Below are 112,319 nucleotides of genomic sequence, written 5' to 3' on the forward strand. Positions count from 1 at the left end.
CGGCCAGGGCGTCGACTGGCCGGCCGAGCACCTCTCGCGACATCGCGCGGCGGTGGTCGAGTCCGTACGCCGCGCCACGGCCGCGCCCGAGGTCTGACGCCTGGGGTCTGGCACACGGGGTCTGAAACGCGGGGTCTGCCCCGGGGCTGCCGCCTGCCGTCCGAGGCCTGGGGCCGGGCGGCGCGACCGACGCCCGCGACCGCCTCCAGAAGGCGACCCCCGAAGACGACCCCCGAGCCGATCACATCGAGGGACGGAACGGATCCTTCCGGTCATGTCCACACCCCTACGGCATGCGTACGAGGCGATTTACGGCACCGGGATCCCAACCGGCGACGATCGCCTGTACGTTCCGCCTCACAGGTGGGAACAACCCCATGGGGAGGCCGATGTGAAATTCACGCGCATACGTACGAGACGAAGGACCGCGGTTGTGGTCGGCGGGGCCGTGGCGCTGGCAGCGCCGCTGGTGGTGGCCGGTGGCGGGGCGGCGCAAGCCGCCACCTGCAACGTGACCACCGGGCCGTACCAGCGGCAGGTCGAACAGTTCCTGGGGCGACCGGTCGACGGGGTCCAGTCGGCCGCCGACTGCACCGCCATCAGATCGTTCCAGGCGACCCACGGCATCACGCCGACCGTGGGCTACGCGGGAGCGCTCACCTGGCGCACGATGAGCACGATGTTGGACCAGCGGGCGGCGGGCACCACCCCCAACAAGGCGGGCAAGTGTCCGACCAATCTGGGGCGAATCGCCTGCGTTGACCTGACGCGACAGCTCAGTTGGGTCCAGGACGGCGCGAAGCTGGCCTACGGTCCGGTGCCGGTGCGCACCGGCAAGGACGGCACCGAGACCCGGACCGGCCTGAAGAAGATCTACTACCGCAACATCAACCACTGGTCGACGATCTACAACGTCGCCATGCCCTACTCCCAGTTCTTCGACGGCGGCATCGCCTTCCACTCCGTGGACAAGAGCATGTGGAACCCGCCCGGGTCCGGTGGGTGCGTCAACATGCGGATCGCGGACGCCAAGGCGTACTGGAACATGCTGAAGAACGGCGACGACGTCTACGTCTACGGGAACAAGCCCGGGACCTGACCACCACCGCGGCGCCCCCGGCGGGCGCTCAGCGCCAACGGGGGCCTCGCAACCACTTCACGGCCGACCGACCCGCCGACGCGGCACGGCTGATCAGGGAGGTGATCGGCGGGGCGGCTCAGAACCGGTGAGCCGCCCGCGCCCCGAACGCCAGGCCCACGGTCAGCAGGGCCAGTGCGCCGCAGAACGCCGGGGGCGACCACATCAACAGGGCCGGCCCGAACAGCGTGGTCGGGAAGGCCACGATGCACCAGGGAACGGCCAGGCCGTAGAGGTCCGACCGCCGACCGCTCACCAGTGCCCACGCGCCGGCCCCGAGACCGAGCCAGAGCAGCAACACCCGTGACCACAAGCCCGATTCCGACGCGGGCGGATAGGTCCGGACGAGTCCGCCGATCTCCAGCCGGACCACCTGCCCCTGCCAGGTCCGCAACCGTGCGCGATCGCCGGCCCGTACCTCCTCGTAGGTCTCCGCGGCGACCCCCAACCAGTCGGAGCCGCCGCTCCAGACCACCTTCACGTCGTGGTACCGGGTGCAACTGGTGCCGGCGTTGCCACCCCCGCCCCCGATCGTCACGGGTGCGCCGCCCACCCCGCCCGCGCCGGCGGCGGCGCCGCCGATGGTGACCGGCACCCCGCCCGCCGTCGTGCCGCCGCTGGTGCCGTTCGACGTACAGGTCTGCCCGGTCCTGCGGTCACGAACCTCACCCGTCTCCTCGTGGAGGCACTCCTCGCCGCCGCACACGGCCGCGCGGCCGTACGTGACGGTCGCGTCGTGGCCCCGGTCGAGGGCCCGCGCGCAGAAGAGGACGGCGAGAACCGCGCCGAAGGCGACCAGTGCCCGTAACCAGGGCCGGAGCGAGTCCCCGTACCGACCGCCCCTGTACTTCCCGGACTTCACCAGGACGTGATGCCCCTCGCGGGGTCCCGCCATGCCGAAGCGGAAAAGGTGATGCACCGTCCGACGCGCGTCCATAGACTCACCGGTGTGTGCCACGAAGAGCGCGGCGCGTGTTTCGTCGAACCAGTCCACGAGGGGAGCCCGGCCATGTGTCACCGCATCGCCGTCCACGCTCCCCGGTCCCGGTACGACGTGATCCTGGTGTCTCCGGTTTCCCGGTAACGGCTGCGCGGCCGTCACCGGATGTCCGAGACGAAGTGACGAAGAAGACCTGACTCCCCCGGCGAACGAGCCGGTCGCGCGGTGTGCGCGGCCCGCCTTCGCGGCGCCTCCACGTACCCGGAAACCGGCATGCCGCCGGTACGAGTACGCCGGTACGAGTACGCCGGCATGCCGGTACGCCGTACGCCGGTATGCCGGTATGCCGGTATGCCGGGCAAGCGGATTCGGTCCGCCTTCCGTCGCTTCCTCCACCCATCGCGCCGCCCTCATTCCCATGCCCTCGGAAAGGCCTCGGGCCATGCGCACCACACCTCTGACCACCGTCCGCAACCTCGGCATCCTCGCCCACGTCGACGCCGGCAAGACCACACTCACCGAACGGGTCCTGTACGCGACCGGAACCACCCACAAGCGCGGTGAGGTCCACGACGGGACGACCGTCACCGACTACGACCCCCAGGAACGCGACCGCGGCATCACCATCTTCGCGGCGGCGGTGAGTTGCACCTGGAACGAGCATCGGATCAACCTGATCGACACCCCGGGACACGTCGACTTCGCCGACGAGGTGGAACGGTCGCTGCGCGTCCTCGACGGCGCCGTGGCCGTCTTCGACGCCGTCGCGGGCGTCGAACCGCAGAGCGAGTCGGTGTGGCGCCAAGCCGACCGGCACGGGGTGCCCCGCATCGCGTTCGTCAACAAGATGGACCGGGTCGGGGCGGATCTCGACGCCGCCGTCGCCTCGCTGCGCGACCGGCTCCACGTCGTTCCCCTGGTGGTCCACCTGCCCATCGGGCGGGAGGACGGCTTCACCGGGGTCGTGGACCTCGTCCGCATGCGGGCACTGGTCTGGAGCGCGGCGGCCGGCGGATCCGGTTCCGGGTCAGGGACGTTCGAGGTGGGCGCGGTGCCGGACGCCCTGCGGGAGGAGGCGTCGCGGCGCCGCCGGCTGCTCGACGAGCGGGTGGCGGAGCTGCACCCCGCCGCCCTGGAGGAGTACTGCGCCACGTCGTCGCTCTCCACCTCCACGTTGATGGCCGCGCTGCGTGAACTGACGCGTGGGGGTGAGGGCGTGGTGGTGCTGTGCGGCTCCGCGTACCGCAACCGTGCGGTGGAACCGCTGCTCGACGCCGTCGTGGACTACCTCCCCTCCCCGGCGGACATGCCGCCGGTGCGCGGAACCGCGCTCCACGGGGCCCGCGCGGAAGGGGAGGAGGAGCGCGTCGCCGATCCGGCGGCCCCGTTCGCCGCGTTGGCCTTCAAGGTGAACGCGACGGCGACCGGGCGGCTGACGTGTCTGCGCGTCTACTCGGGAACGATGCGAAAGGGGGAGACCGTACTGGACGCGACGGCGGGCCGGACCGAACGGATCGGCCGCATCCTGCGCGTCCAGGCCGACCGCCACGCCGAGGTGGAGCAGGCGGTGGCCGGGGACATCGTCGCCGTGGTCGGACTCAAGTCCACCCGCGCCGGGACGACGCTGTGCGCTCCGGACGCGCCGCTGGTCCTCGAACCGCCCACGGTGGCCGTGCCGGTGGTGTCCGTGGCGGTCGAGGCGGGCGCCCGGGCCGACATCGGTCGCCTGTCGTCGGCGTTGGCCCGGTTGGTCGAGGAGGACCCCTCCCTGGCCGTGCGGACGGATCCCGAGACGGGGCAGACGGTGCTGTCGGGAATGGGCGAACTGCATCTGGAGGTAGCGGTGGAGAAGATCCGGCTCAGCCACGGGCTGCGCGTCGAGGTGGGTCGCCCCCGGGTGGCCTACCGGGAGACGGTGGCTCGCGGAGTGTCCGGTCTCGTCTACCGGCACGTGAAGCAGGACGGCGGCGCGGGCCAGTTCGCCCACGTGGTCATCGACGTCGCCCCCTTGGACGGCGACGACGGTGACGCCTGCGCCGCACGCGACGACTCCGGTACCGGTACCGGTGGTTCGGGCGGGACGGGCGGCTTCGTGTTCCGGTCCGTGGTCGTCGGTGGCCGGGTGCCGCAGGAGTTCGTCCGCGCGGTGGAGGCGGGTTGCCGGGACGCGCTCGCCGAGGGTCCCCTCGGCGGTCATCCGGTGACGGGGCTGCGGGTCACGCTGACCGATGGCGCCACCCACTCCAAGGACTCCTCGGAGATGGCGTTCCGGGCGGCGGGGCGGTTCGCGCTGCGCGAGGCGTTGCGCGCCGCGACCATGGAGCTGCTGGAGCCGGTGGTCGAGGTCGTGGTGACCGTCCCCGACGAGGCCGTCGGCGGTGTGCTCGGTGACCTCGCGGCGCGACGCGGACGGGTCGCGGGATCGACCACGCGGACCGGGAGCACCTCGATCACGGCGGCCGTTCCGTTGGCGGAACTCTTCGGTTACGCCTCCCGGTTGCGCAGCCGCAGCCAGGGCCGGGGCACGTTCACCTCCCGGCCCGTGGGGTACGCCCCCGTGCCCGCGACGGTGTACGCCCGGGGCGCGTCCGACTGACGCGTGGCCCCCGACCGCCCCGGCGGTCGGGGGCCTTCCCGCGTCGGGCCCTCCCGTCGAGCCTTCCCGCGTTCGGGTCTTCCCGCGTCGGGCCTCCCCCTCGGGTCGTCCGCGCGGGCGGTGTCCGCAGAGGGCGTGCCCGGGACGCCTTCGGGGCAGGCGTATAAGGTGTGCGGCCATGACCGGATCAGACTTCCTCGACACGGCCCGGGTGTTCTACGACACCGTGGCCCTCGACTACACCGAGCACTTCGGCGACTGGCTGGTCGACAGACCGCTCGACCGGGCGATGGTGGCCGGGTTCGCCGAACTCGTGAGCGCGGGCGCCGGCGGGCCGGTCGCCGACATCGGCTGTGGCCACGGACACCTGACGGCGTACCTGGACGGGCTGGGGCTGTCCGCGTTCGGGCTCGACCTGTCGCCGGCCATGGTCGCGTTGGCCCGGAGCACGTATCCGCACCTGCGGTTCGAGGAGGGTTCCATGACCGCCCTGGACCTGGCGGACGGTTCCCTCGGCGGCGTCCTCGCCTCGTACTCGATCATCCACGTCCCGCGGGAGCTGCTGCCCGGGGTGTTCGCCGAGTTCCATCGGGTGCTGGCCCCCGGCGGTCACCTGATGCTGTCCTTCCAGGTGGGCGACGCTCCCTTGCGCGTGGAACGGCCGTTCGGCCACGAGGTGGCGCTCGACTTCCGTCGGCAACGGCCGCGGTGGATCGCCGAGGCCCTCGACCGGGCCGGGTTCGCGGTCCGCGCGCGGCTGCTGCGGGAACCCGAGGAGGGCGTGGAGAAGGTGCCGCAGGCCTACGTCGTGGCCCGCAAGCCGGCGGCGGCCCCCGCCGTGTCGTGACGCGCGGTCCCGGCTCCCCCTCCCCCGCCGTGTCGTGACGCGCTGTCCGAGGGGGAGGCCGAGCCCGGCGGCGTCCTCGCCGACCCGGGTGAGCACGGAGACCGGGTCCTGGTCGTCGCAGTAGTTGTTGCCGGTGGAGTGGAGACGATGCCGATCGCCTTTCCGCCGGCGACCAGCGGCCCCCCTGAGTCGCCCCGGGCGATGCTGTCGTCGGTGCCGGGTGCGGAGGCTCCGCAGACCTTCAGCGAACCACGGCGCGGAGCCGCGCGCCCCGGTTCCCCGCGGGGCCGGCGGACCGGACCGCCGCGCGAATGTAGGCTCCTCATAAAGATGAACGACGGATGGTCGGCAATAGGGGTGGGGATGAAGGCAGGCAAGGCTGCCGCGGGTGTCACCGCGGCGCTGTTCGTGACGGTGGGTGCGGTGGGCTGTACGGCGAGCCCGGTCGCCAAGCAGGCCGCGGAGTCGGCGGAGGTCCTGGTCGCGGCGCTGTCGCAGGCTTCCGACGAGGCGTCGAAGGCCGGTTCGGCGAACATAGACATGACCGTGACGTCGCCGGACACGGGCGGGAGGCCGGTGTCCATGAAGGGTGTCTACTCCTGGGGCAACGGCCTCGCGTTGGAGACCGAGATGCCGGCCAAGGACCTCCAGATGGAGGAGCTGGTCGCGGACGACACCATCACGATGCGCCTCGTGGACGGGGCGTACTACTACGGGGTCGACCCGGCGGAGACGGGCCCGCTCAAGGGCAAGACCTGGTTGAAGCTCGAGGCGTCCGCCGTTCTGGGCGAGGCGGGCGCGGCCGGCATGAGTCGGGGGGAGGCCGACCCGACCGCCGGCCTGAAGTCGCTCAAGTTCGCCCGGGGCGTCACCAAGGTCGGAACGGAGAACGTCAACGGCAAGAAGGCGGTCCACTACCACGCCTCGGTTCCGGCGGACAAGCTCGGCGACGCGGCGGCCATGTACAACGCGCTGGGCACGGGCGATGAACTCGTGGCGGACGTCTGGGTCGACGACAAGGGCATGCCCGCCCGGATGAAGCAGACCTTCGGGACGACCACCGTCAACATGGACTTCCTGTCCTTCGGCGTCGCGCGGGCGATCACCGCCCCGCCGGCCGGCGACACGGCGGACGTGACCGAGATGGTCAAGAAGGGTGTGGGCGGCCCGGCCTGACACCCGAGGCCACTGACCCCCGTCGGGGGTCAGTGGCCTCGATCGCACCGGTCGCCCGGCCCGTGTCGCCGCCCCCGGACGAGCCCGGGGTGTCGCGCTCAGACCTTGCGCCACCGTGCCATGGCCCACGAGAACACACCGAACAGCACCAGCCCGATGGCCACGGCGATGAGCAGCCAGGGGCCGGCCGGGGTCTGGGTGAAGGTCTTCAGGGTGTCGTCCATGCCCTTGGCCTGGCTCGGGTCGTAGCGCCACGCGGCGTACAGGACGAAACCGCCGGCCGCCGTGAAGACCGCGCCGCGGGCCACGCCGCCGGTGACCCCGAGGAAGTCCACGGCCTTGCGCCAGTGGTCGGCGACTCCGGCCATGTCCAGGTGCTTGCGGAAGGTGCGGCGGGCCGCCCGTACCGCGATGACCACGCCCGCGACGGCGATCCCGAGCCCGACGGCGCCCACCAGCCACCGTCCGGCGGGGAGTTCCATCGCGGACGCCGTCAGGTCACGCGACTGTTCGTCGCCGCCGGAGCCGCCCCCTCCGGAGCCCGTCGCGAAGGACAGCACCGAGAAGGCGGCCGTGGCGTAGAAGACGGCGCGTCCCGCCGCCGTGAGACGCTTCGTGGCCTTGTCGCCCTTCGGGCCGGCCGCGCCGAAGGCCGCCTCGGACAGACGCCACAGCACCATCCCGATCAGGCCGATGCCGACGGCCCAGACGAGGACGCTCCCGAACGGCTTGCCCGCCAGTTCCTGGAGCGCTCCCTGCCGGTCCGCCTCCCCGCCGCCCTTGCCGAAGCCGACGCGGACGGCGATCAGTCCTATGAGGATGTACAGCGCGCCGCGCGCCGCCAACCCGCACCGGGCCGTGACGGACCGGGCCGTGCCGCCGCGCGAGGCGGAACGGACGCCCTCCCCCACCACGCCCGCTCTGGCGGTACTCACACCTCACCGCGCCAGGCGCCGGTCTCGGCACCGCGAGACTCGATGAACACCTTGAACCGCTTCAGGTCGCCGCTCACCCGGTGCTTGACGAGGCCGAGCTTGTCGGCGGCGTTCTCGGCGAGGCCCTCGGGAATCCAGTTCATGTGCAGGGACACCTGGGTGGTGGTCGCGTCGACCGCCTCGAAGGTGACCAGTCCGGCCTGGCGGGTGTCGCCGTCCACGGTCGTCCAGGCCACGCGGCGGTCCGGAACCTGCTCGGTGATGCGCGCGTCGAACTCGCGCTCCACGCCGTTGACCTTCGTGACCCAGTGGGTGAGGGTGTCGCCGCGCTGCTCCACCCGGTCGACGCCCTCCATGAAGGCGGGGAAGCTCTCGAACTGTGTCCACTGGTTGTAGGCCGTCCGAACAGGGACGTTGACCTCCACGTACTCCTCGACGTGCGCCATGAGTACCCCTTCCATACAGGTCGGTGCCGGAGCGCCCGATCATCCGGGCGTCGGTGCGCCGGGTCGGCCGCTCCGAACACGCGGATACCCGAACCCTCTTCCTCCATGCGGCCCCGCCCGGCCCGGCCCGCGCCCTCCCGTCATCCGGCCGTGGCGGCGCACCGCGGGGCCGTTGTTGGACACCCCGGCGCGTTCGCCGGGCCCCGATGTCGACGATGATCGATCGGCGAGGGCGAGGGCGGCGGTGCCGCGACAGCCGCCGCACCCCGGCGCAGTACCCGTTCGAGCAGAGGAGACACCCCATGGCAGCCGACGCGAACCGCGGTTCGAGCACCGTCCACGTCCGTGCCGCACGGCCGGCGGACTTCGCGCGGTGGCGTGTCCTCTACCGCGGCTACGCGGACTTCTACCGGGTGGAGCAGACCGAGGAGGCCGCCGCGCTGGTGTGGTCGTGGGTGCACGACCCCGCGCACGAGGTGGAGGCCCTGGTGGCCGAGGACGGCGAGGGCCGGCTCGTCGGCCTCGCGCACTACCGCCCGTACGCGCGTCCCCTCTCGGCGTCGGTCGGCTGCTTCCTCGACGACCTGTTCGTCGCCCCCGAACACCGCGGCGGCGGCGCCGCCGACCTGCTGCTGGCCCGACTGTCCGAGATCGCCGCGGAGCGCGGCTGGAGCGTGGTCCGCTGGATCACCGCCGACGACAACCACCGGGCGCGCTCCAAGTACGACCAGGTGGCGACCCGGACCATGTGGGTCACCTACGACATGCCGCCCGCACGCTGATCCCGGGTCCCGCGCGCCGGAGGCTCACGACGGGGTTGCCCCGCAGGGGACCGGGGAAGGCAGTGGGGGGCGAAACCCGGGAAGATCGCGCCGCGGGCCGGCGCGGGCACCGTACCCCTGGTGGCCGGCGGCTCGGCGGGCGCGACGGATTCGTCCCGATCGACGTCGATCCGACCGCCATCCCAGGGAGTCATGAGTGAACCGGCCCGCGCCCAGCCCCGTGCCTCAACCCGCACCTGGCCCCGTCCCCCACCCCGAAGCCCCGCTCGTCCTCGACCCCTCCGGATCGGACCGGCACGCCGAACACCGGCTGCTGCGCGCCCGGGGGGCGGCGGCCCGCGTCGACATCCTCGGCGTCACCGCGTGGGCCGTCTCCGAACCCGCCCTGCTCAAGCGGTTACTCACCGGCCCCGACGTGTCCAAGGACGCCCGGGCCCACTGGCCTGGTTTCGACCTGGCCGTGGAGACCTGGCCCCTCGCGCTCTGGGTGGCGGCGAGCAACATGTTCACCGCCTACGGAGCCGACCACCGGCGGCTTCGGCGGATGGTGGCCCCCGCGTTCAGTGCGCGCCGCGTGGCCGCGCTCCGGGAGACGGTCGAGGTCATCGTCGCCGGCCTCCTCGACCCGCTCGCGGCCGTCCCGCCCGGCGAGGTCACCGATCTGCGGGAACGGCTCGCGTACCCGCTGCCCATCGCGGTGATCGGCCACCTCATGGGGGTGCCCGTCGACCAACGCGAGGGGTTCCGTGCGGTCGTCGACGGTGTCTTCGACACCACGCTCACCCCGGAGGAGGCCTCGATCAACACGATGCGGGTCTACGAGGTCCTGGACCGGCTGATCGCCACCAGGCGGGCGGCGCCCGGAGACGACATGACCTCCCTGCTGATCTCTTCCCGCGACGAGGAGGGCGACGGGTCGGCGCTGTCCGACGTCGAACTGCGCGACACCCTTCTCCTGATGATCAGCGCCGGCTACGAGACGACGGTCAACGTCATCGACCAGGCCGTCACCGCCCTTCTGACGCGGCCCGACCAGTTGGAGCACCTGCGCGCCGGGCGCGCCGGTTGGGGCGACGTCGTCGAGGAGACCCTGCGTCACGAACCGGCCGTCAAGCACCTGCCGATGCGTTTCGCCGTCGTCGACATCCCGCTGCCCGACGGGCAGGTCATCGCCAAGGGCGAACCGATCCTCGCCTCGTACGCCGCCGCCAACCGCCACCCCGACTGGCACGGCACGGACGCCGACACCTTCGACGTCACCCGGCTCACCAAGGACCACCTGGCCTTCGGGCACGGCGTCCACTTCTGTCTGGGCGCGCCGCTGGCCCGGCTGGAGGTGGAGGTCGCCCTGCGGCAGCTCTTCGACCGTTTCCCCGCCATGGAACTCGCCGTCCCCGCGGCCGGGTTGCGGCCCGTCGCCTCCCTGATCAGCAACGGCCACCGGACCCTTCCCGTACGCCTGCGGAGGTGAGCGGGCCCCCGGGGCCGTGAAGGCTCCGGGGGCCCGCTCGGCGCGCTCACCCCAGGCGGTTCCAGAGGAAGGTGTGGGTGAGCGCCTCGTTCACGGCGGCCTGGGCGTTGTCGGTGGCGCCCGCGTGCCCGCCGCCGGCCGTCTCGTGGAAGTGGACGACATGGCCCAGCTCCCGCAGCCGGGCGGCCGCCTTGCGCGCGTGCCCGGGGTGGACCCGGTCGTCGCTGGTCGCGGTGAGGAGCAGGATCGGCGGGTAGGGCCGGTCCGACCGGAAGGCGTGGTACGGGGAGAGGGCCTCCAGGTGGGGGCGGTCCTCGGCCCGGTCGGGGTCCCCGTACTCGGCGGTCCAGGACGCGCCCGCGAGGAGCCGGTGGAAGCGCAGGAGGTCGAGGATCGGGAAGCCGATGACGACGGCGCCGAACAGCTCGGGGTAGCGGACCGTCATGGCGCCCATGAGCAGGCCGCCGTTGCTGCGCCCCTCGATGCCCAACCGGTCGGGGGTGGTGATCCCGCGGGCGACGAGGTCCCCGGCGACGGCGGCGAAGTCCTCGAACGCCCTCGGCCGCTCGGCCTTGAGCGCGGCCCGGTGCCACCGGGGCCCGTACTCGCCGCCGCCCCGGATGCCCGCGATGACGTGGGTACCGCCGCGGGCCAGCCAGGCGCGCCCGGTGACGGCGTCGTACCCCGGGGTCAGGGACACCTCGAATCCGCCGTAGCCGTAGAGCAGGGTGGGCCCGGGACCGGTATCGGGTCCGACGACGAAGTAGGGCACGCGGGTGCCGTCCTCGGACGTCGCGAAGTACTGCCGGACCGTCAGCCCGGTGGTGTCGAAGAGGGCGGGCGCCCGTTTGACGACCGTGCTGTCGCCACCGATCTCGCCCCGGTGGAGGGTGGCGGGTCGCAGGTGTCCCGCCACGTGGAGGAAGTACTCGTCGCTCTCGTGCGGGTCGGTTCCCGTGATCGAGGCCGCGGCGAGCGGCGGTACGTCCGCGAGCGGTTCCCGGAGCCAGCCCTCGGGCGTGGGCGTCAGGACCTCCATGCGGGTGGAGACGTCGCCGAGCGTCTGCAGGATCAGGTGGTTGCGGGTCCAGGAGTGGCCGGCGAGGGCGGTGCGCTCGTCCGGTTCGAACAGCACGGCCGCCTCGCGGTTCCCGGCGAGGAACGCGTCGAAGTCGAAGGCCAGCAGGGAGCCCGCCGGCCGGCCGAGCCAGGGGGACTTCGGGGCGACCACCAGCCAGGATCGGTGGGCGTACGCGGTGGCGTCGCCCGGTACGTCGATCTCGACCCGTAGACCGTTCTCGTCGAGAAGGAACAGGCTCTGGTTCCAGAAGTCCTTCTGCCGGGACAGGAAGTGGCGCTCGAAGCCCTCGGTCGGATCGAACCAGCCGGCCGCGGCCAGATCCTCGTTCGCCACCTCGAAGACGAGGGGGGCCTGTTCCAGGGGCGTGCCGCGGCGCCATCTGCGCACGGTGGCGGGATAGCCGGACGCGGTGAGCGAGCCCGGGCCGAGGTCGGCGCCTACGTAGACCTCGTCCACGGTGATCCAGTCGATCCTGGTCTTGCCCTCGGGCACCTCGAACCCGCCGGTGACGAACGCCAGGGTCTCCAGGTCGAACTCGCGCACCACCACGGCGTCGGTGCCCGCCCGGGAGAGGAGCACCAGCGCGTGCCGGTGGCCGGGGTACAGCACCTCGGCGCCCGACCACGTCCAGTCCTCGGCCTCCTCGGCGGCGAGGGCGTCGACGTCCAGCACCGTCTCTCAGTCCGGGAGGTCCTTGGCGTACTCCTCCGGCGTGGTGCGCCGCCAGACGCCCCGGACGTGTGCGGCGTCCTGCCAGAAGTTGTAGAGGTACCGGCCGCGGCGACGGACGTGGGGGATCCTCCGTTCGTCGTCCAGGACCTCGCGCAGTTCGGCCGCCAGGGCCTCGAACTCGGGGCCGCGGGCCAGCAGGTCCGCCGTCTCGGCGGTCCGCTCGGCCGCCCAGGCCAGGGCGCGGGGGCCGCTCACGTCTTCCAGCCACATGTACGGGTCTTCTTCGATCACCCCCCGATTGTGCAGACGTCCTGCGCCGCCTGTCCGCCGGTCGGCCGGCGCCGTCACCGCACCGGTGTCCGGCAGGCCGCCCCGCCGGACGGCGGCGGGCCTGTCGGGCCGGTGGTGCGGGCACGGCGAAGGGGGCCGCGCCCGCACCCGGGAACGCCGACCGGGGTCGGCGTCGGGGGTCAGCGTCCGGGGCAGGTCTTCCAGGCGAGGTGGTAGACGGTCTGGATGGCACCGTCGGTGGAGTCCATGGCGATGAAGCTGTTCGTGTTCCTCGGGTCGGAGGTGCCGGCGTTGACGCGCAGTTCGGTGTTGATGTTGAAGTTGCGCTGTGCGCCGCAGGGCGCCCAGACCAGCTGGGCCCAGTCGGTGGTGTCGGTGGCCTGCCAGTTGTTGTCGAGCGGGCCGTTGAAGCGGTGGGTCCCGGTGGCCGTCTCGGGCGAGCCCTGGAAGTAGTACGAGGCCTTCTGGGTCGCGTTGGCCCCTCTCTCCAGGTGGGCGTAACCGCGGTAGTCGGCGCTCGCGACGGCGTAGGTGAAGCCCTGCGGCACGTGCACGATCAGGTTGAGCTGGCAGTTCTTGCGGAAGTCCGTCGGCTGGGAGCCGAGGCCGACCTGCGCCAGGTACTGGCTGTAGGTGACGGTGAAGGCCGTGTTGTCCGCGGACACGGCGACGGCCGCCGTGCCCAGCGGACATCCGGACCCGTTGACGGTCGCGAGCTCGATGACGATCTTGTCGGGCGGCACGGTGATGCCGGCCGGGGCCTGCGGGGCGAGGAACGTGCCGGCGAGGAACACGGCGGTCGCGCCGCCGGCGAGTAAGACACCGGGCATGATGCTCCGATCGGTTGTCGGTGGCCTTGCCTGAGGTGGGGGGTCCGGTCGAGCGCGCGGCCCGGCTCCGGCGATCCGGACAGCGGGAATCGTCGGGTGGGGCCGCGGCGTGTGGAAACCTCGACCGTCCGGCCGCGTCGCGGAACGAGTACCGGAACGCTCTGGATGCTAGAGACCGCGCTCCCCGAGGAATAAGGCGGTAACCGGCCGAACACACGGCGTCGACATCGGCCTCCGGGGTACGCGCGACCCACGGCTCACCCGCGGCCGGTGTCGATCGCCGCCGCGAGGGCGGCGGCCCGTTCGGCGGCGCGCGGGCGCGGGTCCGCGGTACGCGTGGCCCAGGCGATGTGGCCGTCGGGCCGGACGAGGAGCTCGGTCACCCCGTCGAGGTCCTCGTGCGGGTCGTGCGCGGTGACGGTCGCGCGGGTGAGGCGGGGGTGCGCGGGCGCGTCGGGGCCGCCCCCTGACGGGCGGCCGGTGAGGTCGAGCAGGACGAAGTGGCCCTGGTGGAAGAGTTCGTGGGCCCGCCGCGCGGACGAGCCGGCGACGGTGAGGGCGATGTCGGGCAGGCGCCGCCCCGCGGGCGCGTCGCCGTCGAGGGGATAGCGGGTGGCGAGGGCCGATACCCGTCCGGCGAGCAGGCGGTTCACCTCCGGCAGGCCGAGGAGTTCGTCGAGGAGCGCGCGCAGGGCGACGGCCGGGGCGGCGTACGGCGGTACCAGGGTCAGTTCGGCCAGCAGGGTCTGTACGGCGGTGTTGTCGGTGACGGCGCGGCCGACGGGGCGGCGCTCGGCGTCGTAGCTGTCGAGGAGACCGGGCGGTGCCCAGCCCCCGAGGTCGGCGGCGAGTTTCCAGCCGAGGTTGAACGCGTCCTGGAGGCCGGTGTTGAGGCCTTGGCCACCGGCCGGGAAGTGGATGTGCGCGGCGTCGCCCGCGATCAGGACCCGGCCGGCGCGGTAACGCTCGGCGAGTCGGGTCGCGTTGCCGAAGCGGGACGACCAGAGCGGCTCGCCGATGCCGAGGTCGGATCCGCAGAGCCGGTTCAGGCAGGCGCGGAACTCGTCCGTCGTGACGGGCTCCGCGGAGGATGTGCGCATGCGTTCGGGGTCGATCAGGACGATGCGGGTGAGTCCGCCCTCCAGCGGTACGGCCAGGCCTCCGGCGGCGCGCAGCCGGCGCAGGGCGTCCGGGTCGGCTTCGAGGCCGGCGAAGTCGCCGAGCACGCCGGTCAGGGTCTCGTCGCTGCCGGGGAAGGCGATGCCGGCCGCCTCCCGGACGGGACTACGGCCACCGTCGCAGCCCACGAGGTACCGGGCCCGGAGGGCCGCCCGGTCCGCCTGACCGCCGCCGTCGTCGTCACCGCGAGCCTCTTCAACGCAACGCCCGTCGACGGTTCGGACGGTACAGGTGACACCGTCGGCGTCCTGGGTCAGCGCTGTGAGTCGCAGGCCGCGGCTGATCCGGACGCCGAGTTCCCGGGCGCGTTCCTCCAGGAGGGCTTCGGTGCGGGTCTGTGGGATGGCCAGGGTGTAGCCGTGGCGGGTGTCGAGGGCGGCGAAGTCGAGCGGGGTGGGCAGGGCCGCGTAGTGCCAGCCGGGGACGGGTCTGCCGTGGGCGAGGAAACGGGGGGCGAGGCCGCGCAGGTCGAGGATCTCCACGCTGCGCGGGTGAAGGGTCAGGGCGCGGGAGTGCGGGTGGGGGGCGGTGCGGCGCTCGATGATCCGGGTCCGCACGCCGGCCAGGGCGAGTTCGCAGGCCAGCATCAGTCCGGTGGGACCGGCGCCCACGATGATCACATCGGTGTCCATGAGGGGCACTCCTTAATAAGTGAACAGCGTTCACGTGAACGCTGTTCACTATAGTGAGGCGCATGAGCTCCCTGTCAACCTCCGCCCCCGGGCGAGGTCGCCCCGCCCGCCTCGACCGGACGCGCACCGTCGAGACGGCCTTGCACCTGCTGGACGAGCACGGCCTGGAGGCGCTGACCATGCGGCGCCTCGCCGACGCCGTCGGCGCCCAGGCCGGCGCGCTGTACCGGCACTTCGCCACGAAGGACGACCTGCTCACGGAGATGGCCGAGCGGATGATGGCCCCGGCGACGGCCGCCACCGCACCCGAGGACGACACATGGCAGACGGCGCTGGCCGGCCGCGCCCGCGCGCTGCGCGCGGCGCTGCTGGCACGGCGGGACGGGGCGCGGGTCCACGCCGGCACGCACCCGACCGGCCCGAACACGCTCGGGTTCGCGGAGTCGGTGGTCTCGGTGCTGATCGGGGCCGGTTTCGCCGAGGCGGACGCGGCGCGGGCCCTGTGGGCCATGACCGACTTCACCCTGGGCCACACGCTGGAGGAACAGGCCGCCCTCGACCCGGACGGTCCGGCCGATCCGGCGCGCCTGCGCGAGGCGGCGACGGCCGAGGCCTACCCGTACCTGGCGCGCGCGCTGCCGGTGGTCACCAGCACCGACTTCACCGCCCGCTTCGAGTTCGGCCTGGACCTGCTGATCACCGGCCTGTCGGCGCGGGGCCCGCGCCCGGAATGACCGCCCGCCCTTCCGGCGCGGGCCTGACCGGCCGGAAGGGCGGCGGCAAGCGGAACCGCAAGCGGAGGCCGCTCCGATCGACCGCGCACGGCGGGCCGGCCTCCCCCGCGCCCGACGGGGACGAGGAGGTCGTGCCCTTCGAGCGACACCTGGAGGTCGTACGGGTCCGCCCCGCGCGGCGCTGACGGGCGGCGGCGCCGGACCCGACACGGGAACAGGCACCGGGCACTGGCCGGGCGCGCCGCCCGGCACGTCACCGGGCGCGGCGTACCCGGGCCAGTACGAGGACCGTGTCGTCGGTCGCGGTGTCGGGCAGCAGGTTCGCCAGGATCCGGTCGGCGGCCTCCTCCAACGACCCCATGGGGCCGCGCAGTTCCTCGCGGAGCGCGTCGAGGCCCGTGTCGATGTCCCGGCCGCGGGCCTCGATCAGCCCGTCGGTGTAGAGGGCCACCGTGGCGCCCTCGGGGAGTTCGACCTCGATCGACTCGAACGGTACGCCGCCCACCCCGAGCGGCACCCCCAGGCCCTCCGCGAGGGTCTCGATCGACCCGTCGGGGTGGCGTACCAGGGGCGGCGGATGGCCCGCGTTGGCGATCACGGCGCGCCCCGTGCGGGCGTCGTACAGGAGGTACGCGCAGGTCGCCCATTCGATGCCGACGTCCTGGGCGCAGGCGTCGAGTTCCTCCAGCAACGCCCGGGGGTCGCGGGTGTGCCGGGAGAGTGCCTTCGCGGTGATCCGCAACCGACCCATGGCCGCCGCGGCGGGCACCCCGTGGCCCATCACGTCGCCGACGACGAGGGTCACCCGGTCGTCGGGCAGGGTTCCGGCGTCGTACCAGTCGCCGCCGACCTCGGTGCCCCGGCCGCCGGGCAGGTAGCGGTGGGCGATGTCGACGTGGGGGCCGGCAGCGGGGGCGGTGGGCAGCAGCGAGCGTTGGAGGGTGAGGGCGATGTCCTGGACCCGGCTGTACAGGCGGGCGTTGTCCAGGCAGAGGGCGGCGCGCGAGGCCAGTTCCCCCGCGAGCCCGAGATCCTGTTCGGCGAAGTCGGGGCGGGCCGCCGAGCGCCCGAACATGGCGAGGCCCTGCACCGTGCCGCGTGCGATGAGCGGGGCGATGAGGATGCGGACCAGGCCGCTTTCCATGAGCAGCCGGGCCCGCTGTCGGTGCACGACGGTCCGGGTGACGAAGTCCTCGTCCACCCGGACGCAGATCGGGCGGCCCGAGCTCAGCATCTGGTGGATGCCGGAGCCCGGCGGGTAGGTCACCTCGCGCAGGCCGCCCACCAGCTCGACGGCGGGCGCGTCCAGGATGGTGCCCGAGGCGATCCTGCGGGTGAACAGCGGCAGCTCCGGATCGAAATCCTCGTTCTCGTCCATCCACTCCACGAGCTCCACGACGGATCCGTCGCAGAAGTCCGGCACCACGACCTCGACCAGCTCCCGCGCGGTGACCTCCACGTCCAGGGTGGTGCCGATGTGTCCCGCCGCCCGGTCCAACAGCGCCAGCCGGCGGCGGGCCGACGTCGCCTCCAGGATGGCCCGCTCCCGGTCGGTGACGTCGATCAGCAGCCCTCCCACCCCGCGCCGGGTGTCCCCGGCGCCGCTCAGCGGGAAGAAGCTCACCGACCGCACCTGGTCGCGGTCGGGGTGTCCGCTGGTCCGCAGGCCCACCAGCGTGCCGACCACCGGGCGGCCGTCCCGGGCGACCCCGCCCAGCATCCGCCGGTACTCGCCGTCGTCCGACGTGATCATGACGTCGGCCATGTGCCGTCCGAGGTGCTCGCCGACGGGGATGCCGTCCATGTCGGCCAGCGCCTGGTTGAGGTGGACGTAGCGCAGCTCCTCGTCGAGCATGACCAGGCCGATCGGGCAGGTCTCGAAGAGCGCGTCGAGGAAGGACAGGTTGGTCTTCACCCGGTCGAGTTCGTCGCTCCCGCTCGCCAGACCCATGATCACGGAGTCGTCCTCGGCGCCGGTCACGGGGAAGACCCGGAAGCCACAGTCGAAGACGGTGCCGTCCCGGTGTCGGACGGGCAGCCGTACGCGCCAGTATCCGAGGGTCCGGGCCCGCTCGACGAGGCGCGCGGCCGCGCCCGGCTCCGAGGCCGGGAAGAGGACGGCCGCGGGCCCGGAGAGCACGTCCGCGGCCTCGTGGCCGAACAGTTTCCGGGCGCCGGGGCCCCAGTACCGGATCAGGCCCTCGTCGTCGATGCCGAAGACCGCGACCGACACGTGCTCCAGGAGCGATCCCGGCTCGGACCGGAGCTGCTCGGGATCATGCTCGCCCCCATCTCCCCCAGGCGGGTCCGTCGGCATCGGCAGATCCCCTCACGGGTGGCTGGCCGGCGCCCGCGAATCGATCACGGGCCGTTCCTCCAATTCTGCCCGCGATCGAAGAGGGGTACATTTCGTCCCATCGCGGAATCCGGACGGTGACGCCGGAATCCCACGGAACGCACTCGGGCGATCACGATGAGGAGTCGACCGGCAGGTTTCCCGGCGAGCGGGCACGGCACGGCCGGCCGCTCGGAGCGTCGCACGGGGCCTCCAGGCCCCGACACACCGGGTCCAGGTCACCGCACTCGCGGACAGGCGACGGTCCGTGACGCCGGCGCTTCCCAGAGGACCGATTCCAGCGGTCGAACAGGAGAAACCAGTGGCCACCGGAACCCACCCCGCCGCCCGCCCGCCGCGTGTCCCCCGGACCCGCCGGCCACCTCCCGAGCTGGACCCCGCCCATGTGGACCGGTGGCGCCGCGAGGGGGGCGAGCTGATCGAACTGTTGGCCGTGGCGCGCGAGCTGCTCGGCGGCGTGGTGGCCGTCCGTCTGGGGTCGAGGCCCACGATCCTGGTCTCGGAGGCGCGGGCGGTCCAGCACGTGCTCGCCCAGCACGCGGACCGGTACGTCAAGCGTTCGCACCGCGCCCGGCTGTTGATCGGCGACGGCGCGCTCTCGGCCACCGGTGAGGCGTGGAAGCGTCAACGGCGGCTGCTCCAGTCCCAGTTCACCGGCGCGGGGATGCGCCGCCACGAACAGCGGATCGTCGAGGCCGCCCGGACGGCCGCCCGGCGCTGGGCCGAGTACGGCCACAGCGGGCACACGCTCGACGTCGGCGAGGAGATGCGCCGGTTCGCGCTGGACACCATCTGGCGTTCCCTCACCGGCCACCCCCTCGACGAGGACACCGAGCGCGAACTGGCCCGCGTGGGATCGGTCGTGGCCGCCCTGCCTACCCTGCCCGCCGAGGCGCTCGACGCGCGGGCGGCGGTCGCGGCGGACCTCGCCAGGATCGACCTCGTCGTCCGGCACGCCGTCGAGGCGACCCGCGGACGAGTGGCCGGCCCGACCGGCCCGGGTCTGCTCCACGTCCTGCTCGACGCGTCCACGGCGTCGGCCGAACACCCGGGGCACACCGACCGGCTCGTCCACGACGAACTGGTGACGCTGCTGGTCGCCGGCCACGAGACCACCGCGACCACGCTGACCTGGCTCCACCTGCTCCTCGACCGCCACCCCGAGGCCCGCGAGCGGGTCCTGGCCTCGGGCGACGAAGGGTCGCCCGAGCGGCGCGAGGCCATCAGGGCGCTGGTCAGCGAGACCCTCCGGCTCTACCCGTCCGCCTGGATCCTGCCCCGCCGCAGCACGGCGCACGACACGCTGGCCGGGTACGCCATCGAAGCGGGGACCGACGTGCTGGTCTGCCCCTACCTCGCGCACCGCGACGCCGCCCTGTGGCCGGACCCCGAGCGTTTCGACCCGCGCCGGTTCACGGACCCGGGCGGGCGTCCCACCCATCCGGGCTCCTACCTGCCGTTCGGGCTCGGGCCGCGGGCCTGCCTGGGGCTGCAGTTCGCCCTCCTGGAGTCCACGGTCCTGCTCGAACACCTGCTGCCCGGCCACACCGTGACCTTCCGCTCCGCTCCGACGAAGGCCGCGTACAGCGTCACGGTGCGCCCGGACGGACCGACGCCGGCCGTGCTCACCGCCGCCGGAGCCGGACCCGGGTAGGCGGTCTCCCCCGACTCCGCGAGCGTCACCGGCCGGTGTGCGCGCACTCGCTGTCGTCCCCGCCGCTGCGGCAGCCGACCATTCCGGTGAACCCGGGCGCCGGGTGATCACGCTCGTCCTCGTGCCGCTGGGCCGCGCCTCCCGCGACGATCACGGCGAGCAGGAGGGCCATCATGACGAGTTGGCTCCACACCACCGCCCGCGCCCCGCGCCATCCCGCCACGAGCGCGACGACCAGGGCGACGAGGAGCACCACGGCGAGGGCGCCGAGGTATCCGTCGAGCCGTACGTCCGGCTCGTCCCGCGACGTGTCCAGCCGGAAGGACTCCCCGAGCCAGACGAGCGCCACCCCGCACATGGCCAGGAGTTCCAGGAGAACGAGGCCGAAGGCCGCGCACCCGGACCCCGGCCGCCCCACGTCCGTGCGGTCGGGGGCGGATTCCGTCGATGTCGTCATGCCCCCACTCTCGCCACGCGGGTCGGCGTGTGCATGAGTACGCGTACTCATGCACACGGCCGCGCGGTCACGAGGTGGCGGCGGGCTCCGGCACGGGGCTCGGGCAGTCCGGGTGCCCCCAGCGCGTCCCGAGCTTCGCGATCATCTCGCCGGCCGCGTACTGCTTGCCGCAGGGGCAGGTGCCCGGGAACTTGGCCTTGATGGACCGGCCACCGCGGGAGGGCGACGCCTTGCCGCCGGCCGCGCCCCGGGTGGCGGAGGCGCGGCTCGCGGAGCCGCGCGCGGCGGAGCTCCGGGCCGGCGCGCTGCGCACGGGCGCGGGAACCGGCATGGACACGTCGCCCAGGGCGGTGCCCGCGGCCTGCTGACTGACGGCCGCGTCACTGGCCGCCTGGTCGGCGATGGCGTTCAGGTGGTCGCCGTCCTCACGGTGGGCGGGCACGTAGCGGAACTCCACGTCCCGGTCCGCCAACAGCGCGTCGATGCTCTCGACGAGTTCCCTGTTGGCCACCGGCTTGCCCGCCGCGGTCTTCCAGCCGTTGCGCTTCCACGCGGGGAGCCATTGGGTCACGGCCTTCATCGCGTACTGCGAGTCCATCCGCACCTCGAGCACCACGCCGGGGGCGACGGCCTCCAACAGGCGCTGAAGGGCGGTGAGTTCGCCCACGTTGTTCGTGGCCCGTCCCAGTGGACCGGACTCCCAGCGCTCGGGGCGCCCCTCGGCGTCGGCGATGACCCAGGCCCATGCGGCGGGCCCGGGATTCCCCTTGGCCGCCCCGTCGCAGGCGGCAATGATGCGATCAGACATCCCCCGATCATGCCCCACCCGAAGACCCGTCCTCGACCGCGGGCAGGACGCCGGACGTCTGACGCCGGACGCCTGACGCCGCGCGTCACGTACGGAGGTAAGAGGCCCCGTTGACGTCCAGGATCGTGCCGGAGGACCAGGTCGCCTCGGGCGAGGCGAGGTAGAGGACGGCCGAGGCGATCTCGCCGGGTTCGGCGACGCGACCGAACGGGCTCTGCGCGGCGATCCGTTCGCCTTCCGGGGAGTTCAGCCGGTCGGCGACCCGTTCGGTGGCGACGAAGCCGGGCGCCACGGAGGCGACGGCGATGCCGTGGGGTGCGAGGGAGACGGCCAGGGACTGCCCGAGGGCGTGCAGGGCCGCTTTGGTCGCCGCGTAGGCGGGGTGCTCGGGTTCGCCCCGGAAGGCGCCGCGCGAGCCGACGTTCACGATGCGGCCCCCGCGCCCCTCGTCGATCATCCGGCGGGCGACGCAGTAGCTGATGTCGGCGGCGCCGAACAGGTTGACGGCGGCGGTCCGCCGCCAGGCGTCCTGCCACTGCGCGTACGGGGTGGTGGCCAGGGGGTGGGGGATCATCACGGCGGCGTTGTTCACCAGGACGTCCACCGCGCCGAGCGCTTCGACGGCCTCCGCGACGATTCCCTCGACACGTACGGGATCGGTGAGATCGCCGGACACCAGTACGTGGCCGTCTCCGGGCAGCGCCCCGAGGACCTCACGCGCCTCGGACTCCCTGGTCGAGCAGTGCACCGCGACGCGGTCCCCACGCTCGGCGAACGCCGTCGCGATCGCGCGGCCGATGCCCCGGGAGGCGCCGGTGACCAGTACGCCCCTACTCGCCGTGCCCATCGCGCGCTCCCTCCGAGCTGTTGTCGATCATGACTCTGAACGGGGACTCCCCCGATGTCAACCGGCGGTTTTCCCGCTCCGGCCCGGGGCACGAACCCCACGGCGTCCCGGGTCGACCGGGGACGCCCACACCACACGGATCCGGTCGACCCGGGAGTGAGGGGCTTCGATGAGTGAGCGCAAGACGGCGGCGGAGGTGTTCGACGAGGTGGGCGCGCGCTACGAGCAGGTGTTCGGGCGGGTGCCCGGCCAGCTCGCGGCGCTGGAGTGGCTCGCCGCCCGACTGGAGCCGGGCTCACGGGTGTTGGACGTGGGGAGCGGCACCGGTCGCCCGACCGCCGAGGCGCTGGCGCGGGCGGGCTGCGCGGTGACCGGCATCGACGTGTCGGCGGAAATGGTCGGGCTGGCGCGGGCCCGGGTGCCGTCGGCCCGGTTCGAGCAGGCCGACGTGCGGACGTACACGGCCCCCGAGGGGGGCTTCGACGCGGTGTGCGCCTTCTTCCCGCTGCTGGTGATGGAGCGGCGGGAGGTGGTGGCGTCGTTGGAGCGGATGCTGTCGTGGGTGGCGCCCGGCGGGTACTTCGTCATGGCGACCGTGCCGGGGGACATCCGTGATCTCGACATCGTCTGGATGGGGCACGAGGTCACGGTCAGCAGCCTGTCCGCGACCGAGTACCTGAGCCGGGTGGAGAGCGCCGGGTTGGAGGTGCTCGGCCACCACACGGCGGTGTTCACACCCGATGCCGGGTCCGGCGATCCCCGCGACGGCGCCGGAGCGCGTGTCGAGCCGGAGGAGCACTTCTTCTGCCGTGCCCGTCGCCCGGAATCGGCGCCCTCCCCGGCCTCCCCCACCGATTTCCCGGTATGACGATCGGTTGAACCGTTCTTGCGACCACGCGCTCCTCATCCGCCGCCGAACGGTGCCATCGTCCGAGGAGTCCCGTGTGTCGCCAATTGCCCGCATTCGTCTGCGTTTACGTTCTCACCTGACCCCAGTCCCCCTTGTGAAAGGCGATGTTGTGAAGCGAACGATGCGCAGCCGTGCCCTTGCCGCCCTGACCGTGCTGGCCGCCGCCGGCGCGCTGTCCGCCGTGGCCTCCCCGGCCCTGGCCGCGACCGGCGACGGCGACGTCCACAACGTCTACATCATCGGCAGCACCAACGTGCAGTACGCGCAGGACGACAACTTCAACGCGGGCCGCGACAACACCGTCGGCTCCAACGACGGCACCGCCCCGCCGGCCGCCGCCGGCGCCGCGTCCGCCATGTCGCTGCTGGACGCGTCGAACTGGGCCGACACCTTCTAGTGCGGTGACCGGAAAGGCTCACCGTGTCACGGCGCCCGGCACGGCGCCTCGCCGCGTTGTCGGACCGCCCGAGTACGTCCAGTACAAGCGGCAGTCCTCCGCCTTGCGATGCACCGCACCGGACACCGCGACCCGGCAAACCTTCCCGGCCACAGCACTAGTCGGACCGGACCTCGGTCGACCGTTCCGGCGTCGTGTCCGCCTCGCGGACGCGACGCCGGAACAGCGCGTGGAGCAGTACGGCGGTGAGGGTGCCCGCCACCACCGCACTGCCGAGGATCGTGCGGGCCCAGCCGGGGAATCCCTGGTAGACGTCGGGAGCGACGACCGGGAGCAGTCCGACGGTGAGGGCGAGCGCGATCACCGTGGAGTGGGTCTTCTCCCCCGGGTCGGCGCGCGTCAGCATGTCGACGCCCATCACGGCGATGATCCCGTAGATCACGAGCGCGGACCCTCCGACGACCGGGGCCGGTATGCCGGCCAGCAGTCGGGTGAGGGGCGCGAGCAGTCCCACGACCACGAGCAGCACACCGGCCCCGGCCGTGACGTAGCGGCTGCGCACCCCGGTGATCCGGCCGATCCCGATGTTCTCGGCGCTGGTCACCATGAGCGAGGTGCCGAAGAGCCCGCCGAGTACGGAGACCAGCGCGTCGGCCCTGGCCACGCGCGGGACGTCGCGTCCGGGGTCGGAGTCGTTGCCCACCGTCTCGCTGTTCAGGACGGTCTGTCCGGTGATCTCCGCCAGCGTGGTGAGGCTGAAGATCAGCAGTGGCAGCGCGGCGAGCACGTTGAACTGCGGCGCTCCGTACGGGAGGAGGTGCGGGAGCGCCAGTCCGCTGCCGGCGGCGGGCGCGAAGGCGCCCAACCCGGTCGTGACGGCGATCAGGGTGCCGGCGCCCATGCCGAGCAGGACCGCCGTCTGCCTCCAGACTCCGCGCAGCAGGAACAGCAGCAGCACCGTCACACCGATGGTGACGGCGGCCAGCAGGACCGCCGACGGCGCCGCGTACCCGGCGGCGGTGCGCGGCCCGGTGATCAGTTGGGCGGCGACCCGGATCATGGCGATGCCGATCAGCAACACGGCGGTACCCATGACCAGCGGCGGGAAGAAGCGCACGATCCTGGCGTAGAACGGCAGGACCGCGAACAGCAGCGCCGCCGCGAGGAGGACGGATCCGGTCGCCGTGGCGGGGCCGTGGTCCTTGGCGATCTGGATGAAGAGCGCGGTGGCCGCGCCGCCGGGCAGCATCACGAACGGCAGCCGGGCGCCGATGCCCCGGACACCGAGGGACTGGAGCAGCGCGCCGACGCCGCACAGCACGAGGGTGGCGCTGAGCAGGGACGCGGTGCTGCCGGCGTCGAGCCCGAGGGCCTGCCCGGTGAGGAACGTCGTGGACACGGGCGCTGCGACCATGGCCAGCACGTGCTGCGCGGAGAGCGGGGCGAGCCGGGCCAGGGGCAGCCGCTCGTCGACCGGCCGCACCGGGTCGGACGTGGTGTCGGCGGTGGTCACGAGCCGGCCTCTCTGATCAGCCAGGGCAGTTCCCGCGCGGTGTACCGGTACGCGCGGAAGACCGCGTTGTGTTCGGCCGGGAAGAGACCGCGCACCTCGGATTCCCGGTAGCCGCCGAAGTACGGGTTGACGTACTCCCAGCACAGGTAGCCCTCGGGGGTCACCTCGAAGAGCCGACCGGCGGGCGAGTCCGTCACGAGGGTGTTGCCGCCGGCGAGGCGCTGGGCGCTGCCCATGAACGGGGCGAAGAACGACTCGCGGGCGGGATCGTGGTACTCCCAGACGATCTTTCCGGAGGAGCGGTCGATCTCGATGACGCGGGAGTAGGGGACGTCCGATCCGGGCCGGAAGACGCCGTTGTCGAAGACGAGGATGTTGCCGTTGTCGAGTTCGGTGGGGGCGTGCTGCTGCGAGACCGTTCCCGGTTCGGTGCGCCAGAGGATCTCGCCGGTCTCCCGGCTGATGACGACGACCGCCGAGACGCTGCGCAGGCTCGCCAGGACGTTGCCGTCGGCGAGCGGGACCACGCTGTTGATCAGGGGCCAGTGTTCGCGCGAGTAGTCGGGGTGCAGCGCGTACTCCTCGCGGTCGAGGTGTTCGGCCGCGCGCCAGGACCAGCGGACGGAGCCGTCCGCGTCGACCTCCTTGATCGTGTCGGCCCAGACCGTGCCGTCCGGCTCGGAGCCCGGTACGCCGCCGCGCACGGCGGCTGCGTCGGTGCCGCGCAGGGGTTCGAGGGCCGTGTAGAGGACGCGGCCCTCGCCGAGGTGATGGGCGTCGTGGTGTTGGAGCGGGTCGCGGTGCTCGCGCAGGATCGCGCCGTCGGGGGCGGCTTCGAGCATGACGCCGCCCCGGTACTTGTGCCACATGGGGAAGAGGGCGCTCTGGTCGGGCAGTACGCCGCTGTAGGCCAGGTTCCCGTTCGCGAGGACGCGGGCGTGGCGACCGGGCCGGTAGGGGAGCTTCCACTCGTGGGCGACCTCGCCGTGCGGGTCGATCAGATACACCTCGCCCGTCCCGGTGAGCGGGGCGAAGAGCGTGTAGCCCCCTTCCGAGGCGGAAGGGTCGAGGGCGATCAGGCCGGTGCCGCGGCGGCGGCGCAGGTTCTGGTCGATCGGGGACATGCGGTCCTCCTGTGAAACTTTCTTTGATGAGGTCAATCGACTTAGAAACTAGCGGTGGAGTGTTGCGGCACTGTGAAGGCAGTGCGAAGCCCGCGACCGATTGCGAGAGGATGATCCACACAGCGGAGGAATCGAGGAGCCACGTGACGGACGAACCGCCCGCGCCCCTGATCGGGGCGGGCATCCGCAGACGACGCAGGGCGCTGGACCTCACCCTCGCCGAGGTGGCGCGCCGCAGCGGGCTGTCGTCACCGTTCCTCAGCCAGATCGAGAACGACCGGGCCCGTCCCAGCATGCGTTCGCTGCAACTCATCGCCGACGCGCTGGAGACCACGGCCGTACAACTGCTGACGGCGGCCGAGACCCCCCGGCGCGTGGACATCGTGCGCGCCGACGCCGACGCCGGGCTCGATCCGACGGCGCGGGTGCGTCCGCTCGTCCGCGGCCAACAGCAGATGCACGCGCTGGAGTTCACCGGGGACCACGACGCGGACCGCGCGTTCCGGCACCGCAACGACGAGTTGATGTACGTCGCCGACGGAACCGTCGAGGTCGAGGCCGAGGGCCGCACCCACCACCTGGGCAGGGGCGACACCCTCTACCTCACGGGCGGGGTGCGGCACCGCTGGCGGGCGCTGGAGGAGGGCACCCGCGTCCTGCTCGTCGCGGTGGCGGACCACATCGAGACCACCGTGGACCCGCGCGCCTGACCGGCCTCGGTGGACTTCGGTGCCGACGACCAGGGGTCGGGGGCCGGCCGTCAGCCTCGGCTCGTGATCAGGCGCGGGAAGACCGCCGCGGCGGTCAACGGGCAGGGTGGCCCTCGACGTCCCCGGGCCGGACGGGCGAGCCGGTCGGCTGACACGCGCCCCCGGTCGCCCCGCCGGGCGACCTGGGCCGTCTCTGTCGGATCTTGCCGGTCAAGCCCGCGTCGTCCGGTGCCGTGCATCGCAAGGCGGAGAGGCTCCCGCGTACTGGACGTCCTCGGGTGCCTCGACAACGCGGCGAGGTGCGGTGCCGGGCGGCGCGGGTCAGGCAAGATCCGAAAGAGACGGCCCAGGCCCGTACGGACGCGGGTCCCGAACCGGAGCGGAGCGTCCGGGTCGCGTAGTCTCGGTGAATGGCGAAGTACTTCGACGTGCACCCCGAAAATCCGCAGCAACGCTCCATCGGCAACATCGCCGACATGATCCGCTCCGGGTCGCTCATCGCGTATCCGACCGACTCCTGCTACGCGCTGGGATGTCAGCTCGGCAACCGCGACGGCCTCGACCGGATCCGGTCGATCCGCCGTCTGGACGACCGGCACCACTTCACCCTCGTCTGCCAGAACTTCGCGCAGTTGGGGCAGTTCGTCCACATCGACAACGACGTCTTCCGCGCGATCAAGGCCTCCACCCCCGGCAGCTACACCTTCATCCTGCCGGCGACGAAGGAGGTGCCGCGCCAACTGCTCCACCCCAAGAAGAAGACGGTCGGCGTCCGCATCCCCGACCACGCGGTCACCCAGGCGCTGCTCGCCGACCTCGGCGAGCCGCTGCTGTCCAGCACCCTGCTCCTGCCGGACGAGCCCGAGCCGATGACCCAGGGCTGGGAGATCAAGGAGCGCCTCGACCACGTGCTGGACATCGTGGTCGACTCCGGTGACTGCGGGACCAGGCCGACCACCGTCATCGACTTCTCGGGCGGCGAGGCCGAGATCGTGCGCCACGGGGCGGGCGACACGGCCCGCTTCGAGTAGCCCCGACGACGGCGCCCGGGGCACGACGGGGGGGGCGGGCGGGGCGGCGTCGGGCCCACGCCACGCCCCGCCCCGCCCGCTGCCGGTGACGCCCGGGCCCGGGCCGCCCGTACCGCCGACGCCTGCGGCCGGCGACGTCTCCCGGCCCCGACGTTCCCGGCCCCGACGTTCCCGACCTTCGACGCGCTCAGCCTTCGACGAGGCCGTCGGCGACGAGTCCCACCAGCACCGCCTCGCCCAACGCCTGCACCGCGGTCTGCGGGCGCACCATCACCGTGATCTCCCTGATCCGCTCCTCCCCGTCCAGGTGCAGCAGGTCCATGCCGTGGATCTGCCTCCCGTTGACGGTGGCCCGGAAGGGCAGCATCACCGCCGGGGCCGGCTCGCCGTCCACGCCGGTCTCCGCCGCGCCGTCGAGCCGCCCGATGTAGCGGATGTCCTCGAACGTGCGCAGCAGGACGCCGAAGAGGCCCATCACCATCGCCTTGCCCTCGAACGGGCCGAACTTCACCGGACTGTAGAGCCGGACGTCCTCGGTGAGCAGGTCGTCGATCGCGCCGAGGTCACGGTTGTCGACGGCGGCGCGGAATCGGTCCGCAGTGCTCATGTCTCCCCCTTGCTACTCATGAAAGCGATTAGTCATATTCTTGACTATCATGGATGTCTGGCCGCTGAACAGAGGTGGCCGGGCGAGGAGGGGGGATCGGGTGGCTCTGCGGCACGCCGTACTGGCGGCACTGCTCGACGAGGAGTTGAGCGGGTACCAACTGGCCAAGGCGTTCGACATGGGAGTGGCGAACTTCTGGCACGCGCTGCCCCAACAGCTCTACGCCGAGCTGACCAGGTTGGAGGAGGCGGGTCTGGTCGAGGGCCGGGAGGTGCTCCAGGACACCCGTCCGAACAAGCGGCTCTTCCGGGTCACCGACGCCGGCGCGGCCGAACTGGAGCGGTTCGCGCAGACCCCCGGCAAACCGTCCTTCATCCGGGACGACCTGCTCGTCAAGGTGCAGGCCGCCGATCACCTCGACGCCGAGGTGTTGATCGAGCGACTCTCCGAGCGTTCCACCTGGGCACGGACCAGGATCGAGCTGTTCGAGGCGCTGTTGGCCAAGATGCGGGGCGCCTCGGACGAGGAGGAGTTCCTCCGCAGCGGCGCGCGGATCGGCCCCTACCTGACCTGCCTGCGCGGCCTGGCCTTCGAACGGGCCAACCTCGACTGGTACCAGCGGACGATCACCATCGTGCGGGAGAGGCGGGCCGACCGTGCCGAACGATGAGTACCTGCGGTACGTGGCGCTGGGCGACAGCCAGACGGAGGGCGTGGGCGACGGCGACGACCTCACCGGACTGCGCGGGTGGGCCGACCGGCTCGCCGAGACCCTGGCCCCGCACCATCCGGGTCTGCTGTACGCCAACCTGGCCGTCCGGGGCCGCCTCGCCGGGCAGGTCCGCGACGAGCAACTGGCTCCCGCCCTCGCGCTGCGACCCGATCTGGCCACCGTCGTGGCCGGGGTCAACGACCTGCTGCGCCCCCGCTTCGACGCCGACGAGGTCGCCGGCCGCCTGGAGTCGATGTTCGCCGCGCTCACCGCGCAGGGGGCACGCGTCGCCACGGTCACCTTCCCGGACGTGGCCGCGCTGATCCCGATCGCCCGCCCCGTGGGCGCCCGTGTCACCGCCCTCAACGACCGGATCCGATCGGCGGCGCGACGGCACGGGGTGGTCGTCGCGGAGACCGCCTCGCACCCGGTGGTCGGCGACCCGCGGATGTGGAGCCCGGACCGGCTGCACGCGAGCCCGCTGGGTCACGCCCGGATCGCCGCGGCCGTCGCCCACGCGCTCGCCGTGCCGGGAGCGGACGACTCCTGGACGCACCCCCTGGCCGACCCCCGACCGGCCGGGCCGGTCGGATGGCGGCAGCCGACGGGGGAGCTGCGCTGGGCCGCGTCCTTCCTCGGGCCCTGGACGGCCCGCCGGCTGCGCGGCCGCTCGTCGGGCGACGGCCGCACCGCGAAACGCCCGGAGCTCACGCCCGTGTTCGCCGACCACGCGAACGACCACACGAACGACCTCGCGGACGGTCGGGCGGACGACCTCGCGGGCGGTCGGGCGCCGGAACGCCACTGACGCTCCCGCACGGGTGTCCCACGGCCCCACCCCGTCGACCGGACCGCTACGGCTGCGCGTCCGGCGGCGGGGCCAGCAGACGCACGGCCATCTCCCGCATCTCGACCTTCCGGATCTTCCCGGTGACGGTCATGGGGAACTCCTCCACCACGTGGACGTAGCGCGGGACCTTGAACCGGGCCAGCCGGCCGTCACAGTACGCGCGGACGGCGTCGGCGGTGAGCGGCTCGGCGCCCTCGCGCATCCGCACCAACGCCATCAACTCCTCGCCGTACTTCGGGTCGGGCACGCCGATGACCTGGACGTCCAGGATGTCGGGGTGGGCGTGGAGGAACTCCTCGATCTCCCGGGGGTAGAGGTTCTCCCCGCCCCGGATCACCATGTCCTTGATCCGACCCGTGATGGCCAGGTAGCCGTCGTCGTCCATGACCGCGAGGTCGCCCGTGTGCATCCAGCCCGCCTCGTCGACGACCTCGGCGGTGCGCTCCGGCTGTGCCCAGTAGCCGAGCATCACCGAGTAGCCGCGGGTGCACAGCTCCCCCTGCTCCCCGCGCGGCACGGTCCGGCCGCTGTCGGGGTCGACCACCTTGACCTCCAGGTGCGGGCCGACCCGGCCCACGGTGGACACCCGGTGTTCGATGGAGTCGTCCACGCGGGTCTGGGTGGAGACCGGGGAGGTCTCGGTCATCCCGTAGCAGATCGACACCTCGGTCATGCCCATCCGGTCGATGACCTCCTTCATCACCTCGACCGGGCAGGGCGAACCCGCCATGATCCCGGTCCGCAGGCTGGAGAGGTCGTGGGAGTCGAAGTCGGGGTGGGCCAGTTCGGCGATGAACATGGTGGGGACGCCGTACAGGGAGGTGCACGCCTCCGCCTCGACCGCGGCGAGGGTCGCGCCGGGTTCGAAGGACGGGGCGGGGATGATCATCGCGGCTCCGTGGCTGGTGCAGGCCAGGTTTCCCATCACCATCCCGAAGCAGTGGTAGAAGGGCACCGGGATGCAGACTCGGTCCAACTCCGTGTAGCCACAGGTCTCGCCGACGAAGAAGCCGTTGTTGAGGATGTTGCGGTGGGAGAGCGTCGCCCCCTTGGGGAAACCGGTGGTTCCCGAGGTGTACTGGATGTTGACCGGGTCGTCGGCGCTCAACTCGGCCTGTGCGCGGACGAGTTCCGCGGGATCGGCTTGCCTTCCGCGCTCCAGCAGGGAGGTCCACCGCGGGCCGTCCAACAGGACCACGAACTCCAGGTCGGGGCAGCGCGGCCGGACTTCCTCGATCATCCCCGCGTAGTCGGAGGCCTTGAAGCGCTCGGCCGCGACCAGCATGCGGATCCCGGACTGCCCGAGCACGTACTCCAGCTCGTGCGCGCGGTAGGCCGGGTTGACGGTGACGAGGACCGCCCCGATCGTGGCCGTGGCGTACTGCACCAGGGTCCACTCGGCCCGGTTCGGGGCCCAGATCCCGACCCGGTCGCCCTTGACGATGCCCTGGTCGAGGAGGCCCAGCGCGAGGGCGTCGACGTCGGCGGCCAGTTCGGCGTACGTCCATCTGCGCCCGGCGGCCACGTCGACGAGGGCGTCACGCTCGGGGAAGGACCGCACGGCGCGGTCCAGGTTCTCCCTGATCGTGTCGTCCAGCAAGGGCACTTCGATGGACCCGGACGCGTGGCTCGGCACGACGGACACACATTCCCCCTGGAGTCGAGGCGGGCGCGGACCCGGCGGGCCGGCGCCCCCTCATGATCCACGCCGGTCCGGCCGAAGGCCACCCCTCGACGCGCCCCGGAACGCCGTGTCACGCCGCCGAATGGCCGGTTCGCCGGACGGGGGGTTCCATCGAGGGGTGAGCCCCGCACGCACCGACGTACCCGGCCGACGCGGACGACCCCGGTCCGCGCGCGGCACACGGACGGGCGGGAGCCCGCGGGCCCGCGCCCGTACCGTCCTGCCGTGCGTCGCCGCCCTGATCGCCGCGGCCCTGCCCACGGCCGCGGGCAGGGCCGCCGCCCCGGAACCCGCCGGTCGGCCCTGTGTCGCCTCCGCGCAACCCGATGCGGGACAGCCCCGCCGGATCCTCGACATCGCACGTCAGGCCGTGCGGGAGCTGCACCTCAACGCCGTCGTCGTACGGGTCGAACGCGACGGGCGGGAGGTGGTCACCGGCGCCCTGGGCGAGTCCATGACCGGAGTGCCCGCCACCGCGGACATGCGCTTCCGGTCCGGCGCGGTCGCCATCGCCTACCTCGGGACCGTGCTGCTCCAACTCGTCGACGAGGGGAAGGTCGGCCTCGACGACCCCGTCTCGCGCTGGCTGCCGGACCTCCCGCACGCCGAGCAGACCACCTTGCGCATGCTGGGCGGCTCCACCACCGGCCTGCGCGACTACGTACCCGATCCGAGGTTCGTCGCCGAGCTGTACGCGAACCCGTTCCGACAGTGGACCCCGCGCGAGCTGATCGCCCTGTCCACCGACCGGCCGCTGCTGTACGCGCCGGGGACCAACTGGAGTTACTCCCATGCCAACTTCGTGATCCTCGGGGCCGCCCTGGAGAAGATCACCGGGACTCCGCTCGACCGGCTCCTCCGGGAGCGCGTCATGGGTCCGCTCGGGATGCGGAACACCACCAACGCCTTCACGGCCGCCATCCCCGACCCCGTCCTGCACTCCTTCGACGCGGAGCGCGGGAAGTACGAGGAGTCCACGTTCTGGAATCCGTCCTGGACGACGGCGCGCGGCGCCGTGCTCACCACGGACGTGTGCGACCTGGCGCGCTCCGCACGCGCCATCGGGGCGGGAGAGCTGATCTCGCCGAGCAGCCTGCGGACCCAGCTGAACCCCGGGACGGTGGGACTCGGTACGGCCACGCGTTCCTGTCCCGCCTCGGTGTGCTTCGCCCAGAGGCCGGACCGGCACTTCGGGCTCGGGGTGGTCGTGCAGAACGACTGGGTGACGCAGACCCCCTCGTTCGCCGGCTACGCGGCGATCCAGGCCTACCTCCCCGCGGAACGGCCGGCCATCGCGGTCGCCACGACCATCGGCCCGAACGCACCCGAGGGGAACACGGCCCAGACCGTCGCCGAGCGGATCGCGGCCGCCCTCGCCCCCTCGCACCCCCTGGCGAAGTGACCACGGGAAGTGACCGCCGGGTACGGTCCACGACGGGACGTCGGCGCGCCACCATGGAACCGCGGGGCCCATCCGTCGGCGGACCACCGACCGGTCCACCACCATGAGTGAGCTATGTTTGATCAAGAGTGACATGAGAAGGAGGCCCGCCGGTGTCATCGGGGCAGCAGGCACGCGCACAGGCGGCCGCGATCACGCCGAGCGGACAGCCCTCGGACCATGAGCGCGTGCCGGGCGAGCGGGTGCGCGCGCTCTTCGACGGGCGCCGGCTCTCCCCCGGCCAGCGGCGCATCGCCCAGTACCTGATCGACCACCTGACCGAGGCCGCGTTCCTGTCGATCACCGAACTGGCGGAACGCGTCGGCGTCAGCCAACCGTCCGTGACCCGTTTCGCGACCTCTCTGGGGTACAGCGGTTATCCGGCACTGCGGGACATCCTCCAGCCGATCGCGCTGAGCGCCGTCGCCGGTTTCCCCGAGAGCCGGGAGCAGATACGGCAGAACGAGCTGCAGGCCGCCGTGGACGCGGAGATCGAGAACCTGGAGAACGTGCGGCGCCTGCTCGCCGACACCGATCAGGTGCTGACCATCGGCCGCGATCTGGCCCTCTCGGTCCCCCTGACGGTCCTCGGCCTGCGGATCTCGGTGTCGCTGGCGGAGTACTTCGCGTACGCGGCCCGCCGCATCCACCCCGATGTCCGGCTGGTGACCGGCGGCGGCAGCGTCGCCTACGACGCGCTGCTCCAGTCCCGGGCCGCCGGTGGGACGTGGGTGCTGGCCTTCGCCATGCCCCGACACGCCAAGGAGACCCTCGCCGCGATGCGAGCGGCCCGCAGTGCCGGGTTGCGCATCGCGTTGATCACCGATCCGACGCTGGGGCCCCTGGTGGACGAGGCCGACGTGGCGCTGACCGTCGCCACCGGGTCACGGCTCGTGTTCGACTCGTACGCGGCGCCGAACGTCCTGTCCGCGGCCCTGTTGCAGGCCATGGCGGACGCCGACCCCGAGCGGACGCAGGCCCGCCTCGAAGGGTATGAGCAGGTCGCCGACCTGCACGGATTCTTCCTCTAGCCCCGCCCTGGAAGGACGGGGCGTCGGGCGTCCACATACCCTCGGGGCGCATGTAATTTTTCATACGCTTGCTTACTCAACGGTATATATGTTTACTGAGGCGCGGCCGGGATCCACCAGATGCCAAGGAGGGCGTCCCCACGCCGTCCCAGAACGAACACTCAGCCGCGCGCGCTGCCTCCTCAGTCCGCTTCCGAGTGTTCGATCCGGGCTTTCGGATCCCGAAGACCGCCGTGGCGGCCTCGATCAACCCCTGGGTCGAGGCCGCCCAGCAACCTCTCGATCAGAGTTCGACACCACTCGGAAGCGACGAGAATGCCTCAACTGGCCTCCACCGCCCTCAGCCCGGACTGGCCCTGTCAGGTCAAGGCCCCCGGGAGCCACGACTGGGAACGCACCGCGACGCGCTGGCTGCGCGACCTGCTCCCGGCCCGGTACGCGGGCTACTCGACGCTGACCCGCCATCCGGTACTCCTCACCCGGCACGCCCAGCTCCAGCTCCAGCACGAGATGCGCGCGGTACGGGTGGCGCTCGAGACGAGTCGCGCCGAACTGCCCGCGATGGGTGTGGCGGAGTCCGTCATCGAGAACACGATCCGGATGTACGCCGTCGAGCTCGAACAGTTGGGCCGCCTCGCCCGCGGGGTCCGCCTCATCACCGACGCCCTCGTCGTGAGCGGCGGCGCGGGATCGCGCAGGCGATAGCAGCCGCCGGGCGCGCCCCGGCGGATCGGGACGGCTCAGGGCGCCCTCGGACCCGGGTGAGGGTCGGCCAGGCGCCGCCCGTACGGGCGCGCCCGCGAGCCCGCGCCCGAACGCGGGTGAGTGGTGGCGAGAGCCGGGGGCGCCGCGGCGGACCGCACTCCGGCGGCGACCTCACGTGATCACGGCCGTGGGGGCGAGCCGGGACCGCGCCAATCGTGCGTCGACTCGGGCTGGTTGATCGCCTGACGGACCCCGCCGCACCCGACGCCGAGCGGGCCCGGCACGTACGCGCCGGCGCGGGCACCACTTCGTGTACCGGTCCGGTCGCGTGGGCCCGTGCGCGCGGCCGACACGGGGCGGGGTCGAAGCCCTCGACACCGGCGCCGATGTCCTGCGCCGGCACCGACCCGCCACACGGCACGCACACCCCGCAGGCTCGCCCCTCCCCGTCTGCGCGAGGCCGGGCGGGCGCGGGGCCGCATCACGCGCGCGCGGGGCCCTTCGACCGCACCGGCCCCACCGGCTCCCTCGATCCGCGCCGGAGTGTGACCGACTTCCGGACACCACCCTCTCGGCCGTGTCCCGGCATGCGGTTACGGTGGTGATCACGCCGTTCGCCCGCACCCGGCGCCGCGATCCGACCCCCACCGGATCGTCCCCCACCCGTGCCCCCGCCTCCATGACGAACTCCCGCCCCGCCCCCGCCCCTTCTTCCCCAGAGGAGCCGAAGTGACCGAGGCAATCGACGCGACCGGCGGACGCTGGTTCAGCCTGCACCTCTTCCCCCGCTTCGCGACCGGTGAGGACACCGACGCCTTCCTGGTCGAGGATCTCGCCCCACTCCTGGACGGGCTGGTCTCCGACCGCAGGGCGACCTCGTGGTTCTACGTCCGTCACATCGACCTGGACGGGCCCCACCTGCGCGTCCGGGTACGCGACCTCACCCCGGCCGGGGTGGCGGCGCTGTATGCCGAGACGACGCTCCTCGTGAAGGAACGTCTCGGCGAGGGAGCGGAGGTCCACGAGGCGCCGTACGTCCCCGAGCCCGAGCGCTTCGGCGGTCCGGCCGCCCAGCCCGTGACCGAGGACGTCTTCGCACTGTCCACCCGGGTCGCCCTGGACGGGCTCGCGCGCACCGTGCGCGGCGGCGAGCGCCTCGCCCTGGCGGGAGACCTCGCGCAGGCCACGGCGGCGGCGCTCGGGATGGACCGCTACGAGGCCGCACGCTGGCTGCGCTGGCAGACGACGGGGTGGCGTTGGTCCGAGAACGTCCTGCACGCCCCGGCCCCCGTGCCCTCCCCTCGCGTCGCCCCGGGCGGCGGCGGACCCGGTCGCGAGGAACTGATGCGGCGCGCCGACGCCGTGCGGCACGGGGTGGCGAACGGCGTCGGTGTCGGGCCGGTGGCCCGTTGGGCGGCGGGGCTGCGGGAGGCCGACGCCCGCCTGGAGGAGGCGGCCGGGCGTGCGGCGGAGGACGACGGCGCGGACGGTTCGACCGTGTGGGCGGCGGGCCGCGCCTCGGTGTGGACCGCCGCACGCGTCTCGCTCTGGGCCTCGCACCTGCATCTGCTCTTCAACCGTCTCGGGGTGGCCCCCGACGAGCAACGGGCCGTGTGCCGGCTCGCCTCCCACGCCCTGACGGACACCGGGGAGCGGGGCCCGCACCTCCCCGAGGAGCGCCCCGCAACCGACGCGCGGTAGGGGCGGTCGGGCCGGTCAGGTGCGTACGCGCGATGAGTTCAGGAGGGCGGCGGCCCGGCCGGCGTCGTCGACGCTGACCGCGAAGTCCTTGCCGCGGGCCCGGATGACGAGGCAATCGCCGCCGCGCAGCATCACCGTCGTGCCCAGCCCACTGAGCCGGTACCCCCATCCGCCCACCTGGGCGGGGGTGCGTCGTTCGACGCGGGCGGATTCGATGTCGCCGGCGGACCAGCGTCTCGTCGGCCACCCCAGCGGACCGAAGCCGACCTCCAGCCCCCTTTCGGTGACCCGGGCCCGCACGGTGGAGAAGGCCGTCATCCCGACCGAGACGAAGGCGAACGGCGCGATCAGCGGCCACGGGTTGCCGACCAGACCCGCCGCCCCGGCGAACGCGCCCGCGACGGCCACCAGGCCACCGGCGGCGGCGATGAGTTGGAACCAGGGGTTCGTCACCCGCGAGAGCCAGACGCAACGTTCGCCCTCGGGGATCTCCAGAGCGGGGTCGCCGGGTATCACGGGCACGGGCGGCGCCGAGGCTGTCGCACGACGGTCGAGCAGCACCCCGACTAGGGCCGCCGTCACGGCTCCCGCGATCACGACGACGAACCAGAGGGTCTCGGACCGCGCCTGATGCCAGTCCGACCGGTCCAGGTTCGCCCGTACGATCACCGCCTGGGCGCCGATCAGGCCCACCCCCACCGAGAGCAGCGTCGCGCCGACCCATCCCCGTACCCCCGCTCCCCGGCGGGAGGCGAGCGCCACGGCCGACACGAGCAACGCCCAGGCCACCGCCGGTAACGAGGCCGCCGCCCACAGCGGCAGCGAACCGTCGGGCGTCGCGTCGGCGCCCCAGTGCGTGGCGAGCCGGTCCGGCAGCCGCCCCCGGGCGACCTGCGGCATGGCCACCAGCAGGATCGCGACGCCCGAGGCCCAGGCGGCCACGCCCCAGGAGGTGGCCTTGCCTCGGCCGGGACGGGTGGCGCCCGCCGCGTGGTCCTCGCGGCCCTTGTCGTCTTCGTGGCCCCTGCGGTCTTCGTGGTCCTTGTGGTCTTCGTGGTCCTTGTGGTCTTCGTGGTCCTTGTGGTCTTTCACGGGACCTCCCTGATCATCTCGGTGAGTTCGGTCTTGCCGTACCCCAACCGGGCCGCCTCCAGAACGAGCTCACGGACCCGCTCCACCAGCGCGGAGCGGTGGTCCGCGCCGGCGGCCACGGTCACCCCGCGACCGCGCCGGAACTCCAGCACCCCTTCGTCGCGCAGGGACCGCAGGCCGCGCAGGACGGTGTTCGCGTTGACCCCGAGGGCTTGCGCGAGCTCGCGCGCCGGCGGGAGCCGATCGCCCGGGGCGCACTCGCCCTCGGCGACGGCCCGCCGGATCGCGCCCGCCACCTGTTCGTGCAGGGGGCGACTGTCGGAGATGTTCAGCCTCAGCAACATGGTGCCAATGAAGATAGCTTCATATGCCCCATCAGTCGAGGGAGTCCCCCAGCGCCCTCGTACGAGGGCCGCCTACGCGGCGGGCGCGGCCAGGGCCGTGCGCAGGCGACGGGCCGGCCACGGCACCAGGTCCGGGGACCGACAACACCGGCGGGCACCCGCCGGCGGCCTCACTCGAAATCCGCCCACGCGCCCAGGGTGAACCCGGCTCCCTGACGTCGCACCTCCACGGCGCCACCACCGCCGAAGTGGGCGGGCACGACCAACTCGTTGCGGTCCGCGGCTCGTTCGAGGATCCGGCGGCGGCTGGCGGCGGCCTGCTCGGCGTCCATGCAGAAGCAGCTGTTCCAGGAGGGTTCCAGGATCTGCACGGGGCTGTGCAGCAGGTCCCCGACGAAGACCGCCCTGTCCCCTCCCGAGTCCAGCCGCAGGACGGAGGAGCCGGGGGTGTGACCGGGGGCGGGCTCCAGCACGAGGTTCTCGTCGATGCGGTGGGAGCCTTCCCAGAGGACGGCCTGGCCCGACCGGTGGAGGGGCGCGATGCTGTCCTCGTAGATCAGCCGGTCGTCCGCCCGCCGGCCCCGGGCGTACCCGTTGTCGGGGCCGAAGTGGAAGTCGTCGGCCGCCGGGACGAGGTACCGCGCGTTGGGGAAGGCCGGGGCCCACTCCCCCGCGGCGTCGACGGTGTTGCCGCCCACGTGGTCGGCGTGCACGTGGGTGTTGACGACGAGGTCCACGTCCTGCGGCCGGACACCGGCCCGGGCCAGTGCGCCGAGGAAGTCGTCCTGCCGGTGGTGGAACGCGGGCGCGCCGGGTCGCTCGCGCATGCTGCCCACGCCGGTGTCGACCAGGATGGTCCGTCCGGCGCTGCGCAGGACCCAGGTCTGGAGCGCGACCGTGACCCGGTCGGTCCGCGGGTCCCAGTGGTCCGGGGACAGCCAGTGCGCGTTCTCCTTCCACACCTCGGTCCCGGAGTCCGGGACGACGTCGAGGGCGGACGCGAACGCCCCTCGCCATTCGACGACCCGGATGACCTCGACGTCACCCAGTACGATGCCCTGCTCGCTCTCGCTCTCACTCTTCATGATCACGATCCTAGGAGAGCTCGGTGAGCCGCTCAATGCTCTTCTCGCTCATGTGAATACGCGGGGCTCTCACCGGTGACGCGCGGACTACGCTGGTGTCATGGATGTGGTGAGCGACGCGATCTCGACCGTCCGCACGGGGCGGCCCTCCTCCAACCGGGTTCGAGTGAACGGTGGTTGGGCGACCCGCCTGGCTCCCTACGACGGCGCCGGCTTCCACGTCGTCCTGGAGGGCGCGTGCCTCCTGTTCCCGGAGGGCGGGGAACGCGTGGCGCTGGGAACGGGTGACGCGGTACTGCTGCCGCACGGCACGGGGCACCTCATCGCCGACGTCCGGGCCGACGCGGCGAGCCTGGAGCGGGCGGTGCCCTTCGAGGAGTGGCGAACGGATGACACCCCGGCACCCCACCCGTCCTCCGAGGCCGGGGCGGTGGAGTTGCTGTGCGGCAAGTACCGGTTGGACCGCAGCCGGGTCCACCCCCTCATGCGGGAGCTGCCGACCGTGGTGCACCTGCCGAACCGGGTGGGCCGTCATCCCGAACTCCGCTCCGCCATCGACTTGTTGGGGGGCGAGTTGGGCGGCCGACGGCCGGGCGCGGGGATCGCCGTACCCAGCCTGCTCGACCTGCTGCTCGTCTACATGATCCGCTCGTGGATGGTCGAGGACGGTACGGGGGTGTGGTCGGCGGCGCTCGGCGACCCGGTGACGGCCAATGCGCTGCGGGCCCTGCACGCGGACCCGGCCGCCCCGTGGACCAACGAGAGCCTGGCCGCCGAGGCCGGGGTCTCGCGCCCCACGCTGGCCCGCAGGTTCACCGCCCTGGTGGGGCGACCCCCGATGGCCTACCTGACCTGGTGGCGGCTGACCTCCGCCGCCGCCCTGCTCCGCGACACCCCGGACTCGTTGGCGGCCATCGCGCGCCGGGTGGGGTACGGGACTCCGTACGCCTTCTCGCACGCCTTCAACCGGGAGTTCGGCACGACTCCGGGCCGCTACCGGGAGCACGCCGCGGCGCCGGCGTGACGGCGGGGCCGGGTGCGAGTGCGAGTGCGATCCCGCCGCCAGGACGGTACGGCGGGATCGTGCCCGGAGCCGGTTCGGTCGCGCGTCGGTCAGATGGTCACGCAGATGCCGTCCTCGATGCTGCGCCCGTCGCGTTCGAGGCCGCCGCACACGAGGCTCGCGCCGGCCTGCTCGTAGCCGACCTCCCAACGCCGGGAGGCGGCGTTCACCCGGGAGCTGTGGTAGTTGCCCCAGTAGGCGCGCAGGGTGCCGGACACCCCGTCCTTGGTCTGCACGGTGATGTCCTGGACGAACCGGTTGTGGTGGGCGGTGTGGACACAGATGTAGGTGCCGCACTGCGAATCCACCCGTCGTGCGGCGGCGGCGTCGGAGGGTGCGGCGGTCAGGAGAGCGAGGGCGGCGGTCACGGCGAACGTGGCGGCGATGCGGCGCGGGGTGGTGTTCACGAAGGGCCTTCTCATGGTCGGAGGCAAGGGAAAGCACGGGAACACCGGGACGCGCCCCGGGTGCCCGCGAGGAAAGGTGATCACCCATGGGTCTAGTCCCCCGACACCCCCCAACGACACGGCGCCACACCCGAACTCACCTGTTCGAGTGGCGGAGTTCACTGCTGAAACGGCACTGCAGGGAGGGAACACGGCGCGGGCATCGCGCGAACGGGGCCCGGCGGCGGTGCGGGTCGCCGGGCCCCGCCGGATCAGCGCAGGTCGAAACTGACCGACGTGGCCTTGTCGTTCATGCCGTCACCGACGTACGCGTTGTAGCCGTGGTACGTCTGACTGGCGCCCCGGAAGTCCCGGTGCTCCCACAGGGTGATCGGGCAGGTGATGCCCTGGGCCGAGCTGACGGTGTCGTTCCAACCCCACTTGCCGAGGTCGTTGAACTCCGGATAGCGCCAGTTGCAACCGACACTGCCCCGGAAGGTGAACTCACTGCCGCCCGAGTTGGCGTCGCTCCATATCTTGCCGAGGTCCTTGTACTCGGCCTGGCCGCCCAGTTCGGCGGCCTCGGCCTTGGTCGCGAAACAGCCGCCCTCACCCGTGTCGACGACGAGGGTGCAGTACGTGGGGGCCTTCGGGGCGGGCGCCCGTTCCGCCGCGACGGCCGGGTTCACGCCGGCGGCCGTCACCACGAGTGCGGTGGCGCCGAGTGCGAGAGCCGTTCGGATCATGCGCATGGATTCTCCTCAACCACATTGAGAGCGCGTTCAGTTCGCGAATCGTCCTGGAGCGCGACATGACTCAACAAGGCGTCATGTGGGGTGGTCGAGGGGGCGCAGGTGCCGCCGGCAAGTTCCGGGCGCCCGGCGACGATCCGCCGACCGCGGCGCGGCCGGCTCGTTCGTTCCGGCGGATCCGGGGCCGACCTCGCAGGACGGCCCCGGATCGATCGGCCGGGGCCTCCCGGGACGGGTGGCGCCGGCCGAATCGGCTTCCGCCGAAGCGAACGGAAGCCGATTCGCCGATTGTCCCGTTCTCCGTGACCGGACGGCGCGGAGCGGGCCGGTGGGCGGGGCGGGTCAGCGGTCCGGGCACCGCTTCCAGGAGAAGTGGTAGACGCTGTTGATGGTGCCGTCCGTGGAGTCGACCGCCATGTAGCTCGTCTTCGAGGTGTCGGTCCCGGCGGTGGCGCGCAGTTCGGTGTTGATGTTGAAGTTGCGCAGCGCGCCGCAGGGCGCGAAGACGAGCGCCTCGATCTCCGTGGTGTCCGTCACCTGCCAGTTGTTGTTCAGCCTCCCGTTGAACGTGTGGGTGCGGTAGGCGGTCTGGCTCATGCCCTGGAAGTAGTAACTGGCCTTCTGCGTGCCCGTGGCCCCCTGTTCCAGGTTGCCGTAGCCGCGGTAGTCCACCTTGGACACCGCGTAGGTGAAGCCCTGGGGAACGTGCACGTTCAGTGCGAGCTGACAGTTCTTGCGGCCTTCCGTGACGGGGACTCCCCCGCCCGCCTGGGCCAGGTACTCGCTGTAGGCGACGGTGAACGCCGAGTTGTCCGAGGCCACGGCGACGGACGCGGTACCGGGCTTGCAGCCCGATCCGTTGACCGAGGCGACGTCCACGGTGACTCGGTCGGTCGGCGCCGCGGGGGTGGCTCCGGCGCCCGGGGCGAGCGTGACGAGGGTTCCGGTCACGACGGCTGCGGTGAGTGTGGTGCGCAGTGACTTGATCACGTTGCCATGGATAGCGCTCCGGACGACCGGGGGCCCGGAAGGGCACGCGGCCTCACCCGGTTGCACGGCGCGGCGCCCCGCAGAATCGTTGAATCGTGAGATGTCGGCCACTCGAACGGTTCAGTGGCCCCTCCGCGCGGCCCCCGACCCCGGGCGCCCGGGGGCGCCCCGGCCCCGTACGGCCGCCCCCGGATCCGAAACCCCGGTGCGCCCGCCGCGCCCCCCGCCTAGGCTGACGCGATGACCACCCGAACCTTCCGCATCACCGTCCGCGGCTCCTTCGTCCGGCTCACCGACGAGCAGCGCGCGGCACTGCTGGCCGCCGCCCCGGAGCACGACCTGCTGCGCGCGGGCTTCACCCCCGACGGTCACCTCACGTACGAGATCACGGCTCGGGACTCCTATACGTTCCGCTTCCTGGAGTCGGGCGAGGCCGAAGAGGACGTCCTGGACGCGACAGCGCGCGCCGAGCTGGCCGCCGAGGCCTGGCTGACCGAGCACGGATACGCCTTCAAACACCTCAGGACCCACGCCCAGGACATGACGCAGGCCCCCCTGAGCAAGCGCCAGCGTCAGGCGGCAGCCGGTACGCACACCGACTGACGGGTCCGGTGCCGCAAGGGTCCGGGGCGGGGCACCGCCCCGGCCGGGGAGCGGTGGCCGGGGTCCGGCCGTCGGGCCACCATGGAGGGGACCTGCTTGCGTTTGGGGGGACTCGGCCGGGGAGTGACCAGTGACGCGCACCGACGGACACACGGACGTACTGGTCGTGGGCGCGGGCCCGGTGGGTCTGACCGCGGCCGCGGAGTTGCGGCGGCGCGGTGTGGAGTGCCGCCTCGTGGACCGGCTCCCGGCGAGGCTGCCGTACGCGAAGGCAGTCGGGATCCAGCCCCGCACCCTGGAACTCTGGGACCGGGCGGGCCTCGTCCGCGCCGTGCTCGACGCCGCCGTCCCGTTGCGCGGGCAGCTCACGTACGTCAACGGCGTCGAGCAGCCCCGCCTCGACCTGAAGCTGCCGCCCGAGGTGCCGTACGGGTTCGCCGCGCTCCCCCAGAACGAGACCGAGCGGATCCTCGAGGAGTTCCTGAACCGGTTCGGGACCGGCATCGAGCGGAACAAGGAACTGGTGTCGTTCGCCCAGGACGCCGACGGGGTCACCAGTCGACTGGTGGACGTCGCGACCGGCGCCGAGGAGGAGGTCCGCTCCCGTTTCCTGGTGGGCTGCGACGGAGCGCACAGCGTCGTCCGCAAGGGACTCGGGCTCGACTTCGCGGGAGGCGCGTTCCCCGAGGAGTACATGTTGGCCGACGTCGAGGTCGACTGGGACCTTCCCCACGGCTACGGGGTGCGGGCCATGCACCGCGGCGACGGGGGCGCCGTGGACGACGTACTGGTGTGCATCCCGCTTCCCGGGGTTCGCCGCTACCGCGTGTCGATGTCGGTGCCGGCCGAGCTGTCGTCCGCGGCCGAGCGGACCGGCGACGGGATCGCGCACGGGCTGGAGGGCGGTCGGGCACCGGAACTCTCGCACATCCAGGCGGTGTTGGACCGCATGTCTCCGCAGCCGACCGTCGCGTCGACCATGCGCTGGTCCTCGGTGTTCCGCATCAGCCACCGGATCGTCGACCGGTACTCCGACGGGCGGGTCCTCGTCGCCGGCGACGCCGCGCACATCCATCCGCCGACCGGCGCGCAGGGCATGAACACGGGGATCCAGGACGCGTGGAACCTGGCGTGGAAGCTCGCCCTGGCCGTCGGGGGCGCCGCCGGTCCGATGCTGTTGGACAGTTACGACGCGGAGCGGCGGCCGGTGGGCACGGAGGTCGTCGGCCGTACCGTGCGGCACGCCGCCGAGGGTGTGCAGGCCGATCCGGGCGACCCGGCGACGGTGATGATGCGCCAGGCCCAGTTGCTGGTCGGCTACCGAGGCAGCCCCATCGTGGGAGGAACGGGGCCCGACGGGACGACCGGCCCGCGGCCGGGCGACCGGGCACCGGACTGCGGCGGCCTCACCTCGGCCGTCGCGGCCTACCCGCTGCGGCTGTACGACCTGCTGAGGGACCGGGACCACGTGCTCGTGCTGTACCTGACGGGCCCGGACACCGACGCGATGACCGAACTCGCCGCCCTGCCCGGGGTCTTCCCGGCGGGTCGGTCGGGGGTCTGCGCCGTGCTCGCGAACGGCGTCCCGGCCGAGGGCGCCCCCGTGCCGGTCTACCACGACGACCGGGGTCAGTTCGCCCGGCTCTACGGGGCCCGCGAGTCGACGCTGTTCGTGGTGCGACCGGACGGCTACCTGGGGGCCCGCATCGCCCTGCCGGCCGGGACGGCGACCGCCGGCCACCTTGAGGGGATCCTCGGGACCTGAGGGCGGGCCCGTGGGAGGGCCGTCGGACGTGGTGCGGGGCGGGGCCCGTGCCCGTGTCACCGACGGGTGGGAGGATCGGGGCATGACCGCTCACCACGCGACACCCGCACGCCCCTGGGACGACCCGACCGCCGGCCCGGTACCCGAGGGACTCGTCGCGGCGAAGTCCCTGGTCTACGACCCTTGCGGGTTCGACTGCCCGGTGCCCGTCGCCGAGGAGGAGAGCGCGGACTACGAGGCGTACGCGCTCTCCGTGGACGGGCGCTCGGTCAGGTTCCGGGCCGCCAGGACGACACCGACCAAGGTGGGCCAGTTCGTCACGGTGTGGCAGCGGTCCGAGGAGGGCCCGATCCGGCCCTTCGACACGGGCGACGGGGTCGACCTGTTCGTCATCGACAGCCGGGACGGGGCGGAGCACGGGCAGTTCGTCTTCCCGTGTGCCGTGCTCCGCGCCCGGGACGTCGTCTCCCGGGACGGGGTCGGCGGGAAGCGGGGATTTCGCGTCTACCCGCCGTGGGCGTCGCCGACCAGCCGACAGGCCGAACGCACCCGGGCCTGGCAACTGGAGCACTTCCTCGCGCTGTCCGGGGACGGGGCGGTCGACCTGGACCGGGCGCGGGCGCTCTACCGCGCCTGAACGGATGCGGCGGGCGCGGCGAGGCCCTGGCGACCGGCGCCCGGGGGCGCCGCCCGGCCGGCCGGCCGGTTCCTCCCGCCGGCGGTCGCCCCGGTCGACACGACGGGCCGACGGCGGGACGATGGAGACATCTCGTGAGATCACCCGGGTCGGCACCGGTGAGGTGTCGGCCGTGCGAGGGTGCGGGTCGGGGCCAGGATCCCGCTCGAAGAGGTCCGCTCGGCGGGCCCGCCTCGCCGGGTTCGGCGACTTTCGACCGCCGGGCCGCCCGTGGTCTCCTCGACGGGAGGAGAAACGATGAATCGGCGTATGCGAATGGCCGTGGTCGCCCCGGTGGGAGTGTCCATGCTGGCGTTGGGGTCGGCGGCGCTCGTGGCCGCCCCGGCGCAGGCGGCGGTGCCTTCCGCCACCTGTACCGTGACGGCCAACACCGTCGCCGACAACCGGGTGGACGTCAAGGGAAGCGGGTTCAAACCGGCCGTCGACGTCCTCGTGTTGTCCAAGAGCGGCAACCAGCAGATCCGGACCAACGCGGACGGCACGTTCAAGCTGATCGGCCAGAAGGGCGGCAGCTCGTTCTCCGTGAAGGAAGGGAACAAGGGCAGGACCCCGTGCGGCACCGTCAAGCAGGCCGAACAGAAGGAAACCCAGGACCAGTTCAAGAAGGGCTTCACCGAGGGCTTCAGTGCCACGAAGGACCTGTGCAAGAAGCCGAACGCGAACAAGAACCTCCAGGCTGTCGACCCGAACTTCGAGAAGGGCTTCAACGCGGGCGTGACGGCCGCGCTGAATTCGAAGTTCTGCAAGTGACGGCGACAGTGCGCACGTAGTGGAGTCCGGGGGCGTCAGCGGCCCTCGCGCCCTCCCCGCCGACCCGGGGCCCTCGTCCCGAACAGCCGGCACCACCCCTCCTGCGGCGCCGCCGCGGCATCGGCCCCGTACGACCTGAATTCGCCGGGAGCGCCCTCGCGCTCCCGGCGGTACGGGTTAGCCTGCTGATCGGCGAGGCAACCGCCCGCGGTCACGCATGAGGGAGCGTACGTGCCCGAACAGCATCGCGTTCCCGTCAACCGACCGACCCTGGAGGTCGTGGCCGCGCGAGCGGGGGTGTCCAGAGCCACCGCGTCACGCGTCGTCAACGGCGGGGACGGCGTCCGCTCACACCTGGTGGACCGGGTCCGCAAGGCCGTCCTGGAACTGGGCTACGTCCCCAACCCGGCGGCGCGCACCCTGGTCACCCGCCGGACCGGCGCGGTGGCCGTGATCATCGCCGAACCCGAGGTCCGGATCTTCTCCGACCCCTTCTTCTCCCGCCAGGTGCGCGGGATCAGCAAGGAACTCACCGAGCGGGACCAGCAGTTGGTCCTGCTCCTGGTCGAGGACCGCGGGGACTACGACCGGATCGAGCGGTACCTGGCCGGCGGGCACGTCGACGGCGCCCTGGCCTTCTCGCTGCACACCGACGACCCGCTTCCCGAGATCACCCGACGCATCGGCATGCCCACGGTCTACGGTGGTCGGCCGGGTTGGACGGCCGAATCGGGGGATCCCGGCGTGGTGTACGTCGACGCCGACAACCGCGGGGGCGCGCGGGAGGCCGTACGCCACCTGCTCTCCCGGGGCCGGCGTCACATCGCGCACATCGCGGGCCCCCTCGACCAGACCTCGGCGGCCGACCGGCTCGACGGCTACCGGGACGTACTGCGCGACGCCGATCCCGCGCTGACCGCCGAGGGGGACTTCACCTCGGCGGGCGGGGCCCGTGCGATGCGGCAGTTGCTGGACCGCCGTCCGGCGCTCGACGCGGTGTTCGCGGCGAACGACCTGATGGCCACGGGGGCGCTCGCCGTGCTGCGCGAGCACGGCCGGTCGGTGCCCGGGGACGTGGCACTCGTGGGCTTCGACGACACCGAGTTGGTGGCGGAGGCGGCCGATCCGCCCCTCACCACGGTGCGCCAGGACGTGGAGGGAATGGGCCGGCTGATGGCCCGTCTGCTGCTGGACACCCTGCACAGGGCCGAGACGGCTCCCGAACCCCCGCGCCCGGTGATCACCCCGACGGTGCTGGTGCGCCGCGCCTCGGCCTGATCCGCCGGAAAGCCGACAACCGAGCACCGCTGAGGCGCACTTGGTCACCGGGCCGGAGTCGAGGCGTGCTCCGGTGTCGAAGGCGCCGAGGGGTTGGCGTACCCGGCCTGGGCCCGGCCCGACGCGGCCGACAGCGTCAGGGTGCCGGGGGCGGCCGGATCGTGCAGGGACCCGTCCACTTCGCAGCGGCCCGCACCCGCCTCGCAGTCGACCCGGAAGCGGGTGGCGGTCGGGAAGGCGAGGTCCAGCCGGCCGGAGCCGGCGCGGGCGGTCACCTGCTCCGGCGGGGTCAGGAAGGCGGCCTCGGCGCGGCCGGAGCCCACCCGGAGCTCGGCCTGGGGGGAGGTGAGGGCGGTGGCGTCCAGCCGCCCGGATCCGACGCGGGCGCGCACCGGGCCGCGCAGCCCCGTGAGGTGGAGGGTGCCGGAGTCGACGTCCGCGTCGACGGCGCCGCCCAGGCCGCCGATGTCCACCCGGCCGGAGCCCGCGGTCACCTTGATCGGGATGTCGGCGGGCACGGTCACGAACAGACGCACGGAGCAGCGCAGGCCGGGAAGGCCCGAGTCGCCGGCGCCGCCGGGACAGTGCGGGGTGAGCCGCAGGGTGTCGCCGAGTCGGCTCTCCTCGATGGTGGGCCGTCGGAACGACCAGCCGAGGTCCGCCCGGTAGGAGACCTGCCGGTCCGCGCGCGGGGTGACGGTGACGTCGGAACCGCCCGCCACGATCTCCAGCGCGGTCACCGGCCGACCCGTGCCGACCCCGGTCACGCTGCCCTGCCGCATGTTGCCGTACACCCACGCCTGCCAAGCGGCCGGGATCACCACGAGCACGGCCCCGAGCCACGCGGCGGCGAGCCATGCCGTGCGGTGGCGTGCTCGCGGCGGGGCCGTCCCGGGCGCGGCGGCGCCGGTCACGTCGTGCCGTCCAGGAAGCGCAGGACGGCGAGGACCCGGCGGTGGGCGCCGTCGGCCGGCGGCAGGTCGAGCTTGGCGAAGATGTTGTTGATGTGTTTGGCCACCGCGCTCTCGCTCACCACGAGTTCGGCGGCGATCCCCGCGTTGGACTTCCCCTCCGCCATCAGGGCCAGGACCTCCCGTTCGCGGGGGGTGAGTCGCTCCAGCGGGTCCTTGCCGCCGCCGCGGCGGAGCAGGAGTTGGGCGACGACCTGAGGGTCGAGTGCCGTGCCGCCCGCCGCGACCCGGCGCAGTGCGGCGACGAACTCCTCCACGTCGGCGACGCGTTGCTTGAGGAGGTAGCCGAGGCCCGCGCCACCCTGGGTGGTCAGCAGTTCGGCCGCGTAGCGTTCCTCGACGTACTGGGAGAGGAGCAGCACGGCCGTGTCGGGGTATCGGCGGCGGATCACGAGGGCGGCCCGGACGCCTTCGTCGGTGAAGTCGGGCGGCATCCGCACGTCGACCAGGGCGAGGGCCGGCTCGTGTTCCTCGACGGCCGCGAGCAGGGCCTCGCCGTCGTCGACCTCGGCCACGACCTCGAATCCGGCCATGTCGAGGATCTTGACGAGACCTATGCGAAGGAGGACGGAGTCCTCCGCGATCACAGCACGCACGGCAGCTCCACGGTGACGACGGTCGGGCCCCCGGGAGGGCTTTCGATCATGATGGTTCCCTCGACGGACCCTATGCGCTTGCGCAGTCCGGTCAGGCCCGTCCCGCCCGCCGGGTCGGCGCCGCCCACCCCGTCGTCGGTGACGACGACGCGCAGCAGGTCTCCCCGCCGCCCCGGGATCCGCAGGATCCGCACGGAACAGTGGGTGGCGCGGGCGTGCTTGGCGACATTGGCGAGCGCCTCCGACACCACGAAGTAGGCGACGGCCTCGATGGTCGAGCCGGGGCGCACGGCGATGTCCACGGACAGTTCGACGGGGAGCGGGGCACGGGCCGCGATCCCGGAGAGCGCGGCGTCGAGCCCGCGGTCCTCCAGTACGGCCGGATGCAGGCCCCGTACCAGGTTGTTGAGTTCCTCGATGGCTTCCTTCGCCTCGCGGTGGGCCTCGTCGATGACGGCCTTGACCTCGGGCGGCAGGTCGGTCAGGGTGGCGCGGGCGATGCCGAGGTTCATGGCGAGGGACACCAGGCGCTGTTGGGCTCCGTCGTGCAAGTCCCTTTCGATGCGTCGACGTTCGAGGTCGGCGGCGTCCAGGACACCCGCCCGGCTCTCGGCCAGGTCCTCGACCCTGCGCAGCAACTCCCCCGCGCGGCTGGGCCCGAGCAGGGCGGCGCCCGCGAGCGTGTCCAGTCGGGTGAGGAGCGCCGCCCACCACGGGGCGGCGAGCAGCATCAGGGCGCCCGCGACCGTGAGGGCGTCGTACGAACTCGTCACGCCCTGACCGAACTCCGGGTCGTCGGTGGGCAGCATCCAGGACCAGGCGTACACGGAGGCGCAGGCGAAGCCGCCGATCCAGAGGAGGACCAGCACGGCTCCCCCGAGGGCCACGGCCGGGCTCACCAACAGGTGGTAGCCGTACTGGCGCCAGGTCGACTCGGAGGTCAGCCGTTCGGCGAGGCCGCGCGCGGTGTGCCAGGGGTGTGCGCGGGCCACCTCCGGCACGTCCTGGTCCGCCAACGTCCGGAAGCGGCCGCGTTGGAGCCGGGTGAGGAGGGGAGCGCAGGCGAGGACGAGAAGGAGCGGGACGATGCTGCGTGGCCACGCCCACAGGAAGACCGCGCCGAGCAGGACGGGCAGGGCGGCTGGGATCGCCGCGGCGCAGAAGGCGGTGTTGCCGCGGGCCCACGCCGACCACGGTGCGTGCGCGACGATCCAGGTGTACGTACGCCTCAACGCGCCGCGAAATGCCATGCGTCGTACGTTAATCGCATGTCAGGGGGTGTTCGACCACCCTGATACCCGCCCCGGGGTGTACCTGGCACCACCCCCGGTTCGGACGGTGGAGCTACTGATCTTCCGCGCTCCGGGCACGAGAGTCGTGGAGTGCCCGGCGGACGGACCGTCGGGTCGGAAGGAGTTCCGTATCCATGGCTCTCGTCTCCCCGCAGCGCGTCGCGCACCGTCCCCCGACCCGACGGGCGGCGGCCGGTCGGCTCGGCCGGGTCGACGTCCGCGTCCCGCGCCTTTCGACGGTGCTCTCGGGCGCCGGGCTGGCGCTGGTCCCGTGGATGGTGGTGTTGGCGAAGTCGGTGCCGCACACGACCGAGGTGTCGTACTGGTCCACCGCGTGGATAGGACTGGACGCGATGCTGGTGGCCGGCCTGGCCGGTACGGGTGCACTGCTGCGCAGGGGCGACCCCCGGGTGTCGGCGGTGGCGGGGGCGACGGCCGCCCTGCTGGTGATGGACGCGTGGTTCGACGTCACGACCTCGGCCGGCACGAGCGGCCAGGGAATGGCGCTGGCCCTCGCCGCGGTGGCGGAACTTCCACTGGCCGCGGTCTGTGCGGTCGTGGCGATGCGGCGGCCGGCGTGAGTGGGGCGTGTGCGGGGGTGTGGGCGTGGGTGTCGTGAGTGGGGCGTGTGCTGGGGCGCGCGCGCGTGGGTGTCGTGAGTGGGGGCGTGGGCGCATACGCCTGCGGCGCCCCTGGGGAAGGGCGCCGCAAACGGTCGGGCGGCACGTGTGGCGCCGCCGGTCCGACTACTCGACGACGAGCTCGACGGGGATGTTGCCGCGGGTGGCCTTGGAGTAGGGGCAGACCTGGTGGGCCTGCTCGACCAGCGCGGCGCCGGTCGCGCCGGCGAGGGCCTCGGGGAGTTCGACGCGCAGGGTGACGGAAAGCCCGAAACCGCCGTCGGTGTCCTTGCCGATGGAGGTCTCCGCGGTCACGGACACCTCGCTGGTGTCGACCTTGGCCTGGCGGCCGACGAGACCGAGCGCGCTGGCGAAGCAGGCGGCGTAGCCGGCGGCGAAGAGCTGCTCGGGGTTGGTGCCCTGGCCGTTGCCACCGAGCGCCGGGGGCATGGCCAGCGCGAGGTCGATCTGGCCGTCGGAGCTGACGGCGCGGCCCTCGCGGCCGTTGGCGGTGGCGACAGCGGTGTACAGCGCGTCCATCGGGGGGTCCTCTCGGAGGGGTGGATCGGTGCGGCCGTCGTCCGACCGCTCCATCAATAAAGCACACACTTGAGTTGCGCGCAACTTGGTTGTGCACAACTGAATCGCTGGCAAGGGTTCCCGGGTACACTGGCCGACATGACCGAGCAGCAGCCAGAGACCCTCACCGAGCCGGACTTCCTCCGCCTGGACGGGCAGATCTGCTTCGCGCTCAACGCCGCGAGTCGCGCGTTCGGCGGCCTGTACCGGGTGGTCCTGAAGGACCTGGGCCTGACCTACCCGCAGTACCTCGTGATGCTCGTCCTCTGGGAACACGGCACGACGCCCGTCAAGCAGCTCGGGGAACGCCTGCGGCTCGACTCCGGCACCCTGTCGCCGCTGCTCAAGCGGCTGGAGGCGGCCGGCCTGATCCGACGCGAGCGCAGCACCGAGGACGAGCGCTCCGTGCACGCGGTGCTCACCGACGAGGGCGCCGCACTGCGCGCCCGGGCGGTGGCGGTGCCCCGCCGGATCGCCGCCGCCACCGGGTTCGAGCTCGGCGAGATCCGTGACCTCCAGGCGCGGCTGAGCCGACTGACCGAGGCCCTCGACACGGCGGCCGCGAGCGACACGATCGTCGACGGGGCGACGGACGCCGGGCACGGCGCGGACACCGCGAACGCCGGAACCACCGGGACCACCGGCAACACCGGCAACACCGGAAACACGGACGCCCCGGGCGCGTGAGCACTCGGGGCGTCGGCTCGGGCCCGGCCGTCAGGTCGGACCCGTTCGATCAGGCGTCCTTCTCCAGCGTGGGACGCAGGCGCTCCAGCAGGGCGTAGAGCGTCGCGCTCTCCGCCTGGTCCAGCGTGTCCAACGCGCCGTGCGTGGCCTGCATCTCCTCGCGCACGCGGCGGATGGTCTCGCGACCCAGGTCGGTCGCCACCACGTTCTTCACCCGGCGGTCCGCCGGGGACGGCTCGCGCCGCACCAGCTCCCGAGCCTCCAGCCGATCCACGATGCCCGTGACATTGGACGCGTCGCAGGTCAGCAGGGTGGCAAGCCCGCGCATCGGCACCGGCCCCTCCAGTTGGGCCAGGACCTTGGCCTGCGTGGACGTGAGCCCGTGACGGGCGGCGGCGGTGGCGAAGTCGCGCCATTGGGCGGTGCCGATGGCAGCCAGCAGTTCCAGCAGTTGCAGTTTGGTGGGGCCCTGCGAGGTGGCCGCGACGGTGGCGCTCATGGCGCGAGCGTACGCCCAGAAGCTTCATATTATCAACCTTTTACTTGACCACCTTAACTATTGCCGTCTACCTTCATCCAAGTACTTGAGGACATCAAACATCTGTGATCTGAAGCATTGAGAAGGTCCCGCCAACCATGAGCACCGCCGCATCCGCCCCCGCCGCCGCCAGGCCCAGGAACGAGACGGTCATCGTCTTCGCCCTCAGCCTCGCCGCCATGGTCGTGTCGATGATGCAGACCCTGCCCGTTCCGATCCTGGGTCTGATCCGCACCGACCTCGGCACCTCGACCGCCAACGTCAGCTGGGTCACCACCGCGACCCTGCTGTCCGCCGCCGTCTTCACCCCGCTGCTCGGCCGCTTCGGCGACCAGCACGGCAAGAAGCCCACGCTGGTGGCCGTCCTCGGCGTCATGGTCGCGGGATCCGTCATCGCCGCGCTCGCGACCTCGCTTCCCCTGCTGATCCTCGGCCGGGTCCTCCAGGGCGCGGCCACCGCGATCTTCCCGCTGGCCCTGTCCGTCCTGCGCGAAGAGGTCCGACCCCAGAAGCTGCCGGGCGCCATGGCGCTGGTCAGCGGGACGCTCGCGTTCGGCAGCGGTCTCGCGCTCGTCGCCACCGGCCTGCTGACCTCCGGCTCCGACGCCGACTACCGCAACGCCTTCTGGATGGCGACCGGCTTCGCGACCCTGGCCCTGCTGGCCGTCGTCTTCCTGGTGCCGGCCACCCGCCACAAGACCGGCGGCCGGACCGACTTCCTCGGCGCGCTGACCCTGGGCATCGCCCTCCTGCTGCTCCTGCTGCCCATCTCGCAGGGACACGAGTGGGGTTGGGCCTCCGCTCGGACACTGGGCAGCTTCGCCGGCGCCGCCGTCATGACGGCCGTGTGGGTCCTGGTGGAGCGCAAGGTGCGCGAACCCCTGGTGGACATGAGGATGTTCGTCCACCGCCCCGTCCTGATGGCCAACCTGGCGGGCATCCTGGTGGGCTTCGGCATGTTCGCGAACTTCCTGGGCGTCTCCTACCTGGTCCAGATGCCGAAGGCCCTCACCGGGTACGGCTTCGACGCGTCCATCCTGCGGGCCTCCGTCCAGTTCCTGCTCCCCGGCGCGATCGTCTCGCTGCTGGCCTCCCCCGTCGGCGGACAGTTGGTGCGCCACCGCGGGCCCCGCGTCGCACTGGGCCTGGCCGCCGTGCTCGGCGCCGTCGGCTTCGGCTGGCTGGCACTGGACCACGCGCACACCTTCTCGGTGATCGGCGCCGGTCTGGTCGTCGGCGCGGCGGTCAGCTTCGGGTACGCGGCCATGCCGGCCGTGATCATGTCCAGCGTCCCGCACCACCAGAGCGGCATCGCCAACGGCATCAACTCGATCTCCCGCTCCACCGGGAGTGCGATCGGCAGCGCCATCGTCACCACCATCCTCGCCTCGAAGACCATCGAGCACCTCCCGGCCGGCGTTCCCGCGCTGCCCGCCGAGTCCGGATTCACCCTCACCTTCGGGATCGGGGCCGTCGCCTTCGCCCTGGTCGCGCTGATCAGTTGGCTCGGCCTGCGCTCGGGCCACGGCCCCCGGGTGGAGGAGCCCGTCGCGTCGAGCGAGGCGCCCCTGCTGAAGGCGGTGGAGACGGCCGACGCCGTCTGACCCCTCGCCCGCCCCACCCCCACCGCCTCCGGTCCTTCGCGACCGGGGGCGGTTCTTCGTGCGCCCGGGGACACGGCCGTCCTCCCGGACCGGCATCCGGCTCGCCACAACATCGAATTCAGGCCAACTGTCTCGAATATCCGGGAGGGCCCGCTCACCCACCAGTCCTGACCGCCGCGTTGTCAGTGGGCCTCGCTAGTCTCCCGACATACCGCAGCTCACAGGGCGTTGGCGCCTTCCTTCGGGCTGCGCGGAATCTGACGGGTACGGCAGAGGGGCAGGCACGGCTGATGGCTTGGCTGGCGGCGGGTGAGGGCTACGAGATCGCCCTCGTGGAGGGGCGGGTCGTGGCCCGGGGATCGACGAAACGGCAGTTGAAGACACTGCCCAAGGCACTGCGCGACCACCCCGAGGTGGACCGGCTGCGCCGGCTCTCGGAATGGCTCGATCGACACGTGGCCGCGTGTGTCGCCCAGGTGGACGCCTGGATGGTGTCCTCGCTGCCGGTGCCGACCACGCTGCTGGCCCGGGTCTGGCCCGACGAGGCCTGGCAGGGCGCCCTGCGCGACCTGGCGATCGTCGCCGACGACGACCCCGACGAGGTGGGCTTCCTGCGCGACGCCACCGAGACGGGCGAGTTGAAGGTGGTCAACCTCGACGGCGAGACCATACGCCTCTCCCCGCGCACCGTGACCCTGCCGCACCCGGTGCTGCTGCCCGACCTGGACGACGTACGGGACTTCGCCGCCGAACTCGGCATCACCCAGCAGGTCGAGCAGATCCACCGCGCGACCTGGCAGAAGCCGGCCGGGCTCGCCGCCAACGCGACCGAGGTCCGGGACTACGCGGGTGGGGTGTTCCCCTCCCGGTTCAGCCTCGCGGCACGGGCCACGGGCCTCGGCTACCGGGTCTCCGGCGGCTACGCCACCTGCAAGGTGCGCGACGCCGGCGGCGCCGTGGAGGCGGCCGTGTGGATCGGCGAGCCGTACTGGGAGGACGAGTCGAGCACCGGCGGGCTGAACTGGCACGACGCGGAGGGCCGGGCCGTGCGGCTCGACGAGGTCGGACCGGTGGCCTGGTCCGAGGGGATGCGGATGGCCGCGGCGCTGTACGCCGGGCGCAAGATCGAGGAGGGCGGGAACGCGTGAACACCGAGACCACCGACACCGGCGGGGCCCGGGCGCTGCTCGACGCGGGCGCCGTGCTGCCCGCCGACACCACCGGGGCGGGCGACGAAGCCGTCGAACTGACCGCGCGGGCCTACCGGCACCCGGCCCTCGGGGACGACCGGGTCGTGATCCGCCTCGCCGCCGCCGAACTGGGCGCCGCGGAGGACCTCGCCGCCGGGTTCCTGGGACTCGAACCCGACGGCGAACCGGCCGTGGTGGGTCTCGGCCGGCGACAGGCCCTCGGGTTCCCCGAGTGGGTCCTGGTGCACCACCCCGAGGACGGGCACCACGCGCTGGCCGTCGTACCGGAGTTGGACCGGGCCGCCCGTCAGGCGAAGACCAAGCCGAAGGCCGCCCTCGACGCCTGTATGGAACTGGCCGGCCGGCTCGCCGTGTCCGTCCCGCACTTCCTGCCGGTCTTCCACGAGCAGGCCGCACGGCTCTTCCTCGCCGTCGAGAACACCACGTACGCCGCGCAGTTGTTCGGCAAGGCCCGCGCGAGCGAGGCCGAGTTCGGCCTGCCCGTGGACGAGGACCGGCTGGACGCCGTCTTCCTCGAATTCGCCCTGGCCGGCGCCCTGCCGGTGAAGGTGCTGACCGGGTACGGCAAGGCGCTGGCGCTGCGGGTCTCCCCCGCCGAGGCCTTCGACCGGTTCCGCCGGCTGTGTGTGCGCCGCACCGCGGGCGGCCTGCCGCCGTCCGCGCAGGTCGCCGTCGAACTGCGCCGACTGGCCCGCGCCGCCGGTCTCAACGGCACCGAACCCGAGCAGGACTATCTCGCCGAGCTGTTGCCGCTGCCCGCCACCCTGCGGGCCGCCGCCGGCTGGTGGAAGGCCCACCGCCCGGCGTTGCTCGCGCTCGCCCGGCGCGTGCCCTCCGTACGGGGCGCCCTGCTCGGACTGACCCCGCCCAGCGGCGGCGACGCGGGCGCCATGGCCTCGATGTGGCTGGAGCTGCTGGTCGACTCGGGCGCCACCGTCGGGCTGTCCGCCACCGACGCGCCGGCCGAGGAGCGCTGCTCCGACGGCGCGTCCGGCTGGCTGGAGCGCTTCCAGACCGCCCGGTACAGCGGTTGGGGCACTCCCCCCGCGCTGCCGAACCTGCTCGAACTCGTCGAGCGGTCCGCGGACCAACTGCGCGCGGAGCTCGCCGCGCCGGAGCGCGAGACGGGGCTGCGCCTCGGCTTCGAGGACGTCGACCTCCTCGATCTGGCACTGTCCCTGGACCTGCCGCTCACCGACCCGGACCCCAAGGACAACCGGACCCTGGGACTCCAGGCCTGGGGCGACCACACCGCCCGGCGGGAACTGCGCGCGCTGTGCGCCGACGAACGTTTCCGCCCGGTGATGTTCCGTTCCCTGAACGAGCTGGGGAGCCGGGCGACCGGACGCGGAGCCGTCCGCGCACTCGCCCTGTCCCCCGGGAGCAGCGCGCTGCTCGCCGACTGGGTCCGTGAGGTGGCCGCCTCCTCCACCGCGGCAGCGCTGCCGGCGCTGCCCGCGGCGATCCGCTGGCTGACCTGGCTGCCGGCCGAGGCGTTGGCCCTGGCCCCCGAGGACGTCGCGAAGGCGGCGGCGCTCGACGTGGGCGGGATCCTCGCGCGGACGCTGCGCGGCGGACTGTTCGAGGAACTGACCTGGCCGGCCTGGGAGACGGCGGTGGCCGAACTGCGCCCGCACACCAAGGGGCGCGGGGGCCGGCGCGACCGCGGGCTCGTCGTCATGGACGCCTGGCCCCACCTGATCGTGGCCAACTCCACGCAGGTCCGCGTCGTCGACGCCGACTCGACGGTGCTCACGCACGACCTGCGGGTCCCGCGCGGCGACCACTACCGCCTCGGCTTCCACCACGTGGACGGCGACCTGCTGGTGTTCTGGGTCTCGTACGGCGGCGCCGTGGAGGGCTACTGGCTGAGCGCCCCGAACGACGTCCTCACCCTCGACCACCCGGGGTCCTACTGGTCGATCCGCAACGAGCAGGTCACCCTGCCGCTGCCCGGCGGCGGTCGGTTCACCGGCCACGGCGTCCTGCACGCGGGCGACACGGAACTCCCCACCGAACGCCCGGTCCTGTGCGACGGGACCTCGTACTGGGTGTGGGAATCGGGGAGCGAGCCCGACGCGGCGGGATGGCACGAGTACGACCCCGCGAGCGGCGCCCTGGGACGGCGTTCGCAGCCCGCCTTCCTCGCCGACGCCCTGCGCGGGCACCCGGACGGCAGCACCCTGCCGCAGCACGCGGGCGCCAACTGGCTCCGACCGACGCCCACCGTGGAGGGCTCGGTGTTCGGCGCGCCCGTGGACGGCCTGCTCGGCTGGCGCGTCGTGCACGTCCCCGATCGGGGCTGGCACGGCTCGGACACCGGCGGTCGCTCGGTGACCGCGGCCGACGGCCGCATGCCCCAGGGGGCGCTGAGCCTGCCCGGTGACGACCGGCCGCGCGTGCTGTCCAGCGACTGGCGCACCCTGACGCTCAGCGACCACGACGGGGTCGTCACCTGCCAGGTCAGCTCCGACCACGACAACCCGGCCTACTCCACGGCCGCCGTGGACCTTCCGCCGCTCCCCTACTGGTACTGCCTGCGGGCCAGGGACACCGAGGGCTCGGCCGCGTTGCGGACCGCCGACGCGGAGACCTGCGGTGCGCTGATGAAGGCGGCCGGCGCGGTCGCCGACCGGGACGAGCTGCCCGCGCTGGTGAGCGCGGCCCTGCCCCGGATCACCTCGCCCGAGCTGATCGGGGGCGTGGTCGACAAGCTGCGGGACGCCCTGCGGCAGCGGGCGGCGCTCGACAAGGTGGCCGCCGCCCTGAACCCGACCCCGGAACGCGAGCCCGCGCCGCAGGTCGTGCGCGGACCGTCCGACAAGTTGATCGCCGAGGCGCTGGAGGGGCTCGTGGCCGGCGGGCACGCCCGCTACGGCGGGGACTCCGACGCCGCGTTCCGGCTCCTGCGGGAACTGGCCTGCGCCACCGCCGACACCGATGCGCGGGAGGTGCCCGGACGGCTGCACTTCGACGTGCCGGGGCTGACGCGGACGACGCTGCCCTGGACGGAACTGTTCCTCGACGGGGCCGCCGCCGTCGCCTACCGCGCGGTGGTCACCGGTGCCACGGACGCACAGCGCGCCGGGCTGTGCACGATGCTCGAACAGGTGGTGGCGCTGGGCCTGGACTCGACCGAGGCGTCCGCCGGCCGGTGGCTGCGCGTCGTGGTCCACCTCGGCCGCACCCACACGACGCAGCCGGACGGCCGCGATCGCGGGAAGTGGCATGCGACCGTGTTGCCGTACGGTGGCGGCGCCCTGCTCGCGATCACCGGCGAGCACGGTGACTCCACCGACGAGGGCCGCGAGTTCACGGCCCTGCTGCACGACCCCAGCGGTCGTCTCGCGGTGCCGGAGCCGTACACGGCGCGCGGGAAAGCCCCGCTCGGGGACCGGGGGCGCGGGGCCGGTTGGCTCGCCGCGTTCCTCGGCGCGGCGGCCGAGCACGGCGCGGCGCCGTGGTTCACGGAGGCCGCCGAGGAGTTCGCCCGCCTGACCGGGGTCTCCGGGCCCGCGGCCCGGCTGGTGCTCGCCGGCCTCCCGGACATCGACACCTGGGACCGCAACTTCCTGCCGGCCGAACTCCGTGCGGCCATCGGGGTCAAGGCCACGGACTCGGCGTACGCCCGCGACGACCTGCGCGGCCTCGACATCGAGGTCCGACGGGAACTCGTGGCGGCGCTGCTGCCCGCCGAGCCGGCGCGCCTGTGGAGCGAGGGCCCGGACGTGACGGCCGCCGCCGAGGTGTGGAACCGGCGCGTGGGTCGACGCACGCCTGTACCGGACTGGCTGCTCGTGGAGGCGACCCGCGCCGTCGGCGCCGGGACGAGCCACGGCAACCGGTGGTCGGTGCACAGGGCGCTGCCCGCGCTCCTCGACCCGACGGTGGCGCCGGAACTGAACACCGATGTGGCGTGGGAGGTGCGGGAGAACCAGATCGTGCCCCGCGAGCCCGCGGCGGCCCCGTTCACCTCCGCGGTGCTGACCCGGGCGGTCGCCCTCACGGGGTGGCTGGCGCACCGGCTGCCGGCGGGCGACCCCGTCCGGGCCGTGCTGCCTCCCGTGCTCACGGCGTTGCGCCACCGACTGTCCGCGCCCGAGTTGCTGCTCGGCATCGACGTCTACCACAACCCCGCCGAGTTCCGTAAGGCGGCGGGAACGCCGACCGAGACGGGCGAGGGCTACGAGCGCTACGGCGCGGTGGTGCTGCCCGGCACGGCCGCGCACTGGTCGTATCCGGCGCTGCGGCCCGCGCTGCTGGACTCCACCGGTTCCGACCCGTACCTGCCGGCGCTGCGCGGCCCCGAGCAGCAGCCGTTCGCCGTGGAGACGGCGCTGCGGCTCGCGCGGGACCCGGGCTTCGCGCGGCTCCTCGCCGATCCGGGGGCGCCGGCCGCGGGATCGGTGGACAAGGACGGGACCTGGTGGCCGCAGGACGCGGGCCGTTCGGTGCCGGACCTGGTCGCGGAGGTGAGCGACACGTACGGCCTGGGTGCGGACGCCGCCGTCCTCTACCTCGCGCTGCTCGCCATGCCGGACCCCACCGACCGCAACACGGCGCGCTGGACGGGCTGGAAGCCGGCCCGGTTGACGGCGGCCCGCGCGGAGCTGGGCGCCACCGACCTGGTGGTGACGGCGAGCCGCAGCCGCGCCGGACGCTCCCTGTTCCTGCCGGGCGGGTGGGCGGACGTCTCCTCCCCGACGCTGCCGGTGGAGCTGTGGAAGCTGCCCATGTACGGAACGGCCGCGGGACGCAACCCGGTCCTGGGCGTGCTCGTGCCCACCGAACCGGTCGCGGATCTGTACCGGCGCGCGTGGGAACGGGTCCGCGAGGGCGACACGCCGCGCTTCGAGGAACTGAAGGTGAAGCGCACGACGCGACGCCGGAGGTGACGCCCTCCTGAACGGTCCGGGCCGGGGCCCTTCGCCCCGGCCCGGACCGGCCCGCCGCCGGCCGCTTGCCGGCGGAACCGCCCACCCGGCCCCGCCCCGACCCGTGCGGGGGTGTCGTGAGGCACCCCCGCTCCCCACTTCTCTCCCGTATCACCCGGAGGACCCCCGATGACCGTCACCGAACCGTCCGCCCCCGCCCGGCAGGTCATGCCCGCGGAGGAACGCCACGCCGCCGAACTCGCCTTCCTGGCGGCGCACGACACCGGGCCGCGCCCGCCCGGCTGGGCCCTGACCCCGCGCGCCGTCGTCACGTTCGTCTGCGGCAGCGAGGGCGCAGAACTGACCCTGCCCAAGCGGCGCGCCGGACTGCCGACCAAGCTGGTGATCGCGCCGAAGTTCGTCGGCGAACGCGCCCTCGTCGAACGGTGCGTGGTCACCCTCGCCGGCGAACGGGGCCTGCTGCTCACCGGCGAGCCCGGCACCGCCAAGTCGATGCTGTCCGAGCTGCTCGCCGCCGCCGTGTCCGGCACCAGCGCCCTCACCGTGCAGGGCACGGCGGGCACCACCGAGGACGCCTTCCGGTACGGCTGGAACTACGCCCTGCTGCTGGCCCAGGGACCCACCTCGCAGGCCCTGGTCGACTCCCCCGTGCTCGCCGCGATGCGCACGGGCCGGGTGGTGCGGGTCGAGGAGATCACCCGCTGCCTGCCGGAGGTACAGGACGCCCTGGTGTCGATCCTGTCCGACCGTCGGGTGAGCGTGCCCGAACTGACCTCGACCGAGGACGCGGTGGTGTCCGCCACCCCCGGCTTCACCGTCATCGCCACCGCCAACCTGCGCGACCGCGGCGTCTCGGAGATGTCGGCCGCGCTGAAGCGGCGGTTCAACTTCGAGACGGTCGCGCCGATCGCGGACGCCGACGCCGAGGCCACGTTGATCCGGCGCCAGGCCGTCGCCGCGGTGCAGCGCGCCGGAGCCGCGTTCGGTGTGGACGACGCGGTGCTGGACGCCCTCGTCACCGTCTTCCGGGACCTGCGCTCGGGGCGCAGCGCCGAGGGCTGGGACGTGGAGCGGCCCGGCACGGTCATGTCCACCGCCGAGGCCGTGCAGGTGGCGGCCTCGCTGGGGGTGGCCGCCGCCTACCTGCCGGGCGGCGACGTCCTCGATCTGCTGCCGGGGCACCTGCTGGGTGTCGTGCGCAAGGACGACCCGGCCGACCACGGCCGGTTGTTGGGGTACTGGGACGGCCCGGTCCGCCGCCGTGCCGAGGACGGTTCGGCGATGTGGCGCCGGCTGTGGGACCTGCGCGGGAGCCTGCGGTGACGATGGTCGATCCGAGGGACGCCGTGGAGGCGCTCGCCGCGTGCCGGGAGCCGTACCTGCTGGGGGTCCGGCACCACAGCCCGGCCCTCGCGGCGATGGTGCCGGCCCTGCTGGACGCGGCGGGCGCGGAGGTGCTCTGCGTGGAGCTTCCCACCGAGTTCCAATCGTGGTGGGAGTACGTCGCGGACCCCGAGACGGTGGCCCCGGTGGCGCTGGCGGGCCAGGGGCGGGACGGGCGCCTGGCGTTCTACCCGTTCGCCGACTTCTCCCCCGAGCTGGCGGCGATCCGCTGGGCGCGGGAGCGCGGTGTCGAAGTGGTCTGCTGTGACCTGCCGTTGGCCGACGGCGGATGGTCCCTTCCGGACGCCCCGGCGGGTGTCCAACCGGTGGGCCCGGACCGGCCGGAAACGGAGCCGGGCATACCCGACGGGCCCGCTCCGGACGCCGCGATCCCGGTCGGCGACGGGCCGCCGGCCGCGGGCCGTCGTTCCTTCGCCGAGACGCTCTCCGCGTCCGGCACCGGACGCGAGGGCGACGACCTCTGGGACCGCGCGGTCGAGGTACAGGCCCCGGGCTGCTCCCCCGAGGCCGTGCGCCGGGCGGCGCTCGGCGTGGGCTGGGCGCTGCGCGCGGACGCCGACGTGCCCGCGCGGGACCTGGCCCGCGAGGCGCACATGCGGGCCGTCATCGCCGGCGCCGGCGCCGGGGGGCGCCGGGTGGCCGCGCTGATCGGCGCCTTCCACGCCCCGGCCCTCCTCCCGGCCGGCGTCGCGGTGGTCGATGTCGCGGCGACCGACGTCGTGGTGCCCGCCGTCAAGGACACCGGCGTGTCGAGGACGAAGCCCGCCGGCGCGCGCTCCCGCGACGCCGCCGCGGTGGCCGGAGACGACGCCGTGGTCGCCTCGTTCGTTCCGTACTCCTTCGACCTGCTCGACTCCCGCTCCGGCTATCCGGCCGGCATCCGGGACCCGCTGTGGCAACAGGCCGTGTTCGAGGCCGGCGGGGACCCGGTGCGGGTCCGGGACGCGGCCTCGGTCGCCGTGACCGGCGTCTGTCGGGAGCTGCGCCGGGCCGGGCACACCGCGGGTACCGGCGAGGCGGCGGAGACGCTGCGGCTCGCCTGCGACCTGGCGGCGCTGCGCGGGCTGCCCGCGCCCGGGCGCGGGGAACTGCTGGAGGCGGTCATGACCGTCCTCGGGCAGGGCGAACCACTGGGTCGGGGGCGGGCGTTGGCCCGCGCCCTGGAGGCCGTGCTGATCGGGGCGGGGCGGGGCAGGATCACCCCGCACGCTCCCCGTTCGGGGCTAGGTCCCGCCGTCGAGGAGGAGTTGGCGGCGCTGCGGCTGCCGTCGCCGCGTGATCCGGCCCCCCGGGAGGTCCGTCTGGATCCGTTGCGTTCCGAGCTGGACGGCCGCCGCGAGGTCATGCTGCAACGGCTGCTGGTGTGCGGCGCGGGGTACGGGGAGCCCGTCGCCGTGGCCGCCACCGGCGACGGCACCGCGCTCGGGAGCAAGTGGCGGCTGACCTGGACCCCGTCCGTGCCCGCCCGGCTGGACCTGGTCGGCGTCCGCGGCGTGACCGCCGCCCAGGCGGCCGCCGGGACGCTGCGTGACGTCGCGCGCCGCGCGGCCGAGGAGGGGGGCCCGACCCCGGCACAGATCCTGACGGGGCTGCGCGCGGCCGCGCGGTGTGATCTGCCCGCGCTGGTCGACGTACGGCTGGAGGAGGCCGCCGCGATCCTCCCGGAGACCGCAGGACTCCCGGAACTCCTCGAATCGCTGGACCTGTTGGAGGGGCTGGGCCGGGGTCACCTCCCCGGGGCGACGGAGGGGGCGCGGGTGCGCGCCGAGGCGCTCTCGGAGGAGTTGGTGGAGGCCTCCGTACGGTCCCTGCCCGGGCTCGCCGGCAGCGAGGACCCCGCCGACGCGGGCGCCCTGGTGGCTCTCGCCGACCGGGCCGCCGGCCGGCACCTGGGACTGCGGCTGGATTCCGCCCTGGCGGAACTGGCCTCCTCCGCGTCCCCGTTGATGCAGGGCGCGGCCCTGGCCGTACGGGTCCTGCTGGACCTGGATCCGGCGCACGGGCTCGGCGAGCGCGCGGCGGGTTGGGTCGACGGCGCCGGCACGCCGGACGCCCGGCGTGCCCTGACCCGCCGACTGACCGGTCTGCTCACGGCCGCCGGCCCGCTGCTCGGCTCCTCCCCGACCGCTCTCACCCCCCTGCTGGACCGGGTGGACGGCCTCGCGGACGATCGGTTCCTGGACCGGCTGCCGGCGCTGCGCGGCGGCTTCGACGCGCTCTCCCCGGCCGCCCGCGACCGGCTGCTGGACACCGTCACCGAACGGCTCGGGGACCGCCTGGACCTTTCGCTGGACGCACCGCCCGGACTGCTCGCCCTCTGGGCGGCGGCGGACGCGGCGGGCCTCGCCGCCCTCAAGGACCTGCCACTGCCCGGCGCGGACACCGAAGCGCCCGACGTCCCGGAGGGGACGGCCGCCCCGCGGCCCGTCGATCCCGGGTCGCGGCGCCTGTCCCCCGCCGACCGGTGGCGGCTGCTGCTCGGGCGGCAGCGCGACCGGCTGCCGTCCGGCGCGCGGGGCTACGCGCGGGCGCTCGACGAGCTGTACGGCGCCGGGCGCGGCGAGGGCTCCGCCGATCTGGACGACGGCCGCGGCTCGGGCGGGGGTCTGGAAGCCTCGTTCCCCACGGCCCGGGAGTGGTCCGAGGAGTTGGAGGCCCTGTTCGGCGCCGACGTGCGGGAGGAGGTGTTGGCCGACGCCGCGGACGCGGGCCGGGTCGATGTGCTGGCCCAGTTGGACCCCGCCTCTGTGCGTCCCTCGATGGAGCTGTTGACCTCGGTGCTCTCGCTGGCCGGCGGGATGCCCGAACAGCAGTTGGCGCGGCTGCGGCGCCTGGTCGACGAGCTGGCCCGGGAGCTGGCCACCCGGCTGCGCCCGACGCTGTCGGGGCTGGCGACGCCGCGCCCGACCCGCCGCCCCGGCGGGAAGCTGGACCTGGCCAGGACCCTGCGCGCCAACCTCGCGCACACGCGGCGGGCGGCTGACGGGCGGGTGGTGGTCGTCCCGGAGCGGCCCGTGTTCAGTACGCGGGCGAGCCGGGAGGCCGACTGGCGGCTGATCCTGGTGGTCGACGTCTCCGGTTCGATGGAGGCCTCGGTGGTCTGGTCGGCGTTGACGGCAGCCGTGTTGGGCGGGGTTCCCACCCTGTCCACCCACTTCCTGGCGTTCTCGACCCAGGTCGTCGACCTCACGGAGCGCGTCGACGATCCGCTGTCGTTGTTGCTGGAGGTACGGGTCGGCGGCGGTACGCACATCGCCGCCGGGCTTGCGCACGCCCGGTCGCTGATCACCGTTCCGAGCCGCACCCTGGTCGTCGTGGTGAGCGACTTCGAGGAGGGGGCGCCGCTCGGCGGACTGCTCGGCGAGGTGCGTGCGCTGGCCGCTTCCGGTGCGCACCTGCTGGGTTGCGCCGCGCTCGACGACGCGGGCGCGCCCCGGTACTCGGTGGCGATCGCGCGGCAACTCGTCGCGGCCGGCATGCCGGTCGCCGCCCTCAGTCCCCTCGCTCTCGCCCGCTGGGTGGGCGAACGCCTCCGTGGAGATGTCCGTTGAGTACCGATCTGTTGCCGCCCGTCGCCCCCGAGGTCCTCGCGGAGGCGGTGGAGAACCTCACCGCGCGGCTGCGCAAGAAGTTGGACGCGGCCATCGAGGCGTGCGCCTCGGAGGCGGTGGCCGGGCCGGACGGGAGCGTGAGCGTCCGCTTCGGCGAGGATGCCGTGGTGACCCTGCGTCCGGGCCCTTCGGGGGTGGTCACGGCGGCCGACGAGGCCGTCTGCGGTTGCCTGCTGGCACCGCGCTGCCTGCATCGGGCGGCCGTGCTGGGGGCGGCCCCGCTCGCCGATCCCGAGCAGCTCGCCGCCGCGGAGCCGACGGCCGACGCCGCGGTGCCGGATCCGGCCCGCGCGGGGGCGCCGCCCGAGAGCGGTGTGGTGGGGGCCGGTCCGCAAGCACCTGCGGTACACGGGACCACGACACCCGGGGCCGGCGCCGGGGCTCCGCCGCCTACCGCACCCGAGCCGCCGACCGCTGCACAACTGCGGGCCTCGGCCGCGCTGTGGGAGGCGGCTGCCGCCGCTCTGGCCGCCGGGGTCGCGGCCGGCGGTGCGGTGGTGCAGGCCGAGCTGCTGCGGGCCGCGCACAGCGCACGCCTCGCCGGGCTGCCGCGCGGCGAGGCCGCCGCCCTGCGCGTGGTGCGGGGGTTGCGGGCGGCGCGGGAGCGCAGTGCCGCCCAGCGACTCGGCGCCCTCACCGAGGCCTTCCGCGAACTGCTGCACGTCGCGGGACTGACGGCCTCCGGAGCCGGCGGGCCCGCGCTCACGGGCACGGGCCGCCGCGCCTACGAGGCGGGCGGCAGCCTGCGGGTGCACGGGCTGTGCCGCGAGCCCGTGTTGTCCGCCACCGGCTACGGCGGTGTGGTCACCCATCTGGTGGGCGCGGACGGCTCCCGCTACTCCGTGTCGGACGTCCGCCCCGGCGGACTCGCCCGGGCGCGGGGCGCCGGGTCCGCGTCCGTGGCCCTGGGCGGCGCCGTCCTCGACCACGCCGGGCTGGCGCGCGGGGGTCTGCGCGTCGTCGGCGCGACGGTGTCCGCGGACGGGCGTCTGGGTGCGGGACGCGGGGTCCAGGCGACTCCGCTGCGCGGGATCGCCTGGACCGACGAGCCCGCCGCCGCACTGTTCGCCCGTCCGGCGGCGGAGGCGGTGGCAGCCCTGCTCGCCGACCCCGAGGGCGAGCCCGAGCTGCTGGGCTGCGACGTCCGGGTCGTCGGCGGGGCCGGCGAGCACCTGTTGGTACGGGAGCTGTCGACCGACGGGACCGTGCGCGCGGACGCGCCCGTGCTCCGGCTGCGCCCGGCGCATCCGCATCCCGAGTTGCCGCACACGGCCAACCTGCGCCGGCTCGCGGGGTGTCCGGGCCTGGCGATCCGGGTGCTGGGCCGTCCGGATCCGGACCGGGCGGCCACCCTGGGTGCGCTGGCCGTCGGGCCGGTGCCGGGCGCGCGGTACACCCTGCGGTTGCCCGAGGAGTGGCTCGGCCGGGCCGACCTCGGTTACGACCGCCTCCAGGGTTCCCACCTCCCGGACGGGACGCCCGATCTCCCGGAGGGTGACGGCGGGCCCCTGGCCGGTCCGATCGGGGCCGGCGCGGACCCGTTGGCCGAGTCCCCGCTGTGGCGGGTGCGCAGGCTCCTGGAGACCGGGGTGGCGGGCGGTCGCCGGGCCGTGGCGGAGGCCGCCAGGGGGCCGGAGCCGCTCGGTCTGCGCGGCCCGCTGCGTCGTTCGGGTTTCGGGGCGGCGGCGGATCTGGCCACCGCTCTGGCCGTCGAGGCGGACCGGCGCCCCCGGGACGCCTTCGGCCGCCTCACCGACGCCTCGGCCGACCGCTACGCCTGGGCCTGGCTCGCCTCGGCCACCCACCTCGGTGCGGCGGAACGCTCGTTGGTGGCGGCTTCCTGGTCCTGAGCCGGTCGTCTCCCGCGCGGGCTCCGAGCGGCGCGGGAGACACCGGGGCCCGCCGATCGTGCGAGATCGGACACACCCGACGGCAGCGGATGGAGCAGCACGAAGGGTGCCAAAGAATCCGAAATCGGCACAACCACACCCGGTGGGTGCGCGGTTGCCCCGGTCGCCCGCGCCCGGCCCGACGGACGGCCCCGGGGGCGCCTCCTGACGGCCCGTGACACTCGGCGCGACACGCACGGATCGAATGTCCGGGTATGGGTAGGCTCCCCCGGGACAGCGTGCGGGAGTTCGAACCAGGGTGGATTCATGGAACGTCAGACAGGGGCGCGCGGCCTCGCGATGGTCGTCGCGCTGCTGCTCGGGGTCACCGGATGCAGCCGGACCGGCGCCGGCGGGAGCACCGACGGGAAGGGTGACACGCGGGCGCCCGGCACCTCCGCCTCGCCCTCCGCGCCGTCCGGGGACGACGCGAAGCCGACCGCGGGCGACGTACTGCCCGGCATGGTCAGCGCGGCCGTCGCCCGGACGCAACTGGCCGCGTTGAAGATCGACAAGCCCGGCACGATGGCCGGCTACAGCCGCGCCAGGTTCACGCACTGGGCCGAGCAGGGCAACAAGTGCGACACCCGCGAGGTCGTCCTCAAGCGCGACGGCAAGGACGTCGCGCAAGATTCCGAGTGCCGCGCCTCGTCCGGCGCGTGGAAGAGCCTGTACGACGGGCTGGAGTTCAACGAGGCGTCGAAGTTGGACATCGACCACATGGTCCCGCTCGCCGAGGGCTGGCGCTCGGGCGCCGCCGACTGGGACGCGGCCCGGCGCAAGGCGTTCGCGAACGATCTGACCCGCCCCCAGTTGCTGGCGGTCTCGGCCGCGTCGAACCGGTCCAAGGGCGACCAGAGCCCGGACCTGTGGCAGCCGCCGGACAAGGCGAGCTGGTGCCAGTACGGACGCGCCTGGACCACAGTGAAGTCCCACTACGAGCTGACCGTCACCGAACCGGAGAAAGCCATGCTCACCACCATGATCGACACCTGCGCGGGCTCATGACCGGGGCGGATCGGCACGACGCGGCGCAAGAGTGGACGGACACGGTCGTCGCCGGCCCCGGCGGCGCCATGACCGACGAGGTCGGCGTGATCACCGGTGAGCTGACCCTGCGCACGGTCGCGGGAGCCGATGGCAAGATCCGGTTCGACATCCAGTACCTGGACGCCGACGAGTGGTACACGCTCACGGGCAGCCCCCTCCCGCACGGAGACCCGCACGCCCTGCACCGCGCGGCCCTCGCGGCCGTCCGCGCCGGCGGCGGGGCCGAGGTCCCGTCCGGCTGAGCCCCCGGTCGCCCGTCGCGTCGTCCCGAGGATCTCGGGACGGGTCGCGGGGCGGTGACCTGGGCGGGGATCCCGAGGTCGCGGCGAGTCCCGCGGCCCCGGCGCGTCCGATGGCCCCGCCCCGGGGCACTCGGTCGACCCACCCCGCCTCCTGGGATGCCTCTCAGAGCGAACTCGCTGGTCAGGGGGACGGCCACCTGACAGACTGAAACGGCTCGATCACCCCAGGAGGACAAGATGGCAGACGAAACCGACACCCCGCAGAACGAGTCCCCGGCCGACGAGGCCAAGCGCAAGTTCCGGGAGGCCCTGGAGCGCAACGCCGCGAATGCCCAGTCCCAGCAGTCACACCAGAGCCGGGCGAAGGTGCAGGGTTCCAGCAGCGGCCCCGGCGGCAAGAACAAGAAGGTCCGTCGCAAGACCGGCTGACCACGGACCGACCGCTGCCCCGCCGGGAGGCTCCACCCGGCGGCGTGGGCGGCGACCGCGCCGACCGCGGGGGCGGGTCGTCGCAGGCCCCTGGAACGGATGATTGGGCCGCATGGGTGACGGGCGATAACCACATGCCGTGAGGACAGTTGATCAGGGCGTCCCGCCGGGGACAGCTCATGCGACAGAAGGATCCTCAATGCTCAAGAAGTTCATGGCCACCGCCGCAGTCACCGCCTCCGTCATCGGCGCGGGCGCCGTCGCGGCCACCCCGGCCATGGCGATCGGCAACGACAACGGCGTGAACACGGTCAACGGCAACAACGCCTCGCAGATCTACGGCAACCAGGAGACCGAAGGCGCCATGAGCCCGCAGCTCAGCGCCGTCCAGGGTTCGCTGAACAAGCTCTGCGTGGGCCTGCCCGCGAAGGTCAACGCCCAGTCGATCCTCGCCGCGATCAACGTCGGCGTCCAGGACATCAACGTCCTGTCGAACCCGCAGAACCAGCAGTGCGCGGAGAACTCCACCCAGGCGAAGGGCGACGAGTCCCTGTCGCACATCGTGGACAACATCCCGGTCCTCTCCGGGAACCTCTCCGCCGGCAGCTGACCCGGTCGACCCCAACCGGCGTGACGACTCGCTCGTCACGCCGGTTCGGCGTTTCCGGCGCGACCGTTGCACCCGCGGCCGTTCCACCCGTGACCATCCCGGGTTTCACCGAAAGGTTTGGTCTAGACCTTGACAGGTCCAGACCATCTTCGGTTCAGTGGCGTCAGTTGCCGTCCCCACCCGGCAATTCCCCCCACCCTAGGAGCAGTCACGTGATACGCACGCTTCGTCGTCGTGCCCTCTCGCTGGCCGCGGCCGCCGCCGTGACCCTCGGTCTCGCCGTCGCCCTGCCCGCCTCCCCCGCCGCGGCCGCCCCCGCCTGCGCCGGCTCCTGGGCCGCCTCGGCGGTGTACACGGGCGGCATGAACGCCTCGTACAACGGACACAACTGGCAGGCCAAGTGGTGGACGCAGGGCGAGACGCCCGGCACCACCGGGCAGTGGGGGGTCTGGTCGGACCAGGGCGCCTGCGGTGGTGGCGGGGGCCAGGACCCCGACCCGGGGAACGGGAGCGGATTCGTCGTCAGCGAGGCCCAGTTCAACCAGATGTTCCCGAACCGGAACCCCTTCTACACCTACAACGGGCTGGTGGCGGCGCTCTCCGCGTACCCCGCCTTCGCCAACACCGGCGACGACACGGTCAAGCGGCGCGAGGCGGCCGCGTTCCTCGCCAACGTCTCGCACGAGACGGGCGGGCTCGTCCACATCGTCGAGCAGAACACGGCCAACTACCCGCACTACTGCGATGCCACGCAGCCCTACGGATGTCCGGCGGGCCAGGCCGCGTACTACGGGCGCGGTCCCATCCAGCTCAGCTGGAACTTCAACTACAAGGCGGCCGGTGACGCCCTGGGCATCAACCTCCTCGCCAACCCGTACCTCGTGGAGCGGGATCCGGCGGTGGCCATGAAGACGGCCCTCTGGTACTGGAACACCCAGAACGGTCCGGGCACGATGACCGCGCACGCCGCCATGGTCAACGGCGCGGGCTTCGGCGAGACGATCCGCTCCATCAACGGGGCCCTGGAGTGCAACGGCGGGAACCCTGGCCAGGTTCAGAGCCGGGTGGGCAAGTACCAGAGCTTCACCCAGTTGCTCGGTGTGACGCCGGGGAACAACCTCAGCTGCTGAGGCGTCCCGTCCTCAGGGCGGTGGCCAGTTGCGCACGGGAGCGCAGGTCGAGCTTCTGGTAGATCCGGGTCAGCCGGGCCTCCACCGTCTTGACGCTGAGGAACAGTTTCGCGGCCGCCTCCTGGTTGCTGGCGCCCTGACCGACGAGCAGGGCCAGTCGGGTCTCGGCCTCGGTCAGGGCCGCCTGACCCGGCTGCCCGCCGGCGGCCGGGTCGGGGGCGGCCTCCCGGGCCAGCTCCACCCAGGGTTTCGCGCCGGCCCGGTCGAACATGTCGGCCGCCTCCCCGAGGGCGGCGCGGGCGGGAGCGCGCCGCCGACGGCGCCGTTCCACGCGGGCCAGCGCGAGCAGGGTCCTGGCCCGTTCCAGCGGAAGTCCGAGGGCGCCGAACCGGCGGGCCGTGGACTCCAGCAGGGTCACGGCCGGCTCCGCCTCGCCCTGAGCGGACAGGCACAGCCCCCGGGCCCGGTCCAGGGCGGCGAGCACACCGGTGCGACCGAGGGCGTCGGCGACCGTACGGGTCGACTCCAGCAGGGCGGCGGCCTCCTCGAGGGCGTCGGCGGCCACCAGGGCCTCGGCGAGTTCCCCGTGCCAGCGCAGGACGGAGGGGTCCACGACCTGCTGGGCCTCCTCCAACTCGGCCACCCTGCGCAGGGTGGCCACCGCCTTCGCGGCTTCCCCGGTGGCCAGTTCGACCAGCCCGAGGGCGTACAGGCCCCGGGACAGGAAGACCTGGTCCTGTTCCTCCTCGGAGGCCTGGACTCCCCGGCGGGCGTAGCCGGCGGCGCGGGCGAAGCTGCCGGCGGTGGCCTCGGCCATCGCGGCGACGTACCAGGCGGGGCCGGGTGACAGGCCGGCCTCGATGGTGAGTTCCAGGGCGCGGCGGGCGTGCGCGGCGCCCGCGGCGCAGTTCCCCCGGCGCAGCTCGACCTCGGAGAGGCTGCGCAGCACCTCGAAGACGTCCTCGGCGGAGCCGGTGCGTTGGACGGCGGGCAGCAGGACCAGGAGCCGACCGCGGGCGTCGTCGAGCCGGTCGTCGAAGAGGGCGTGCCGAACGGCGAGGTACTGCGGCGCGTTGCGCATGCCGAGCGGCACCTCGGGTGCGGGCAGGGCCAGTGCCTCGGCCAGGATGTCCTCGGCGTCGTGGTCACCGAGGATGCGGCCCATGCGGGCCCGCACGGTCAGTGCCATGGCCTCGGCGACCTGGTCGCCGCCGAGGGCGGCGAGGGTGCCCGCCTCGGCGGCGGCGTCGCGGGAGCGGACGGGGTCCCCGTCGCTGAGGTTGTGCTTCCAGGCGATGCGGAGTTGGACGGCGGCGCGCAGTGAGGGGTCGCCGGCGGCGTCGTCCACGGCGTACGCGAAGGTCTCGTCGAGGTCCGCGAGGGCCTGTCCGGCGGCGTCGATCACGGCGAGTCGGGCCCGTACCCGGTCGGCGGGCGAGGCGTCGCGGGCGAGCACGGCGCGGGTGGCGCGGCGGGCGAGGTCGGCGCGGCCCGCCCATCCGGCGTCCTCGGCGGCGCAGACGAGCCGGGCCAGTTCGTCCCGGGGCAGGTCGGCGGGGGTGCGTTCGGCGGCGAGCAGGCCGAGTTCGGCGGCGAGGTCGCGTTGTCCCCGGCGCCGGCAGGACGCGGCGGCCTCGGTGATCTCGGTGGCGAGGCGGGCGTCGGGGGTGTCCACGGCCAGCGCGCGGTGTCGTACGGCCTGGACGGGGTCGTCCACGGCGGTGGCGAGCGCGGCGTGCCCGGCGGCCCGCTCGGGCCAGCCCGCGTCGGCGGCGAGCGCGGTCGGGAGGGCGCCGGCGGTGAACCGCACCGTGCCGTCCTCGCCCACGGTGACGAGTGCGGCGCGTTCGGCCTCGGCGAGTTCCGCGTCCGCGTCGGGGCGGCCGGCCCGGCGGAGCAGGGCGGTGGTGGGGCGGGTCGCGAGGGCGGCGAGCAGCAGGGTGCGGCGGGCTCTGGCGGGGGCTTCGGCGAGCAGCCGGCGGGCGACCTCGCGGGCCTGCCCGGAGACGGGCAGGGTGTCGGCGTGGTGGGCGCCTCCGTCGCGGGATCCGGCGGCTTCGGCGAGGGAGTGGCCGAGGGCCAGGGCCAGGCGGGGGTTGCCGCCGCTGGCCTGGTGGATGCGGCCGGCCAGCCGGGCGGGCAGGCCGTGTCGGCACAGGAGTTCGGCGACCTGCTCCGCCCCGAGCGGGGGAACGCGGATCGCGGGGGTGTCGGGACCGCAGAGGGGCACGGCGACGGGAGCCCCGCCCTGCACGCATTCGGCCACGAGGACCCGGACTCCGGGTGGGGTGAGGCGCAGGGCGAAGCGGAGGAGGTCGGTGCTCTCGTCGTCGAGCCACTGGGCGTTGTCGAGGACGAGCAGGACGGGTCCGGGAGCGGCCAGGGTCCGCAGGATCTCGACGACGGCGAGGCGCAGCGCGACGTGGTCGCGGCCGGCGCCGGGCTCGTCGGTCTCGCGCCGGAGCAGGGCGATGGCGGCGCGCTGGGGTCCGGCGAGCCGGTCCAGTGCGCCGTGGGGCACGGAGGCGAGCAGGGCGGCGGCCGAGGCCTCGGGTATCCATTGGTCGGCGGCGTCCGGGGCGAGGTGGAGCACGCTCTCCCGCCGGCCCTCCGCCGCGGCCACGACGGCCCGGACCACTTCCGTCTTGCCCGCGCCCGCCGGTCCGGTGAGGATGGCGCGGCCGTGCGTGGTCAGCGCGCGGTCCACCGCCTCGATGAGTTCACCGTGTCCGACGGTCGTGTCAGCGTTCCCCGTCGCCGCCACGCACAGCCACCAGCCTTTCGCGCCCCTGCTCCTGTGCCTTTCCTGTGAGACGCGACAATACGAGGTCAGCCGCCGGGCGGACCCCGTTTGTGACGCAGAAATCTCAGTGGGTGGACAGGAATGCCCGGCGGACCTGCCGGTACGAGTGGCATCGGCAGGTCCGCTGGGTGGGTTGGTCCGTACTATCGGTCCGTCAGGCGGGAGTTGGGGGGCTCTGCGCCCCTTCGACGGCCGGTTCGGGGACCGGATGGCGTCCGGCTTGGGGACCGGACGCCGGGCGGGCTCAGAAGCCGAGGCTCCAGGAGTTGATGTAGCCGGTGTCGGACGCGGCCACGTCCTGGACCTTCAGCTTCCAGGTGCCGTTGGCGGGCAGGGCGGAGGCGTCGACGGTGTAGGTGGTGGCCAGGTTGGCGGTGCTGTCGTTCGAGGAGTTCTTCAGCCGCTTGACGGTGCCGTTCGGGGCGACCAGGTCGATGACGAGGTCACCGCGGTAGGTGTGCTGGATGTCGACCGAGACCTTGAGCGCGGCCGGGGCGTTGCCGGTGCGGCCGGTGACGGTGATCGAGGAGGTGACGGCGCCGCCGTTGTCCGGGATCGCGACGTCGGTGGTGTTCTCGAAGGTCGGGGTGGTGGGCGTGGAGGTGACGGCGTTCACGGTCGCGGCCGCGTCGGCGAGACCGGCGCCGCAGCCACCGGTGCAGGTGCCGGCGAGCGGGCGGGCGTTGGCCTTGATGGCCGCCTCGATCTGCGCCGGGGTCAGCGAGGGCTTGGCGGCGGCCAGCAGCGCGGCGAGGCCCGCGACGTGCGGGGCGGCCATGCTGGTGCCCTGGTACGGCTTGTAGATCTCGGCGCCCGCGGTGGTGGTGCCGCCGTTGAGCGTGGAGAGGATGCCGTTCTCGGGGGTGGTGACGGTGCCGGGCGTGTCGGTGGCGCGGCGGGTCTCACCGCCCGGGGCGGCGATGTCGATGATCGTGCCGAAGTTGGAGTAGAACGAGCGGTCGCCGGTGCGGTTGCTGGCGGCCACGTTGATCACGTTGTTGCAGCTGGCCGGGTTGAATCCGGCCGCGTCCGCGTTGCTGTTGCCGGCGGCGACCACGACGGTGGTGCCGCGGGAGACGGCCGCGTTGATGGCGTTCTGGTAGCTGGTGCCGCAGGTGCCCGAGCCGCCGAGGCTCATGTTGATGACCTTGGCGGGGGTGGCGTTCGCCGGGACGCCGGGGACGGAGCCGCCCGAGGCCCAGGTGATGGCGTCGACGATGTCCGAGGTGGCGCCGCCGCACTTGCCGAGCACGCGGACGGGCTGGATCTTGGCGTTGTAGGCGATGCCCGCGACGCCCTTGGAGTTGTTGGTGGCCGCGGCGATGGTGCCCGCGACGTGGGTGCCGTGCCAGGAGGAGTCACTGGCCTTGGAACCGGTGCCGCACTCGCCGGCCCCGCTCCAGTCGCCCTGGTCGGCGGGGTTGCTGTCGCGGCCGTTGCCGTCGCGGGCGGCGGAGGAGTCGCTGATGAAGTCGTAGCCGGCGACGATGTTGGAGGCGACGTCGGAGTGGGCCACGTAGCCGGTGTCGATCACGGCGACGGTGACGCCGGAGCCGGTGGTCTTGTCCCAGGCGGCGGGCACGTTCATGCCCGCGGTGGGCTCGAAGAGGTCCCACTGCTTGGCGTACTCGGTGTCGTTCGGGGTGGCCAGCGCGTAGGCGCGGGAGTCCGTCTCGACGTAGGCGACGTCGGGGTCGGCGCGGAACTGGGCGATCACGTCGGCGGCCGCGGTGGGCGCGGTGGCGCCTCCGAGGTTGACGAGGGCGGCGCCGGTGCCGAGGCGGCGGTCGAAGGTCGCCTTCTTGCCGGCCTTCTTCCCCTTGGTGGCGGCGTCGTCGGCGGCGGCGGAGTTCGAACTGGCCTCGCTGGCAGTCGACTTGTATCCGACGATGAGGTTCTCGACCGGCGCCGTGCCGGGGGCCCCTGCGGGGGCCGCGGCGGCCGGGAGGGTGGTGGCGGGGGCCGCGGTGTCGGTCAGGGCCACCGAGGCGGTGGCGGAGCCCGCCAGGAGGGTGACGGACATGGCCACCACGGATATGAGCCGACGTCTGGTTGCGTGCACGGTGTTCCCTTTCGCGGGCCGTTTCCGGGCAGGCCGGAGCGGCCGGTCTGAACTGTGTGGGAGGTGAACCGGCGGCCGCGGATCGGGGACGGGTTGGTCAGACCCGTCCCGGACACCGCGGCGCCGCGTCGCCCGGCCGCGACGGCGGGGCAGGGCGACGGCGGTGCGCCGACGATCGGCCCGGCCTGCGGACGGCTTCGCACCATGTGGGGTGGGTGCGGGGACTGTTCGAGGTGGGGAAGATCGCCGGTGGGCAGACAGTAGGCAACGCGGGGATGAACGCGATACGGGGAAAACCCTTGTCGGGCCCCTGCGGGGGGCCGAGGGGCCCCCGCGGGAGCCCGACGGAGACGGGTGATGCGAGCGGGTCGCGCGGACGGGCTACGCGGGCGGGTTGAGCCTGCGGAAGTAGGTCCAGCTCGTCTCGTTCGGCTCGGTCCACTCCTTGGGGGCGTGGGCGTATTCCGGGTGGTGGGCGGCGATGTGGGCGCGGGTGCGTTCGGGGACCTCGGCGTAGGAGGGGAGCTTGCGGCCGCGGCAGTGGAAGGTGAGGCCGCCGGGGCGCTGCCCCTGTTCCATCCAGGGCAGCCACGGGGACATGCGGGTCCACGACATGGTGGCGGGGACGCCGGGCGCGTCGGTGGTGAGGACGGACGCGGGGGCGAAGAACTGGAACAGCTCCAGCGCGCGGTAGGTGTCGTCGGCCGACTGGGCGGGGTACTGGACGACGGGCAGCGGCGAGGGGTAGGCCAGCGGGATCTCCAGGCTGAAGCAGACCTGGTCGCCGAGCTCGGTCATGGGGACCGGGAAGGGGCGCCACTTCTGATGGGCCGGATCGTTCCACACGTGGACGACCGGTTTGCCCTGCCAGGTGTCCAGGATCTCGCGGCTCTGCGGGTCGAGGTAGAAGGCGGCTTCCCGGGTGAGGAGTCGGTAGCCCCCCTCCTCCTCGACGAGGCGGGCGACGTTGACGCCCTCGAAGCCGAAGAGTCGCCGGTACGGCTCCCCCGGCGCCCATGCGTGGACGTCGCCGGTCCACCAGAAGGTGACCTCCTCGCCGTCGAGGGAGGCGCGGGTGCGGGCGAGGGCCCGGAGGAGTTCCGTGGGAGTCATGAGGGGTACTCTGCGCGGTCCCGGTCCGGCCCGGCAAGGACCCCGGGTTCGATCCGGCCGGGCCCGAAGGACACCCGGGGGGACCACGGTACGGATGCCAGGTTGACGGGGGCGGTGGACAGCGGCAACGGTGACCGCCATGGGGAACGAAAACCGCCTGCTCGTGCTGCTGGTCTGCCTGGTGTTGGGCGGCGGCCTGACCGCTGCCGCGCTCGGGGCCTCACGGGCCGCCGGACCGTCGGGCACGGGCGTCGCCGCGGAGGACTTCGTCGACATGCGCGACGTGGCGCCCGCGCCGGCGCCGCCGGCTGCGGGCCCCGGGGCCTCCACCGGATCGGTGGTGGTCGACTGCGGGCGCAACCGGGAACACCACTACAACGAGGACAACCTGGTCGTCTCGCCCGGCTTGCGCGCGGGCGCGCACCACACGCACGCGTACGTGGGAAACCTGTCCACGGACGCCATGTCCACCGATGCCTCCCTGGCCGCGGCCCCCACGAGTTGTACGGGCGGTGACAGGTCGACGTACTACTGGCCCGTGCTGCGCCGCACGGACCGTGCGGGCACGGACGGCCACGAGAGTTCCGCGGGGCACGGGAACAGCGGTGAGATCCTGCCGGAGGCGTCGGTGGGCGTGGAGTTCCGCGGCAACCCGGTGAGCGAGGTCGTGCCGATGCCCCGGTTCCTGCGCGGCGTGACCGGCGACGCCGTCGCGTACACGGCCGCCGACGACGCCGACGTCCGGGCCCGGTGGGGCTGCTCCGGTTCGCCCGACCGGTCCACGACCCGCTATCCGCGCTGCCCGGCGGGCGAGCGGCTGACCCGGACGCTGGTCTTCCCGAGCTGTTGGAACGGCCTGGACACCGAGAGCCCCGGGCACCGTTCGCATCTGGTGTTCCCGGCCGCCAACGGGGTCTGCCCGCAGGGTGCCTTCGCGGTGCCGCAGTTGCGCGTCTCGCTGGCCTACGAGGTGCCGGCCGGCGCGCCGATCGCGTTGGACTCCTTCCCGGAGCAACGGCACAGCCCGAAGACGGACCACGCGATGTTCGTGAACGTGATGACCGAGGGCCGGATGCGGGCGGTCGTCGACTGCCTGAACACGGGGCGCACGTGCCGGATGTGACCAGCGGGGCGGCCCCTGGTGACGCAGGTCACATGAACCCGATCGCGCCGGGCGGCGTGTTCCGACCGCACCACGTGAAGCACGAAAGACGGAGAGGGTGAGATGGCCGGACCACTGTGGCCCCGCACTCGGCGGGGCTCGACCGATGAGGCACTGATCAAGTCGGTGTACGAGGAGCACGGCCACGCCCTGCTCGCGTACGCCACCCGGCTGACCGGGGACCGGGCGGCCGCCGAGGACGTGGTCCAGGAGACCCTGATACGGGCCTGGCGGCACTCCGAGGTCCTGGTCAACGGGAAGGGCTCGGTGCGCGGCTGGCTGCTCACGGTGGCGCGCAACATCGTCACCGACCGGTTCCGGGCCAAGGCGGCACGGCCTCCGGAGGTCTCCGGCTCGGCGGCCGCTCCCCCGGTGGAGGCGGATCACGCCGACTCGGTCGTGAACGCCATGACCGTATTGGGAGCCCTCGACCAGCTGACCCCGGAACACCGGGACGTGCTGACGGAGTTGTACTACCGACAGCTCAGCGTCGCCGAGGCGGCCGATCGCCTCGGGATTCCGGCGGGAACGGTCAAATCACGCGCGCACTACGCCCTCAAGGCGTTGCGCGAAGCCTTCATGGACGGCACCAGGGACGGCAACAGGGACAGACGATCGGGCAGGCCGCCCCAGCAGCCCGGCGGATTGCGGGAGGTGGTGGCATGAACCGGCAGCGGCACGAGGAGGAACTGCTCGGCCCCTATGTTCTCGGAGTCCTGGACGAACAGGACGTGCGACGCGTCGAGGAGCACATCGGCGGCTGCGTGCAGTGCCGGGAGGAGGTGACCGCGTTGCGCGAGATGGAAGCCGCGCTCGGCGAGGTGCCCGAGGAGGCGTTCCTGGAGGGACCGCCCCAGGGCGGTGATCTGTTGCTGCAGCGCACGCTGCGGCAGGTGCGCAACGAGCGGGCCTCGGCGTCCCGGCGCCGTGTGGGACTGGCCGGACTGGCCGCGGCCGCCTCACTGGCCGCCGTGTTCTGGGCCGGGACCCAGTCGGGCCCGGGCCAGGTGGAGGCGGCGCCCCCGGTGCCGTCCCCGACCGTGACGGCGGCGCCGTCACCGCCGCCGCCCGGGACCCGGGTGGCTTCCGCGACGGATCGGCTCACGGGTGCGCGGATGACCGTACGGGTGACGCCGGCTCCCCAGTGGGTACGGGTGCACGCGGCCGTGGCGGACATCCCGGCGGGTGAACGGTGCCGGTTGATCGTGGTCTCCCGCAACGGCAAGCGGACCATCGCGGGCGGTTGGGTCGTGGGCTCGGCGGAGCACGGCGAGGGCAAGGGGGCCGCGTTGGACGGCTCGGCGGCCGTCGATCCGGCGGACGTGAAGGAGATCCTGGTCGAGAACGAGTCGGGCAAGGCCTACGTGTCGGTACCCGTGCCCGCGAAGGCGTAGTCGGGGCCGGGCACACGTGACGGAGCCCGGGAGCATATCCAGCTCCCGGGCTCCTGCTTGCCACCCATTTGCGCACACCGGCGGCTTTTAAGGGCCGCGGATCATTTTGAGATCGACGTGTTCTGCCTTTGAACTACAGCGCCGCGGCAGAGGCGCCGAGGGGACTTGAACCCCCATCCGTCGATGATCGCCCGCGCCCGGTCGATCCGGTGTTCGGCGGCGAATACTGAGACTGGAGCGAGAATCTGAGATTCATGGGGCCGCCTCTACCGGCTTGGGCCACCCCCGCACGTGGTGCGGGGAGAGGGATTCGAACCCCCGTCTGACACCCCGTGTTCAGCTTCGACCTTCAGTTTCAGCTTGCGCTCTTCAGCGCACCCCCTCGCTCGCACGGGGGGCGTTGTGGAGGCTACCTGAAGAGGTAGCCGAACACCGCGTCGCCGACCCGCTGGTCGGTGACGTCGGCGCTGTTGGCCTCCTCGCGGGCGAACTTGACCGCCTGCTGGATCTTCTCGACCCGGTCGAGGAGCTCGTTCACGCGCCGCGCGGGCAGGGCTCCGGAGAACTTCACGGTGGTCCAGTAGCCGACCGGCACGTCCTCGTAGTACACCTCGACCTGCGCCGGGTGCTTCTCCGTGGCCTCGGCCTTCACGTGGTTGCGCGGGACCTTCTTCGTGCGGATGGTGCGCACGGGGTCCGTCTTCCAGGAGTCCGTCGAGGGGTCCAGGTTCCAGGACTCCGACGCGTCCAGCACGGGGAGCTTGCGCACGAAGGTGTGCAGGTCCGTGAGTTGCTTCTCCAGGAACAGCAGGTACGGGACGGGGACCTGGGGCAGCAGGACCTGGCCGTCGACGACGACGTCCGCCGCCGCGGTGCGGTTCGCCCAGTCCTTGGTCGCCGTCACGTCGAACAGTCGCGTGAGGGTACCGGCGGTCGCGCGCAGCACGTCCTCGGCCTTGAGCTGGACCCGGGTGGATTCCGGGGGCAGTTGCTCGCCCTCTTCGTCCTTGGGCTGGTACGTCCGCGAGATGCCGGCCATCAAGGCGGGCTTCTGGACGTCCTGGTGGGCTTGCGTCAGTTCCTGGAGCGACTTGGACTTGACGCCCTTTTCCACGGCGATTATCTGATTCAGCTTCGGCACGTGGTCAACCTAACAGCGGCCTCGTCGTGGGCGCACGCGTGTTTCCCCGCCCCCGGGCGGTCGGGGGCGGGGCATCGGCGCGGGGCGTGGGTCAGGCCAGGCGGACCGGGAGGTCGAAGAGGTCGTTCTGGGTGAGGATCGGCTTGTTCCGGAGTTCCCCGGCCGCGACGGCGAGGCTCAGGTCGGGGAAGCGGGCGTACAGGGCGGGGAGGGCCACCAGGGCCTCCAGCCGGGAGAGCGCCGCGCCGGGGCAGACGTGCGGTCCGTGTCCGAAGGAGATGTGCCTGTTGGGGGTGCGGGTGATGTCGAACTCGCCTGCCGTCTCACCGTGTTGGGCCTCGTCACGGCCGAGGGCGCCGAAGGAGACGATCAGGCCCTCGCCCTGCGGCAGGACCCGGTCGCCGACCTCGATGTCCTCGCTCGCGAAGCGGATCAGGACGTGTGAGGTGGGGGTGGACCAGCGCAGGGTCTCCTCGATGACGTTCTCCCACGGCACCTCGCCCTTGAGGACGAGGGCGCGCTGCTCGGGGTGGGTCTCCAGGGCGACGACCGCGTTGACGATCAGGCTGATCGTCGTCTCGTGGCCGGCGGCGACCATCAACTGGAGGGTGTTGGTGATCTCCTCGGTACTGAGGTGGTCGCCGTCCTCCGAGGCCGCGATCAGGGCGCTGGTGAGGTCGTCGCCGGGGTTCTCCCGCTTGGACTCGACGATGCGGGAGAAGAGCGCGCCGAGGTCCGCCATCATCCGGGGGACTTCCTCGGGAAGCGTCTGGGTGGAGAAGAACTTCTCGAACAGCGCCTTGAGGCGCGGGTGTTCGGCGGCCTCGACGCCCATCAGCTCGCTGATGACGTTCATCGGGAGCGGGTAGGCGAACTCCGCCTTCAGGTCGACGCTCTCCCCGGCGGGCAGTTGCGCCAGCCGGTCGAGCATGCCGGTGGTGAGGGCCTCTATGCCGGCGCGGAGCTTCTCCACCCGGCGGACCGTGAGGGCCTGGGCGACGAGCGTGCGCAGCCGCCGGTGCTCGTCGCCGTCGACGGTGAGCATGGAACGGCCGGGGTTGGCGAGGCCGATCAGCGGCCAGTCCGGGGGGATCTCGCCGCGCTGCCAGGCCCCCCACACGTTGATGTCCTTGACCACTCTGGTGTCGGTGAGGAGTCTTCGGGCCTCGGCGTGGTGCGTGACCGCGTATACGCCGACACCGCCGGGCAGGACGACGCGTACGAGCGGGCCGGCGGCGCGCAGCGCGGCGCTCTCGGCGGCGAGGTCGGTGACGAAGGGGTCGAGCGTGATGGCGGCGGGGCCGGCGTGGTCGATCGGGCACGTCATCGGAGGGCTCCAAGGGCGGGGGTCGGTGTGTAGGTCACGGGGAGTGCGGACAGTCCGCGCAGCCAGGGCGACGGACGCCGGGCGAGATCGTTCGCGGGCACGGCGAGGTCCACGTCGGGGAGCCGGTCGAGGAGCACCTCGATGCCGGTCCGCGCGATGGCCTCGGCGACCTCCTGGGCCGGGAAGGGGCAGCGGTGTTCCCCGTGGCCGAAGGAGAAGAAGGCGTTGTTGCCGCCGGTGAGGGCGCCCGCGTCGGTGCGCACGTGCGGGTCGGAGTTGGCGGCGGCGAGGCCCAGCAGGAGCATGTCGCCCTCCGCGATGCGCCGGCCTCCGAGGTGGGTGTCCCTGGAGGCCCAGCGGCCGGCCACGTTCTGGGTGGGGGTGTCCTCCCAGAGGACCTCGTTCATGGCTTCGCCGACGCTGTGCCGGCCGCCCGCGAGGGAGGCGGCGAACCGGTCGTCGGTGAGCATCAGGCGCAGGGTGTTGCCGATCCAGTCGGCGGTGGGCTGGTGGCCGGCGGCCATCATCACCATGAGGTCCTGGGCGATCTCGTCCAGGGTGAAGCCGGCCTGGTTGGCGAGCATCCGGGAGGCCACGTCGGGGCCGGGCTCGGCGGACTTCGCGGCGAGCAGCGCGTACATGGACTCGCCGAGGTGACGCTGGCCGTCCAGGGCGCCCTCCAGCCCGTTGATCATGTCGTTCATGGCGGTGACGAGGCCGGGGCCCTGCGCGTCGGAGAATCCGTAGATGCGGGCGAGGACGCGCAGGGGCAGCAGCATGGCGTACTCGCCGACGATGTCGCACGCCCCCTTGCCGCAGAGCTGGTCGATCAGTTCGTCGGCGAACCGTTCGGCGTGACCCTTGAGTTCGAAGGGGTCGACGGACTCCAGCGCGTCGGAGATGACGGCCGCGCGCTCGCGGTGGCGCTCGCCCACGGTGTAGAGGATGGAGGGCTGCTTGCGGCCGATCATCGGGAGCAGCGGCCAGTCGGCGGGGATGCGGTCCCACTGGTTCCACAGGTCGGAGTCGCGGGAGAAGAGCTGCGGGTCACTGGTGACCTGGTGCAGTTCGCGGTAGCCGAGGACCAGCCAGGCCGGCACGTCGCCGTCGAGCACGACCGGTGCGACGGAGCCGTGGTCGCGCCGCATCTCGCGGTACAGCTCGACGGGGTCGGTCTGGAACCGGGGCCCGCCGAGGTAGACGGGCTGCGACTCGTGGGCGTCGGGGGTGGTCACGGGGTGGGCTCCGGGGTCTTGGCCATGACGGCCGTCTGAAGGTGTTGTACGAGGGAGATCAGGACGTGCTTGCCGGACTCGCGGGAGCGCGCGTCGCAGAACACGAGCGGCACCTCGTCCGGCAGGTCGAGGGCCTCCCTGATGTCCTCGGGGGTGTGGACGGGTCCACCGAAGTCGTTGCAGGCCACCACGAAGGGCGTGCCGTGGTGTTCGAGTCGGTCGATGGCGTACCAGGAGTCCGCGAGCCGTCGGGTGTCGACGAGGACGACGGCGCCGAGGGTGCCGGCGAAGAGCCGGTCCCACAGGAACCAGAACCGTTCCTGGCCGGGGGCGCCGAAGAGGTACAGCACGTTCCGCGCGTCGAGGGTGATCCGGCCGAAGTCGAAGGCGACGGTGGTGGCCGTCTTGGCGGCGACGCCGGCGGTGTCGTCGACGGACTCACCGGCCTTGGTCATCGTCTCCTCGGTGTTCAGCGGACGGATCTCGCTGACCGAGCGGACCATCGTGGTCTTGCCGACGCCGAATCCGCCGACGATGACGATCTTCAGGCCGTTGTCGGCGGTGCTGTCGAGGGTCTGGCGAGGCTGCCGCGGTTCGGGGGACGCGTCAGAGATTGCGGAGTCCAACGAGCACCTGCTCCAGGATGTCGAGGTCGGGAAGGCGGTACGTCGAACGGGGATGCCGGGCGCTGATCCGCCCGGTGGCCAGCAGGTCGGCGAGCAGGATCCGCACGATGGACACCGGCAGGCCCAGCTCGGCGGCGACCTCCACGACGGCCGTCGGGTACGGGCACATCCTCAGGATGGCCGCGTGCTCCGACTGCATGCCGGGCACCGGGTCGCATTCGGCGACGATCAGGGTCACCAGGTCGAACGCGTCCGAACCGGAGCGGCTGCGGCCACCGGTGAGGGTGTAGAGCCGGTCCGGGGAGTCGTCCCGGCCCGGCCTGCCGCGGCTCATCCCCGGGGCCTGGCGATCAGATGCTCGCTCAACTGCTCCACCAGCTCGGACATGTTGTGGCCGACGAGTCCGGCGTCCGCGTCCTCGGCGGCGACGAGCGCGAGGTGGGCACCCTCGCCGGCCTCGACGATGAAGAGGATGCCGCCGTAGAACTCGGTCATGGCGGACCGGACGCCGCCGGTGCCGTCGCCGAACTCGATGGACGCGCCGTGCGAGAGGCTCTGGATGCCGGCGGAGATCGCGGCGAGCTGGTCGGCCTGGTCGACGGACAGCTCGGGGGTGCGGCACAGCTTGAGGCCGTCGCGGGAGAGCACGAGCGCGTGTCGGGCGCCGGGAGTGCGTTCCAGGAGCCCTTCCAGGAGCCAGTTGAGCGTCTCGTCGGTGGTGGAGCCGGTCATTCCGTGTTGCCTTCCGGGTGCGGGGGGTTCTCTGCGGTCGACGGCGCCGCCGACGCGCCGCGCACGGCCTGTCGGAAGCTGCCGAAGCGGGCGGCCGACCGGGAGGCACCGGTGGGCGCGGCCTTGCCGGGGGCCGGGCGGCCCTCGTCGGGTCCTTCGGGGTGGGCCGCGGCGAGCGTCTTGCCTCGTCGCCGTCGGGGCAGTGCGTCGACACCGGGGCTCGGTTCCTGCCCGGTGGACGCGGGGTCTTCCTCGGCGGTGCGCACGGTGGCCGGGGTGCCGGTCTCGTGATCCGTACGGCCCTTCGCGCGACCGGGGGCCGTCGGTCCGGTGGCGTCGACGTCGGCCGGGGGCCGGTCGTGCGCCTCGGGCTCGGTGGTGGACGTCGTGGTGGTCGCGGCGGGTGTGGCGGCGGGCGCGGTCTCGTTCCGGGTACTGCTGATCACGTCCTGGGGGATCATCATCAGGGCGCCGGTGCCACCGCGCGCGGAGGGCCGGAAGGACACCGTCAGCCCGTGTTTGCGGGCGAGGCGGCCGACGACCGCGAGCCCGAGGCGGGTTCCGGAGAGACCGGCCAGGTCCAGCGACTCGGCGGTCACGGCCTGTTCGGCGCGGCGCAGTTGCACCTCGCTCATGACGAGGCCGCTGTCCTCGACCGTGATGATGATCCCGGCGGGGACCTCCTCCACGTACACGTGGACCTCGGCGGTGGGCGGCGAGAAGCTCGCGGCGTTGTCGAGGAGTTCGGCGAGGGCGTGCATGACGCCCTCGGCGGCGTGTCCGGCGATGGCCGCGTCGCTGGTGGAGTGCGGGCGGACGCGCTGGTAGCCGGCGATCCTGCCCATGGCGCCGCGCAGGATCGACTCCATGACGATCGGCTTCGCCCAACGGCGCCCGGAGCGGGCTCCGGTGAGGACGGCGATCGAGTCGGCGAGGCGGCCGGCCTGCGCGGTGCGGTGGTCGAGGTGGAGGAGGTCGCCGAGGACGTCCTCGTCGGCGTGCCGGTGCTCCATGTCCCGCAGGTCGGCCAGCATTCCGGTGGCGAGCGCCTGCATGCGGCCGGCCGCGTTGGCGGCGGCGGCCATGGCGGCGGCCCGTCCGGACTCGGCGCGCCGCAGGTCGGCGCCGAGCTTTTCGCGGGAGACGAGTTGGGCGGCGGTGAGGTTGTCGAGTTCGATGGAGTGCGCGGTCGTCAGCCGCTCCAACTCCTCGGCGTGGGCCTGGGTGACCCGCCCGCGTTCGGCGGTGTGGGCGGCCGCGTCGCGGTTCGCGTCGGCGGTCAGCCGGGCGATGTGGCCGTCACGGACGAGGACTTCGGCGTTGAGGCCGGAGAGCCGGGCGCGCAGGAGTCGGGCGGTGCGGCTGTACCAGGTCACGGAGAACGCCGAAACCGACAGCAGCAGCACGCCGGTGACGGAGAACCAGCCGAGTGGGACCCGGACGGCGGTGGGGGCCGCGGCCACCGCCGCCGTGCAGAGCGTTCCCGATGCCGCCGCGGTGACGAGCAGGGCGAGCAGGGAGGGGCGAAGGGGGGAAGGCGACGCCGTCATCAATCAAAGCCTCAAACCGGGGCGAAAATGGAAGAGAGGGTTCCTGTGGCAACGAGGCGTAACTATAGGAGAACTGTTGATCACTTTGGATAGCTCCTGACCACTATCACCGTGCGTAGTGGGCGATAGATTCAATTGTGTCCAGATTTCAACCTGATTGGGCTCGGTCACAATTCGTTTCCCCGGGCCACGACTCCCCCCGCGCCATGACCCCATGCCGTCACGACGGAACGCCGTCCGTCCCCCCTCTCCCGACCCCGCCGCCGGGGACTCCCGTACCGTCAGTGCACCGTGCGCCTGCGCACCGTGACGGTTCGTCCCCGAATCCGATCCGAGGAAGGCACGAAGAATGGCACCCTGCGGGACGATCATCACATTGCGACCATGGCATCCTGTGACGTCACAACTCGCCGGACGGGATCGGCGGCGGACGTCCGGGGAATATGGGGAAGGTCCATGAGGCTCTGCTTCCTGGTGGAGGAGCACTACCGCCACGACGGCATGCCGAACGAGGTGATCCGGCAACTGACGGCTTGGGGGCACCACGTGGACGTCCTGCGGCCGGGCGGCTCGCTGCTGCGCATGACGGACCTGGTGGATGCGGGTGCCCATGACGCCTGGGTGCTCAAGACCGTCTCCGGCGGCCCCGGGCTGACCCTGCTCGAAGCCGCCGCGGCGGCGGGAATGACGACGGTCAACGACGCCCGGTCCATCCGGGGCGTGCGGGACAAGGCCCTCGCCGCCGCCATCGGACGGGTGCGCGGACTTCCGTTGCCCCCGACGTACGCCGTGGCACGGCCCGAGCTGCTGGCGGAGATACCGACCTCGGAGTACCCCCTGGTCGTCAAACCCGCCGACGGGAGTTCCGGACGGTCGGTGCACCTGCTGTCCACCCCGGACCGGCTCGCCGGCCTGCTCCCCGAGCTGGCGGGCGAGGGCATGCTCATCGCCCAGCCGTACGTACCCAACTCGGGCACGGACATCAAGGTGTACTGCGTCGGCGGGGAACTGTTCGCCACCGAACGCTGCTCACCGCTCCACCCCGACCGCGCGGTACACGAACGTCAGGTGCCGCTGTCGGCCGAGGTGGCCGCCATCGCGGCGCAGGTCGGCGCGGTCTACGGACTGGACCTGTACGGACTGGACGTACTGCTGGGTCCCGACGGGCCGGTGGTGGTCGACGTGAACGACTTCCCCAGTTTCCGTCAGGTCCCGGACGCGGCGGCCCGGGTGGCACGCGCGGTACTCGACCTGGCACGGGTGGGCGGTGTCCGGGCGGAGGACCCCGCCGGACCCGGACCCTCCTGGCCGCAGCAGCGACCGTACGCGGCACCGGCGCCGCTGACGGCGACCATCGGGGCACAGGTCTCGGCGCGAGCGGGAGAAGGCGTATGAGAATCGGTCTGATCACACCGGACCCGGGGCACCCGCTGCTGGCGACGGCGGCGGAGCTGCTGGGAGTCGAGCACGAGGTCCGCGTACTGGACCCGGCGGATCCCGGGGCGGCGGCGGTCGCGGTCGCCGACCGGGCCGACGTGTACCTGTTGAAGGCGCGCACCCCGAGGGCGCTGGAACTGGCGCGCGAACTCGAGCGACAGGGCGCCCGGGTGGTGAACCCGGCCGAGGCCACGGAACGCTGCCAGGACCGCACGGAGATGGCGGAGCTCGCCCGACGCGCCGGGCTGCCGTTCGCCACCACGCGGACCTTCGGCTCGCTGGGTCAGCTGGCCCTGCACTCCACCGGGCCGGGACTGCCCGGAATGCCCTGGCCGGTGGTGGTCAAGAGCCGGCGGAGCCGCAAAGGCGACCTGGTGGCACGGGTCGACGGCGCGGCACGACTGCGGGAGCTGGCCGGCGGCTGGGGCCAGGAGCCGGTCGTGGTCCAGGGCTTCGCCCCCAACACCGGCTGGGACCACAAGCTGTGGGCGATCGGCAACCGGGTCTTCACGGCGCTGCGCCGCTCCGAACTCGCCGACGAGGAAGGCTCCGCGGAGCACGCCCCGGACGAACCGCGTCCGGAGTGGGCGGAGCTGACTCTGCGGGTCGGCGAGGTCTTCGGCCTGGACGTGTACGGGGTGGACGTCATCGACACCGGCGAGGGCGCCCCGCTGATCGTGGACGTCAACGCCTTCCCCGGCATCCGCGGCCAGGCGGGAGCCCCCGAGGCGCTGGCCGCCCTGGCCGTGCGCAGGGCCCGCGGGAACGGCTGACACGCGGCCGGGAGGGCCCGTGCGCGGGAACGGCTGGGGCACGGCCCGGAAAGCCGGTGCGCGGGAACGGCTGACACGGCCCGGAAAGCCCGTGCGTGGGAACGGCTGACACACCGCGAGGAAAGCCCGTGCGCGGGGCCGGACGGGGGAAGGCGCCGTGTCCCGGCCGAGCACGGTCGGGCATCGCGGTGAGGATCGCGGGATGGGCTTCGTCCTGCCGGTCCTCCTCGCGCTGTTCGCGGCGCTCAGCAACGCCCTCGCCACCGTGCTCCAGCGCCGGGCCGCGCTCACCGTGCCGCAGAGCTCCGGATTCCGGCCCGGGCTGGTCCTCGACCTCTTGAGACGACCCCTGTGGCTCGCCGGGATCCTGGCCGTGATCCTGGCCGGGGCGGGGCAGGCCGCCGCCCTGGCGACGGGCCCACTGGCCCTCGTCCAACCGCTCTTCGTGCTGGAACTGCCGCTCGCACTGCTCATCGCCACCCTGCTGACGCGGCGACGGCTCCCCTCACCGCTCTGGATCGCCGTGGTGGCGGTGGTCGCCGGGCTGGGGCTGGCCCTCGCCGGCGCCGCACCGGCCGGGAACCGCACCCACGTGGCGCTCGACCGCTGGCTCCCCGTTCTCCTCGCGTGCGTCGTCGCCGTGGCCGCCCTGGCCGCCGCCGGACTGCGCCGGCCGCCGGGACGGGCCCGGGCCGGATGCCTCGGGGCGGCCACCGCCGTCTGCTACGCGCTCACGGCCGGCCTGATGAAGTCCTCCATGCACATCCTCACCGAGGGCGGCATCGGCGCGTTCCTGACCTCGTGGCAGACGTACGCCTTCGGCGCCACCGGCATCTGCGCCATCCTGCTCCTCGAACACGCCATGCAGGGCGGCCCCCTGATCGCCTCGCAGCCCGCGCTGACGTTGGGCGACGCGGGCATCAGCGTGGCGCTGGGCGTCCTGGTGTACGAGGAGCACCTGCGGTCCGGCTGGTGGCTGCTCCCCCAACTCGCGGGCATCGCCCTGATCGCCGTCGGCATCCTGGCGCTGGCCCGGTCGGGCGAGGACGAGGAGGGGTTCGGCGTCGAGGAGGCGGCCGGGGCCGGCAGGGGGGACGGGCCCGGCGACGGGGCGGTCTGAGCCCCGCCGCGACAAACCGGCCCGGCGTTGCTGCTTGATGACCTCGACCTTCTTGTCCCCAGCGGCGGCATGGGCCTGGGCGCTCATGCCGAGCGCGGTGACGACGCACGCGAGGCGGGCGGGCGCGGAACGGGGCTTCGGGCAGGCACGGCGGGCGGACACGCAACGGGGCCTCGGGCGGGCACGGAACGGGCCTCGGGCGGGCACGGAACGGGCCTCGGGCGGGCGCGGCCGGTAGCGTGCGGGACAGTCGAGCGAGGGCGGAGGCGGATTCCATGCGTGCGGTGGTGTTCGAGCGGTTCGGTGAGCCGGCCGAGGTGCGCGAGGTGCCGGACCCGACCCCGGCGGCGGCCGGCGTCGTGGTCCGTGTGGAAGCCACCGGTCTGTGCCGCAGCGACTGGCACGGCTGGATGGGACACGACCCGGACGTCGTGCTGCCCCACGTGCCCGGGCACGAACTCGCCGGGGTCGTCGAGGCGGTGGGCGCGGGGGTCACCCGCCGCAGGGTCGGTGACCGGGTGACGGTGCCGTTCGTGTGCGCCTGCGGCAACTGCGCCGACTGCGCGGCCGGCGACCACCAGGTGTGCCCCCGACAGACACAACCCGGGTTCACGCATTGGGGGTCGTTCGCCGAGTACGTGGCCCTGGACCACGCCGACGTGAACCTGGTGCCGTTGCCGGACGAATTGTCGTACGACACCGCCGCCGGGCTGGGCTGCCGGTTCGCGACGGCGTTCCGGGCGGTCGTAGCGCAGGGCAGGGTGGCGCCGGGCGAGTGGGTCGCCGTACACGGGTGCGGCGGGGTGGGGCTGTCCGCGGTGATGATCGCGGTGGCGGCCGGGGCCCGGGTCGTCGCCGTGGACACCGCCCCGGCAGCGCTGGAGCTGGCGCGGAGGTTCGGGGCCGCCCACGGTGTGGACGCCCGTTCGCTCGACACGGCGGCGGCCGTCCGGGAACTGACCGGCGGCGGGGCCCACCTCTCGCTCGACGCCCTGGGGTCCCCCGCGACGGCGGCCGCGTCGGTCGCCGGGCTGCGCAGGCGCGGACGGCACGTGCAGGTCGGGCTGCTGCCGTCGGCGGCCGGGCGGACGGTCCTGCCGATGGAGCGGGTGATCGGCTGGGAGTTGGAGATCCTCGGCAGTCACGGCATGGCCGCCCACGCCTATCCTCCGATGATGGAACTCGTCCGCTCCGGCGCGCTGCGGCCTGACCTGCTGGTGACGGCCACGATCGCGCTGGACGGGGCGCCGGACGCGCTCGCCGCGATGGGCACGGCGCCGGGGAGCGGGATCACCGTCATCCGGCCGGCGACGGTCTCCGAGCCCCGGGTGCGCTGACCGCGGGGGCATGCGGGCTCGGTTGGCACACGGCCGGGAACTCTCCGTGGTCGCCGGACGTCTGACCATCTGACGACGAACCACCGGGGGGACGGGACATGACGATCACACTGGCCGAGGAGATCATGCTGCTCTCCCTGGACGACGAGTCCGGGGCGGCGAAGCGACGAGAGGCCGCGGGATGGGCGGTCGCGGGCGGAATCCTGCTCGAACTGGTCATGGCGGCGCGAGTGTCGGTGACGGGCAAGCACATGGAGCTGACCGACACGACCCCCACCGGACAGCCGCTGCTCGACACCCGCCTCCACCTGCTCGAGACGTGGATGCGCGGCAAGAGCAGGCGTCGGGTGACGGACTGGCTGACCAAGGACCACACGAAGGCGGTCGAAGCCGCCCTGGAGAGCCTGCGCGATCGGGGTGTGGTCCTGGAGACCCGTCACAAGGTGCTGGGGATGTTCCCGACCCGTCGCCATCCCGAGGCCGACGGCTCGGTGGAGCGGGAGGTACGGGACCGGCTCGACGCGGTCGTCCTGGGCGGTGCGGATCCTGATGAGAGGACGGCGGGTCTGATCGCGCTGATCCACTCCGCGAAGCTGGGGCGGCTGGTCTTCCCCGACGCTCCGCGCAAGGAGACCGCCGCGCGCCTGGCGGGAATAGCCGACGGGCAGTGGGCCGCCGAGCACGTCCGCAAGGCCATCCGTGACATGCAGGCCGCCATGGCCGCGGTGACGGTCGTTACGGTCGCGGCGGTCACCTGAGGGCCGTCAAAATGCCGTCGAAGGCGTCGCCGGAGGCTCCGTGAGCACGGGGTGACGTCACACCGACCGCTGAACACCTCGCGGCGGATCGGCGTCACGGTCACGGGACCCTGATGGACACGTCGGTGGCGTAGATTCGCGGCAGCTCCGGGACTCTCCCGGGTGCGGTCGAGGTCTGGGGAGCGGTGCCGCGTGACGCGTGCGGGTGTGGGCGGGGCGACGACTCGACGGGTCGTGTTGGCGACCGACGGCTTCGGCTGCGCCGAGGACGCGGAACTGCCCGTCCTGGTGGCCGCGTTGCGCGAGAGGGGCGTCGACGCGGTCGCGGTCGACTGGGCCGAGGAGGGCTACGACTGGGCCGCGCCGGACCTCGTCGTCATCCGCTCGACCTGGGACTACTCGGAGCGGCTGCCCGAGTTCCTCACCTGGGTCGACGGCGTGGGCGCGGTGACGGCACTGCACAGCCCGGCCGAGCTGGTGCGCTGGAACAGCGACAAGGTGTACCTCACGGAACTCGCGGCCCGGGGAATCCCGACGGTCCCGACCCGGTTCATCGCGCCCGGCGATCCCGTGACGCTGCCGCCGGACGGTGAGATCGTCGTCAAGCCGTCGGTGTCGGCAGGCTCCCGTGACACGGCCCGGTACACACCGGCCCAGCGGGAGGCGGCCTCGGCCCACGTCCGGATGTTGCACGGTGCCGGGGCGACGGCGATGGTCCAGCCGTACATGGAGCGGATCGTGGACGGTGAACGGGCGCTGGTGTTCCTGGGCGGCGCGTTCAGCCACGCGGTCCGCAAGGGCCCCGTGCTCACGGACACCGGCCACATCGACAACACCCGTGTGGCGCACCCCGACCTGGCCGGGCACACGCCCTCGGCGGCCGAACTCGCCCTGGCCGCCGCTGCGCTCGCCGCGGTGGCCTCCCGTACCGCCGGCCCGCTGGCCTACGCGCGGGTGGACCTCGCACCAGCCGCAGACGGAACCCCCGTCCTGATGGAACTGGAGCTGATCGAGCCCAACCTGTTCCTGACGATGACCCCGGGCGGCGTGGAACGGTTCGTGGAGGTCGTCCTGGGGTTGTGAGCGTCGGGCAGGGCGGAGGCCAGGGCTCGGTCACCCCGGATCGGCCCCGCAGATCCGGCCCTGCGGCTCGGTCACCCCGGACAGGCCCCGCAGATGCGGCCCTGCGGCTCGGGGACTTGCGGGGCTTCGGGCGTGCGGGGCCTGGGGCCTGGGACCTGGGGAAGTTCGGGACTTGGGGCCCGCGGGACTTCGGGACTTGAGGGCTTGGGGCCTGGGGAGCTTGGGGCCCGCGGGACTTCGGGACTTGGCCCCTGGGGGGCCTGCGGGTCGGACGGCCGGGGCCTCAGCGGCAGAGCTCCGCCACCAGCTCCAGTTCCACCGCGAGTTCCCCCGGATCGCGGGGACCGATGTGCGGCGCGGCCAGCGACCGGACCCGGAAAGGGTTCTCCGGAGTCAGCTCGTCGGCTTCCTCGATCATGAGATCCTGGAGTTCCGGCGGGATGGTCCGGTCCTCGGTGAACCGCAGGTAGGTGCGCGGGATCCGACCCCACGACTCGGGCAGGCCCCGGGTGTCGGCGGCGCCGATCTCCGCCGACTCGTCGGGCTCCAGGATGTTGAGCAGGGTACGGACCTCGTCGTCCGTGCGGTCGGCGGCCATTCCCTCCCGGACGACCCGCAGGAACTCGGGGTCGCCGGAGCGCCAGTTGACCCGGTTGACCCCCCGTTCCGCGGGCATGGGCACGACGGGCAGGCGGAAGATGGCGCTTGCGGCGGCCTCGGGGGTGGTCATCAGCTGCTGCATGGTGGCTCGCGCGGAGGGACAGAAGGCCGAGACGTAGACGAGGTGCGAGATCAGTTCGGGAACCCGGTTGGCCACGGTGTTCAGCGTGAGTCCACCCATGCTCTGACCGACCAGCACCACCGGGCCCAGCCGGTGTGCCCGCCGCACCACGTCGGCCACGTGGTCGGTGAAGTGGGCCGATGTGACGTTGGCCGTCGTCGAGGGTTCGGTGCGCAGCCCCTCGGGGTCCTGCGGTGTCTGGTAGGAGCGCGGGAAGTAGGCTTCGGGCCCGTGGCCGGGCAGGTCGACCGCCACCGCGAGGTGCCCGCGCAGGGCGAGCTCGGCCAGCACGGGAGCCCACCCGTAGGAGTTGCCGCCCGCCCCGTGCACCAACACGAAGACGGGTCTCGTCGAGGATCGGGCAGCCGGGTCGGCCTTCTCGGTCACGTGCGTCGCGTCATTCATGGGATCACACTGGCAAGTCGATCATGTGGGACCGGTCTTTTTCGGCCGCGCCCGATCGCCGGCGAAAGAGTCCGAACGGGCGAATCGGGCCTCGGAGAACCCAGGACCACGGCGGGGCTTGTGCTCGGCGGAAACGCGTCGCTAGAGTCGCGATGACACGTGTAACCCAGCTGCTCGCACCGGTGACCGGCCCGAGCGTTCCGGACATGCATCACCACGCCTGGCCTCGCACCGACCCCGCCGGCCTCCGGGCCGCGCCGCACAGGAAGGGCCGCAATGACGCAATCTCCTCCCTCCGCATCCGCGCCCGTCGCCTTCGATCCGGCCGACACGACCTGGCCGCCTCCTCCCTATCGGGCCCCCGAGCCCCCGGTGACGGACGCGCACGGGATCCGCCACCACGACGGGATCACCTACGCCACCACGCCTGGCTACCGGCCCCGGCTGCTGGACGTTCGGGTACCGGCGGGCGAGGGCCCCTTCCCGGTGGTCGTCTGGATCCACGGGGGCGGATGGTTGGACGGCGACCGGCGTTACCCGCCGCCGACCGTGCCGGCCGCGCTGCTGCACGGTGCGGTCCTGGGGGCCGGGCTCGCCCTCGTCTCCATCGACTACCGGCACAGCCTCGAAGCCCCCTTCCCCGCCCAGTTGCACGATGTGAAGGCCGCGATCCGCTACGTGCGCGCGTACGCCGGGGTCCTCGGCCTCGACGCCGACCGGATCGCCGTCTGGGGCGAGTCGGCGGGTGGACACCTGGCCGCGCTCGCCGGCCTGGTCGGCCCGGACAGCGCGGACGGAGCCGCGCTGGAGGGCGCGCACGGCGTGGGCGTCGGGGACACCGCCGTGCGGGCCGTGGTCGACTGGTACGGGGTATCCGACCTGATCTCCCTCTCCGAGCACCCGATGCCGCCGTTGCCGCCCGGTGTCGAATTCCCCGACCCGTACGAGGCCCTCCTGGGTGCGGGCGTGGCCGCGCGCCCGGAACTGGCGAAGGCCGCCAGCCCGGTGACGCACGCGGCGGCGGCCTCGAACCCGCCGCCGTTCCTGCTCGTCCACGGCCGGCTGGACGGGCTGGTCCCGTACAGCCAGAGCGAGTTGCTCGCCGCCGCGCTGGAGCGCGCGGGAGGCGAGGTCGTCCTGCGGCCGGTGGAGGGCGCCGACCACATCTTCCTCGGCTCCCCCGACGTCCCGCGGATCGTCGCGGAAAGCGTCGCGTTCCTGTCCCACCACCTCCGCTCCGGGGCCTGACGAGCACCTGGCCAGTGCCGTGGCCGGAAGGGTTTGCCGGGTCGCGGTGTCCGGTGCGGTGCATCGCAAAGCGGAGGACCGCCGCTCGTACTGGACGCACTCGGCCGGTCCGACAACACGGCGAGGCGCCGTGCCGGACGCCGTGGCACTGTGAACCCTTCCGGCCACAGCACTGGCTCGTGTCCCGAACCTCCGCTCCGGGCCCGACGAGCACGTCGCGTCCCGGAACCGGGCCCCCGCCCCGCTCCCCCGGCCACGGCGGCCTGACGCCGAACCGCCCGGGCGGGTCGGCATGCGGGCCCGGGCGCGGGTCCGTACGCGGGGCCCTGGCGTGGGGCCGGGCGCGGGGCCCGGGCGTGGGGCCGGGCGCGGGTCGGTGGGTCGGTATGTGAGTCCGTACGCGGGTCGGCGGGTCGGTATGTGGGTCCGTACGCGGGTCGGCGGGTCGGTATGTGGGTCCGGGCGTGGGTCTGCACGCGGGGTCCGTACGTGTCGGGGGCCGCCGGGGGGGCGGCCTCGGGCGCGTACGGAGCGGGGCCGGTACCGTCGCCCGCCCGCAGCACCGCCGGACCGAGGGCCGGGACACACTGCCCCGGCGCTTCCCGGGTCCCCCGAACCCGCTCGGACACAAGCCCCCGTGAGCGGCATCGTCGAGTCCTTCGCGGCACGGGACGCCACCTGGGCGGCCCTGGCATCGGCCCCGGTATCGGGCCCGGGGGCGGCGCGTTCGAGTCGCTTCGGGGCCGCTTCGAGGAACTCTTCGAGGCCGGGGAACCGGACCTCGTGGCCGCGGGGGCGGAGAGCGACGGCGTGGGGTTCGGCGTCTCCCCTCGCCTGGGGTGGCACTCGACGCCGCGGACCGGGACCGCCTCCACGTGCTCGCGGCCGGGTGGTCCGCGCCCCGTGCACGGGAGGGCGGGGACTTCGCGACCGACATGGCCTCCGAGATCCTCGACGGACTCGCCGCGCACGCCCGCAGCGGCGTGCGGCGGCGTGCGGCGGGGACGAGGCCCGTGCCGGCGAGTGATGTGAACACGGACTACGGAGCGGGCAGCGGCGCTCGCCGGAGCGCCCGGACAGGAGGTCGTCCTGACCCGCCACCACCGGGCCCGGCAGCCGATTGCCGCCGGCGAAAGGTGCGTTGGGGCCGCCCATGACCAACAGTGTTCAAGCGCGAGCGGAGACGGTAACGTCGCGATCATGAACGTTCCGCCGTGCGAGGTGATCGCGTGACGGGTCCGCTCAGGGATCGGGGGCTTTGATGAGTCTGGCCGAGCAGGTACTCCCGCTCGCCGGCGTCGCGCTCGGCGCCGTCACCTCGTTCCTGGTCGTGAGCCTGAACGAGCGCACCAAGTGGCGCAGGCAGCAGTCCATCCGGTGGGACGAGCGCCGGATGACCGCGTACGCCGAGTACCTCCATGCCGTGAAGGAACTCGCCGCCCGCTACCAACGCATCGCCGCGGCGCGTGGGTTGGTCACCGGCCCCGCACCACTGGACCTCACGACCGAAGTCCTCGAAGAGCTCGCCGAGTGGGAGGCCCGCCGGTCCGCCCTGTCCGCGACGTGCGGACTCGTGGGGGACACCAGGACCAACACGGCTTCGAGGCCGCTCAATCACTGCCTGTGGCGCCTGGAACACCTCGCGCGGGGTGTGACGGCCGAGGTCGAGCAGAACTGGGATCAGGCGTACCAGGAGTTCCGAGACGCACGGCGGCAGTACGTGGAAAGCGCCCGAAGCAGCATCGGCGTGCCCGGCTCCGCCACCGACGAGGTCGCCTGGCCGTCGGCTTGGCGACCCGCGCCGCGCACGCCCCGAACGGAAACCTGAGGGCCGGGGCGCACACCCCGCGCCGTTGATGTCCGCAACGCGTGCGACCGGTACGAGGTCCAGACGGACCGTGGTGAGCGCGGACCGTGGTGAGCGCGGGGCGTGGTGAGCGCGGCGAGAACCAGGTCGTCGGAGCCGACGATCGCGACGTCGTCCGGCAGCGCGATGACCTCGGCTCGAAACGCGTGCAGGAGCAATGCGGCGTACTCGTCGCTGTAGGCGAAGACGGCATCGAGGTCGAAGCTCGCCCAGCGCCGGCCGAGATCGGAGACGGACGGTGCCGGCCGCGCCGGGCGCAGTTCGGCCCAGACCCAGGCCCAGGCCGTCTCTTTCGGATCTTGCCGGGCGGTGCGGACCCTGCCGTCGGCGGCCCTGGTGTCGCTCAGGTTGCCGGTGTCCCGCCGGTGTCCGGGGCCGGGCTTACTGCGGACCACCAGGCGATCAGCCGGTCGGCCATCGCATCGGTCCGATGGTTGACGGGGTCCAGCCCGAAGTGGTCCTCCAGCTCGTACCAGAGGAACTCGCCGATCTCCGCCCGCGTGGTGCCACGGTGGAGGCGCTGGAACAAGGGGGCGAGCATGCAGTCGTACTCGTCCGGCGAGAGGTCGGCGACGCCGATCGGATCCCACTCGTTGAGCAGATACCGCAGGTTGTCGGACAGTGCGGCCGACGGAGTCCAGGTAGGCATCGGCCCAGACTGCCACTCCTGGGCGACGGCCGTCGCCGAAATATTGCGGGCCCTTCCTCGTGAGCGCGACGGTCCGGAGGAGTTTCCTTCAGATCATCGGATCGTTGGTCTGGTGTGTCGTTGACTGACGCCCAGTGGGCCCGAATCGAGCCGTTGCTGCCGGATCGGACGCCGAAGCGGGGCGGGCGGTGGCGTGATCACCGGCAGGTGATCGATGCGATCGCGTTCAAATACCGCACCGGCACGCCGTGGATGGATCTGCCCGAGCACTTCGGGTCGTGGAAGGGAGCCCACAACCGGCTGCGGAAGTGGGCCGCCGACGGCACCTGGAGAAGGTCTTCACCGCCCTCCTCGCCCAGGCCGACGCCGAAGGAGACCTCGACTGGGTCGTCGCCGTCGACTCCACGATCGTCTGTGCTCACCAGCACGCCGCCGGGGCCCGTCAAAAGGGGCCTTGGCCGGCGAGCCGGCTGACCATGCCCTCGGACGATCCCGCGGCGGACTGACCACGAAGATCCATCTCGCCGCCGACAGCCGATGGAGGCCGCTGGCTCTCGTCATCACACCCGGCCAGGCTGGGATGCACCCGCATTCGAGCAGGTCATGCGACGACTATGGGTGCCCAGGCGGACAGGCCGCCCCAGGAGCACACCGAACGTGGTTCTGGCAGACAAGGCGTACTCGTCCCGGGCGATCCGCCGCCACCTACGGCGACGCGGGGTTCGGGCGGTGATCCCGCGGACCGCGGACCAGGTCGCGAACCGCAAGCGGCTCGGCCGGCTCGGTGGCCGCCCGCCAGCCTTCGACCGCGACGCCTACAAGCAGCGGAATACCGTCGAGCGGTGCATCAACAAGCTCAAGCAGTGGCGCAGCCTGGCAACCCGCTATGACAAGACCGCCACCATCTACCTCGCCGGACTCCACCTCGCCGCCATCTTCATCTGGTCAGCGAGGTGATCCGAAGGAAACGGCCTAGGCCGGGGCCGCGTCGACGGGATCGCCGAAGCGGCCCGCGTGGAGGACGGTGGTGCACCCGTGGCGGTCGCGTTCGCCGTGCAGGTCGTCCGCTCGGTCGCTGACGAGGCCGCCGATCGCGGAGAGCGACGCCGGCGCGAGGACGAGGTTGCCGTGACGGGCCCGTAGAGAGCGGGCCGCGGCGTGGGGTATGCAACCGAGTTGCCGGGCGGCGCCGAGGACCCGGGCAACTCTCCGCCTGCCCGACCGCCCGCCCGCCCGGCGAGGGTTACACGCGTCAGATCACGGAATCGGGGTCGCGGGCCGGCCCGACCAGGACGGCCAACGGCGGTGACCCACCGGGATGGTCACACGGGGCCGCACGCGGGTTTCCGGTTGGGTCACGATCCACACCAGGGCGCGTCCCGACCTCTGGCGGGAGTCCTCGATGGGTGCTACACAGTGTCCCAGCACTTCCGGTGACACGTGTAAGTGCCTTGCTGTTCACCGCCGGGAGTCGACTCTCGACGCCCGGCCCCCCTCCCCCCTTCCTTTCGCCCTCCCTCGAAGGAGCGTTCCGTGCGACGCGATCACGTCATGCCCCTGGCCGCCCTGTTGCTGTGCGCGCCGGCCCTGGCCGGTACCGCGCCCGCGGCCGCCGCGCCGCAGGCCCGGCCGGAAGCCGCCCCAACACCCGCCGCCCCGTTGCGGATCCTGCTCACCAATGACGACGGCTACGACGCCCCGGGCATCCGCAAGGCGTTCGAGCGACTGACCGCCGCCGGGCACGACGTGACCATCGTGGCTCCGCTCACCAACCAGAGCGGCACGGGCACCAAGATGGCGAGCGCCCCGTCGGTCGCGGTGCGACACCCCGCGCCGAAGGTGTGGGCGGTGGACGGCACTCCCGGTGACTCGGTGGCCTTCGGCCTGTCCGAGGTGTTCGAGGGGCGCGCCCCCGATCTGGTGGTGTCGGGCACCAACTTCGGCCCCAACGTGGCCGGTCTGGCCACCCACTCCGGCACGGTGGGCGGCGCGGTCGCCGCGCTGGAGTCCGGGGTGCCGGCCATCGCCCTGAGCACGGGCGGCGTGACGGCGCCCGATCCGGTGACCACGGTCAACGCGATGGGGCCGACGGTGGACTTCGCGGTCAAGTTGATCGACCGGCTGCGCGCCCGGGCGCCCCGGTCCGGTCCGCTCCTGCCCGCCGGGGTCGGGCTGAACGTCAACCATCCGGTCGTCGGCGCCGACGGCAAGGGCACCGCGGCCGGCGTGGACTCGACCTTCCAGGACCGGCAGACCCTGCTGAAGCCCGACTTCACCGACGCCGGCGACGGCACCTGGAAGATGAGCGTGAAGGTGGACCTGAGACCCGCCGCCCGGGGCGGCGACGTGGAGGCCGTCGTCGCGGGCAGGATCGCCGTCAGCCCGATGAGCGCCGACTGGAACACCGGCCCCGTGGACTCCGTCCGCACCGCGGCCCTGATCGCCGGGCTGCGCCCGTAACACGCCGCCCGAACGGCGGAGCGCCTTCGCGCCGTGGAACGCGTTCGCGCCGTGGAACGCGGTTCGAAGCGTAGAGCGGCGTCCGACGGTGCGACGCCCGGGGCCGCGCGCGGCGGGCACGACCGCGAGGGCCTCGGGCGGGGCAGCCTGTCGGGGAACGCGCCCCGACCGGGGAACGCACGCCGGGCGACCGGACGCTCCCGCTCCCGCACCCGCCTCCGGTCAGTCCGCCAGGGGCTCCGTCGCGGCCGTCGGGGGACGGCGGCGTCGGGAACGGCGTACGGACAGCAGGGTCACGGCCGTACCCGCCACGACCACCAGGGCTCCCGCCACCGTCAGCGACCAGACGGGCACGCCGCCCGCCGTGAGGAGTTCGTCCCGGTACACGACGCGGCGGAACGGGGTGTCCTTCGCGGTGGCGCGCAGTTCGTGGTCCCCGTCGATGCGGCTCGGGTCGGGGAACCGTTGGTCGATCGCGGTCAGGAACACCGGTGCGGCGCTGCCGGTGAACTCAGCCAGGGAGCCTTGCGGGGTGACGGTCCCGGCGAAGGTCACCTCCGGGGCGGCCCCACCGATCGGGGACGCGGGTTCCATCCGGTGGTCGGCGAGTACGTACAGTCCCAGCGCCTGGGCGGACTTGGCCAGACGGGACAGTCGCATCGGGTAGACGAGTCGGTCGCTTGCGAAGCTGATGCGCAGCGGGTCGAGCTCCCCGCCCAGCGTCGCGCCCTGTTCGCGGGGGGCGAGGCGGACGGCGACGTACTCCCATTTCCGGTCGACGTACGGCTTCAATTCCGCGGCGAGCCGGTCCGGCAGCTTGAAGTCGTTGCTCTCCAGCCATTCGCCCAGGGCGTTCGGGTCGGTGGCGGTCAGTCGGGCGACGTCGAAGTCGCCGAGTCGTTCACGGCCGACGACACCGACGGACGGGGCGCCGGCGCCGGGCTGTGCGGCGCCGGCTCCGTCGAGGCGGCCCGAGGAGAAGGGCCAGTCGCGGTCGCGGGGCCAGAAGTAGGTGCGGGTCTTGCTCTCCGGGCGGGTCAGCCGGCCGAGTTCGGGGATCAGGTCCGGGTCGCCGAGTTCGACGCCGGCCCGCGAGGGCACGGGCATGATCCAGGCGGCGCGTTTGGCGTCGCCGCCGACTGTGAACCGCATCACGATCTGTTCCGTGCGGCCGTCCCAACGCACGACCGAGGTCTCCCGGGCCACCCCGATCCGGGAGAAGCCGTCGGGGACCATCGCCCCGCAGCCGCAGGCGTAGGCGGGGGCGACGAGGCTCCCGAGTTGCGTCGCGAGCAGGGCGAACAGGACGGCCACGACTCTTTGTCTCTTCGTTGCGTTCCACACGCGGTCTGGGACGAGCGGTCACGGGATCCGGTTCCGGACACGACACGCGTCCGCCGCCCGCCGCCCTGTCGACGCTTGTCGCCGCGTGTCGTCACCGGCCGTCACCGCTCGACACGGCCGAAAACCCGTCGTCCGAGTGACCGAAAGTGTTCTGTCGACCGCGTTCCGTGGGACCGACCGGCCGTCGCGGAGGCCGCCGGGACACGGTCGGTCAACGTTCGTACCGCCAGCCGGATGGGCCCTGGTCGGGGGTGGTCCGCGGCTCCCATACTGGCCCCATGAAACGGACGGACAATCCCCGGCGCAGCCCCTTGGTGCCGGATGCCGTGGAGGCGGAGATCGAACGGCACGACTGGGAGGCCATTGAATGTGGATGCGGGCATTCCGCCGAGCATCTCGTCCCCACGCTCTGGGACGCCGCCGAGGGACACCCGGCCGCGTTCCACGCCCTGGCCGGGCATGTCTTCACCTGGTCGAGGCTCCAGGCGCCGGCTCCGGCGGCCTGCGGGGTACTGATGGCGATCTGGTCGGCCGGCCCGCCCCGCCAGGCGACCCGCGAGGCGCTGTTGCGCACGCTGCTGGCCCTGCTGGGCACGGAGGACGACGGCTCCTCGCACGAGGCCGGGCTGTACGGGCAGTGCGCGGCCTTCGTCCGCCGGTCCCTGCCCGAGCTGCGTCGGGAGGCGGCCGCCGGCCCGGACTCGGTGACGGCCGCGTACGCGGAGGGCGTCATCGAGATCCTGACCCTCTGCGCGTGACGGTGCGGGACCCGCGCGTGACCGTGCGAGGCCTGCGCGTGACGGAGCCGGGCCCTCGCGTGACCGTGCGAGGCCTGTGCATGACGGAGCCGGGCCCGCGCGTGACGATGCGGGACCCTCGCGTGACGGTGCCGGGCCCGCGCGTGACCGTGCGGGGCCTGTGCATGACGGAGCCGGGCCCTCGCGTGACGATGCGGGACCCTCGCGTAACGGTGCCGGGCCCGCGCGTGACGGCGGGAGCGGCCCGCCCGAGCCATCGCCCGCACCCCCCTCGGCCCGCCACACGCCGCCACCACCCCCACGCCACTCGGCCCGTCACACCGCTCTTACCGTGACGCCCTCCCTGGTCAACGCCTCGAGCGCGGTCTCCGGGGCGGAGGCGTCGGTGACGACCGCGTGCAGGGTCGCGGTGGGGGCGACGAAGGCCAGCGCCGTGCGCGTCAGCTTCGCCGCCTCCGCGACCGCGATGACCCGGCGCGACGAGGCGATGGCGGCGCGTTTGACCGCGGCGTCGGCCAGGTCGTAGGCGGTGAGGCCGTCCGCCGGGACCAGGCCGCAGCAGCCGATGACGGCGGTGTCGAAGCGCAGCGCGGCCAGTGAGGTCTCGGTGAGGGGCCCGGTCAGGGCCAGCTCCCCCGGGCGCGGCCGTCCGCCGGGCAGCAGGAGCGTCAGGTGGGGTGCCCCGGTCAGCGCGTTGGCGGCGTGCAGGGACAGGGGCATGACGGTGATCCGGCGCTCCTTCAGGGCGCGGGCCACTTCCAGGCAGGTGGTGCCGCTGTCGACGACCACCGATTCCCCGTCCGCGATCAGGGATGCCACTTCGGCGGCGATCCTCCGTTTGACGTCCTCGCCCTCTTGGGCGCGCAGGGCGAACGGGGGCTCCTCGCCGCGCAGCAGCAGGCTGCGGGCGCCGCCGCGGAAGCGTTCCAACACGCCCTGGTCGGCCAGTGCCTCCAGGTCGCGGCGGATGGTCATCTCCGAGGCACCGGTGAGTTCGGCGAGTTCCGCCACGCTCAGTTCCTCGCGGTCGCGTACGGCCTCGGTGATCCGCTTCAGTCGATCTGTGCTCGCTGTGCTCGCCATACCCTCATTGAACATTCTCAATGTTCGAAACTCAAGCTGGTGAACATCAATTCTGTTCTCTATGGTGTTTTCCATGAGCAGATCGCTGCGGGCCGCGCGCCTCGCCACCTTCGCCTTCTTCGCGCTCAACGGATTCGTCATGGGCATGTGGATCGTGCACATTCCCGCCGTGGAACACCGCACCGGCATCAGCCACGCGGTCCTGGGCTCGCTGCTCCTGCTGTTGGGCGCCGGGGCGTTCCTGGGCATGCAGATCGCCGGGCCGCTCACGGACCGGCTCGGCAGCCGCCGCACGGTTCCGGCCGGGGCGGTCCTCTGCAGCGCCGCCCTGGTGTCGCCCGCGGTGGCGGGTGACGTCCTGACCCTGGGCGTGGCCCTGTTCGTGCTGGGCTTCGGCAACGGTTGTCTCGACGTCGCCATGAACACCCATGCCGTACAGGTGGAACGGGCCTACGGGCGTCCGGTCATGTCCGCCTTCCACGCGGTGTTCTCGCTGGGCGGGGTGCTCGCCGCCCTCACCGGGGCACTGACGCTCGGGCTCGGCTGGAGCACGACCCTGACGCTGACGACGGTGGCCGTGCTCGGGCTCGTCCTCACCGTGCCGGCCTCGGCGGCCCTGCTGCCGTCTCCCGCCGAGCGGGCGAAGGACCGTGCCGAGGCGGCGCCGGGGGTGAAGCGGCGTACGCCAACGCGGATCTGGGCCCTGGCCGCACTCGCCTTCGCGTTGATGCTCTGTGAGGGCGTCGCCAACGACTGGAGCGCGCTGCACCTGCGGGACGTCCTCGACGCCCCCGCGGCGACGGCCGCCCTGGCCTACGGGGCCTACTCCACCGCGATGACCGCCGGACGCCTGGTCACCGACCGGGTGGTGGCCCGCACCGGGCCGGTGGTCGTCGTGCGGTACGGGGCCGTGTTGGCGGCCCTGGGGCTGACGGCCGCCGCGCTCGGCGACTCCGTCCCGGTGGCACTGGCCGGTTGGACGGCCCTCGGCCTGGGGCTGTCCGGCTGCGTCCCGCAGTTCTTCAGCGCCGCCGGGCACGAGGACCGGGGCGGCTCCGGGACCAACGTGTCCCGGGTCGCCGGCCTGGGTTACCTCGGCATGCTGGCCGGGCCGGCCGTGATCGGCCCGCTCACGCACCTGGTGCCGCTCAACCTGGCGCTGCTGCTGCCCGTCGCGCTCTGTCTCGTCGCGGCGGGCGCGGCCGGGGTGCTGCGGGCCCGGCCGCCGGCCGTCGAGGGCGCGCACCCGCGGCCGGCATCGGAGCCGGCCGCGTGAGGAGCCGCGTGAGCACCCTGCGCGCCGCGCCGACTCCGAGGGGCACGACCCGGTCCCTGCGGCACGTGGTCAGGAGGCGAGGCCCGGGGCCAGGCACCCGCGCAGGACGTCCGGGGTGACCTCCTCCAGCGTCCGCGCGAAGCGGCGCGCCGCCGAGGTGGGCACCGGCAGCAGGGACGGCACCACCAGGACCCCGCAGCCGGCCGCCTCCGCCGAGGCCGCGCCGTCTGGGGAGTCCTCCACCGCCACGCACGCCCTCGGTTCGAGACCCAGTCGTTCGGCGGCGGCCCGGTAGGGGTCCGGGTGGGGCTTCGTCCGCGCGGTGTCGTCGGCGGAGAGCGTGAGGGCGAAGGGAACCCGGGCCAGCGCGCCGCCGAGCACCGAGTCGACCACCACCCGCGGCGAGGCACTGACCAGGGCGAAGGGCACTCCTTCGGTGGTGAGCGCGGTCAGCAGCCGCCGGGCGCCCGGTCGCATGGGCGCGCCGGCCCGCACCCGCCGCAGGAAGTCCTCGGTGAGCGCGGCGCCCACCCGGGCGGGGTCTCCCCCGCCCGTGACCCGTACGAGGTGGGCGGCGGTGTCCTCCACCGCCCGGCCGACGACCTCGGGCGCGTCCGCGTCGGTCAGGGTGTGGCCCAGCGCGGCGGCGATCTCCTCGGCGGTCCGCCACCACAGCACCTCGGTGTCCACGAGGGTGCCGTCCATGTCGAACAGGACCGCCCCGAGCCCGCTCACTCGGCCCTCGCCACGACGAGTACGGGCCGTTCGGCCAGGCCCACGGTCGCCCGCGCGCCGGGCGGCAGTTCCCCGGCGTCCCGCGACGGCAGGTCGGCCTTGACGCTCGTCCCGCCGGGCAGTTCGAGGTGGAGTCGGGTGACGGATCCGAAGAAGGCGGCGGAGACCACGGTGGCCGTGCCGGCGGTGTCGGCGGTCGCGGTGACGTTCTCCGGGCGGACCAGCACCTCCACGTCCCCGCGGGTCGGGACGGGGCCGTCCACGGGCAGCCGTGCGCCCGCCACCTCCACCAGCCCGGAGTCGGTGAGCCGGCCGGGGAGCCGGTTCATGGTGCCGACGAACTCGGCGACGAAGGGGGTCGCCGGCCGCTCGTACAGCTCGGCGGGGGCCGCGCACTGCTCCAGCCGCCCGGCGTTCAGCACGGCGACGCGGTCGGCCATCGACAGGGCCTCTTCCTGGTCGTGCGTGACGAACACGGTGGTGATGCCGAGGGAGAGTTGGAGTCGGCGGATCTCGTCGCGCAGGTTCGAGCGCACCTTGGCGTCGAGCGCGGAGAGCGGCTCGTCGAGGAGCAGGACGCGCGGGCGCAGGGCGAGGGCGCGGGCCAGTGCGACGCGTTGCTGCTGGCCGCCGGACATCTGGTGCGGGTAGCGGTCGCCGTGGTCGGGCAGGCCGACGAGGTCGAGGAGTTCGGCGGCCCGCTCGCGGCGCCGTGCCGCGTCCACCTTGCGCACGCGCAGGCCGAAGGCCACGTTGTCGCGGGCGTTGAGGTTCGGGAAGAGGCTGTACGACTGGAAGACCATCCCGGCGTCGCGGCGGTTGGCCGGGACGCGGGTGATGTCCTGTCCGTCGACGAGGACCTCACCGGCGTCGGGCTGTTCGAAGCCGGCGACGACGCGCAGCGCGGTGGTCTTTCCGCAGCCCGACGGTCCGAGCAGGGCGACGAGTTCGCCCGGTTCGATGGTCAGGTCGAGACCGTCCAGGGCCACAGTGGAGCCGAACGTCCGGCGCAGGCCGCGGAATTCGACGCGCGCCCCCGCGGGGGTGTCGGGATCCGCCGGCTTCCGGGTCGCGGGAAGGGTGGTGGACATGGGGGTCAGGACTCCTTGCGGGAGGTGGGGGCGACGCCGGTCGCGGCGGTCGGGGTGGTCCCGGCCCGCGAGAGGACGAGCAGCAGCAGCCAGGTGATCAGGAGGCTCAGGATGGAGACGGCCACCGACATCCGGGCCTGGGCCCCGGAGATGGAGACGATCCACACCGCGAAGGGCCGGAATCCCAGGAGCGAGGCGATGGTGAACTCGCCGAGCACCAGGGCCAGGGTGAGGAAGGCGGCTCCGGCGAGCGAGGCCCGCAGGTTGGGCAGCAGGACGCGCAGGACGACGTACGGCCAGCTCGCGCCGCAGCTGCGGGCCGCCTCGACCAGGGTGGGCACGTCCACGGCGCGCAGGCCGGCGTCGAGGGAGCGGTAGACGAACGGGAGCGCCAGCACGGTGTAGGCGAGGACCAGGACGACGGGGAACCTCTCGTCCTGGACCGCGAGGAAGGTCTGGTAGAGCGGGGTCCGCGAGAGGTGCTCGGGTCCCCACCGCAGCACGGTGGTGATGCCGGTGACCAGCGCGATGGGCGGCACCACCAGGGGCAGCATGCACATGACCTCGACGACCGGGCGCAGCCGGGGCGAGCCGACGCGCACGCCGATCAGCGCGGGCACCGCGAGGAGCAGGGACAGCGCGATGGTGGCGGCGGCGAGACCCAGGGAGAGCAGCAGGCTCTCGGTGAAGCCGTCGGCGGCGAGGAGTTCGGTGTAGGCGGCGAAGGTGACGCCCTGGCCCGGCACGTGCACGGTGAACACGAAGGAGGCGACGAGCGGTACGAGGAAGTAGGCGCCCGCCAGGAGGAGTACGGCGCCGCGCCAGACCCGGGGGCGTGGTCGGGACCTGCGCGGGCTCCGGGCCGGCGCGGCGGCCGGCTCCCCCGCGGCGGCGGCCTCCAGGGCCACGACGGTGTTCCGGGTGGGCGTCGGGGTCATCGCAGCCATCGGGCGCTCCGTCGCTGGAGGGGCAGGTAGACCGCCATGACCAGGCCGGCGATCAGGATCATGTCGAGGCCGAGGGCGAGTGCCACGTTCTCCTGGCCGGTGAGGACGTTCCCGGACAGCGCGTCCGCGATCTTCAGCGTGACCAGGGGCACGGAGCCTCCGACGAGTGCGGCGGCCGTGGCGTGCGCGGCGAAGGCGGTGCCGAAGAGCAGCACGAACCCGCCGAGCAACGAGGGCGCGAGGACCGGCAGTCCGACGTGGCGCCAGAACTGCCGGCCGGTGGCCCCGCTGTTCTCCGCGGCCTCGCGCCACTGCGGGCGCAGTCCGTCGAGCGCCGGCGCGATGACCAGGACCATCAGCGGGGTGAGGAAGTACAGGTACACGACGCAGAGGCCGGTGAAGGAGTACAGGTTCCAGCCGAGGCCGCCGAGATCGGCGAGTCGGGTGACGACTCCGGAGATGCCGGCGGTGGCGATGAACGCGAACGCCAGCGGGACGCCGCCGAAGTTGGCCAGCACGCCCGACGCGGTGAGGGTGGCACTGCGCAGGGCCGTCGACCGTGAGGTGACCACGGCCTGGGCGATCAGCACGCCGAGCACGCCGCCGATCAGCGCGGTCAGGGCGGAGAGCCGGACACTGCCGACGAGGGAGTCGAGGTAGGGGCCTTGGAGCGAGCGCGCGAGGTGCTCGCCGGTCAGGGCGGTGGCGCCGCGGGCCGGGTCGGTGGTGGTGACGGCTCCGAAGGCGATGGCGCCGAGCGGGATGCCGAAGCACAGCCCGGTGAAGACGAGGAGGGGCAGGGTGGCGAGCCAGGTGCGCGGGCCGCGCCGCCGGCGGCGGGTGCCGCCGGCGGTCCCCTGGTGGGGGGTGGTGGAGGTGGCTGACATCAGGAGAGGGCCTTGTCCCACTTCTCGGCGAGGGTGGCCTTGGCCTTGTCGAGCTCGGCGGAGGCCGGGAAGGACGGGGTGCCCTGGACCTTGGGCAGCTTCTCGACGGCGGCCTTGTCGGCGCTGCCGTCCTGCGTCATGACGGGGAGCAGGACCGGGCGGGCGTACCCCTTCAGCCAGAGGTTCTGGCCCTCGGCGCTGTAGAGGAACTCCATCCACAGGCGGGCGGCCGCCGGGTTGGGGGCGTCCTTGTTGATGGCCTGCGAGTAGTACTGGGCGTAGACGCCGTCGGTGGGGACGGCGACCTTCCAGTCGACGCCCTTGCCCTTGAACTGGTCGGCGTAGCCGGCGTTGAGGTAGTCCCAGTCGATGGAGATGGGCGTCTCGCCCTTTTCGACGGTGGCCGGGGTGGACTCGACGGGGATGAAGTTGCCGCTCTTCTTCAGCTGTCCGAAGAAGTCGATGCCGGGCTGGATGTCCCCGAAGGAGCCCTTGTTGGCGAGGGCCGCCGCGTAGACGCCGCCGAAGGCGGAACCGGACTTGGTCGGGTTGCCGTTGAGGGCGACCTTGCCCTTGTACTCGGGCTTCAGGAGGTCCGCGAAGGTCTTCGGGCAGTTCGGGACGCGGGCGGCGTCGCAGCCGATGGAGATGTAGCCGCCGTAGTCGTTGTACCAGCGGCCGTCGGCGTCCTTCTGACCGGCGGGGATCTTGTCCCAGGCGGTGACCTTGTACGGGGCGAAGAGGTTCTCGCCGGCTCCGCTGCGGGCGAAGGCGATGCCGAGGTCGAGGACGTCGGGGGCCCGCTTCTGGCCCTTGCGGGACTTGACGGCGGCGATCTCGTCGGCGCTGGCGGCGTCCGGGTTCTCGCTGTTGATCTGGATCTTGGGGTACTTCGCCTGGAAGGCCTTGAGGATCTCGCCGTAGTTCGCCCAGTCGGCGGGCAGCGCGATCACATTGAGCCGGCCCTCCTTCTCGGCCGCGGCGACGAGGCCCTTCAGGTCGCCGAAGTCGGCCAGGGAGGCCGCGGCGCCCGGCTGTACGTCCTTCTTGGCGTCACCGGTCGAACCGGCGTTCTGCTGGTCGGGGGCGGCACCACACGCGCTGAGCGTGGTGAGGACGGCGACGCCGAGCAGTACGGCCGCACCACGACGGGCGGAGGAACTGAGCACGGTCTCTCCCGGAGACGAAGGGGGTTTCTTGTCCGACCACTTGTCAGACCACTTGTCTGAACAAGTTGGCTCCAGTTCGCCCGGGTCCGCTGTACGGACGGTGAACGGCGGCTGGACCGTGGAGCACGGCTTGCGGAAGAGCGGAGATTGACCGAAAGAAGCCGTGACAGGGGCGGTTCGATGATCATGAGTAACGGGAAGACGGTCGGTTCGACGAGGGGCGCACGGCATGGGCACGGTCAGGTATCTGGAGATCGCCGAGGCGCTGCGGCAGGCGATCCTGTCCGGCGAGTACCGGGTGGGTGCGCGGCTGCCCTCGGAGAGCGATCTGGCCGCCCGCTGGTCGGCCTCGCGCGGCACGGTCCGCCAGGCGGTGGCCACCCTCGCCGCCGAAGGACTCGTGGGCTCCCGGCAGGGCGCGCGCAGGATCGTCCTGCGTCACGAGCGCAAGCACAGTTTCGGCGAGCTGAACAGCTTCGCCCAGTGGGCCGAGGGCGTGGGGCACGAGGCCGCCGGCCGGTTCCTCTCGCGTACCCGACGTCCCGCCGACGCCGAGGAGGCGCGGCGGCTCGCGGTGCCGCCGGGTACGCAGATCCTGGCCGTGCTGCGGCTGCGCATGCTGGACGGTGAGCCGACCATGGTGGAGCGCACCGCGTACGCCGACTGGGTCGCGGCGGCGGTCGAGGCGCTGCCGGAGGACTGCCGCTCCGTGATGGACAGCCTCGCGCGCGACTCGGGGATCGTCGCCCAGTACGGCGAGCACCTGATCGACGCGCTGCCGGCCGGCAGCGAGGACGCCCGACTGCTGGGGATCAGGCGCGGCGGGGCCCTGCTCCGCCAGCGTCATGTCTCCGCGACCCGTACCGGCCGCCCGATCGAGTGGTCCGACGACCGTTACCGGGCGGGCAGCGTCACCTTCAGTGTGAGCAACTCGGCGGTCGCGACCCCCCTGGAGAGGCACCCGGGCGATCGTCAGACATGAGCGCGGGAGGGCGGCGCGCGGATTCCGTGATCGCCGCCGGCTGCCGGTCCACGGGGGCGGTGGCATCGGATCGGGTGAGCCCGCGCAGGGCCAGGACGCCGCCGATCCCGGGCAGCAGGGCGAGTGTCGTGGTCAGCGGGGTACGTCTCGGGTCGCGGGCCACCGCGACCACGGTGAACAGGTAGGCGCAGCCGTGCACGGGGCCGGCGAGCGAGGAGATCGACGCCAGGTGCACGGTGGCGAGGTTCACCAACAGGACCAGGAGCGAGCCGAGTTCGATGCCTGCGGCCGTCCGGAGCAGCCGTCCGGGTCGGGGCGCGTTCACCTCAGGCTCCCGTCGTCGAACCGGGACGAATGATCATGAGGATGGTCACCGTGACCCACAACAGGTTGAACGCGCCGGTGAGCAGGGCCAGTCGGGCCGTGTCCGCCCTCTCCACGGGCGCCTCGTCCTCTTCCAGTCGGGCCAACACGGCCTCCTGGCCCGGCAGGATCCGCAGCGCGAGGATCGCGGCGGCGACGGCGGTGAGGACCATCGAGGTGATCAGCCAGGCATCGGTCAGCACCCCGAGCGAGGACGCGGTCGCGAGGCCGAACACCGGTACCGCCACGCCCACCGCGGCGTAGACCCGACAGACGCGGTGCAACAGCCGTACCGCACCCACGCCGGACGCGGCGGACGCGCCGACCCCGGCCGGTGGTTCGCAGGACTCGCCGGGGCGAACGCGCCGGGCGGCGGCCGGGAACATGCTCGCCGCGACGGTCACCGGCCCCACGGCGAGGATGGCCGCCACCACGTGCACGGCGAGCAGGAACGCGGTCACGCGGCGAGGGTGACGCCGTGCGTGCCCGCCGCGTGCACCTCGCCGGGCGTGATGACATCAAGGGGGTCGAATCCATCGAACAGGACGAACCGAACGTGCATGTCCGCTTGCCTCTTTCGCTTCGGGGGGGTGTGCGCGACCCACGCTAAGAGGCTCGCCCGGCTCCTCCCATGGGCAGAAACGACAAAGGGCAACGGGATCCCGCCAACCCTCTCCACCGGCCTCCTTCTCCTTCGCAGGATCGTGACCTGCCTGTTCGAGCATGGCGGGAACCGAACTACCGTGGGTGGCATGCATACCGTGGCGGTCCTCGCGCTGGACCATGTGGTGGCCTTCGACATCGCGACCCCCGTCGAGGCGTTCGGGCGGGCCCGACTGGCCGACGGACGGCTGCCCTACCGGGTCCGGGTGTGCGGAACCGGGGGCGAGGTGACCGCGAGCAACGCGTTCACGATCCGCGCCCCGTACGGATTGGACGCCTTGGCCGACGCCGACACCATCGTCGTGCCCGGCCGCGCGGAGGACGCCCCGCCGCCCGACCCGGCGGTACTGGCGGCCCTGCGCTCCGCGGCGGCGGCCGGGACCCGGATCGCCTCGATCTGCGCGGGCGCGTTCGTCCTCGCCGCGACCGGGCTGCTGGACGGACTGGGGGCGACGACCCACTGGATCGCGGCCGCGCGGCTGGCCGAGGAGTTCCCGCTGGTCGACGTGCGCCCCGACGTGCTCTACGTGGACAACGGGCAGTTGCTCACCTCGGCGGGGGCGGCGGCCGGGCTGGACCTGTGTCTGCACATGATCCGGCGGGACTTCGGGTCGGCGGTCGCGGCGGACGCCGCGCGACTGTCGGTGATGCCGCTCGAACGGGAGGGCGGGCAAGCCCAGTTCATCGTGCACGCCCAACCCCCCGTGCCCCGCGGGTCGCTGTTGGAGCCGGCACTCTCCTGGATCGAGGACAACCTGGGGCGGGACCTCACGCTCGCCGCCATGGCCGCCCGGACCGGCATGAGCGAGCGCACCTTCAGTCGCCGGTTCCGGGAGCAGACGGGGACCACGCCGTTGCAGTGGCTGCTGCGCGCCCGGGTCCGGCGGGCCCAGTTCCTGCTGGAGACCACCGAGTACGGCGTCGAGCGCATCGCCGCGCAGGCCGGGTTCGGCTCACCCACCGCGTTCCGGGAGCGGTTCAAGCGGGTCGCCGGGATCACCCCGCAGGCCTACCGCTCCTCCTTCCGCGGGACGCCCGCCGAGGTGCTGTGATCCGCGCGTGTCGGATGCGCGGCTGATCGACGGCCGTCCGACGGACCCCGCGGGCCGTGCGACCGGCGATGACGCAGGGCCGTCCGGGTCCCGGGCCGACCACGGCCGCCCGCCCGTCCCCTACGCCCGCGCCGTGTGCGCGGGCGCGGGATCGGGCTCCGCGACGCGGCCGTCGTGCAGTTCCACCACCCGGTCCGCGAGTTCCACCAGGGCCGGGTCGTGGGTGGCCACCAGGGCGGTGACGCCCTCGCTGCGCACCACCGCGCGCAGCAGTTCCATGATCGAGCGGCCCGTCTCGGAATCCAGTTGGCCGGTGGGCTCGTCCGCGATGATCAGGGCGGGCTCGTTGGCCAGTGCCCGGGCCACGGCCACGCGCTGCTGCTGACCGCCGGAGAGTTCGCCGGGACGCTGCGCCGCGTGGTCGGAGAGACCGACCAGGGCCAGCAGCGTGCGGA

At 73.1% G+C, this 112,319-nt stretch carries 102 protein-coding genes and 3 pseudogenes (2 of these 105 cut by a window edge); 56 read left to right on the forward strand and 49 right to left on the reverse strand.

Features of this window, described 5'->3' with window-relative positions; genetic code table 11:
• On the forward strand, nt 1-97 hold the final stretch of the coding sequence (locus ACFYW3_RS13360) for a TetR family transcriptional regulator (RefSeq protein WP_389386304.1). 485 nt of this gene lie to the left of the window's left edge; 97 of the gene's 582 nt are visible here — the last part of the coding sequence; the start codon falls outside the window, past its left edge; its stop codon occupies nt 95-97.
• Between the two features lie 336 nt (nt 98-433).
• Complete coding sequence (locus ACFYW3_RS13365) at nt 434-1,099, forward strand: L,D-transpeptidase (protein ID WP_351751072.1); 666 nt, start codon at nt 434-436, stop codon at nt 1,097-1,099.
• A gap of 118 nt (nt 1,100-1,217) precedes the next feature.
• Here the strand turns inward: ACFYW3_RS13365 and ACFYW3_RS13370 are convergent, their stop codons facing one another.
• Entirely contained in the window at nt 1,218-2,033 is an 816-nt protein-coding gene (locus ACFYW3_RS13370; protein WP_389386305.1) for a hypothetical protein, read from the reverse strand.
• 487 nt (nt 2,034-2,520) lie between these two features.
• Here ACFYW3_RS13370 and fusA point away from each other — a divergent pair, with 487 nt between their 5' ends.
• Both fusA and ACFYW3_RS13380 read left to right on the forward strand, forming a co-directional pair.
• Nucleotides 2,521-4,674 carry an elongation factor G gene (fusA, locus tag ACFYW3_RS13375; RefSeq protein ID WP_389386306.1) on the forward strand — a complete coding sequence of 718 codons (2,154 nt, stop codon included), beginning with the start codon at nt 2,521-2,523 and terminating at the stop codon, nt 4,672-4,674.
• 178 nt (nt 4,675-4,852) lie between these two features.
• Nucleotides 4,853-5,521 (forward strand): class I SAM-dependent methyltransferase, encoded by a 669-nt coding sequence (locus tag ACFYW3_RS13380; protein ID WP_351751076.1) that lies wholly within the window; start codon nt 4,853-4,855, stop codon nt 5,519-5,521.
• Here the strand turns inward: ACFYW3_RS13380 and ACFYW3_RS13385 are convergent.
• Complete coding sequence (locus tag ACFYW3_RS13385) at nt 5,476-5,847, reverse strand: trypsin-like serine protease (protein ID WP_389386583.1); 372 nt, start codon at nt 5,845-5,847, stop codon at nt 5,476-5,478. The genes ACFYW3_RS13380 and ACFYW3_RS13385 overlap by 46 nt on opposite strands.
• A gap of 37 nt (nt 5,848-5,884) precedes the next feature.
• Between ACFYW3_RS13385 and ACFYW3_RS13390 the strand changes: the two genes are divergently transcribed.
• Complete coding sequence (locus tag ACFYW3_RS13390) at nt 5,885-6,697, forward strand: hypothetical protein (protein WP_351751079.1); 813 nt, start codon at nt 5,885-5,887, stop codon at nt 6,695-6,697.
• A gap of 98 nt (nt 6,698-6,795) precedes the next feature.
• Here ACFYW3_RS13390 and ACFYW3_RS13395 read toward each other — a convergent pair whose 3' ends face one another.
• Nucleotides 6,796-7,632, reverse strand: a complete 837-nt coding sequence (locus tag ACFYW3_RS13395) for a DUF1206 domain-containing protein (protein ID WP_389386307.1) — start codon at nt 7,630-7,632, stop codon at nt 6,796-6,798.
• Entirely contained in the window at nt 7,629-8,078 is a 450-nt protein-coding gene (locus ACFYW3_RS13400; RefSeq protein WP_351751081.1) for an SRPBCC family protein, read from the reverse strand. The genes ACFYW3_RS13395 and ACFYW3_RS13400 overlap by 4 nt, the downstream gene beginning before the upstream one ends.
• A gap of 302 nt (nt 8,079-8,380) precedes the next feature.
• On the opposite strand from ACFYW3_RS13400, the gene ACFYW3_RS13405 reads away from it, so the two are divergent.
• Nucleotides 8,381-8,860 carry a GNAT family N-acetyltransferase gene (locus ACFYW3_RS13405; RefSeq protein WP_351751082.1) on the forward strand — a complete coding sequence of 160 codons (480 nt, stop codon included), beginning with the start codon at nt 8,381-8,383 and terminating at the stop codon, nt 8,858-8,860.
• Between the two features lie 220 nt (nt 8,861-9,080).
• Complete coding sequence (locus tag ACFYW3_RS13410; RefSeq protein WP_389386584.1) at nt 9,081-10,331, forward strand: cytochrome P450; 1,251 nt, start codon at nt 9,081-9,083, stop codon at nt 10,329-10,331.
• Between the two features lie 46 nt (nt 10,332-10,377).
• Here ACFYW3_RS13410 and ACFYW3_RS13415 read toward each other — a convergent pair.
• The 3 genes and pseudogenes from ACFYW3_RS13415 to ACFYW3_RS13425 form a co-directional block, all read right to left on the reverse strand.
• A pseudogene (locus ACFYW3_RS13415) lies at nt 10,378-12,354 on the reverse strand (prolyl oligopeptidase family protein).
• 200 nt (nt 12,355-12,554) lie between these two features.
• On the reverse strand, nt 12,555-13,205 hold the full coding sequence (locus tag ACFYW3_RS13420) for a DUF4360 domain-containing protein (RefSeq protein WP_351751085.1): 651 nt from the start codon (nt 13,203-13,205) through the stop codon (nt 12,555-12,557).
• A gap of 257 nt (nt 13,206-13,462) precedes the next feature.
• Nucleotides 13,463-15,016 (reverse strand): FAD-dependent monooxygenase, encoded by a 1,554-nt coding sequence (locus ACFYW3_RS13425; protein WP_389386308.1) that lies wholly within the window; start codon nt 15,014-15,016, stop codon nt 13,463-13,465.
• A gap of 62 nt (nt 15,017-15,078) precedes the next feature.
• On the opposite strand from ACFYW3_RS13425, the gene ACFYW3_RS13430 reads away from it, so the two are divergent.
• Together ACFYW3_RS13430 and ACFYW3_RS13435 are read left to right on the forward strand one after the other, a co-directional pair.
• Nucleotides 15,079-15,750, forward strand: coding sequence for a TetR/AcrR family transcriptional regulator C-terminal domain-containing protein (locus tag ACFYW3_RS13430; RefSeq protein ID WP_389386309.1), 672 nt, complete (start codon nt 15,079-15,081; stop codon nt 15,748-15,750).
• Nucleotides 15,747-15,935 carry a hypothetical protein gene (locus ACFYW3_RS13435; protein WP_389386310.1) on the forward strand — a complete coding sequence of 63 codons (189 nt, stop codon included), beginning with the start codon at nt 15,747-15,749 and terminating at the stop codon, nt 15,933-15,935. Before ACFYW3_RS13430 ends, ACFYW3_RS13435 begins: the two co-directional genes overlap by 4 nt.
• A gap of 68 nt (nt 15,936-16,003) precedes the next feature.
• Here the strand turns inward: ACFYW3_RS13435 and ACFYW3_RS13440 are convergent, their stop codons facing one another.
• On the reverse strand, nt 16,004-18,067 hold the full coding sequence (locus ACFYW3_RS13440; protein WP_351751091.1) for a SpoIIE family protein phosphatase: 2,064 nt from the start codon (nt 18,065-18,067) through the stop codon (nt 16,004-16,006).
• 340 nt (nt 18,068-18,407) lie between these two features.
• On the opposite strand from ACFYW3_RS13440, the gene ACFYW3_RS13445 reads away from it, so the two are divergent.
• Nucleotides 18,408-19,760 (forward strand): cytochrome P450, encoded by a 1,353-nt coding sequence (locus tag ACFYW3_RS13445; protein ID WP_389386311.1) that lies wholly within the window; start codon nt 18,408-18,410, stop codon nt 19,758-19,760.
• Between the two features lie 25 nt (nt 19,761-19,785).
• On the opposite strand, the gene ACFYW3_RS13450 is transcribed toward ACFYW3_RS13445, so the two are convergent.
• From ACFYW3_RS13450 to ACFYW3_RS13460, 3 genes are all read right to left on the reverse strand, one after another.
• Nucleotides 19,786-20,217 (reverse strand): DUF6234 family protein, encoded by a 432-nt coding sequence (locus ACFYW3_RS13450; protein ID WP_351751094.1) that lies wholly within the window; start codon nt 20,215-20,217, stop codon nt 19,786-19,788.
• Between the two features lie 67 nt (nt 20,218-20,284).
• Nucleotides 20,285-21,025 (reverse strand): ribonuclease H, encoded by a 741-nt coding sequence (locus ACFYW3_RS13455; RefSeq protein ID WP_351751096.1) that lies wholly within the window; start codon nt 21,023-21,025, stop codon nt 20,285-20,287.
• A gap of 85 nt (nt 21,026-21,110) precedes the next feature.
• Entirely contained in the window at nt 21,111-21,872 is a 762-nt protein-coding gene (locus ACFYW3_RS13460) for an SDR family NAD(P)-dependent oxidoreductase (protein WP_389386312.1), read from the reverse strand.
• 169 nt (nt 21,873-22,041) lie between these two features.
• On the opposite strand from ACFYW3_RS13460, the gene ACFYW3_RS13465 reads away from it, so the two are divergent.
• Nucleotides 22,042-22,740 (forward strand): class I SAM-dependent methyltransferase, encoded by a 699-nt coding sequence (locus tag ACFYW3_RS13465; protein ID WP_351751100.1) that lies wholly within the window; start codon nt 22,042-22,044, stop codon nt 22,738-22,740.
• Between the two features lie 163 nt (nt 22,741-22,903).
• Nucleotides 22,904-23,179, forward strand: coding sequence for a hypothetical protein (locus tag ACFYW3_RS13470; RefSeq protein WP_351751102.1), 276 nt, complete (start codon nt 22,904-22,906; stop codon nt 23,177-23,179).
• 157 nt (nt 23,180-23,336) lie between these two features.
• Here ACFYW3_RS13470 and ACFYW3_RS13475 read toward each other — a convergent pair whose 3' ends face one another.
• Nucleotides 23,337-24,692 (reverse strand): solute carrier family 23 protein, encoded by a 1,356-nt coding sequence (locus ACFYW3_RS13475; RefSeq protein ID WP_351751103.1) that lies wholly within the window; start codon nt 24,690-24,692, stop codon nt 23,337-23,339.
• A complete protein-coding gene (locus tag ACFYW3_RS13480; protein WP_389386313.1) occupies nt 24,689-25,816 on the reverse strand; it encodes an aryl-sulfate sulfotransferase in 1,128 nt (375 codons plus the stop codon). Before ACFYW3_RS13480 ends, ACFYW3_RS13475 begins: the two co-directional genes overlap by 4 nt.
• A gap of 143 nt (nt 25,817-25,959) precedes the next feature.
• Between ACFYW3_RS13480 and ACFYW3_RS13485 the strand changes: the two genes are divergently transcribed.
• Together ACFYW3_RS13485 and ACFYW3_RS13490 are read left to right on the forward strand one after the other, a co-directional pair.
• A complete protein-coding gene (locus ACFYW3_RS13485; RefSeq protein WP_351751106.1) occupies nt 25,960-26,526 on the forward strand; it encodes an XRE family transcriptional regulator in 567 nt (188 codons plus the stop codon).
• Between the two features lie 410 nt (nt 26,527-26,936).
• On the forward strand, nt 26,937-27,557 hold the full coding sequence (locus ACFYW3_RS13490; RefSeq protein WP_053682472.1) for an L-threonylcarbamoyladenylate synthase: 621 nt from the start codon (nt 26,937-26,939) through the stop codon (nt 27,555-27,557).
• Between the two features lie 187 nt (nt 27,558-27,744).
• Here the strand turns inward: ACFYW3_RS13490 and ACFYW3_RS13495 are convergent, their stop codons facing one another.
• Complete coding sequence (locus tag ACFYW3_RS13495; protein WP_389386314.1) at nt 27,745-28,164, reverse strand: nuclear transport factor 2 family protein; 420 nt, start codon at nt 28,162-28,164, stop codon at nt 27,745-27,747.
• Nucleotides 28,165-28,264: 100 nt separating this feature from the next.
• On the opposite strand from ACFYW3_RS13495, the gene ACFYW3_RS13500 reads away from it, so the two are divergent.
• Both ACFYW3_RS13500 and ACFYW3_RS13505 read left to right on the forward strand, forming a co-directional pair.
• The gene (locus ACFYW3_RS13500; RefSeq protein ID WP_351751110.1) at nt 28,265-28,834 is read left to right on the forward strand and encodes a PadR family transcriptional regulator; all 570 of its coding nucleotides are present in this window, start codon (nt 28,265-28,267) and stop codon (nt 28,832-28,834) included.
• Nucleotides 28,821-29,684 (forward strand): SGNH/GDSL hydrolase family protein, encoded by an 864-nt coding sequence (locus ACFYW3_RS13505; protein WP_389386315.1) that lies wholly within the window; start codon nt 28,821-28,823, stop codon nt 29,682-29,684. The genes ACFYW3_RS13500 and ACFYW3_RS13505 overlap by 14 nt, the downstream gene beginning before the upstream one ends.
• A gap of 46 nt (nt 29,685-29,730) precedes the next feature.
• On the opposite strand, the gene ACFYW3_RS13510 is transcribed toward ACFYW3_RS13505, so the two are convergent.
• Nucleotides 29,731-31,362: an AMP-binding protein gene (locus tag ACFYW3_RS13510; protein WP_389386585.1), complete on the reverse strand. Its 1,632-nt coding sequence runs from the start codon at nt 31,360-31,362 to the stop codon at nt 29,731-29,733.
• Between the two features lie 166 nt (nt 31,363-31,528).
• On the opposite strand from ACFYW3_RS13510, the gene ACFYW3_RS13515 reads away from it, so the two are divergent.
• The 4 genes from ACFYW3_RS13515 to ACFYW3_RS13530 all read left to right on the forward strand — a co-directional run bounded on the left by ACFYW3_RS13515 (nt 31,529) and on the right by ACFYW3_RS13530 (nt 36,288).
• A complete protein-coding gene (locus ACFYW3_RS13515; RefSeq protein ID WP_389386316.1) occupies nt 31,529-32,812 on the forward strand; it encodes a serine hydrolase domain-containing protein in 1,284 nt (427 codons plus the stop codon).
• A 152-nt stretch (nt 32,813-32,964) separates the two neighbouring features.
• Nucleotides 32,965-33,882, forward strand: coding sequence for a MurR/RpiR family transcriptional regulator (locus ACFYW3_RS13520; RefSeq protein WP_351751116.1), 918 nt, complete (start codon nt 32,965-32,967; stop codon nt 33,880-33,882).
• Nucleotides 33,883-34,197: 315 nt separating this feature from the next.
• Nucleotides 34,198-34,587: a hypothetical protein gene (locus tag ACFYW3_RS13525; RefSeq protein WP_053682477.1), complete on the forward strand. Its 390-nt coding sequence runs from the start codon at nt 34,198-34,200 to the stop codon at nt 34,585-34,587.
• Between the two features lie 729 nt (nt 34,588-35,316).
• Nucleotides 35,317-36,288 (forward strand): thiopeptide-type bacteriocin biosynthesis protein, encoded by a 972-nt coding sequence (locus tag ACFYW3_RS13530; RefSeq protein ID WP_389386317.1) that lies wholly within the window; start codon nt 35,317-35,319, stop codon nt 36,286-36,288.
• A 15-nt stretch (nt 36,289-36,303) separates the two neighbouring features.
• Here the strand turns inward: ACFYW3_RS13530 and ACFYW3_RS13535 are convergent, their stop codons facing one another.
• The 3 genes from ACFYW3_RS13535 to ACFYW3_RS13545 all read right to left on the reverse strand — a co-directional run bounded on the left by ACFYW3_RS13535 (nt 36,304) and on the right by ACFYW3_RS13545 (nt 38,809).
• The gene (locus ACFYW3_RS13535; protein WP_389386318.1) at nt 36,304-37,380 is read right to left on the reverse strand and encodes a DUF1648 domain-containing protein; all 1,077 of its coding nucleotides are present in this window, start codon (nt 37,378-37,380) and stop codon (nt 36,304-36,306) included.
• A complete protein-coding gene (locus ACFYW3_RS13540) occupies nt 37,377-37,724 on the reverse strand; it encodes a GntR family transcriptional regulator (protein WP_351751121.1) in 348 nt (115 codons plus the stop codon). Before ACFYW3_RS13540 ends, ACFYW3_RS13535 begins: the two co-directional genes overlap by 4 nt.
• A gap of 170 nt (nt 37,725-37,894) precedes the next feature.
• A complete protein-coding gene (locus tag ACFYW3_RS13545; RefSeq protein ID WP_351751123.1) occupies nt 37,895-38,809 on the reverse strand; it encodes an MBL fold metallo-hydrolase in 915 nt (304 codons plus the stop codon).
• Nucleotides 38,810-38,909: 100 nt separating this feature from the next.
• Here ACFYW3_RS13545 and ACFYW3_RS13550 point away from each other — a divergent pair, with 100 nt between their 5' ends.
• Entirely contained in the window at nt 38,910-39,833 is a 924-nt protein-coding gene (locus ACFYW3_RS13550) for an AraC family transcriptional regulator (RefSeq protein WP_389386319.1), read from the forward strand.
• Between the two features lie 89 nt (nt 39,834-39,922).
• Here the strand turns inward: ACFYW3_RS13550 and ACFYW3_RS13555 are convergent, their stop codons facing one another.
• The 3 genes from ACFYW3_RS13555 to ACFYW3_RS13565 form a co-directional block, all read right to left on the reverse strand.
• The gene (locus ACFYW3_RS13555) at nt 39,923-40,279 is read right to left on the reverse strand and encodes a hypothetical protein (RefSeq protein WP_351751126.1); all 357 of its coding nucleotides are present in this window, start codon (nt 40,277-40,279) and stop codon (nt 39,923-39,925) included.
• A 251-nt stretch (nt 40,280-40,530) separates the two neighbouring features.
• Nucleotides 40,531-41,010 (reverse strand): hypothetical protein, encoded by a 480-nt coding sequence (locus ACFYW3_RS13560; protein WP_351751128.1) that lies wholly within the window; start codon nt 41,008-41,010, stop codon nt 40,531-40,533.
• A 342-nt stretch (nt 41,011-41,352) separates the two neighbouring features.
• Nucleotides 41,353-42,000, reverse strand: a complete 648-nt coding sequence (locus ACFYW3_RS13565; protein WP_389386320.1) for a DUF4360 domain-containing protein — start codon at nt 41,998-42,000, stop codon at nt 41,353-41,355.
• A 240-nt stretch (nt 42,001-42,240) separates the two neighbouring features.
• On the opposite strand from ACFYW3_RS13565, the gene ACFYW3_RS13570 reads away from it, so the two are divergent.
• The 5 genes from ACFYW3_RS13570 to ACFYW3_RS13590 all read left to right on the forward strand — a co-directional run bounded on the left by ACFYW3_RS13570 (nt 42,241) and on the right by ACFYW3_RS13590 (nt 47,093).
• Nucleotides 42,241-42,603 carry a DUF6204 family protein gene (locus ACFYW3_RS13570; protein ID WP_389386321.1) on the forward strand — a complete coding sequence of 121 codons (363 nt, stop codon included), beginning with the start codon at nt 42,241-42,243 and terminating at the stop codon, nt 42,601-42,603.
• Nucleotides 42,604-42,733: 130 nt separating this feature from the next.
• Entirely contained in the window at nt 42,734-44,368 is a 1,635-nt protein-coding gene (locus tag ACFYW3_RS13575; RefSeq protein WP_389386322.1) for an FAD-dependent monooxygenase, read from the forward strand.
• A gap of 82 nt (nt 44,369-44,450) precedes the next feature.
• Nucleotides 44,451-45,005, forward strand: coding sequence for a MepB family protein (locus ACFYW3_RS13580; RefSeq protein WP_351751133.1), 555 nt, complete (start codon nt 44,451-44,453; stop codon nt 45,003-45,005).
• A 297-nt stretch (nt 45,006-45,302) separates the two neighbouring features.
• Entirely contained in the window at nt 45,303-45,815 is a 513-nt protein-coding gene (locus ACFYW3_RS13585; protein ID WP_351751135.1) for a hypothetical protein, read from the forward strand.
• A 231-nt stretch (nt 45,816-46,046) separates the two neighbouring features.
• Nucleotides 46,047-47,093 (forward strand): LacI family DNA-binding transcriptional regulator, encoded by a 1,047-nt coding sequence (locus ACFYW3_RS13590; RefSeq protein WP_351751137.1) that lies wholly within the window; start codon nt 46,047-46,049, stop codon nt 47,091-47,093.
• A 44-nt stretch (nt 47,094-47,137) separates the two neighbouring features.
• Here the strand turns inward: ACFYW3_RS13590 and ACFYW3_RS13595 are convergent, their stop codons facing one another.
• Genes ACFYW3_RS13595 through ACFYW3_RS13605 form a run of 3 tightly spaced genes read right to left on the reverse strand, consistent with a single transcriptional unit; the run spans nt 47,138 to nt 49,910 of the window.
• Nucleotides 47,138-48,007, reverse strand: coding sequence for a hypothetical protein (locus ACFYW3_RS13595; RefSeq protein WP_389386323.1), 870 nt, complete (start codon nt 48,005-48,007; stop codon nt 47,138-47,140).
• Nucleotides 48,004-48,660, reverse strand: a complete 657-nt coding sequence (locus ACFYW3_RS13600; RefSeq protein ID WP_351751141.1) for a response regulator transcription factor — start codon at nt 48,658-48,660, stop codon at nt 48,004-48,006. The genes ACFYW3_RS13595 and ACFYW3_RS13600 overlap by 4 nt, the downstream gene beginning before the upstream one ends.
• The gene (locus tag ACFYW3_RS13605) at nt 48,648-49,910 is read right to left on the reverse strand and encodes a sensor histidine kinase (RefSeq protein WP_389386324.1); all 1,263 of its coding nucleotides are present in this window, start codon (nt 49,908-49,910) and stop codon (nt 48,648-48,650) included. Before ACFYW3_RS13605 ends, ACFYW3_RS13600 begins: the two co-directional genes overlap by 13 nt.
• A 176-nt stretch (nt 49,911-50,086) precedes the next feature.
• On the opposite strand from ACFYW3_RS13605, the gene ACFYW3_RS13610 reads away from it, so the two are divergent.
• Nucleotides 50,087-50,533: a hypothetical protein gene (locus tag ACFYW3_RS13610; RefSeq protein WP_351751144.1), complete on the forward strand. Its 447-nt coding sequence runs from the start codon at nt 50,087-50,089 to the stop codon at nt 50,531-50,533.
• Between the two features lie 165 nt (nt 50,534-50,698).
• Here the strand turns inward: ACFYW3_RS13610 and ACFYW3_RS13615 are convergent, their stop codons facing one another.
• The gene (locus ACFYW3_RS13615) at nt 50,699-51,112 is read right to left on the reverse strand and encodes an organic hydroperoxide resistance protein (protein WP_351751146.1); all 414 of its coding nucleotides are present in this window, start codon (nt 51,110-51,112) and stop codon (nt 50,699-50,701) included.
• A 138-nt stretch (nt 51,113-51,250) separates the two neighbouring features.
• Between ACFYW3_RS13615 and ACFYW3_RS13620 the strand changes: the two genes are divergently transcribed.
• Nucleotides 51,251-51,838 (forward strand): MarR family winged helix-turn-helix transcriptional regulator, encoded by a 588-nt coding sequence (locus tag ACFYW3_RS13620; RefSeq protein WP_389386325.1) that lies wholly within the window; start codon nt 51,251-51,253, stop codon nt 51,836-51,838.
• A 49-nt stretch (nt 51,839-51,887) separates the two neighbouring features.
• Here the strand turns inward: ACFYW3_RS13620 and ACFYW3_RS13625 are convergent, their stop codons facing one another.
• On the reverse strand, nt 51,888-52,337 hold the full coding sequence (locus tag ACFYW3_RS13625) for a MarR family winged helix-turn-helix transcriptional regulator (RefSeq protein ID WP_389386326.1): 450 nt from the start codon (nt 52,335-52,337) through the stop codon (nt 51,888-51,890).
• A 137-nt stretch (nt 52,338-52,474) separates the two neighbouring features.
• On the opposite strand from ACFYW3_RS13625, the gene ACFYW3_RS13630 reads away from it, so the two are divergent.
• The 11 genes from ACFYW3_RS13630 to ACFYW3_RS13680 all read left to right on the forward strand — a co-directional run bounded on the left by ACFYW3_RS13630 (nt 52,475) and on the right by ACFYW3_RS13680 (nt 70,451).
• Nucleotides 52,475-53,980: an MFS transporter gene (locus tag ACFYW3_RS13630; protein ID WP_351751151.1), complete on the forward strand. Its 1,506-nt coding sequence runs from the start codon at nt 52,475-52,477 to the stop codon at nt 53,978-53,980.
• A 290-nt stretch (nt 53,981-54,270) separates the two neighbouring features.
• Nucleotides 54,271-55,128 carry a DUF4132 domain-containing protein gene (locus ACFYW3_RS13635; protein ID WP_351751153.1) on the forward strand — a complete coding sequence of 286 codons (858 nt, stop codon included), beginning with the start codon at nt 54,271-54,273 and terminating at the stop codon, nt 55,126-55,128.
• Complete coding sequence (locus tag ACFYW3_RS13640; RefSeq protein WP_389386327.1) at nt 55,125-60,086, forward strand: DNA-binding protein; 4,962 nt, start codon at nt 55,125-55,127, stop codon at nt 60,084-60,086. Before ACFYW3_RS13635 ends, ACFYW3_RS13640 begins: the two co-directional genes overlap by 4 nt.
• A gap of 168 nt (nt 60,087-60,254) precedes the next feature.
• Nucleotides 60,255-61,409, forward strand: a complete 1,155-nt coding sequence (locus ACFYW3_RS13645; protein WP_389386328.1) for an AAA family ATPase — start codon at nt 60,255-60,257, stop codon at nt 61,407-61,409.
• 2 nt (nt 61,410-61,411) lie between these two features.
• On the forward strand, nt 61,412-65,041 hold the full coding sequence (locus ACFYW3_RS13650) for a DUF5682 family protein (protein ID WP_389386586.1): 3,630 nt from the start codon (nt 61,412-61,414) through the stop codon (nt 65,039-65,041).
• Nucleotides 65,038-66,951: a hypothetical protein gene (locus tag ACFYW3_RS13655; RefSeq protein WP_389386329.1), complete on the forward strand. Its 1,914-nt coding sequence runs from the start codon at nt 65,038-65,040 to the stop codon at nt 66,949-66,951. The genes ACFYW3_RS13650 and ACFYW3_RS13655 overlap by 4 nt, the downstream gene beginning before the upstream one ends.
• Before the next feature lie 306 nt (nt 66,952-67,257).
• Nucleotides 67,258-67,998 carry a DUF1524 domain-containing protein gene (locus ACFYW3_RS13660; RefSeq protein ID WP_351750978.1) on the forward strand — a complete coding sequence of 247 codons (741 nt, stop codon included), beginning with the start codon at nt 67,258-67,260 and terminating at the stop codon, nt 67,996-67,998.
• A complete protein-coding gene (locus ACFYW3_RS13665; RefSeq protein WP_351750980.1) occupies nt 67,995-68,282 on the forward strand; it encodes a hypothetical protein in 288 nt (95 codons plus the stop codon). The genes ACFYW3_RS13660 and ACFYW3_RS13665 overlap by 4 nt, the downstream gene beginning before the upstream one ends.
• 237 nt (nt 68,283-68,519) lie before the next feature.
• Nucleotides 68,520-68,711 carry a DUF5302 domain-containing protein gene (locus tag ACFYW3_RS13670; RefSeq protein WP_053680668.1) on the forward strand — a complete coding sequence of 64 codons (192 nt, stop codon included), beginning with the start codon at nt 68,520-68,522 and terminating at the stop codon, nt 68,709-68,711.
• A 199-nt stretch (nt 68,712-68,910) separates the two neighbouring features.
• Nucleotides 68,911-69,321: a rodlin gene (locus tag ACFYW3_RS13675; protein WP_351750982.1), complete on the forward strand. Its 411-nt coding sequence runs from the start codon at nt 68,911-68,913 to the stop codon at nt 69,319-69,321.
• Between the two features lie 212 nt (nt 69,322-69,533).
• Complete coding sequence (locus ACFYW3_RS13680; protein WP_389386330.1) at nt 69,534-70,451, forward strand: glycoside hydrolase family 19 protein; 918 nt, start codon at nt 69,534-69,536, stop codon at nt 70,449-70,451.
• Here the strand turns inward: ACFYW3_RS13680 and ACFYW3_RS13685 are convergent.
• The 3 genes from ACFYW3_RS13685 to ACFYW3_RS13695 form a co-directional block, all read right to left on the reverse strand.
• The gene (locus ACFYW3_RS13685; RefSeq protein ID WP_389386331.1) at nt 70,441-73,215 is read right to left on the reverse strand and encodes an AAA family ATPase; all 2,775 of its coding nucleotides are present in this window, start codon (nt 73,213-73,215) and stop codon (nt 70,441-70,443) included. The genes ACFYW3_RS13680 and ACFYW3_RS13685 overlap by 11 nt on opposite strands.
• 283 nt (nt 73,216-73,498) lie before the next feature.
• Nucleotides 73,499-75,277, reverse strand: coding sequence for a S8 family serine peptidase (locus ACFYW3_RS13690; RefSeq protein WP_389386587.1), 1,779 nt, complete (start codon nt 75,275-75,277; stop codon nt 73,499-73,501).
• Between the two features lie 420 nt (nt 75,278-75,697).
• On the reverse strand, nt 75,698-76,429 hold the full coding sequence (locus ACFYW3_RS13695; RefSeq protein WP_389386332.1) for a DUF1838 family protein: 732 nt from the start codon (nt 76,427-76,429) through the stop codon (nt 75,698-75,700).
• A gap of 139 nt (nt 76,430-76,568) precedes the next feature.
• Here ACFYW3_RS13695 and ACFYW3_RS13700 point away from each other — a divergent pair, with 139 nt between their 5' ends.
• The 3 genes from ACFYW3_RS13700 to ACFYW3_RS13710 all read left to right on the forward strand — a co-directional run bounded on the left by ACFYW3_RS13700 (nt 76,569) and on the right by ACFYW3_RS13710 (nt 78,985).
• Complete coding sequence (locus ACFYW3_RS13700) at nt 76,569-77,552, forward strand: DUF1996 domain-containing protein (RefSeq protein ID WP_389386333.1); 984 nt, start codon at nt 76,569-76,571, stop codon at nt 77,550-77,552.
• Between the two features lie 102 nt (nt 77,553-77,654).
• Nucleotides 77,655-78,257, forward strand: coding sequence for a sigma-70 family RNA polymerase sigma factor (locus ACFYW3_RS13705; RefSeq protein WP_053680675.1), 603 nt, complete (start codon nt 77,655-77,657; stop codon nt 78,255-78,257).
• Nucleotides 78,254-78,985, forward strand: coding sequence for a zf-HC2 domain-containing protein (locus tag ACFYW3_RS13710; protein ID WP_351750989.1), 732 nt, complete (start codon nt 78,254-78,256; stop codon nt 78,983-78,985). The genes ACFYW3_RS13705 and ACFYW3_RS13710 overlap by 4 nt, the downstream gene beginning before the upstream one ends.
• A 409-nt stretch (nt 78,986-79,394) precedes the next feature.
• Here ACFYW3_RS13710 and ACFYW3_RS13715 read toward each other — a convergent pair whose 3' ends face one another.
• The 7 genes from ACFYW3_RS13715 to ACFYW3_RS13745 form a co-directional block, all read right to left on the reverse strand.
• A complete protein-coding gene (locus ACFYW3_RS13715; protein WP_267798230.1) occupies nt 79,395-80,126 on the reverse strand; it encodes a hypothetical protein in 732 nt (243 codons plus the stop codon).
• Between the two features lie 91 nt (nt 80,127-80,217).
• Nucleotides 80,218-81,453 carry a cytochrome P450 gene (locus ACFYW3_RS13720; protein WP_389386334.1) on the reverse strand — a complete coding sequence of 412 codons (1,236 nt, stop codon included), beginning with the start codon at nt 81,451-81,453 and terminating at the stop codon, nt 80,218-80,220.
• Nucleotides 81,450-82,688: a cytochrome P450 gene (locus ACFYW3_RS13725; protein WP_389386335.1), complete on the reverse strand. Its 1,239-nt coding sequence runs from the start codon at nt 82,686-82,688 to the stop codon at nt 81,450-81,452. Before ACFYW3_RS13725 ends, ACFYW3_RS13720 begins: the two co-directional genes overlap by 4 nt.
• Nucleotides 82,685-83,314: an ATP/GTP-binding protein gene (locus ACFYW3_RS13730; protein ID WP_351379586.1), complete on the reverse strand. Its 630-nt coding sequence runs from the start codon at nt 83,312-83,314 to the stop codon at nt 82,685-82,687. Before ACFYW3_RS13730 ends, ACFYW3_RS13725 begins: the two co-directional genes overlap by 4 nt.
• A complete protein-coding gene (locus ACFYW3_RS13735) occupies nt 83,295-83,648 on the reverse strand; it encodes a DUF742 domain-containing protein (protein ID WP_351750997.1) in 354 nt (117 codons plus the stop codon). The genes ACFYW3_RS13730 and ACFYW3_RS13735 overlap by 20 nt, the downstream gene beginning before the upstream one ends.
• Nucleotides 83,645-84,046, reverse strand: coding sequence for a roadblock/LC7 domain-containing protein (locus tag ACFYW3_RS13740; RefSeq protein WP_053680690.1), 402 nt, complete (start codon nt 84,044-84,046; stop codon nt 83,645-83,647). The genes ACFYW3_RS13735 and ACFYW3_RS13740 overlap by 4 nt, the downstream gene beginning before the upstream one ends.
• A complete protein-coding gene (locus ACFYW3_RS13745; RefSeq protein ID WP_389386336.1) occupies nt 84,043-85,596 on the reverse strand; it encodes a sensor histidine kinase in 1,554 nt (517 codons plus the stop codon). The genes ACFYW3_RS13740 and ACFYW3_RS13745 overlap by 4 nt, the downstream gene beginning before the upstream one ends.
• A 456-nt stretch (nt 85,597-86,052) precedes the next feature.
• Here ACFYW3_RS13745 and ACFYW3_RS13750 point away from each other — a divergent pair, with 456 nt between their 5' ends.
• The 6 genes from ACFYW3_RS13750 to ACFYW3_RS13775 all read left to right on the forward strand — a co-directional run bounded on the left by ACFYW3_RS13750 (nt 86,053) and on the right by ACFYW3_RS13775 (nt 92,104).
• A complete protein-coding gene (locus ACFYW3_RS13750) occupies nt 86,053-86,991 on the forward strand; it encodes a RimK family alpha-L-glutamate ligase (protein ID WP_389386337.1) in 939 nt (312 codons plus the stop codon).
• Complete coding sequence (locus ACFYW3_RS13755; RefSeq protein ID WP_351751001.1) at nt 86,988-87,806, forward strand: alpha-L-glutamate ligase; 819 nt, start codon at nt 86,988-86,990, stop codon at nt 87,804-87,806. Before ACFYW3_RS13750 ends, ACFYW3_RS13755 begins: the two co-directional genes overlap by 4 nt.
• A 202-nt stretch (nt 87,807-88,008) precedes the next feature.
• Complete coding sequence (locus tag ACFYW3_RS13760; protein ID WP_389386338.1) at nt 88,009-88,926, forward strand: DMT family transporter; 918 nt, start codon at nt 88,009-88,011, stop codon at nt 88,924-88,926.
• 275 nt (nt 88,927-89,201) lie between these two features.
• The gene (locus tag ACFYW3_RS13765; RefSeq protein ID WP_351751005.1) at nt 89,202-90,263 is read left to right on the forward strand and encodes a zinc-dependent alcohol dehydrogenase family protein; all 1,062 of its coding nucleotides are present in this window, start codon (nt 89,202-89,204) and stop codon (nt 90,261-90,263) included.
• Nucleotides 90,264-90,361: 98 nt separating this feature from the next.
• Nucleotides 90,362-91,021: a GPP34 family phosphoprotein gene (locus ACFYW3_RS13770; protein ID WP_389386339.1), complete on the forward strand. Its 660-nt coding sequence runs from the start codon at nt 90,362-90,364 to the stop codon at nt 91,019-91,021.
• Between the two features lie 192 nt (nt 91,022-91,213).
• Nucleotides 91,214-92,104, forward strand: a complete 891-nt coding sequence (locus ACFYW3_RS13775; protein WP_389386340.1) for a RimK family alpha-L-glutamate ligase — start codon at nt 91,214-91,216, stop codon at nt 92,102-92,104.
• A gap of 283 nt (nt 92,105-92,387) precedes the next feature.
• On the opposite strand, the gene ACFYW3_RS13780 is transcribed toward ACFYW3_RS13775, so the two are convergent.
• Nucleotides 92,388-93,290: an alpha/beta fold hydrolase gene (locus tag ACFYW3_RS13780; RefSeq protein ID WP_389386341.1), complete on the reverse strand. Its 903-nt coding sequence runs from the start codon at nt 93,288-93,290 to the stop codon at nt 92,388-92,390.
• A 276-nt stretch (nt 93,291-93,566) separates the two neighbouring features.
• On the opposite strand from ACFYW3_RS13780, the gene ACFYW3_RS13785 reads away from it, so the two are divergent.
• Nucleotides 93,567-94,538 (forward strand): alpha/beta hydrolase, encoded by a 972-nt coding sequence (locus tag ACFYW3_RS13785; protein ID WP_351751012.1) that lies wholly within the window; start codon nt 93,567-93,569, stop codon nt 94,536-94,538.
• A gap of 1,261 nt (nt 94,539-95,799) precedes the next feature.
• The gene (locus tag ACFYW3_RS13790) at nt 95,800-96,366 is read left to right on the forward strand and encodes a hypothetical protein (RefSeq protein ID WP_389386342.1); all 567 of its coding nucleotides are present in this window, start codon (nt 95,800-95,802) and stop codon (nt 96,364-96,366) included.
• A gap of 110 nt (nt 96,367-96,476) precedes the next feature.
• Here the strand turns inward: ACFYW3_RS13790 and ACFYW3_RS13795 are convergent.
• Together ACFYW3_RS13795 and ACFYW3_RS13800 are read right to left on the reverse strand one after the other, a co-directional pair.
• Nucleotides 96,477-96,800: pseudogene (locus ACFYW3_RS13795) on the reverse strand (substrate-binding domain-containing protein); the annotation flags it as partial.
• Entirely contained in the window at nt 96,749-97,054 is a 306-nt protein-coding gene (locus ACFYW3_RS13800) for a hypothetical protein (RefSeq protein WP_389386343.1), read from the reverse strand. The pseudogene ACFYW3_RS13795 and the gene ACFYW3_RS13800, both read right to left, overlap by 52 nt.
• 114 nt (nt 97,055-97,168) lie before the next feature.
• On the opposite strand from ACFYW3_RS13800, the pseudogene ACFYW3_RS13805 reads away from it, so the two are divergent.
• A pseudogene (locus ACFYW3_RS13805) lies at nt 97,169-98,011 on the forward strand (IS5 family transposase).
• 576 nt (nt 98,012-98,587) lie between these two features.
• Entirely contained in the window at nt 98,588-99,514 is a 927-nt protein-coding gene (surE, locus tag ACFYW3_RS13810; protein ID WP_389386344.1) for a 5'/3'-nucleotidase SurE, read from the forward strand.
• Between the two features lie 222 nt (nt 99,515-99,736).
• Here the strand turns inward: surE and ACFYW3_RS13815 are convergent, their stop codons facing one another.
• On the reverse strand, nt 99,737-100,819 hold the full coding sequence (locus ACFYW3_RS13815) for a DUF2330 domain-containing protein (RefSeq protein ID WP_389386588.1): 1,083 nt from the start codon (nt 100,817-100,819) through the stop codon (nt 99,737-99,739).
• A 317-nt stretch (nt 100,820-101,136) separates the two neighbouring features.
• Between ACFYW3_RS13815 and ACFYW3_RS13820 the strand changes: the two genes are divergently transcribed.
• Nucleotides 101,137-101,616: a hypothetical protein gene (locus ACFYW3_RS13820; RefSeq protein ID WP_351751016.1), complete on the forward strand. Its 480-nt coding sequence runs from the start codon at nt 101,137-101,139 to the stop codon at nt 101,614-101,616.
• 315 nt (nt 101,617-101,931) lie between these two features.
• Here the strand turns inward: ACFYW3_RS13820 and ACFYW3_RS13825 are convergent, their stop codons facing one another.
• Nucleotides 101,932-102,699 carry a DeoR/GlpR family DNA-binding transcription regulator gene (locus tag ACFYW3_RS13825; RefSeq protein WP_389386345.1) on the reverse strand — a complete coding sequence of 256 codons (768 nt, stop codon included), beginning with the start codon at nt 102,697-102,699 and terminating at the stop codon, nt 101,932-101,934.
• Between the two features lie 73 nt (nt 102,700-102,772).
• Here ACFYW3_RS13825 and ACFYW3_RS13830 point away from each other — a divergent pair, with 73 nt between their 5' ends.
• Nucleotides 102,773-103,975 carry an MFS transporter gene (locus ACFYW3_RS13830; protein ID WP_389386346.1) on the forward strand — a complete coding sequence of 401 codons (1,203 nt, stop codon included), beginning with the start codon at nt 102,773-102,775 and terminating at the stop codon, nt 103,973-103,975.
• A 69-nt stretch (nt 103,976-104,044) separates the two neighbouring features.
• On the opposite strand, the gene ACFYW3_RS13835 is transcribed toward ACFYW3_RS13830, so the two are convergent.
• From ACFYW3_RS13835 to ACFYW3_RS13855, 5 genes are read right to left on the reverse strand one after another with little or no spacing between them, the layout of a single operon-like run.
• Nucleotides 104,045-104,710 (reverse strand): HAD family hydrolase, encoded by a 666-nt coding sequence (locus ACFYW3_RS13835; RefSeq protein ID WP_389386347.1) that lies wholly within the window; start codon nt 104,708-104,710, stop codon nt 104,045-104,047.
• Complete coding sequence (locus ACFYW3_RS13840) at nt 104,707-105,801, reverse strand: ABC transporter ATP-binding protein (protein WP_389386348.1); 1,095 nt, start codon at nt 105,799-105,801, stop codon at nt 104,707-104,709. Before ACFYW3_RS13840 ends, ACFYW3_RS13835 begins: the two co-directional genes overlap by 4 nt.
• 5 nt (nt 105,802-105,806) lie before the next feature.
• Complete coding sequence (locus ACFYW3_RS13845; RefSeq protein ID WP_389386349.1) at nt 105,807-106,748, reverse strand: ABC transporter permease; 942 nt, start codon at nt 106,746-106,748, stop codon at nt 105,807-105,809.
• Nucleotides 106,736-107,635: an ABC transporter permease subunit gene (locus ACFYW3_RS13850; RefSeq protein WP_351751025.1), complete on the reverse strand. Its 900-nt coding sequence runs from the start codon at nt 107,633-107,635 to the stop codon at nt 106,736-106,738. Before ACFYW3_RS13850 ends, ACFYW3_RS13845 begins: the two co-directional genes overlap by 13 nt.
• Nucleotides 107,635-108,804 (reverse strand): ABC transporter substrate-binding protein, encoded by a 1,170-nt coding sequence (locus ACFYW3_RS13855; RefSeq protein ID WP_389386350.1) that lies wholly within the window; start codon nt 108,802-108,804, stop codon nt 107,635-107,637. Before ACFYW3_RS13855 ends, ACFYW3_RS13850 begins: the two co-directional genes overlap by 1 nt.
• Nucleotides 108,805-109,033: 229 nt before the next feature.
• Here ACFYW3_RS13855 and ACFYW3_RS13860 point away from each other — a divergent pair, with 229 nt between their 5' ends.
• Complete coding sequence (locus ACFYW3_RS13860) at nt 109,034-109,786, forward strand: GntR family transcriptional regulator (RefSeq protein ID WP_351751026.1); 753 nt, start codon at nt 109,034-109,036, stop codon at nt 109,784-109,786.
• On the opposite strand, the gene ACFYW3_RS13865 is transcribed toward ACFYW3_RS13860, so the two are convergent.
• Complete coding sequence (locus ACFYW3_RS13865; protein WP_389386351.1) at nt 109,722-110,111, reverse strand: hypothetical protein; 390 nt, start codon at nt 110,109-110,111, stop codon at nt 109,722-109,724. The two genes, ACFYW3_RS13860 and ACFYW3_RS13865, sit on opposite strands and share 65 nt — an antisense overlap.
• A gap of 1 nt (nt 110,112) precedes the next feature.
• Nucleotides 110,113-110,610, reverse strand: coding sequence for a hypothetical protein (locus tag ACFYW3_RS13870; RefSeq protein WP_389386352.1), 498 nt, complete (start codon nt 110,608-110,610; stop codon nt 110,113-110,115).
• A 291-nt stretch (nt 110,611-110,901) separates the two neighbouring features.
• Here ACFYW3_RS13870 and ACFYW3_RS13875 point away from each other — a divergent pair, with 291 nt between their 5' ends.
• Nucleotides 110,902-111,864 (forward strand): helix-turn-helix domain-containing protein, encoded by a 963-nt coding sequence (locus ACFYW3_RS13875; RefSeq protein ID WP_351751031.1) that lies wholly within the window; start codon nt 110,902-110,904, stop codon nt 111,862-111,864.
• Between the two features lie 120 nt (nt 111,865-111,984).
• On the opposite strand, the gene ACFYW3_RS13880 is transcribed toward ACFYW3_RS13875, so the two are convergent.
• On the reverse strand, nt 111,985-112,319 hold the final stretch of the coding sequence (locus tag ACFYW3_RS13880) for an ABC transporter ATP-binding protein (protein WP_389386353.1). The gene runs 397 nt beyond the window's last position; the window shows 335 of its 732 coding nt (coding positions 398-732); its start codon lies beyond the right edge, outside the window — the gene reads right to left on this strand; its stop codon occupies nt 111,985-111,987.

Origin of the sequence: Streptomyces sp. NPDC002602, from assembly GCF_042889445.1 — a bacterium.
GTDB lineage: Bacteria > Actinomycetota > Actinomycetes > Streptomycetales > Streptomycetaceae > Streptomyces.

Excerpts from the sequence above, each read along its gene's own strand:
- ACFYW3_RS13370 (WP_389386305.1), bottom strand. The coding sequence starts at position 2,033 with ATGGCGGGACCCCGCGAGGGGCATCACGTCCTGGTGAAGTCCGGGAAG.
- fusA (WP_389386306.1), top strand. The coding sequence starts at position 2,521 with ATGCGCACCACACCTCTGACCACCGTCCGCAACCTCGGCATCCTCGCC.
- ACFYW3_RS13380 (WP_351751076.1), top strand. The coding sequence starts at position 4,853 with ATGACCGGATCAGACTTCCTCGACACGGCCCGGGTGTTCTACGACACC.
- ACFYW3_RS13385 (WP_389386583.1), bottom strand. The coding sequence starts at position 5,847 with ATGAGGAGCCTACATTCGCGCGGCGGTCCGGTCCGCCGGCCCCGCGGG.
- ACFYW3_RS13390 (WP_351751079.1), top strand. The coding sequence starts at position 5,885 with ATGAAGGCAGGCAAGGCTGCCGCGGGTGTCACCGCGGCGCTGTTCGTG.
- ACFYW3_RS13400 (WP_351751081.1), bottom strand. The coding sequence starts at position 8,078 with ATGGCGCACGTCGAGGAGTACGTGGAGGTCAACGTCCCTGTTCGGACG.
- ACFYW3_RS13405 (WP_351751082.1), top strand. The coding sequence starts at position 8,381 with ATGGCAGCCGACGCGAACCGCGGTTCGAGCACCGTCCACGTCCGTGCC.
- ACFYW3_RS13420 (WP_351751085.1), bottom strand. The coding sequence starts at position 13,205 with ATGCCCGGTGTCTTACTCGCCGGCGGCGCGACCGCCGTGTTCCTCGCC.
- ACFYW3_RS13425 (WP_389386308.1), bottom strand. The coding sequence starts at position 15,016 with ATGGACACCGATGTGATCATCGTGGGCGCCGGTCCCACCGGACTGATG.
- ACFYW3_RS13430 (WP_389386309.1), top strand. The coding sequence starts at position 15,079 with ATGAGCTCCCTGTCAACCTCCGCCCCCGGGCGAGGTCGCCCCGCCCGC.
- ACFYW3_RS13435 (WP_389386310.1), top strand. The coding sequence starts at position 15,747 with ATGACCGCCCGCCCTTCCGGCGCGGGCCTGACCGGCCGGAAGGGCGGC.
- ACFYW3_RS13440 (WP_351751091.1), bottom strand. The coding sequence starts at position 18,067 with ATGCCGACGGACCCGCCTGGGGGAGATGGGGGCGAGCATGATCCCGAG.
- ACFYW3_RS13450 (WP_351751094.1), bottom strand. The coding sequence starts at position 20,217 with ATGACGACATCGACGGAATCCGCCCCCGACCGCACGGACGTGGGGCGG.
- ACFYW3_RS13455 (WP_351751096.1), bottom strand. The coding sequence starts at position 21,025 with ATGTCTGATCGCATCATTGCCGCCTGCGACGGGGCGGCCAAGGGGAAT.
- ACFYW3_RS13460 (WP_389386312.1), bottom strand. The coding sequence starts at position 21,872 with ATGGGCACGGCGAGTAGGGGCGTACTGGTCACCGGCGCCTCCCGGGGC.
- ACFYW3_RS13465 (WP_351751100.1), top strand. The coding sequence starts at position 22,042 with ATGAGTGAGCGCAAGACGGCGGCGGAGGTGTTCGACGAGGTGGGCGCG.
- ACFYW3_RS13470 (WP_351751102.1), top strand. The coding sequence starts at position 22,904 with ATGCGCAGCCGTGCCCTTGCCGCCCTGACCGTGCTGGCCGCCGCCGGC.
- ACFYW3_RS13480 (WP_389386313.1), bottom strand. The coding sequence starts at position 25,816 with ATGTCCCCGATCGACCAGAACCTGCGCCGCCGCCGCGGCACCGGCCTG.
- ACFYW3_RS13490 (WP_053682472.1), top strand. The coding sequence starts at position 26,937 with ATGGCGAAGTACTTCGACGTGCACCCCGAAAATCCGCAGCAACGCTCC.
- ACFYW3_RS13495 (WP_389386314.1), bottom strand. The coding sequence starts at position 28,164 with ATGAGCACTGCGGACCGATTCCGCGCCGCCGTCGACAACCGTGACCTC.
- ACFYW3_RS13525 (WP_053682477.1), top strand. The coding sequence starts at position 34,198 with ATGCCTCAACTGGCCTCCACCGCCCTCAGCCCGGACTGGCCCTGTCAG.
- ACFYW3_RS13540 (WP_351751121.1), bottom strand. The coding sequence starts at position 37,724 with ATGTTGCTGAGGCTGAACATCTCCGACAGTCGCCCCCTGCACGAACAG.
- ACFYW3_RS13545 (WP_351751123.1), bottom strand. The coding sequence starts at position 38,809 with ATGAAGAGTGAGAGCGAGAGCGAGCAGGGCATCGTACTGGGTGACGTC.
- ACFYW3_RS13550 (WP_389386319.1), top strand. The coding sequence starts at position 38,910 with ATGGATGTGGTGAGCGACGCGATCTCGACCGTCCGCACGGGGCGGCCC.
- ACFYW3_RS13560 (WP_351751128.1), bottom strand. The coding sequence starts at position 41,010 with ATGCGCATGATCCGAACGGCTCTCGCACTCGGCGCCACCGCACTCGTG.
- ACFYW3_RS13570 (WP_389386321.1), top strand. The coding sequence starts at position 42,241 with ATGACCACCCGAACCTTCCGCATCACCGTCCGCGGCTCCTTCGTCCGG.
- ACFYW3_RS13580 (WP_351751133.1), top strand. The coding sequence starts at position 44,451 with ATGACCGCTCACCACGCGACACCCGCACGCCCCTGGGACGACCCGACC.
- ACFYW3_RS13585 (WP_351751135.1), top strand. The coding sequence starts at position 45,303 with ATGAATCGGCGTATGCGAATGGCCGTGGTCGCCCCGGTGGGAGTGTCC.
- ACFYW3_RS13605 (WP_389386324.1), bottom strand. The coding sequence starts at position 49,910 with ATGGCATTTCGCGGCGCGTTGAGGCGTACGTACACCTGGATCGTCGCG.
- ACFYW3_RS13610 (WP_351751144.1), top strand. The coding sequence starts at position 50,087 with ATGGCTCTCGTCTCCCCGCAGCGCGTCGCGCACCGTCCCCCGACCCGA.
- ACFYW3_RS13615 (WP_351751146.1), bottom strand. The coding sequence starts at position 51,112 with ATGGACGCGCTGTACACCGCTGTCGCCACCGCCAACGGCCGCGAGGGC.
- ACFYW3_RS13620 (WP_389386325.1), top strand. The coding sequence starts at position 51,251 with ATGACCGAGCAGCAGCCAGAGACCCTCACCGAGCCGGACTTCCTCCGC.
- ACFYW3_RS13625 (WP_389386326.1), bottom strand. The coding sequence starts at position 52,337 with ATGAGCGCCACCGTCGCGGCCACCTCGCAGGGCCCCACCAAACTGCAA.
- ACFYW3_RS13630 (WP_351751151.1), top strand. The coding sequence starts at position 52,475 with ATGAGCACCGCCGCATCCGCCCCCGCCGCCGCCAGGCCCAGGAACGAG.
- ACFYW3_RS13635 (WP_351751153.1), top strand. The coding sequence starts at position 54,271 with ATGGCTTGGCTGGCGGCGGGTGAGGGCTACGAGATCGCCCTCGTGGAG.
- ACFYW3_RS13645 (WP_389386328.1), top strand. The coding sequence starts at position 60,255 with ATGACCGTCACCGAACCGTCCGCCCCCGCCCGGCAGGTCATGCCCGCG.
- ACFYW3_RS13650 (WP_389386586.1), top strand. The coding sequence starts at position 61,412 with ATGGTCGATCCGAGGGACGCCGTGGAGGCGCTCGCCGCGTGCCGGGAG.
- ACFYW3_RS13660 (WP_351750978.1), top strand. The coding sequence starts at position 67,258 with ATGGAACGTCAGACAGGGGCGCGCGGCCTCGCGATGGTCGTCGCGCTG.
- ACFYW3_RS13665 (WP_351750980.1), top strand. The coding sequence starts at position 67,995 with ATGACCGGGGCGGATCGGCACGACGCGGCGCAAGAGTGGACGGACACG.
- ACFYW3_RS13670 (WP_053680668.1), top strand. The coding sequence starts at position 68,520 with ATGGCAGACGAAACCGACACCCCGCAGAACGAGTCCCCGGCCGACGAG.
- ACFYW3_RS13675 (WP_351750982.1), top strand. The coding sequence starts at position 68,911 with ATGCTCAAGAAGTTCATGGCCACCGCCGCAGTCACCGCCTCCGTCATC.
- ACFYW3_RS13690 (WP_389386587.1), bottom strand. The coding sequence starts at position 75,277 with ATGTCCGTCACCCTCCTGGCGGGCTCCGCCACCGCCTCGGTGGCCCTG.
- ACFYW3_RS13695 (WP_389386332.1), bottom strand. The coding sequence starts at position 76,429 with ATGACTCCCACGGAACTCCTCCGGGCCCTCGCCCGCACCCGCGCCTCC.
- ACFYW3_RS13700 (WP_389386333.1), top strand. The coding sequence starts at position 76,569 with ATGGGGAACGAAAACCGCCTGCTCGTGCTGCTGGTCTGCCTGGTGTTG.
- ACFYW3_RS13705 (WP_053680675.1), top strand. The coding sequence starts at position 77,655 with ATGGCCGGACCACTGTGGCCCCGCACTCGGCGGGGCTCGACCGATGAG.
- ACFYW3_RS13710 (WP_351750989.1), top strand. The coding sequence starts at position 78,254 with ATGAACCGGCAGCGGCACGAGGAGGAACTGCTCGGCCCCTATGTTCTC.
- ACFYW3_RS13720 (WP_389386334.1), bottom strand. The coding sequence starts at position 81,453 with ATGACGTGCCCGATCGACCACGCCGGCCCCGCCGCCATCACGCTCGAC.
- ACFYW3_RS13735 (WP_351750997.1), bottom strand. The coding sequence starts at position 83,648 with ATGAGCCGCGGCAGGCCGGGCCGGGACGACTCCCCGGACCGGCTCTAC.
- ACFYW3_RS13740 (WP_053680690.1), bottom strand. The coding sequence starts at position 84,046 with ATGACCGGCTCCACCACCGACGAGACGCTCAACTGGCTCCTGGAAGGG.
- ACFYW3_RS13745 (WP_389386336.1), bottom strand. The coding sequence starts at position 85,596 with ATGACGGCGTCGCCTTCCCCCCTTCGCCCCTCCCTGCTCGCCCTGCTC.
- ACFYW3_RS13750 (WP_389386337.1), top strand. The coding sequence starts at position 86,053 with ATGAGGCTCTGCTTCCTGGTGGAGGAGCACTACCGCCACGACGGCATG.
- ACFYW3_RS13755 (WP_351751001.1), top strand. The coding sequence starts at position 86,988 with ATGAGAATCGGTCTGATCACACCGGACCCGGGGCACCCGCTGCTGGCG.
- ACFYW3_RS13760 (WP_389386338.1), top strand. The coding sequence starts at position 88,009 with ATGGGCTTCGTCCTGCCGGTCCTCCTCGCGCTGTTCGCGGCGCTCAGC.
- ACFYW3_RS13765 (WP_351751005.1), top strand. The coding sequence starts at position 89,202 with ATGCGTGCGGTGGTGTTCGAGCGGTTCGGTGAGCCGGCCGAGGTGCGC.
- ACFYW3_RS13770 (WP_389386339.1), top strand. The coding sequence starts at position 90,362 with ATGACGATCACACTGGCCGAGGAGATCATGCTGCTCTCCCTGGACGAC.
- ACFYW3_RS13780 (WP_389386341.1), bottom strand. The coding sequence starts at position 93,290 with ATGAATGACGCGACGCACGTGACCGAGAAGGCCGACCCGGCTGCCCGA.
- ACFYW3_RS13785 (WP_351751012.1), top strand. The coding sequence starts at position 93,567 with ATGACGCAATCTCCTCCCTCCGCATCCGCGCCCGTCGCCTTCGATCCG.
- ACFYW3_RS13790 (WP_389386342.1), top strand. The coding sequence starts at position 95,800 with ATGAGTCTGGCCGAGCAGGTACTCCCGCTCGCCGGCGTCGCGCTCGGC.
- ACFYW3_RS13800 (WP_389386343.1), bottom strand. The coding sequence starts at position 97,054 with ATGCCTACCTGGACTCCGTCGGCCGCACTGTCCGACAACCTGCGGTAT.
- ACFYW3_RS13820 (WP_351751016.1), top strand. The coding sequence starts at position 101,137 with ATGAAACGGACGGACAATCCCCGGCGCAGCCCCTTGGTGCCGGATGCC.
- ACFYW3_RS13825 (WP_389386345.1), bottom strand. The coding sequence starts at position 102,699 with ATGGCGAGCACAGCGAGCACAGATCGACTGAAGCGGATCACCGAGGCC.
- ACFYW3_RS13830 (WP_389386346.1), top strand. The coding sequence starts at position 102,773 with ATGAGCAGATCGCTGCGGGCCGCGCGCCTCGCCACCTTCGCCTTCTTC.
- ACFYW3_RS13840 (WP_389386348.1), bottom strand. The coding sequence starts at position 105,801 with ATGTCCACCACCCTTCCCGCGACCCGGAAGCCGGCGGATCCCGACACC.
- ACFYW3_RS13845 (WP_389386349.1), bottom strand. The coding sequence starts at position 106,748 with ATGGCTGCGATGACCCCGACGCCCACCCGGAACACCGTCGTGGCCCTG.
- ACFYW3_RS13850 (WP_351751025.1), bottom strand. The coding sequence starts at position 107,635 with ATGTCAGCCACCTCCACCACCCCCCACCAGGGGACCGCCGGCGGCACC.
- ACFYW3_RS13860 (WP_351751026.1), top strand. The coding sequence starts at position 109,034 with ATGGGCACGGTCAGGTATCTGGAGATCGCCGAGGCGCTGCGGCAGGCG.
- ACFYW3_RS13875 (WP_351751031.1), top strand. The coding sequence starts at position 110,902 with ATGCATACCGTGGCGGTCCTCGCGCTGGACCATGTGGTGGCCTTCGAC.